Source organism: Kineosporia mesophila, assembly GCF_021129235.1.
Classification (GTDB): domain Bacteria; phylum Actinomycetota; class Actinomycetes; order Actinomycetales; family Kineosporiaceae; genus Kineosporia; species Kineosporia mesophila.
The window spans coordinates 56,414-166,787 of sequence record NZ_JAJOMA010000017.1; the positions used below are offsets into that span (position 1 = coordinate 56,414).

Here is a 110,374-nt window from a genome sequence, read left to right on the forward strand (position 1 = left end):
CCAGACTTCGAGTTCTTCGGCCGCGTCGGACACGGTCTTTCCGCGGACGGCCAGGCCCTCCCCCACCTCAGCGCCCGGCAGTGCCTTGCGGTGGTCGGCGTCGACCCCGCTCATCCCGCTCACCGCGTAGGTGACGAACGGCAGGACGGTCTTGCCGGCGTTCTCGATGAAGGTCCGCATGATCATGGGCGCCTGGGTCTCCACACCGGACTGCCGATCAGCACTGTGTCGTACCCGCTGAGGTCCGGGAGCGGTTCGGCGATCCCCGGCCGGGCGTCGTCCTCCTGCTCTTGTGAATTGCGCTGCACCGTGGGTTCGTACGCTTCGGGGTAGGGTCGGCCGCCTCGATCCGGTAGACGTCGCACTCGATGCGTTCGGTGATCATGTCGGCACGAACCTCGGTGTTCCCCACCTCCAGAACCCTTCTGCCTTCGTTGAAGTAGTTCTCACCGGTCCGGGAGAAGTACACGAGCAGGACGCCGGAGAGGCCGCTGCTCACCGCGGCGCCGCCGATTCGTCGCTGATTCGTCGCTGCCACCAGGGAACGCCCCTTCGCCGGCCCGTACCAGTGACGCCTTTCCCCGGTAATGCCAGACCCTCCCTGGCTCCTCACCCAGCACCTGACGTCGGTGACATGGACAAGCAGGTCGAGGTCCGCACCTTCCTCACCACCCGCCGCGAGCGGTTGACCCCGGACCAGGCCGGGGTACAGATGCACAGCGGCGGGCGGCGCGTCCAAGGACTGCGCCGTGCGGGACCTGGTGGCGGCCCGGAGAACGGCTGGTTCCGGCGGGCCGAGCAGGCCGGCCGGGGCCGGATCCAGGTGGCCGGCCGGGAACGCGACGTGCTGTTCCAGACCCCGCCCGACCAGGTGCACGAAGGGCTCGATGCCACCCTGCACGCCAAGTACGACCACTACGGGCCCGGCCCGGTCGGCGCGATCACCGGCCCGCAGGCCCGACCCGGCACCCTGCGCGTGGTCCCGCTGGACGCCGGCGGCTGATGCGGCGAGCACCGACCACGAGACCACGACCCGGACCGAGGTCGGGCAGGCCTACCGGACGATGTACCGCAGCAGGCTCGACCGGGACAGCGACCTGCTCCACGGCCTGCCCGATCCCGGTCACACGCTCACCCACATGACCTGCTACCGGTCATCGCGCACCGAGTGGCTGCAACAGATCGGTTCCGGCGAGACGAGGTACCTCTCGGCGCGACCGGTGAGCGTTGCGGTGGAGGTCGCCGACGGTGAGGCGACCGTCGTCGATCAGGCCGTCGTCGACACCACCCGTCCGGGGCTGCCGGGGCACCTGGAATCTGCTGACGGTCGTCGATCGGATGGGCCTGGGTGACCCGGCCGAGCCCCGGAACAAGCGGATGGAAGCACGCAATCAGCAGCTCTGCGTCATGTTTCAGATCAGTCACCGGATCACCGGCAAGCGCTGAGACAGGGCCTCAGGAACTGGAATTGTCGCCCACATGCCACATTTCGTAGTTCCCGCACTCGGCCGTGATCCCGGCCGTCGCCCGGGCCGCGGCGAGGAAATCGCCGGCCACCGACGAGGTGCCCGACGCCGCCACCGCGAGGCAGACCTGGTCGGGCGCCAGATCTGCGACCGGAACGTAACTGATCTCCGGATGGGAGTAGAACACCGTTGCCGAACGGGCCAGGAACGAGATGCCCCGGCCGGCCGCGACGTGCTCGAGCGTCTCGTCCACCCCACGCACGCGGTACCCGGCGTCGGGGTGCGGGAGCCGGGTCGGCTGCGTGCCGGCGTCCGCCGGCCACAGCAGCGGCTCGCCCGCCAGGTCGGCCTCGGTGATCTGCTCCTTGCCGGCCAGTCGGTGGCCGGCGGGCAGCACCGCCACCCGCGGCTCGACGTACAGCGGGGTGACGCGCAGGCCGGCCTCGTCGATGGGCAGGCGCACGTAGGCGATGTCGATGCGACCGTCGAGCAGCATCGCGGCCTGGTCGTCCGCTTCGATCCGCTGCATGTCCACGGTCACGCCCGGGTGCCCGGCGGCGAACTGGCGGACCGCCGGGGTGATGGTGATGCCCGCGCGGAAGCCGACCATGAGCCGCCGGCCGCTGCGCGCGGCCGCGGTCACCCGGCGGCGGATCGCCTGGGTGGAGGCCAGCAGCGGGCCGGCATCGGTCAGCAACTGGCGGCCGGCGTCGGTCAGCGCCACGCCGTGACTGTCGCGGGTCAGCAGCGGGGTGCCGAGATCTTGTTCCAGTGCGCGGATCTGCCGGCTGAGCACCGGTTGCGCGATGTGCAGCTCCTCGGCGGCGCGGCCGAAGTGCAGGGTCTGCGCGACGGCGACGAAGTAACGCAGCTTGCGCAGGTCCAGATCCATGGAGCCTCCCGGTCCGGCAATGTCCTGAGGGTATCGCAACCGCTGAAAGAGGTCTTGGACACCTCCGGGGGCCGGTGGCACCGTGAATGGCGCACCCGAAACCTCAGGAGAACACATGCGCTACGCAATTATCGGCTTCGGCAGTATCGGCCAGGCCCTCGCCAAGGCGTTCGCCCGCAGCGGCATCGAGGTGTCCGTGGCGACCACCCGCGACCCGGAGAGCATGGCCGGCACCGCGGCCGCGATCGGGCCCGAGATCGTCCCCGTCGATCTGGCTCAGGCCCTGACGGCGGACATCATCTTCCTGGCCGTGCGTTTCGAGGCACACCCGGGGGTCGCCCAGGCGCTGCCGTCCTGGACGGGAAAGACCATCGTGGATGTGACCAATGCCTACGGTGTCTCTCCCGAGCTGCTGGGAGGGAAGTCGTCGGCCCAGGTCGTTGCGCAGGCCTTCACCGGGGGAAAGGTGGTGAAGGGCTTCAACCATCTGGTCGCCGGAGTCCTGGAGCAGGATCCGGCCGTGCACGGTGGACGCCGGGTCGTGTTCCTGGCGAGCGACGACGAGGGCGCGGCAGCGCAGGTCGGTGCGCTGGCGGAAGACCTCGGATTCGCGCCAATCGAGCTCGGCGGGCTCGCGGAGGGTGGGCTGCTGGTGCAGGCGAGCGGAACCACCTGGGGTCAGCTGATCTTCAAGGATCTGGTCACGTTCGGCTGAGCGGTCCCGGGTCCACGCATCTCCCGGCGACTCTGCCGGGGCACGTCCGTGACGCGCGGGAATGGCTTGTCCCACGGGCCGTTCCCGCACTCGGGGCAGGGCGGCACGACCTGGGCCGAACTCGCCTGCCCGTAGTAGCCGCAGAAGCAGGTGTCGGACGAGGTCTCGGACGCGGGGAGCGGATCAGCCATGGAGCCATCTTCCCCGAGGTATCACCTCACGCCACTCGGTGGTACCCCGTACCGCCCTCAGAACCCGCGCCGAAGAGCCCTGACCACCGCCGTCGACAGCTCGGCCACTTTCCCGAAATCGACTTCCCCCGCGACGTCCCCGGGAAGGTGGTAGCGATGGTTCCGGAACGACGCCGTGCAGGTGAGCATCAGCGACGGGACGCCCTTGTCCCAGAACGGCGCGTGGTCGGAGCGGTCGAGGTTGCGCAGGGGCCGGGCGACCTGTGTCACCAGGCGCCCGGCCAGACCGCCCGGCCGGGGTTCCTGACCGACCAGAACACGCAATCCGTCAGCACTTTCGCGAATCGTTTCGGCAGCCCGGCGCGACGACCGCTTGCAGATCGCCAGCACGAAGTCGCCCCGGCCGCCCTGGCTCGCGATCTCGGCCGCCGCCTGCGGGAAGACCCACTTGAGCACACCCACCTGCTGGGAGCCCGGCTCGCTGGTGAAGGTCCCGACCGACTCCAGGCAGATCACGTGACGAAGCCCCCGCCGGAAGCGGCGGTCCCCGGCGAGCGCGCGCGAACCCATCTTGCCCAGCTCCTCCATGTCCACGAGGGCCAGCCGCACCACGGGCGCGTCGGGCAGCGCGGCCAGCAGCCGAGCGCACTCCAGCACCGCGGCCACCCCCGAGGCGTTGTCGTCGGCGCCCGGACTGTTCTCGACGCTGTCGACGTGCGCGATCAGGAGCACGGCCGGGGCCTCCGGGGAGTGCTGCGGGAGGTGAGCCAGCAGATTCGTGCCCTCCAGCCGGCGGTACAGCCGGACCCGGCGCCACAGGGGTGCGGTGCCGCCCTTCTCCGTGACCCCGATGGCCCAGCGCATCACGAAGGGAACGTGCCGGGTCGTCCATCCGTAACCGTCGAGCTCGGTGGCGAGGTAGTCCATGGCCTGTTGCAGGGCCTGCGGGTGGTGCCGACGCCCGCGGGGGCTGCCCGCCAGGGTCCGCACGTGCTTCTCCACCCGCTGCTCGTCGGCCGTCTCCGGTGCGCTGCTCATCTGGCGTGTCTCCTCCTGAGGTTTGCGGAGCATCCTCGCAGTCAGCAGTCAGACAGGAACCGGTGCAGGACAGCGGCCCCGAACCCCTGGGCCCGGGTGGGGACGCGTTCGTCCACCCCGTGGAACGGCGCGGTGAGGTCGAGGTCGGGCGGCAGCTGGAGAGGAGCGAAGCCGAAGTGAGGGATTTCCAGGCGCTGGACCGACCACGTCCCGTACCTGCTGCGGATCAGCGCGGCGGCCCGCGCCACCACCTCGTCGACAGCGATGATCTCAGCCACCGGCCGACAGCTGTTTCCCGCGGCAAAGGGCCTGTTCGCGCCACTGCGGGGGCACGTGCGGCGGGATGCGCTCACCGGTGACCGCGCGAGGCACCGCGGTGACCACGTCACTCATCCGGCACACGGTAGGAACCGACACCGGGCAGGTCAATCGTCGCGGCGGCGGAGCGAAACGAAAATGACTGTCAAGAAGGGAATTCTGCCTATAGACAGACGGAGGACCCGCCGTCGCCCGAGGCCGCTGGTCCGGTCACGGCCCGCGGCGCACGTGGCCCAGACGCTGGAAGAGCTCACGCGTCGGTGAGCCGGGTTCCGCGCAGTAGGTGATGAGGCGCTGCCCGGTCTCGGGGATGTGCAGCACCTGGCAGTCGAACTCCAGGGGGCCCAGGGTTTCCGAGTCGATCTTCTTGGTCACGCGGCGGCGGGCGTCGACCTCGTGAGCGGCCCACATCCGCTCGAATATGGTTGAGGTGCTGATCATCTCGGTGATCAGGGCATCCAGTCCCGGGTCGCCGGCGTAGCGGGCGTAGGAGGCCCGCAGGTCGGCCACGGTGGCCCGCGCGAAGGCGGTGGCTGATTCGCCGTCCCAGCGGGAGTCGTCCCGCGCGGCGTGGAACATCCAGCGCACCATGTTCCGGTTCCCGGTCGGGTCGTCGACCGCGTGGTGAATGAAGTGCAGGGCCAGGTCGTTCCAGGCCAGCAGATCATACTTGGCGTCGACGACGTAAGCCGGGACGTGTGTCATGCTCTCCAGCAGCAGGCGCACCGTGGTGCCGACCGCGTCGCTGATCCCCGGGGCCTGTGGTGGTGCCCCACCGGCCGCCCGGTACAGGTACTCCCGCTCGTCGCGGTTCAGCATGAACGCCCGGGCCAGCGCCGCGAGGATCTGCCGGGACGGGTTCGGCCCGCGTCCCTGCTACATCCGCACGTAGTAGTCCACGGAGATCCCCGCCAGCTGGGCCACCTCCTGGCGGCGCAGCCCCGGCGTGCGGCGACGCTCACCGTCGGGCAGACCCACATCGCGCGGTTGCAGTCGCGCCCGCCGCGCCCGCAGGAAGAGGGCGAGCCGTTCGGGGGACGTCATTGCCTCAGGATCGCGTACCGGATCCTGCGGTGGCGACGTCCCAGGGTGGTATCTCCCGTCCTAGTCTGCAGCGGTCCCTCCACAGCCGCAGGTCACGCTGCCAGGGTGAGGACATGACGACAACAGCTCTCATCACCGGAGCGAACAAGGGCATAGGTTTCGAGACCGCCCGCCTCCTGGGCGAGCGCGGTTTCACCGTGCTGGTCGGCGCGCGCTCCGAGGCCGGCGAGGGCGCGGCCCGCACCTTGCGGGAGCGTGGTCTGGACGCTCGTTCCCTGCGCATCGACGTCACCGACGATGCCTCCATCGAGCGGGCCCGGGCCGAGGTGGGGGCTGAGTTCGGACGGCTGGACGTGCTGGTGAACAACGCCGGGATAGCCTCGTCCACCGCGGTGGGCACCCGGGGCGGGCCCAGTACCGCCACCCGGGCCGCCATGCGGGAGATCTACGAGACCAATGTTTTCGGGCTCGTGGCGGTGACCAACGCGTTCCTGCCGCTGCTGCGCCGGGCCGACGCGGCGCGCATCGTGAATGTGTCCAGCCAGGTCGGGTCGTTCCGCTCGGTCGGCACTCCCGGCGAGTCACTGTGGTACGTCACGACGATTCCGTACCCGACGTCGAAGACGGCCGTGAACATGATCACGCTGATGTATGCCAAGGAACTCGCGGACACCCCGATCAAGGTCAACTCCGCCGATCCCGGCTACTGCTCCACCGATCTGACCGGCCGGACCGGCGAACGCACACCCGAACAGGGCGCCCTGGTCAGCGTCGCACTGGCCACGTTGCCGGCCGACGGGCCCAGCGGCCGGTTCTTCACCGACGGCGATCCGACGCTGAACGAGCCGCTGCCCTGGTAGTGCCCGAGCCTCGTCGCGACCCCGGCCAGGGGCTCCCTGCCATGGCACCTTTCGGCAGTGACTTCCCCGATGGAGGACTCGCGTGAGGGGTGTAATGGCAGGGCCTCCCAGCTGCGGGGTTGCGGTTCTACGGTGATCCGGTGAACCACCGCGACGAGGTCAGGACCTTCCTCACCACCCGGCGGGGACGTATCCCGCCCGAACCGGCCGCACTTCCTGTGTACGGGCGTACCTCCCGCCGGGTGCCGGGTCTGCGCCGCGGTGAGCCCGCCCAGCTCGCGGGCGTCAGCGTCGAGTACTACTCACGCCTGGAACGGGGTGACATCTCGGGCGTGTCCGACGGCGTGCTCGAGGCGCTGGCCCGGGCTCTACGACTGGACGAGTCCGAACGTGCCATCTGGCCGATCCGGCCCGGACGGCTCCATCCCCGGCCTGCAGATCGGTCTGGCCGCCGCCGCGACCCTCCTGGACATCTCCACCCTCATCGGGCTCAGAGTCGGCCCCCGTTAAAGGAATCGCCGTGACGGAACAGCGAAATCTCGGAACCAGCGGACTGTCGGTCTCGGCCATCGGCCTGGGCTGCATGACCATGACCGGCGGCTACGGCGGCCGGCCCGATCGCCAGGAGATGATCTCCCTCCTGCACCAGGCCGTCGACCTCGGCGTCACGTTCTTCGACACCGCCGAGATCTACGGCCCGCACGTCAACGAGGAACTCCTCGGCGAGGCGCTGGCCCCCTTCCACGACCGCGTGGTGATCGCCACCAAGTTCGCCCAGGACATCGATCCCGGCACCCGTACGTCCCGCGACCGGATGCTGACCCCCGACGACCTCCCCCGCGTCGTCGAGGGATCCCTGAAGCGCCTGGGCCTCGACGTCATCGATCTGTACTACCAGCACCGGGTCAACCCCGACGTGCCGATCGAGGAGTTCGCCGGCGCGGTGAAGAACCTCATCACCGCCGGAAAGGTCAAGCGCTACGGCCTGTCCGAGGCCGCCGCGGGCACGATCCGCCGGGCCCACGCCGTCGAGCCGGTCACCGCGGTCCAGAGCGAGTACAACCTGTGGTGGCGCCGCCCCGAGGACGACGTCCTCGCGGTCTGCGCCGAACTCGGCATCGGGTTCGTCCCCTTCAGCCCGCTGGGCAAGGGCTTCCTCACCGGGACCATCACCGCGTCCACCACTTTCGAGAAGGGAAACGACCTGCGGGCCAGCATCCCGCGCTTCGGCCCGGACGCCCTGCGGCACAACCTCGCCGTCGTCGACGAGGTCACCGCCATCGCCCGGACCCACGACGCCACCCCCGGCCAGATCGCCCTGGCCTGGCTCCTGGCCCGCGAACCTTGGATCGTGCCGATTCCCGGCACCACCAAGCTGCACCGGCTGGAGGAGAACCTCGCTGCCGCCCGGATCACTCTGACCGAGACCGAGATCCGTCAGCTCACCGACCTCTCCGCACGCATCCAGGTCGAGGGCGGGCGCTACCCGGAATTCCTGGAGAACCAGACCAACCTCTGAGCCGAGCAGGACGCCCTGGCGGAGCACACCCTGACCAGCGCCCGGCCGGCCTTCGAGGCCGCCGGCGACCGGCTCTGGAGGGCTCTGACGCTGTACCGGCTCGTCGAGGTCGACCTCGACGCCGCCCGGCGGGCCACCGACGGGCCGCGGCGTCCGGGTACCCGGGGTTTCGTCACCCGAGCGGGTTCTGCGACCCGGCCAGGAGACGCACCATCCACGCCAGACGGGCCGCCCGGGCATCCTGGCTGATGCGCGCCTGGGGAGCGATCCAGTCGAAGACGTGACAGCCGCCCTCCCAGACATGCAGTTCGGCCCGGCCGCCGGAAGCCCAGATCCGACCCGCGTACGCCACCACCTCGTCCCTGAGCGATTCGGCCGACCCCACGTCGAGGAAGGCCGGGGGCAGACCGGACACGTCTTTGGCGCGGGCGGGCGCAGCGTACGGTGAAACGTCCGGGCCACCGCGGTCGCCGCCGAGCAGCGAGCTCCAGCCGAGCCCGTTCCAGCTGCTGTCCCAGATGTCCAGGCCGTCCATCTGACGCACCGAGAAACTGTCGTTGTGGTCGTCCAGCATCGGCGACATGAGCAGCTGGCCGAGCAGGCGCGGACCCCCGGCGTCGCGCAGGGTCAGGGCGAGCGCGGCCGTAAGGCCGCCGCCCGCACTGGTTCCCGCGGCGATGATCCGGTCCGGGTCGAGCCCCAGCTCGGCCGCGTGCTCGACGGTCCACAGCAGGCCGGCGTGGACGTCGTCGACGGGCGCCGGGTGGGGATGCTCGGGAGCGAGCCGGTAGGCCACCGACACGAGTGTCGCCCCCAGAGCCTCGGCCTCGTCCAGCAGCGGATCGAGGACGATGCGGTGGTCTCCGCTGAACAAGCCGCCACCGTGCGTGTGGTAGATCACCGGACGCGGGCCGGGCAGGCCGGCCGGGGCGCAGATCAGCAGGCTGACCCCCGCCGGTCCGTCGACGGTCCGCTCGCTGACCACGAACCGGCCACCCCGCGAAAGTGTCTCTGCCGACGGTACTTCGGTCGCGTCCTCGGCCCGCAGAGCGGCCAGCCGGTCGGCGGTCACAGGTGCCGGAGTCAGCACGATGTGGGGCTGAAGTTCACGGTCGAACGGGACGGGTCTGGTCACCTGGTCATCATTCCCTACAGCGACCTACCTCCGGGGCCGGCCCTGACCGGCCCTGACCGGCTCTCCGGGGTCATGCCGTCAGGGCATGCCGTCATGCCTCGATCGGTCTGGCCATCTGCGCTGCGCACGTACCAGCCTGATCGTTATGAGTGACGAGAGCACGCTGATGACCATCACCGAACGTGGCATTCCCCTGTTCATGAACAACACCCTGACGATTCGGGCCGACCGGCTCGAGGAATACCGCAGCGCCCTGCTGGACGTACTGCCGCAGGCCCGGGCCGAGGCCGGGTGCCTCTACCTGAACGTGGGTTTCCTGCTCAGCGACCCGAGCGTGATCGTGCTGTCGGAGGGCTGGCGGGACCTGGTCGAGTACCGCGACGAGGTGCTGGCCCGGGACTACTTCCAGAAGTACCTCGCCCTCAGTGAGGAGACCTACGCCGAGCCGCGGGTGGTCCAGGTACTCGGCTCGCTGGAGCCGCCGGCCTGAGCACCGAGCACGTGCTGTACGAACCGCTGGGCGGTGACCGATGCGGCGTGCGCCACCACCGCGATCTCCGGGCGGCTGGGAGAGAGGTCCTCCACCCGGCGGATCCGGATGCCCTTCATTCCCGGGCTCGCCATCTCCGTAACGGTGGAGGAGGGGACGAAGGCGATGGCCTTGCCCAGCCGGACGGCGGCCACCACGTCGCTCGCGCTTCGCACCGCCGGACCGCGACGCCAGTGGTGCCCGTCGACATCGGCCCCCGCCCAGTGACCCGCCTCGGGCACTGACATCCCCGCCCAGAACGTGATCGGATCGTCCCAGAGATCGGACACGGCCAGAGTCGGCTGGTCGGCGCGGGGGTGGTCGGCCCGCAGCACCACCACCCGCGCCTCCGGCCCGAGCGGAACGACCTGCAGATCCCGCTGGTCGTAACAGTCGCGCAGGAAGGCGACGTCCACTTCGCCGCTCCGCAGTGCCTCCGGCTGCGACTCCCAGTCCCGGGCCGCCACGTCGATGCTCACGCCCGGATTGGCCGCCTCGAACGACTCGCACACGGCCGCGCATCGCGTGACGTCGCAGGCGCGGGCCGTCACCCGCAGCGACGCGGGCCCGGGCTGGATCGCACGAACCCGCTCCAGCGCGGCGCGACTGCGTTCCAGGACATCGTAGGCATCTGCCAGCAGCACTGAACCGGCCTGGGTCAGCCGCGTGGCCCGGGGGCCTCTGTCGAAGAGCCGCCGGCCGACCGTACGTTCCAGCGATCGCAGCGCCCGCGACAGTGCGGGCTGAGTGATCTGTAGCCGTTGCGCCGCCCTGGTGATGCTTCCGGTCTCGGACACGGCGATGAGATAGGTCAGGTGTCGTAGCTCCAGGTCCGGCATTCAGCGATTCTAGATCTCTGCCCTCAGCCGTTCTTGCCATTGCCCTTCCGCGCAATCCCCCTGCGACCGACGGCCGGACCGTGTTCCCGCTCGACCCGGACGCCCCGTTCCCTGGCCCCGTCATCGTGACCGCGTCTGTGCGAAACCTGTGCTCGGGATGGGCAACCCCGTGCCCTTTTGCTCGTCTCCACCTCGCCGGGCCGGGCAACGATCCGACCGGCACGATCACGACTTCCCAGGGCCCGCCAAGCTGACCGCACCGACCTGAGGAAGGCCCGGAGATCTTCTCTCGGCAGGTCAGAGGCCCTCTGGGCAAATCTTTTACGACATCGACCGACCTCGGCCGAGAGTTCTCGGCGGCAAATCCCACGGTTCCGGTGCGGCTCTTTACGCAGTAATGTCCCACTTCATGTCGGACACCGGATCGGAGGACGGGTTGGCCCAAGCTCATCTCCATGGTTTGGCTCATGCCCTGGGACATCGAAAAAGTCATCTCGCCGAGTCCGAAACCGCCGGACTCCTGGAGTCTTCCGCTGTCGATCTGCTGAGCTCAGGCTTCGCCTGGCACTATCGCTGCGAGGACGACCAAAGTGCCTACGACCTGGCCCTGGCCGCGGTGCGGGCGCTCCCCGAAGGCAGCCTGGCCGACGGCGCCGACGCGATCATCTACTCGACGTGCCTGCCCGGGAACGGGAACATCGGCACTGCTGAGACCTGGCGTTCCTCCCGGGACGTACGGCATTTGATGGAGTTCCCGGCCAGTCACCTGCAGGCTGAACTCGAACTCGACCGGGCTGTGGTGATCGGCCTCACCCAGCAGGGCTGCACCGGCTTCCTGGGCTCACTGCGGCTGGCGAGTTCACTGCTGGCGAGCGAACCGGAATGGGAGCGGGTGCTGTGCGTGACCGCCGACCGTTTCCCGCCCGGCTCGGTCTACGAACAGTCCTTCAACCTGATCTCGGACGGCGCCGCTGCCTGCGTAGTTGCCCGTTCGCCAGGTACTTTCCGGATTCTTGGGACGCATCACATCACCAACGGCGGGATGGCCGCAGCGACCGGTGAGGAGTCGATCGGCAGCTACTTCTCCTACACTCAGCTGCTCGTTCGCGAAACCCTCCGGCGCACCGGCCTGACCATGGCCGACATCGACTGGATCGTGCCGCAGAACACCAACGCCGCGGCCTGGAAGATCCTCTCCCGGATGCTCGGGATCGACGAGAACCAGGTGCACATGCCCTCGCTGCCCGAATCGGCGCACGCCATCTCCTCCGACCACGCGATCAACCTTTCCGACCTCACCGCTTCCGGGCGACTCCGAAAGGGCCAGCGGGTCATGCTGCTGGTCGCCGGGCACGGCCTGAACTGGCAGAGCACCGTGCTGGAGGTGACCGCATGAGCACCGCCACCATCCGCGACGCCATCGCCTCGATCTCCGGCACCGTCGAACGCCTCAGCCAGCTCTCCCAGGACAAGTACAGCAACCCCTACACCAGTCTGACCTGGCCCGGGACCATCGACCCGGAGAACGTCTGGTTCTTCAGTCCCGAGCACGTCAGCCTGCACGGCACTCGATACTGGGACCAGCTGGACGACACCGCCCAGCACCGGCTGGCTTTCGAGGAGGCTGCCAACTTCTTCAGCCTCAACATCCATGGCGAGAAACTGGCGATCGAGGGTCTGGCCACCCGTCTGTACCGCCCGGACCTCGCGGAGATCTCCGGCTATCTGCACCATTTCCTCGATGAGGAGAACAAGCACAGCATCTACTTCGGCGGGTTCTGCCAGCGCTACGCCAAGGTCTACCGCAGCCTGAACGTGCCGTTCGGCGGGAAGCTCGGCCGGGAGATCGACGACCTGCTGTTCTTCGCCCAGGTGATGCTGTTCGAGGAGCACTCCGACTGGTACAACGTGCACCAGGCCAAGGACTCCCGGCTGGACCCGCTGGCGGTCTTCATCAACGCCGCCCACCACGCCGACGAGTCCCGGCACCTGGTCTTCAACCGGGCCATCGTGCAGGCCTTCTGGGACACCTACCGGGCCGGCTGGGACGAGGCGACGGTGGCCGGGATCCGGGCCCAGCTCGCCCAGTTCCTCAACGCCACCTGGCGGGAGTACTACAACCCCGACGTCTACGCCACCGTCGGTTTCGCCGACCCGTGGCAGGTGGCCGAGGACGCCTGGGCGTCACCGGTGCAGCGCGCGCGGCGTCGCCGTGTCTCAGCCAAGTGCCTGCGCTTTCTCAGCAAGATCGACCTGTTGCCGGAGGAACCCACCGATGTCTTCTGAAAGCCCCGACGCCTTGGTCGCCTGGGTCAACCACCGGGGCCGCGACCTGCCCGAGGACGGGGTCACCGAGGACCTCCCGCTGCTGGCCGGGCGTCATCTCACCTCCCTGCACATCCCCGAGCTCATCCTGCTGCTGGAACGCATCAGCGGGCGGGAGGTCGAGGTGGACCGACTGCAGGCCGGCGACTTCCAGGACCTGCGCACCATTCGCGCGAAATTCCTGGCCCCCGCGCGGTGACCGCCACTCTGACGAGCGCCGGGCTGACCTGGCTGCCCTCCGGGCAGGCCATGCTCGCCGGGCCGCTCCAGCAGCTCTTCCTCGAATGCGACACCGCCCTCGCCGCCCTGGCCGGCGACACCGGCGCCGAACCCGCCGAGCACCCGGTCTTTCTCGCCGTCGATGACCTGGAACGGATCAACTACCTGGCCTCGTTCCCGCACCTGGCCACCTTCCCGGTCACGCTCGAGGAGTCCGGTCTGCCGGCTTTCGCCGCCGACCCGGTGGACGAGTCCGGTGCCGTGCGACTGAGGGGGATCTCGCCGGTCCGCAACGTGATCACCCCGGCTGCCTGCTATCACGTGTATGTGCAGCTGCGTGACCAGCGCATCGAGGGCCCGCGCTACCTGACCTTCCGCAACACCTGCGTCCGGCGGGAGACGGAATATCAGCCGCTACGCCGGCAGTGGAGCTTCCGGATGCGCGAGATCGTCTGCCTCGGAAGCCGGGCCCAGGTCAAGGCCTTTCTGGATCGCTATCGGGATCTGGTGTCCGGTCTGCTGATCGAGCTGGGACTGGAGGTCTCCTGGCAGATCGCCACCGACCCGTTCTTCCAGCCGTCCCGGAACCCGGCCTACCTGGCCCAGCGCCTGAACCCGACCAAGCACGAGGCGGTTTTCGGCGGCGACCTGGCGATCGCCTCGGTCAACCTGCACGAGGACCATTTCGGTGAAGCGTTCTCGATCAGCACGGACGAAGGGCCCGTCTCCAGCGGGTGCGTCGCGTTCGGGCTGGAGCGCTGGCTGTACGCGATCACCACCCGGTACGGCGCCGACCCGGCGAACTGGCCCGATCCGGTCGCAGCGGCCGGGCGGGTTCTGGAGAGGCACCGATGAGCAGCACGATCGTTCTGACCGGCGGCACCGGGTATCTCGGAAGCCGTCTGGCCGAGCGATTGCTCGAGATCACAGATCACCGCCTGGTACTGCTCGCGCGTGACCCGCAACGGGCCCGGCAGTTCATCGACGCGTGGGGAGCCGACGGGCAGAAACGGGTGGACGTCGTCCCCACCGATCTGCGCGACGGCACCATCGAGGGGGTGGCCCGGGATTCGGTGACCCACGTGGTGCACTCCGCGGCGCTGATCTTCTTCAACGTGGAGAAGCTGGATGCCCAGGCGGTCAACGTGGACGGAACCCGGGCTGTCACCGAGTTCGCCCGCCGCTGCCCGAATCTGCAGCGGTATCTGGCCTTCTCCAGCCTGTACAGCGCGGGCACCCGCACCGGCCGGATCCTCGAGCAGCCGCACCCGCCGGAGTCGGCCTTCGCCAACCATTACGAGTGGTCCAAGGCGCGTTCTGAGCAGGAGGTGCTGGACGGGGCCTCCGGGCTTCCGCTGACCATCGTGCGGCCGGGCACAGTGATCGCCGACGGCCCGGACGGGCGGGTCACGCAGTACAACGCCTTCCACAACACCCTGAAACTGTTCTTCTACGGCTTGCTCTCGCTGATGCCGGGGGATGCCGCCACCCCGATGTACCTGACCACAGCCGACTTCACCGCGACAGCAGCGGCGCATCTGCTGCTCAGCCCACGGGGCGAGGGCATCTACCACCTCGGCCCCGACCCGGACGAGACGCAGACGCTCGGCGAACTGATCGACCAGGCGTTCGACGTGTTCGAGAGCGATCCAGCCTTTCGCCGGCGGCGTCTGCTGCGCCCGGAGTTCTGTGACGTGGAGACCTTCCGTCACCTGGTCGACGCCTCCCGAAGCCTGGGCACCAGTCCGATGTCTCAGGCCCTGCAGTCGGTGGCGCCGTTCGCCGAGCAGATGTTCAAGCGCAAGCATTTCGATACCACTCGCCTGCACGCGGCCTGGCCCGAGCACCCGGGAACGGACTCCCCGTCGCTCACCCACGCCGTCATCGACCGTCTCGTCGCCTCTCGCTGGGGACGGAATCAGGAGGGCACGTCATGGACCTGAGTGAGAACGACCGCTGGCTACTGAGTTACTACCGCAGTTCAGAGATCAACGCCGCGCTGTTCTTCGGCCGCGTGGCCCGGATCGTCAAGGGGGGCCCGCTCCAGGTGGAGGTCACCCATCACTTCTCCGACGAGGCCAACCACGCCCGCTACTGGACCGACTGCATCGACGACCTGGGTGCCACCGCGATCAAACTCCGCGAGTCCTACCAGGACCAGTACCTGGAGGCGATCGGCACACCGGTGAACCTGATGGAGGTGATGGCGGTCACCCAGGTGCTGGAGAAGCGGGTGATCAGCCAATATCACCGGCACCTGAGGGTTCCGGACATCCATCCGCGGGTCCGGCAGACCATCCAGCAAATCATGGTGGACGAGCGCTGGCACATCCAGTACGTCCGGGACGCCTTGCACGACATGGGGAACCGGTACGGTCACGACCGCATCGCCGACACCGTGGCCCGCTACACCGCGGCGGACGAGGAGGTCTACCGGAAAACGGTGGCCGAGCACGGCGATCGGGTCTCTTACCTGAACCCCTACAGCGACATCGAGATGGACCTGCTCACCAGTGGCCAGGTCGACCTGTCGCAGACCCCGATGACCGCCGCCCAGCTGGAGTCCGCCAACCTCGCCGCCACCGTCCTGGCGACCACCGAGCAGCCGTCCGAACCGGCGTCCGCCGCTGATCAGTGACCCTCGTTCTGATCGCGGTGGCGGACCGTCCGCTGACGGAGATTTCCCTGACCCCGGGGGAAGCTGAACGCCTCGCCGGATTGCCCGGCGAGGGCCGGCGCCGATCCTGGCTCACCGCCCGGCATGCGCTCCGCCGCCTCTTGACAGCCTGCGAGCGCCCGTCGGACACCTCGGCCTACCGGCTCCCCTCCGAACAGCTCTCGCTCTCGCACGCGGCCGGGATCGCCGTCGCGGCGGTGCCCCTGCTGCCCGGCACGGTGAACGGGATCGGGGTGGACCTCGAACTGGACCGCGATCCGGTCCCGGCAACCGCCCGCTTCTACCTCACCCGTACCGAGCGTCAGCTGGCCGGATCGGATCCCCGGTCCCTGCTGCGCCTGTGGACGGTCAAGGAAGCCCTGTACAAGGCGGATCCGGCCAACGCGGGCACGGCCCTGTTCGAGTACGAACTGGATGATCCGGCCGCCCCGCACGGAACGGCCCGGCACCGGAGCGGAAGGCGTTTTCACTACCGGAGTGTGCCTGTGCACCGCGGCGTCCTGACCATCGCGATCCATCCGAAGAGCTCCCGAAGGAAACCGCTCATGCAGACCATTGACTACGACGCCGTTGCCCGTCAGATCAGCGTCCTCACCGGCGTCCCGATCACCCGGTTGTCCCCGGGCACTGTCCTCACCGACCTCGCGCCGGACAGCTTCACCTTCGTCGAGATGGCCGTCGACCTCCAGGAGGAGTTCGAGACCATGCTCAGCCAGGAAGACCTGAAGTCCGTCGTCACGGTCTCCGACCTGGTGACCCGCCTGCGGCAGGGCCGCGGGGATGAGTGACCCGGCGCTGCTGCTGGTGCTGCTCGGCTTCGTCGCGCTGCTGGGGATCACCCAGAAGTTCTTCCGTCGCACCGACGCCACCCGGGGGGCGGCGTGGTGGCAGACCGCCGCTCCGTTCCTGCTCGCCCCGGTGGTGCTGATCGTGGCCCGGATCCTCGGCCTGAGCCCGATCACCCCGGACAGCTGGGTGAAGGCGACCGGGCTGGTGGCGGTGGTGCCGGCGGCGGTCTCACTGGCCCTGATGTTCTGGACACTGGGTACCCACCGGATCCGGATCGCGCTGTTCCACCAGCAGGACGACGCTCCCCAGACCCTGGTCACCGAGGGGGTCTACAGCCAGATCAGGCACCCCTTCTACACCTCCTACATCCTCCTCTTCCTCGCCGTCGTCGCGGTGTTCCCGCACTGGCTGACCCTGGCCCTGCTGATCTACCTGACGGTGAACCTGACCCTGACGGCGGGTCGCGAGGAGCGCCGGCTCAGCGCCTCGCAGTTCGGCGAGCAGTACCAGCAGTACATGGCCCGGACCGGCCGATTCTTCCCGCGGAGCCTGAGGAGTCACACATGACCCGGCTACTCACCTCGGTCCTGCGCGAGCGGGCCGGCCAGAACCCCGGCCAGACGGCGCTGACCGCACTGGACGAGAACGGTGCTGCGGTCGAGACCCTGACCTGGTCCGAACTCGACACGGCCTCCCGGTCCCTGGCGACCTGTCTGCTCTCCCGCGCCGAGCCGGGCGACCGGGTCGTGCTGCCTCCGCTGCCGGGTCTGCGTTTCCACGTGGCGTTCCTCGCCTGCCTGTACGCAGGCCTGATCGCCGTCCCGGTCCCTCCGGTCGCGCTGCGGGAAGACCCGCAGCGCCCCGGCCGGCTGAACCGCCTGCTGGCGGTCTGTCTCGATGCTCAGCCGCGATGCGTCATCGTGCCCGAAGGCGATGCCGAGGCGATCAGCAAGGAATGGGCGGCCCATCCAATGCTCCGGTCGGTCACCGTGGTCGCGGCCGACTCCCGGGCCACGCCGGGGAAGCTGCCCGAGGTATCCGCCGGGTCCACCGCCTTCCTGCAGTACACCTCCGGTTCGACCTCCCGGCCGCGCGGCGTGATGATCAGCCATCGGGCGCTGGTGACCAACCAGGGCGACACCTACTCCCGGGCCGCACTGCACTGCACCCCGCGGACCCGGATCGTCAGCTGGCTGCCGCTGTACCACGACATGGGCCTCTGCCTGGGGCTGGCCCAGCCGATCTATTCCGGTATCCCGGCCTTCCAGATGGAGCCGGGCCACTTCATCGCCCGACCGGAGTCCTGGCTGCGGGCGATCGCCGCCGCCGGGCCGGACGTCCGCTCGGCCGGCCCGGACTTCGCCTACGCCTGGACTGCCCGGCGGGTGAGGAAGAAGGCCCTGGAGGGGCTGGATCTGTCCGGCTGGCGGGTCGGCGTGATCAGTGCCGAGCCCGTCCGCACCAGCACGCTGCGCGCGTTCCACGCCGCCCTCGCCGGCTGCGGGCTGTCCGAGACCATGCCGGTACCGGGCTACGGCCTCGCCGAGGCAACCTTGTTCGTGACCGGCGTGGCTGCCGATTCCGGGCCGATGATCAGGACTTTCGCCCCGTCGGCGCTACGCGAGGGGCGGGTGATCCCCGACCCCCAGGGCCAGGAACTGGTCGGGTGCGGGGCGCCCGGGCGCGAGATCACGCTCGCCTTCGTCGATCCGGAGACACGGCAGCGCCGCGAACCTGGCCACGTCGGGGAGATCTGGGTACGGACGACGGCGGCCGGCTCCGGGTACTGGAACCGGCCGGACGACACCACGGCCACCTTCGGCGCCCGGATCGAGGGCGAGCCACAGGACGATTGGCTGCGCACGGGCGATCTCGGGTTCATGTACGACGGCCAGTTGTTCGTCGCCGGCCGTCAGAAAGACCTGATCATCCTCAACGGTGTCAACTACTACCCGCACGACGTCGAGTCACTGGCCCAACAGGCCCATCCGCTGGTCGAAGGCTCGGTCGCCGCGGCAGTTTCGTACACCGAGCCGAACCGCGTCGTGGTGGTGATCGAGGCAGCGACCGAGGCGGGCCCGGAAGAAGCCGAGCTGGCCGCCGCCGCAGTACTACGGCACATCACCTCGACGCTGCCGATACCGGCCGACGTCGTCATCACCGAGCGGGGCCGGTTGCCCCGCACCACCAGCGGCAAGATCCGCCGGGGGGAGACCGCGACCCGGCTCGCCTCCGGCCGTGTGCCGGTGCTCGCCCGTTGGCCCCGCCCGGCCGTCACCGAGGAGAATTCATGAACAACGCCGCGGTCCTGATCACCGGCTGTTCCACCGGCGTGGGAGCAGCCGCGGCCCGGCAGTTCCTGGCCCTCGGGCATCCGGTCTACGCCACCGCCCGGCAACCGGAATCCCTGGAGGACCTGGCTGCGGCCGGCGCCGTGACGATGGCACTGGACGTCCTGTCCGACGACTCCATCACCGCCGCGGTCAAGCGGGTCGAGGCCGACCATGGTGCTGTCGGTGTCCTGGTGAACAACGCCGCCTACGGAATCCAGGGCGCGATGGAGACCGCGGACCTGGACGCGATCCGGACGATGTTCGACACCAACCTGTTCGGCCTGGCCCGGACCGCCCAGCTGGCGCTGCCGGCCATGCGGGCCCGGCGGACCGGCCGCATCATCAACATCTCATCGATGGGCGGGCACTTCTCCTTGCCCGGAGCCGGTTTCCTGCACGCCACCAAGCATGCGGTAGAGGCGGTCTCCGACGCACAACGACTGGAACTGAAGCCGTTCGGCATCCATGTCGCGATCGTCGAGCCGGGCCCGATCCGCTCGGCCTTCCACGGCAAGATCAACGCCACCCTGCCATCGGCACCGGACTCCGGCCCGTACGCCGACTTCCACGAAGCCGTGCGGACCCGGATCGAGAGGGCCTACGAGCCCAGACCCTGGAACCTGGTGCTCGAGCCGGACGACGTGGCCAAGGCGATTCTCCGGGCGGCGACCGCACGTCGTCCCCGGGCCCGCTACCCCGTCGGGCTGATGGCTCACGGAACGAAGGTGCTGACCCGGATCCTGCCGGACTCCGGCATCGACGGCCTGACCCGGCTGCTCTTCCCGGTTCCACGGCAACAGGATTGAGAACACCGCGGCACCGGGACATGACGGATCGTTCATGTCCGCCGTCGTTCCCGGCGAAGTCCACTCCAGCGCATCGCGCATCGGACGGTGAAAGCGAACCCCAGCACGGCCACGACCAAGGCCGCCCCTCTCAGCCAGCCATGGAGATTCGGCGTTCCGGAAAGGATGATCACTGTGCTGAGGGCGTACTGAAGAGCGTCTCTTCGGTACGCCGCTGTCCGCGCTTCCAAGGAAGCCACCGAGCTCCTTCCTCTCGTCGGTCGGCAGTTCTCTCCGCCGGGCCCGCCGGAAGGTGCCCTGCTGCACAGGACAGGGCCAGCTATGCTAACCGGTTCAGCCCGGACCAGGACTTGCTACTCGTCTGGGGCAACCCCTAGGGGAACGCGGTGAGCGTGCACGGGATTTCCTCCCTCGAACCGGCTTATCGGCAGCAGAGCGCGGGGGTTTCGGTCCTCGCGGAAACACCGGCGATGACGTTGCCGCCCCCACTGTGGGAGCAGCTGGTGCGGAACGGATCGATCGGGGACGAGGACCTTCCGTCCCCGATGTCTCCCGAGAAGAACTGGTACACGAGGCGACTTCGCCCGGCCCGGCCGCTGGTCCAGGTGCTGGCCGAGCCGGACCTGCGGGCGGTGGTGCTGATCCGGGGGCCGGGACCATCGGTCCGGGTCGCGGACCTGGCCGCCAGCGACCGCGTCATCACGGTGCCGCTGGATGCCGAGAACTGGCGCGAGCCGGTACTGGACCCCATTGAGCAGCACCCTGCCGGTGCGGAGCTGGCCGAACGCCTCAACGGCGGTGGTCAGGTGGTCGTGGTGTTCGACGGCCTGGACCAGGTGCCCGGGCCCGACCACCGGCTGGACCTGGCGCACCGGATCGCCGCCTTCACCGAGCAGTACCGGCAGGCCCGGGTGATCGTGACCACGCGGCCCGTCGGTTACGAGCACAGCCGAGCCCGGGCAGCACTGAAGACGGCCGGGTTCGCCCACTTCACGCTGCTGGGGCCGGCGGAGCTGCCGCGCGAACGGTGGGCCGAGGCCGTGCTGACGCTGGCCGGGCAGTGGCCCGTCGGGGAGCTGACCCGTCAGGACAAGGTCGAGCTGCTGGGCGGGCTGGCCCGTCATCTGCGGGAAGAACTGGGCGGCAACCACATCGACGACACGGCCTTGGACGAATACGTCGGCGCCTTCCTCCGGGAGCGGCTCGGGCTGACGGCGGACGTCGCCACCGGCATGCTCCAGCACCTGGGTGACGGGGACGTCATTCTGACCGGGTTCGGCGCCGGGGTCTACGGTTTCACGCACCCGGAACTCCTCGACCATCTGGCCGCCGAAGAGTTCCGCAAACAGCTGTCCGACGACGATCTCGTGGCGCTGTGCGATTGGCATGGGGACGACCCGGACTGGGCCATGACCCTGCAACTGCTGATCGGCCGGGTCCCGGGCCCGCTCGCGGCCCGCTGCATCTCCACCCTGCTGACCGACGACCAGCCATGGCGCGACAACCTCAACCTTCTGCCGTATCGCCTCGTCCTCGCCCTGCGGGCCGTCGGCGAACTGCGCGACCCGTCCGTGGTCGAGGACCAGGCGGAGGCCCTTGCCCAGACGCTGATGGCCTTGCTCACCACCGCATCCGCACGCGAGAGGCGTCTCGCGCACCCTTTGTCCTTCGTGATGACGACGCCACGGCTCACCCTCGGGCCGGCCTGGCCCGGGGGCGACCTCTTCGAGAGCTGGTACGTCGACGAGCGCCCGGATCTGGGCTACTACGCCGGTCTGGTCGCTGCTCATATCCACGTGGCGCTGCTGCCGGGCGATGTCGAGACCCTCCGGGCGGCGGCGCAGGCCGAGGACTGGTTCGTGGGCCGGGCCGCCGTCGAGGCCCTGGCCACGCAGTGGCCGCAGCACCCGCAGACCCTTGCGTTCCTGCACGAGGTGACCGGCAGCGGGCCGGACGGCCTGGTGGGCGAGGTCGCGGTCCGGTTCGTGGCCGCGAACTGGCCCGAACATCCGGACACCCTTGAGTTCCTCCGGGGTGCGGCGATCGGCAGCGCGCACGAGAGAGTGCGTCAGGCCGCCCTCGAAACCCTGGCCACCGGCTGGGCCGGGCAGCCGGGCACGCTGACGCTCCTCCAGGACCGGGCCACCGATGACGAGAACTCTCTCGTCCGCCAATCAGCGGTGAGAGCCATCGCCACGGGCTGGCCCGACCGTCTGGACACCCTGCCTCTGCTCCGTGATCGGGCCCGGCACGACAAGAACAACTACGTGCGGTACGCAGCGGTCGGGAACATCATCGAGGGCTGGGGAGAACACCCCGACACCCCGTCTTTCCTGAAGAAATGCATCGTGGCCGACCGGGGGGACGAGGTGGTCCTGGTATCGCTCCGGGCCCTCGTCGAGGATCCCGCCAACCTGCCCTGGCTGCACGATCAAGCCAGGAACGGGCGCAGTTTCAATCGCGACTTCGTGGTTGATGCCATCAGCGCTCGATGGCCCGAGGATCCCGGCACCATTGCGCTGTTGTGGGAGCGTGCGACTGGCAAGTCCGACGCTGAAGCCCGTCTGGTCGCGATCGCCGAACTGGCCGCAGGTCACGCCCATCACCCGCAGACCGTGACGCTCCTGCGGAACCTGGCCGGGGCCGATGCCGACCCGAGCGTACGAAAGTCCTTGGAAGAGGCTCTGTCCGGGCCCCAGCAGCAGAGCTGAGCAATCACGGCCCGGACAGGCACTAAATGGCGGGCAGTTCGCCGCCGTCGATGTTCAGGGTCACCCCGGTGATCCACTGGGCCCGGCCGGAGGCGAGGAAGGCGACGGCCTCGGCGACGTCACGCGGGTCGCCGGGGCGCCCCAGTGGGTTGTTGGTGTCCAGGTCCGAGAGCGGAACACCCATCGCGTCGGCGAAGTTCTGGCGGATGGCATCACCGCCCGGGGTGGAGACGTTGCCGGGCAGGATCGTGGCCACACGGATCCCAGCCGGCGCGACCTCGGCCGCGAGCGCTTTGCCGTAGACGTTGAGCGCGGCCTTGGCGGCTCCGTAGTGGGCCAGCGGCGGCGAGGGCAGAAGGGCTGCGGCGGAGGAGATATTGATGATGGTGCTGCCCGCCCCGGCTTCCCGCAGCGCCGGCAGCAGCGCGTTGTTCAGCCTCACGGCGGACAGGTAGTTGAGGTTGAGCGCATCGATCCATTCCTCGTCGGGAATGGACGAGATCCCGTCGAGGTAGGCGCGGGCCGCCCCGGCGTTGTTGACGACGATGTCGACGCCACCGAGTTCACCCAGTGCCGATGCGGCGAACGCCTGCACACCCGCCGGCGTGCTGATGTCGCCCCTGATGAAGGTGGAGGCCTTCGGCGTCTCGTCGGTGGCGGTTCGGGCCGTGGTGACGACGGTCGCTCCCCCGTCGAGCAGTCGCTGGGCAACGGCCGCGCCGATGCCGCGGGAGCCACCCGTGATGACGACGCGCTTGCCGGAGAACTCGGTGGGGTCGGCCGAGACGATAGTTGTGAACATGCGGTCCAGAATACATGGTTCTGAACGTTCAGTCCAAAACTTTTGGACTAGGCGTTCAGAACGTCGTATGGTAGAGAGATGGCGCGACCACGGAAGTTCGACGAGCAAGAGGCGGTAGAAGCCGCACGTCGGCAGTTCAGCGAAACCGGCTACCACGGAACCTCTGTCGACGATCTCTCCCGAGCCACAGGCCTCAGCAAGGGCAGCCTCTACGGCGCGTTCGGCGACAAGGAAGCCCTGTTCCAGCACGTGTTCGAGGAGTACTGCACCAGCGCCGACGCAGGCGCCGCAGCCCGCCTCGAAGGCCCGGAAGACGAAGCCCTCGATCGCCTGCGCCAGTGGCTCCGGGTCCCCGAGGGCTTCGACGGCCGCCTCGGCTGCCTGCTGGCCAAGACCACCGCCGAACTGGCCTGGCAGAACGACACCATCGCGAACCGTTCCCTGGCCACGTTCGACACGCTCTTCGACAGCTGCCGCCAGCTCGTCGAGCAGGCCCAGCGCGCCGGGCACATCGACCCGGCCGCCGACCCCGAGGCGCTCGGCGGGCTCGTCGTCACCACGCATCGAGGCCTCGAGGCACTCGCCAAGGCCGGGGTCGGGGCACAGACCCTGAACCGGATCGCCGACGCCGCGATCGACAGCATCGCGCAGCCAATTCCCTGATCCCGGAGACGAGCTGCCGCCGGCGGAGTCAACGATCCGGCGAGAGGGCACTGCGAGACGGTGCGCCAGTACCGGCGCCTCGCAGCGCTACCGGTGCCGCGGACGTCTTCCGGCACGACCACATCGGCGTTCCTGCGTTCCACGTCCGGTCCCGCACGGTACCGGCAGTCGGCAAGAAGCTAGAGATCGATCCAGTACCGGCGGACAGGACCGAATGCGGTGTCCCGTACCTCTTCGAAGACACCTCCGAGACGTTCGATCGTCCTGGCCGAGGCGAGATTGTTCGTCGCGCAGACGAGGAGCACCCGGTTCAGGCCGATCCCGCGGGCTTCCCGCAGCATCTCGCCCAGGGCCCAGCCGGCCAGCCCGCGCCGTCGAGCGCTGGGACGGATGCCGAAGCCGATATGACCGGCCCACTGCACGTAGTCGTCGAACTCGTGCCGTAGCGCGATTCCTCCCCGCACCTGGCCGTCCTCGACGATCCACCGGCACGTGGCCCGCTCCGGTGGGCCGGACAGGCGTGCGGTCCAGGCCGCGAATCCGGCGGTCGAGTAGACGTCGTCGGTCGGCAACAATCCGAATCCGTCTTCATGGAGACCTGGCCCCCACTCGGCATGAGCGTCGAGCCAGGCACGGTGCAGACGCGGGGTGGGCACAATCAGTTCAGGCACGCCAAATTCTATCAAAGGTTCTATGCCGCAACTATTCCGAGCTGATCAATCATACCCGCGAACAGGTCGGGCAGGCTGATGCCCGCGGCCCGGGCCATCGTCGGAATGACGCTCTGCCGGGCGAACGAGCAGTACAGGCCCGCTTCGAGGAACCAGGGCCGGCCGGCCGGGTCGACCCGGAAGTCGAACAGGCTGTAGTGCCGGCAGTTCAGGGCCCGGTGACTGCGGCGGGCAGCGTCCCAGACCGGTGCGGTGACCGGGTCCGTGACATCGACCGTCCAGGCCCGGGTGCTGTTCTTCGCCTCCAGGCGAAGCCCGCCGTCCTCGTCCCGACCGATCTTGTCGGACTGCCCACGGATGGGCCGGGTGAGTGGGTCCAGGGCGTACTCCTCCAGCGGCAGGCAGACCAGTTCACCGTCTCTTTCCACCACACCGCAGCGTACTTCGCGTCCTACATCGACGAAGGACTCGACCAGAACACGGCGACTGTGAGCGAAGGCAGCTGCCAGCGCGCCCGGGTAGGCATCCGGAGAGCGGACCAGGGTCACCCCCACCGAGTTGTCGGCGTCCACCGGCTTGACCACGACAGGAGGAGGCAGGGTCGGGGTCTGGCCCGGGCCGAGCAACTCGGCGGAGGGCACGGGCACGCCGGCCGCGGCGACCACCGCCCGGGTGTGCGCCTTGTCCGCCGCGAGACCCATGACCGCGGCCGTGTTCCCGAGGTACGGCAGGCCCAGGAGATCGAGCAGCGAGCGGTAGGTGGTCATGCCGGGCAGGCAGAACATCTGCGGCAGGACGACCTGGGGCTGCAGGGCCGTGAGGTGCTGCACGGCGGCGGTCAGCGGGAGGGGTTCGGCCGCCGCGAGCGCCTCCTCGCCGGGGTCGGCGGGGAATGTCCAGAGCCCACCCGGTACGACGTGGGCGAGCCGCATGTCGTACCGGTCGGCGTCGGTCGTGGCGGCCCAGCAGTCCCGGGCGTAGACCAGGGACAGGTCGGCCAGGAACTCGTCGGTGGCGGAACCGGTCAGGTGCAGCACGGTCAGCGGCATCGTCAGTCACCGGCCGGTTCGACGAGCTTGCCGATGTTGAAGTCGATGCGGATCCAGGGCTTGTTGCGCACCAGGTTCCGCAGCAGCAGGAAGGGGATCTGAAGGTGATGAACCAGGAGGAACGGCAGCGGGTCGTGCGGGTCGAAGATCGCGTCCTGGCCGTTGACGATCGTGGCCAGCCGGGTTCGTACGGTGTGGGGACGGCGCAGCAGGCGCCAGATCTCGTGGTACATCCAGTAGGTGGGGCGACTGCCGGGCCGGGGCCGGTCCACGACCGGGGCGTCCTCGTCGAGGTAGGCGGCGGCCAGGCCGGGGTGGTCGTGGAACATGGTGATGGCCGAGTGGGTGCGTGGATTGCACTCGATCGGGTACACCGCTGCGTCCCGGCCGATCATGAAGTCGAAGCTCACCTGGCCCGTCAGCTTCAGCTTGCCGACGAATTCCTCCACCCAGAGCCGGATCTCAGGAATGTCGGCCATGGCGTAGTTGACCTGGAAGGCCGAGGACTCGCAGCAGCAGAACACCGTGACCTCGCCGTCGCGCACGGTGCTGTGGGTGCAGTACTCCTGTCCGTCCACGAAAGCCTGCATGATCCACGGGTTGCCGTCCGAGATCGGCCGGGAGCGGGCGAAGCCGGCCGTCTCCTCGGGCGTGGGGCGCGGTAACGGGGTCAGGTCCAGCCGGTGCACGGGGTCGTAGGCAATGCTTTTGAGGACGTAGGGGCCCGGTCGGGCGGGGAAGTCGAAGTCGGTCACCTGGTCGGGGTGGGTGATGCGGTGCGAGTCCGGCGTGGACAGGCCCAGGGACGCCGCCAGGTCCATGAACGCGTGTTTGTCGTCCAGGAGCCGGATCAGGTCGGCGTCGCTGTGCAGAACCTCGCAGTGCGGGATCAGCAATGGCTTGGCCAGCGCGTCGTACAGGCTCGCGGCCGGGCTGCAGACCGGAACGTACACGTCCACCGCTTCCTGGAGCACGATGTCCAGCAGCGCCTGGGCATAGTGCGGATCGGCCGGTTCCGGAACGACGCGGAACTCATCGACGGCGCCCGAGAACCGGTGGCCGGTGAAGCGATACCTGGCCTGTTCGAGCAGGATCACCCGGTGACCGGCTGCGTGGAAGGACCGGGCCAGGTGCAGGGCCTTGGTCATCTTGCCGCCGCTGATCATGACGGTCCGCGGGCGCGCCGCTGTGACGGGCGCCGGCGCGGGGTGGAGCCGCGAGCGCAGCAGGGCCGCCCCGGTGACGGCCAGGTTCACCGGCAGGGCCGCGCTCAGCAGGGCGAGCGCGCCGACGGTCTTGAGTGCTCGCCGGGTTTCAGGCTGCGACCAGGCCACGATGCATCACCCGGTCTCCGCTGACGTCGTGGTGGTCGGCCCGGTGCAGGACCACGCCGTTGTCCCAGATCACCACGTCGCCGGGTGACCAGGTATGACGAAGGACGTTGCCGGCCAGGGTGGAGTGGGCGTAGAGCGCCGCGATCGTCTCCTGGGCCTCGGCCTCGTCCAGGCCGCTGATCGCCACGCATCGTTGCGGGGTCGAGAGGTACAGGGAGGTGCGGCCCGAGATCGGGTGCCTGCGGAAGACCGGATGCTCCGCCTCGGTCTGGGTGCCGGCCTGCCCGGCCGGTACTCCACTGACGACGTGACGAACTGTTCTGCCCCGCAGCCGGTTGCGGACCTCACCGGTCAGGGTCTCGTAGGCACGGTACTGGTTGGTGAACAGGGTCTGCCCACCTCGCCGGGGAATCGCGACGGCCCGCAGCGCCGTATAGGCCGGGGGTTTGCTCACATAGCTGGTGTCGACGTGGAAGACGCTGCGCGGTGGGGTGGTCCGGCCCACGTTGCTGATCACGTTCAGGTCGGGGAAGCGCTCGACCGGGGTCTCCCCCGGGGTGAACATCAGGGGGCCGAAGCGCTGCAGAAACGCCCGGAAGGCCTGGTCGTCGGCGTTCTGGCCGGGCAGGATCACCACGCCGTGCTCGGCCAGAAGGCGGCGCAGATGGGGAACCGAGGAATGGGTGACGTCGGACAGCGGCAGATCGGTGAGCGTGACACCGATGGGACGAAGGACGGCGGTGTGCACTGATCTCCTTCAGGACGATGGGGTCGGGTCGACCCGGCGGATCAGGGTCAGGCCGTCGCGTAGTGGCAGGATCACCTGCTCGACGCGGTCGTCGTCGGCGACGGCCCGGTTGAAGCCGGCGATCGCGGCACCGTTGGCCGACAGGTCCGTGCCGGTCCACGGTTCACCCTGCATCAGGGTGTTGTCGACGCAGATCAGGGCGTGCGGGGCCAGCAGGTTCCCCGCCAGCAGGAGGTCGAGGTAGGAGCGGTACCCGGCCTTGTCGGCGTCCAGGAAGACCAGGTCGAACACCTCGCCGGTGCGTTCCAGGTCCCGCAGGGTCTGCTCGGCCGGGCCCACCCGGACCTCGATCTTCGACCCGTCGTCGGACCGGGCGAAGCTCTCGGCGGCGAAGGCCGCGACCGCTGCGTTCAGTTCACAGGCCACCACCCGCCCGGCCGGGGGCAGCGCCTCGGCCATGGCCAGGGCCGAGTAGCCGGTGAACATCCCGATCTCCAGGACGTGCCGGGCCCGGGTCGCGTGCACCAGCAGTTTCAGCAGCTGGCCCTCGACCTGCCCGGAGAGCATCTCCTGTTCCAGGCCCCCGTCGCCGGTGCCGGGGGCCGACCAGTCGTGGGCCCGGGTGCGTTCCTCCAGGGAACGCAGGGCCGGGGAGGCCGGGCTGCTCCATCGGTTCAGATAGGGGTCCAGGCCCGCGGCCAGCCGGCAGGCCTCGTCCAGGCCCCGCCGCAGCGCCGGATCGACCTCGGGAAGGCTGTCGGCCTGCCGGGCGAGCGCCTGCAGCTGGTGCGCCAGGATTCCGGCCGGCGTGACCGGACGAGGCTGCCGGAGGCCGCTCATGCGGTGAACATGTCCTCGCCCTGGCCACCGCGGGGGTAGCGGCTGACCGTCCGGCGGTGTTCGGCCAGGCCTGCCTCCAGCTCGTCACCGGTGAGATCGTTGGCGAAGAAGCAGGTCCCGATCGGGCGGGGCATGGCCGCGCGCAGCTTCCCGTTGCGGGTCTGCAGGATGGCCTCGGTGGCGCGGCGCAGCAGCTGCGGCGTCAGTTCGGGGCTGTCCAGGGCCAGGCCCAGCCGGCTCATCAGCCAGAAGAGCCGGTCCCGTTCACTTTCCGAGATGTAGCCCCGCAGCACGGCCAGGGTGGCGGACAGCGCCATGTCGATATTGATGGCATGCCCGTGGAAGAACGGCCGGTCGGGGGCCAGCTCGAGCAGCGGGCTCCAGGTGTGCCCGTAGGCGATCACCCGGTCCAGATCCAGCTCGTGCAGATTGGGTACCTCCAGGCGCAGCATCGTCTCGATCGCGTCGTAGGTGACCCGGTGCGCCACCTCCCGCACCTGGTCGCTGCCCTCCAGATGGCCGAACCGGGTGCGCAGCAAGTCCTCCCCGTGCTTCTCGAGCAGGTCGAAGATGCGGGAGCCGGCCACGGTCGCGATCTTGATCAGTTCGGCCATGCCGTTGCGCACCTGGTCGGCCGGCAGCGTGCGCAGGAAGGAGAAGTCCAGGATCACCTGCTGGGACGCGTGATAGGCCCCCAGCCGGTTCTTGTAGCGGCCGTGGTTGACGCCGACCTTGATCGAGACGCTGGCGTCGATCAGGCCGATCAGGGTGGTGGGCACCCGGATGTAGCTGGTCGAGCGCCGGAACGAGGCGCAGGCGAACCCGGCGACATCGGTGGTGAGACCTCCCCCGACCACCAGCACCGGTTCCTGACGCAACAGACCGAAGCGCCCGAACGCGTCCACCATCCGTTCCAGGGTGCGCAGGCTCTTGTCGGTCTCGCGCACCACGACCGGCAAGGCGGTGAGGTCGATACCGTGGTGGTCGAAGTACGCCCGCATCTGCTCGCCGTAGAGCTCGTGCACCTTCTCGTCGACCACCATCAGGCAGCGACCCAGTCCCCGGTAGGAGTCGGCTATCTCGGGGTTGTGCGGCGCGAACGCCCCGTCCACGTAGAGCAGCGAGTAGTCGATCTTCTCGTAGGCCTCCACCCGGAACTGCCGGTCCGTGGCGGTCAGGGTCGGCGCGGGATAGCTCGTCACGTTCTGCTGGTCTCCTGTCTCCACCCTGCGGGTGGGCGAGAATCACTCTGCTGCGGGTCTTTCTGCCGATCGACCTCTCGCTCAGGCGGCCGGGATCAGGTTGCGGAGTTCTTCCAGGCGCAGCTCCTCACCCACCGGAAGAGCCGGGCCGAAGTCCTGCTGCCGGGTGTTCTCGTTGGGGAAGGCGGCGCACGCGATGCCGGCGGCCGCCGCGGACCTCGCCCCACCGGGGTTGTCCTCGATCGCGACGCATGCGGTGGCGTCCACCCCGAGCTTGTCCAGGGCCAGCCGATAGGCAGCCGGGTCGGGCTTGCCGGTCTCGACGTCGGAGGCGTCCACCACGACGTCGAAGTCCGCAGCGCTCACCCCCGGTGCCAGGGCCGTGAGCAGAGCCTGGACGTTGGCGCCGGAGGTCGTCGTCACGAAGCCGATCCGGTACCCGGATTCCTTGGCCTGGGCAATGGTTTCGACCACCCCCGGACGGGACACGACCGGCGAGGAGGCCAGGCTCCGCCGGAAGAGGTCCGACTTGGTGGCGTGGACCGCGGCGGCGTCCACGTTCTCGCCCCGGGACCGGGCGTACTCCCGGACGCGGTCGGCACCGCCGTTGCTACCCAGCAGGGAGCGGTACTCCTCCTGGGTCCACTGCCAGTCCAGGCCGTGCTCGGCGAATGCCTGGTTGAAGGCCAGTCGCTGGAGCTCGGAGGTGTCGGCGAGGGTACTGATGGAACCGAACAGAAGAGCGGGCATAGTCTGACTCAATTCTGTTGTCGTAAGCCATCGGAAAGTGATCCCGCGGGACGAGCGCCCATCGGACTTAGTGAACGATCCGTTCACTACTGACAGATCTGACCATTAACCCAGAGAGACTGCAACCCCCCATGCACCCCGTCGGCGATCCCCATCCCGGTTCCTCCGAACCACCAGCCCCAGTAGTCGATCCACGTATCAGCCGCACCCGCAACGACGTGCTGCGTGCCGCACTCGGCCTGCTCACCAGCGAAGGCTGGGAAGCCGTCACCCACGCCAACCTGGCCAGCGGCGCCGGTTACTCCAAGGCCACCATCTACAAGCACTGGCCCACCCGTACCGACCTGCTGCGCGAGGCCCTGCTGCAGCTCGACGGCATCCCCCATCACCCGCCCACCGGCGACCTGCGGGCCGACCTCGTGAACGAGATGAAGGCATTCCGCAACGGGATGCGCGACTGGGGGCTCGACCGGGCGATGGCCGTTCTGGCCGAGCAGGCCCGAACCTGGGACGAACTGGTGGCGGTCCGCGACATGCTGGTGTCCGGCGGCGATCGGGTGGTGCGGGAACTACTGTCCCCCCGGTTGTCCGGGACCGAGCTGGTGGTCGGCGTCCGGATGCTGTCCGGAACCATGTTCTACTCCGCGCTGATGTACGGCCAGCTCCCGGACGACGACATCATCACCACGACGGTCGACATGCTGCTGCGCGCCATCGCACGATCGCCGCGGCCCGAGGGGGCGCCCGCCTGAAGCTCGTCCTGCGGGGCGAGGGACCGAACTTCTCGGGAGTCTGGTTCAGCATGGTCCGGCCCTCGTTCGCCTCGGCACCTGGATGGGGTATCGCCATTTCAGGCCAGACGCTCAGGCGCCGACATCCCGGGCATGGGACATCCGGGAAGCACGGCGCCGGCCGCCTGGACCCGGCTGGTTCCCGGGCTGCTGGCCTTCGCCGTCGCGCTCGCCCTGACCGCCTGGGCCCTGCACCGGCCGGCGCTCTGGCTGGACGAGGCCGCCTCCGCCGTGGCCGCACGGCGCTCCTGGCCCGATCTCTGGCAGTTGTGGGGCGGCACCGACGCCCCTCTGATGCCCTACTACCTCGTCCTCAAATTCCTCAGCGCGACAGCCTCGTTCGTCGACCCCCGGCTGACCGCCCACCCCGAGGTGCTGCTGCGCTGGCCCTCCGCCCTGGCCGCCGCCGGGGCGGTCGGGGTCCTGGTCGCCTGGCTGCGAACCGTCCTCCCGGCCGTGCCCGCCCTGGGCTGCGGCGCCGTTCTGATGGCCTTCGGGGATTTCTCCCGGTACGGCCAGGAAGCCCGGCCGTACGCCCTGGTCCTGCTGCTCGCCGTCAGCGCGACAGCCCTCTGGTGGCGGCTCATGCGTACCGAATCCCTGCCCACCACAGTCGCTTACGCTCTCTGTGTCGCCGCGCTGACCAGCTTGCACCTGCTGTCGGCGATGCTGGTCCCGGCTCACCTGGCCGCCGCCCTGCTGGTGCGCGACCGGGCCCGGCGGCAGGGGAGCGACCCGCTGATGCTGATCCTGTTGCTGTCCTCCGCCGTGCTGGCGGCGCTCCTGCTGGCCGGCCCGGCCGTGGTCGCCGCCGTGACGTTCGGCGGGGGTGCCTCCCGCTACCACCCGCTGACCGGTGGCTCCGTCCTCACCATGGTCGCCGCGCTGGTCGGCGGGATCCGGCCGTTCGTCGCCGTCGCCACCCTGGCCGCCCTCGGGATCACCCGCTGGCGACACGAGCGCGACGCCGACCTCACCCGGATCGCCGTGTGCTGGTCCTTCGTCCCCTGGTTGTTCTACCTACCGGCCGTCATCGCCCGCCCCAACCTGCTGATCGGCCGCTACCTGCTCTTCACGACGCCGGGCTGGGCGATCCTGGCCGGGCTGGGGCTCCTGACCCTGGCCGGCACCGCGGTCGCCGCCCGGACGGTGGCGCTCGGTGCGGCCGTGGCGCTGCTGATCCTGCTCCAGTGGCCGGCGCTCGAAGCGGTGCGGGCCCCGGCCGGTCACGGCCGCGACGTGCGGCCGATGGCTACCCTGCTGCGACGTCCGGCCTACCGGGACCTGCCCCTGATCGTGCCCACCAGCACCGACATGCTCCAGCTGACCGCCTATGCGCCCGACGCCGCGGGCCGGGTCGGCAACCAGGTCCTGAGCTCCGTGAACGTCTGGCCCGACCGTCTCGGGCGGACGGCGGCCCTCAGGCGACTGGCCGGTGCCCGATCCGTCGTCCTGATCGTGCGGACCGGCGCCTGCGGCCCGATGCCGTTGCTCCTCGACCATTTCCGGGTGGATTCGGCGACCCCGGCCGGGTCCCTGACCGCGATGGTACTGACCCGCCCGCCGGACCTGGTTCCGCCGCGGGGCTTTCGCCATCCGACCCCGGGCCTGCCCCCGCGCCTGATCCTTCCCTGCCCGGACGAGGTCAGCCCGGCGGACGGGCCCACCGGATCCTGATCGGGCCCCGCGCCGTCGAGGGGTCGACCACCGTGCCGCCCTGGGTGATCACCACCTGTCCCGCCGCGGTGAGCCGGCGGGCGGCGGCGCGGGCGGGCTCCATCAGGTCGCGCCAGTCCGGCCCACCGACCGCCCGGGCCGCCTCCGAAGGGCAGATGGTGGCCCCGGCCCGGCGCTGCCCGAGCAGCTCCACGATGCTCTCCTCCAGGCGCAGGCCGGTGTCGTCGACCTGGTTCCGGCGGCAGCGCTGCGAGCAGTAGCGCACGGAGTCCCAGTCCTTCGCCCACTTCTTGCGCCAGGTGATCGTGCGCCCGCAGGTGGCGCACACCTTGGTATCGGGGTTCTTCACCCTGCCACTGTGCCGCCCCCGGCGCCGGATCGCAGCACCGGGGCGAGAACCTCGTCCACCATCTCGCTCAGGTCCTTCTCGGTCAGGTGCCCGGCGGACATCACCTGCTCGTGCATCAGCTGCGGCACCGGGCGGCACACGGCGTTCCTGGCCGCGCGCGGCCATCGCGTCATCGGTGTGGACAGCTCACCGGAGATGCTCGCCCGGGCCACCGAACGCTTCCCCCGAGCTCGTTTTCGCCAGGGCGACCTGCACCACCTGCCGCTGCCGGACAATACCGTGGACCTGGTGGTGTGCGCCCTGGCCCTGGCCCCTCTGCCGACCCTGACAACGGCCTTCGCGCAGTTCGCGCGGGTCCTGCGGCCCGGTAGGCACCTGGTCGTGACCGACGTCCACCACGAACGCGTGGCCCTCGGTTCGCTCGCCCACGTGCGGTACCCGCAGGGCGAGCCCGGACTCATCCCGTCCTACCGGTACCGGGCGAGTGACTACCTCGGCGCGGCCCTGCCCAGCGGTTTTCGGGTGGAACGGTGTGAAGAGCCGTGCCCATCCACCGCGAACAGCACCGGCACCGAATCGCTGGGGGCCTGGGACGCGTGGCCGTGGTCGCTCCGGTCCAGGGTGCCCGCCGCGGTCCTGACCGCCTCGCCCGCCGTGATGCTCTGCCACTTCCGGAAAGACTGACGCCTCACCCGGCCGGCACGATGCGGTCGGCCCCGGCGCTGTCCGCCGTCGTGAGCACGGACTTCGCGAAGTCGGCGACCGGCAGCGGGTGGGAGAAGAGATAGCCCTGCCCGTAGCGGATCCCGAGCGCCAGCAGCTGTTCCCGTTGTTCCTGGGTCTCGATGCCCTCGGCGAGAATCTCCAGGTCGAGGGTCACGGCCATCGCGTTCACCGCGGCGACCAGTTGCACCTGGCCACCGTCCAGGGAGGTCACCACCGACCGGTCGAGCTTGAGCATCCGGATCGGAAAGCGGTGCAGGTACTCCAGCGACGTGTATCCGGTGCCGTAGTCGTCCAGGTAGATCTGCACCCCGGCGGCGTCGAGCACCTGCAGGGTGCGCTCGGCCGGGGTGTCCGCGGACAGCTGATGGTGCTCGGTGATCTCCAGGTGCAGCAACGACGCCGGCAGCTCCAGGCTCGACAGGGCGGCCAGGACCTGGTCAGCCAGGCGGGGGTCGTCCAGGCTGTCGCGGGTGAGGTTGACGCTGATCGGCAGGACGCGCAGGCCCTGGTCCCGCCAGCGCGCCATCTGGGTGAGCACGTCGCGCAGCACGGCCGAGTCCAGTTCCGCGTCCAGGCGGTTGCTGCTGACCAGGCCCAGGAAGGCGTCGGGGGCGAGCAGTCCCATCTCCGGGTGCAGCCACCGCACCAGGGCCTCGGCCCCGACCACTTCACCCGAGCGCAGGTCGACCAGCGGCTGGTAGCAGATCTCCAGCCGGCCGACGTCCGGGTTCTCGTTGCCCAGCAGCTGCCGGATCTGGCTGGTCAGGGTGAAGCGCCGGGCCACCTCGATCCGCATGTCCGTCTGGAAGGCCAGGGCCTGCATGCCCCCGGCCGCCTTGGCCGCGTACATCGCCACGTCGGCGTGGGTGAGCAGATCGGCGAGCGTCGTGCCGGCCTGGGCGTCGGCGATCCCGACGCTGGCACCGGTGCGCAACACCAGGCCACCGACGACGAACGGGTCTTGCAGCGTGTGCAGGAAACGCTCGGCCACCGCGGCAGCCTGGTCGGTCCGGGTGAGGACGACGAACTCGTCGCCTCCCAGCCGGGCCGCCAGGCCCTCCGGGCCGGTGGCCAGCAGCAGGCGGTCACGCAGGCGCAGCAGCAGGGCGTCACCGATGTCGTGCCCGTGGGTGTCGTTGACCTGCTTGAACTCGTCGACGTCGATGAGCAGCAGGCTGAAACCGGCCGCGGTGGGCGCCTCGTCGAAGGCCCGGGCCAGGCCCCGCCGGTTGGCCAGGTCGGTCAGCGGATCGTGCTCGGCCAGATGCTCGCTGGAGCGCAGCGCGTCGCTGCCGCGCAACAGGCACAGGCCGGCGATGACCGCGCCCGCCGCCGGGACCGACCACGCCGGGAGGCTTCTCGCGCCGCCGACCTCGGCCACCCAGCCGACCGCCGGCGGAACCAGGACCAGGGGAAGCAGTCCCAGCAGCGCGGTGGACGGGCGCCGCCGCCGGGCGAACGTCTCGGCGCCGAACGCCCAGGTCATGGACGGGTGCAGGGCCGCGGTGCCGAACAGCAGCGGCATCAGCGCGCCGAGGGCCTGGCTCGCCTCGCCCGGCAGCGACATCCGACGGCCCTGCAAGGCCGAGGACAGGTCGTAGACGATGGCCACGAACGCCGCCGCGAGCAGCAGCAGCGAGCTGGGCCCCAGTCCCCGGCGGGCCACCGAGAACCGCACGAGCATCCCGAGCAGCACCACGTCCACACTCGCGACCAGCACGGTGGTCGGGTTCGACCCCTCGCCCGTGCCGGCCCGGATGATCTGGGCGGCGACCAGCACCAGCACCACCGCGATGATCGCCAGGTCCAGGCCGGCGGCGAGCGAGCGGACCGTCTGACGGGGCCCGGAGAGCACGGCGTGCAGCACCACCCCGGCCGCGACCGCCTGCCCGGCCCAGACACAGACGGCCACCGTCGTCGTGACCTGTCCCTGCCGGTGCACGACGAGGGCGCCGACCGTCCAGAACGTCAGCGTGACGGCCAGCCACGACCAGGACGGCGCGGTGGGCCGGTACCGCCACACGCCCAGGACAATCATCGCGATCCCGGCGACCCCGGCCACCACGGTCCCGGCCGAGCGCAAATTCTCCTCGACCGTCATGAGCACGGCCACGAGCACGGCGGCGGCCAGCAGAAGCCAGGCCACCCGGGCGCCGGGTACTGCACGGCTGGAGGTCACCCTCCGGCTTCGGATCCCGACGCCGTCCTCTTGAGGTTCCGGGTGTGAGGTCAGGACTCCCCCACCCGCGTGATCGAGGAGATGGAGGAGGTGTGATCCTCCGGCACGCTCTCCAGGACGGGTGACGACCGCACGAGCCGGTTGCGGCCCGCGTGCTTGGCCTCGTACAGCGCCTCGTCCACCCGGTGCAGCAGGGCCTCGGCGTCCTCCTGCCCGTCCCAGCGGGCCGCACCGATCGAGCAGGTCTGCCCGGACGGCACGATCCCCCGCAGCGCGTCGATCGCCAGCAGGCCGTCCGCCTCGTCGTCGCACCGCACCAGGATCGCGAACTCCTCACCGCCCCAGCGGGCGATGTACCCGTCGGTGCCGAGCGCCCGCCTCCACGTCTGGGCGGCCTCGCGCAGCAGGTCGTCCCCGGCCTGGTGACCGTGCTCGTCGTTGTACTTCTTGAAATGGTCCAGGTCGAGCAGCCCGGTCAGGAGCACCGGCCCGGTCCGGGTCGCGGCGGCCAGTCCCCGGGCCAGCTCGAAGTCCCACGATCGCCGGTTGGCGACGCCGGTGAGCGGGTCGGTGCGCGCCACCTCCGACAGGCGCACCGCCTGCCGTTTCAGCACCCGCAGCAGGTCCCAGATCCGGAACGTGACCATCACCAGCAGGAGCAGCGAGCCCGCGCTGAGATAGCCCTCGTAGGAATCGGCCCGGTTCCGGGAGGTCAGCAGCAGGACGAGCGACGGCAGGCCGGCGGTGGCGGTGAGCACCACGAGCCGGGCCACCGTCAGGCCGCCGCCCGCGTCCGCCTCGGCGGCGGACACCGGGCCCGGCGCCGTCACCTTCCTGGCCTCCTGGCCGGCGCAGTCGGCGGCCACCCCGATGCCGACGAACAGCAGGGCCCACAGCACGAACATCCATCCGGGGAAGTCGTGGCCGCCCCGTAGCACGATGACGTTCTGCAGGATGTCGGCGACCAGCGTGGTCACGATGCCCGCCGTCAGCCACCACCGCGCCGGGTCCCGCGTCGCCCGGACCACGAGCATCTGCGCGACCAGGAACAGCAGCAGCACGTCGAGCAGCGGGTACACGCTGCCGAACAACCGGGCCGTCACCGTCATCCCGGTGTTGCGCACCGTCGGGAGCACGATGAAGGCCACCGTGAGCACGCCGGCGCTCACGGTGACGATGGACGCGTCCAGCAGAGGTCCGAAGGCCAGCCGGCCCGAGCGCTGGCGGTTCAGCATCAGCACGCCCACGACGAGCGGCACGTAGGCCACCACGAAGACCGCGTCGCCGGGTGAGGGGAACATCTGCGGATCGTGGATCCGGTAGTAGACGAAGAGCGCCCAGGCCGCCAGCCACGTCAGGCAGCCGAGATGGATGATCCGGAAGGCATCGCGGCGGCCCGGCGGCAGCTGCCTCACCGCCAGGGTGATGAAGACCGTCGACACGGCCATCGACACCGTGCTGGACATTCCGCGCGTCACGTTCGCGGGCATCGGCAGCGCCTGGGCCAGGGCCCCGAGCAGCGCGATCACCCCGGTCACCCGCACGGGCCAGGACGCGTCGCGCAGCGGGACGGCCGACCACGCCGACCGTCCCCACCGCCCCGGTTCTCCCCACGTCACGGGTCGGTTGTCGGACGCTTCGTGCCTGCAGCACACCGGGTGGGCCCCCCAAGGCCCCACTTGGCCCAGCGACACGACGGGCCCGTGCCGACCGACGGCCTCACGCTCCCGGCCACCGCCGCCCGGGCCGCCCGCGAGCCCCACACCTGCGCCCACCGGATCGGGACCGGCGGCCTGGCCGGCCGACTGCACGAAAACCCCTGCGAAAAGCTCTGGCTCAGCGCCGGCCGGGGTGCTCCGGGCCCTCGTCGCCGGGCACTGCCTGCTCGGCGTCGGCCGGGTCGATCAGCACCCCGTCCAGCGGATTGCCCGCTCCCACACCGGAGGTCGGGTCACCGTCCTGCGGGTCGGGCTGTCCCGGGACGGAACCGGCCGCGCGGGCCCCGGAGAAGACAGCGCCCCCGGTGCCGGCGCGCGAACCGGTCTGGCTGGCGTCCGTCTCGGCCTGCTGCGACTCGGCGTTGTTGCGGGGGTCGATCTCGTGTGGTTCCTGGGTCACGGTGTGGCTCCCTCTGGTCGACGGGCAGCCACCTAACCACGGGCGTCCGTGACCCGCGCCTCGAGCGGTTCCGGCCGGCTGAGGTGAAAACCCTGGCCGTAGGCGATGTCGAGGTCACGCAGGCAGCGGAACTCGTCCGGGGTCTCGATGCCCTCGGCGACCAGCGCCGCCCGGGTCTTCGCGCCGAACGCGACCAGGGAGGCGGCCAGCGCCTGCTTGGCCGGATCGCTGTCGATACCGCGCACCAGGCTGACGTCGAGCTTGATGATGTCCGGCATGATCGCCAGGATGTGGCGCATGCTGGCGAAGCCGGCCCCGGCGTCGTCGACCGCGATCCGCAGCCCGCGGGCGCGCAGGGGCCGCAGGCTGGCGTTGACCGTGTCGTAGTCGTCGATGACCTCGTGCTCGGTCAGTTCCATCACGATCCGGTCCAGGGGCAGCGCGCCGATCACCCGGGCGAACTCGGGCGTCAGCACGGTCGCGGGCGAGATGTTCAGCGACAGGTAGCCGTCGAGGTGGGGCAGCCCGGTGACGGCGGAGCGCACGCAGGCCAGCTCCAGTTGTGGCCCGGCGCCGTACTCCGCGGCCTGCGAGAACCACTCCACCGGTGAAGGACTACCTCCGGGGAACCGGCTCAGCGCCTCCTGCCCGACGACGCTGAGGTCGGTGAGGCTGTGGATCGGCTGGTACACCGCGGTGGGGCCGCCCCGCCCGATCACGTCGTCGACCGCCCGCAGGAAGGAGTAGCGTCGCTCGTCGCGGTCGTCCTCCACCTCGACCAGCCGCATGACGACGTCGCTGACGTTCCGCAGCACCTGGGCGTCGCGGTCGCCGAGTCCGGGTGAGGTGTGGGTGGAGAAGGCGCACAGGGTGCCGTACAGCCGGCCGTCGAGGTGGTGCAGCGGCACCCCGACGTGCGAGCCGATGCCCAGTGCCCCGGTCACCGCCAGGTCCTTCACGCTCGCGTGGGCGGTCACGTCGGGAATGACCTGCGGGAGGTCACCGTCGGCGATCATCCGGCAGTAGGTGCCCACCGACGGCTCGATCGTCCCGGCGGCGAAGGGCAGGTCGATCGAGCTGACCACGTTGCGGAACTGACGCTGTTCTCCCTGAAACCGGTTGACGAAGGCCACCTCCATACCCAGCTGGGCCTTGACCAGTTCCAGCACCGCGTCGATGTTCTGCACCGCGTGGGCGGCCGGCAGCACGGCCGGTTTGGGCCGGGCGGACTGTGAGGGCCGGCTCACCCGGCGCGAGCCGTTGCTCTTCTTGTCCTCGTACATGCGCGCGTCGGCCTGGCGCCAGGCCTCCATCAGCCCGTCGACGGCCGTGCGCTGGGCCACCCCGGCCGAGGCGGACACCCCGACCGTGGCCAGCCGGGCCAGGATGCCCTCGACCAGGCCCCGGCCCTGTTCCTGCGTGGTGTGCGGCAGCAGGAGCCCGAACTCGTCGCCGCCCAGCCGGGCCACGACGTCGCTGCCCCGCAGCCGGCCGGTGAGTTCCTCGGCCATCCGGACGATCAGCTCGTCTCCGGCCTCGTGCCCCTGTTCGTCGTTGACCTGTTTGAGACCGTTGAGATCGAGGACGACGATGGTCGCGGGGGTGCCGAAGGCGGCGGCCCGGGCCTCCTCGCGCACCATGGCCACGTCCCAGGCCCGCCGGTTGCCGACACCGGTCAGCACGTCCTGGTGGGCGGCCTGCTCGATGCGCTCGGTCTGGCGCACCTGCTCGGCGAAGCGCAGCTCGTGGGCCAGCATGATGCCCAGGATCTGGGCCTGCCGGTGAATGACGCCCATCGACGCGGCCAGTCCCGGGCGGGGTGTGTCGGACAGGCCGCAGATGGTCGCGAGCACCTCGCCGTCGGGTGCGGTGACCGGGACCACCGCGCAGGCACCGATGCTGAGCCGGTTGCGCTCGGCGATCTCCTGAAGCACCGGTACCAGGGCGACGTCCTCGGCGCACGAGGGTGCGTGGCCCTCCGTGACCAGGGCGCAGAAACTGTCCCGCCAGGGCCGGACGTCACCCGTGCCCACACCCGTCGAGGTCTCCAGCGCGGACAGCACGACCTGGGTGTCCCCGTCCCGCCGGGAGATGGACCAGTGCTCCAGGCCGACCCGGTCGCGCAGGTCCTGGAGGATCAGGGTGGCCGCGGTCCGGAACCCGATGATGTCCGCCGACGGCGGGTGCACGCCCCCTCTGCCAGCCACGCGTCACGCCTTCCCGTCGGTTCCCGCGCGCCTGGCCGGTTCTGGACAGGGCACCACGGCTGTCGAGCGGTCATCGACAGCCCCCGCCCGGGTCTGCACCCACCCCGCCCGCCTGTCACCCTTCCGGGTACATCGGTCGCCTCCGGGCGCCAGCCGGCCCCCGGGCCGGCCGAAACAGATCCCATGAGACGCGTGCATCCGGTCACCGCCGTAGTAGCAGGCCTGTCCGTCGCAGCAGCACTGCTGGCCGGGAACGCCTTCGCCGACACGATCGAGGCCAGGGCCGGCGGCATCGCCCGTCCCAGCCAGCGGCAGGCCCTGGACGCCAACGAGACGGTGCGCAACTACATCCTGGCGCACCCGGACCACCCGCTGCCCACCGTGCAACCCACGGCAACGACCACGCCACCCCGCCGGTACGCCTCCGGAATGCCCTGGAGCGACGGCGGATTCTTCGAGCACTCCGCTTCCGGGGCAGCCACTTTCGCACAGTGGCGGGGCGCCCCGCTGGACAACGTCGAGGCCTACACCGACCGTTCCACCTGGACCGCGCAGCTCAACCCCTGGTGGGCCGGCTCCGTACCGGCCGGCTTCCAGGCCGGCCGCGACGACTTCGTCCTCTCGGTACCGCTGTGGACCGACGACGGTGATGCCGGCAGCGACGAGAACTGGAAGGACCTGGGCCAGAAGGTCGCGGCCGTCGACCCGGACGCCCTCGTGCGCCTGGGCTGGGAGATGAACTGCTGCTTCTCCCGGGCGAGTGACGCGCAGGCCTGGAAGAAGCAGTTCTCCCGCGCGGTCACCCTGCTGCGCACCGCCGCGCCGGGCCTGCAGATCGTGTTCAACCCGAACGAGGGCGCCGCCCAGGGCGGCACCGTCAGCGCGATCGAGAACCTCTACGTGCCGGGCAAGGTCGACATCATCGCGATCGACGCGTACGACTGGTACGAGCCGTTCACCAGCGAGGCGAACATCAGCACCCACTTCACCAAGCCGTACGGGTGGGACTACTGGTACGAGTTCGCCCGGGAGCGCAACCTGCCCTTCGGCCTGGGTGAGTTCAGTGTCTACTCCGGGTCGGCGGCCTCCGGCGGCGACAACCCGATGTTCTTCGAGGCCGCCTACGGCTGGCTGGCCGAGCGCGAGAAGGCCGATCCCGGCTCGATCCGGTTCGTCGCCCTGTTCAACGACAGCGCGACCTACTGCGGCTGCGCCCTGTCCGACTCCAGGAACCCAAAAGCGGCTGCCGCGTACCGGAAAATGATCGACAAGCTCAGGACGAAGTGATCGGCCCGGCGGCCGGCCCGCGCCGGCCGCCGCAAGAACCCTGACGGAGGGGTCCCCGACAAGGACCACAGCGCGCCTCCGTCGAAAGCCCGAGGCCCCCGGCACCCCGCGTGACATAGTCTCGCTGGCGGACAGTGCTCACGAAAGCATCAGCGATACAGAGGTTTTCTCCGGCCAGGCGTCCAGGCAAGCAGGCGCAGACCGGACTTTCCTCTCGATCCTGTCCATTCACCAGCCGATGGGGGCAGTACATGTTCGGTAAGAAACTGGTCGTCGACATGATCGACCGTAGCTCGCAGAACCAGACCGACCGGCGACGGTTCCTGCGGGCAGCCGGTGCGGCGGGCATGGGTGCCGTCGGCGCCGGGGTCGTGGGCACCAGCGTGATGGGCGCCCTGTCAGCCAGCGCCGACAGCGTGGGCACGGCGGCCGCCCCCAGTGACGGCGCCGTGCTCAACTTCGCGCTCAACCTCGAGTACCTGGAGGCGGAGTTCTACTCCTACGCCGTGCACGGCCACGGCCTGGCCGACAAGCTGACGTCGGGCCTGCAGACCCGCGGCGGCGTGGTCGGTGGCAAGAAGGTCCCGTTCAAGACCAAGCGCATCGCGCAGTACGCCGCGGAGATCGCCGGTGACGAGCTGGCGCACGTGAAGTTCCTGCGCTCGGCCCTGGGCAAGTCCGCCGTGTCGCGGCCGAAGATCGACATCAAGAACAGCTTCACCGCCGCTGCCCGGGCCGCCGGCCTGATCAGCTCGTCGCAGACGTTCGACCCGTTCGCCAACGAGGACAACTTCCTGCTGGGCGCCTTCCTGTTCGAGGACGTCGGCGTCACCGCCTACAAGGGCGCCGCGCCACTGATCGACAACAAGGCGTACCTGGAGGCCGCCGCCGGCATCCTGGCCGTGGAGGCTTACCACGCCGCGACGATCCGCACCTCGCTCTACGAGAAGGGTCTCTACCAGGCCGCGGGCAAGATCTCGATGGCCCGCGACGCCCTCGACGGCGGCAAGGACGGCGACCAGGGCATCCGCTGGAAGGGCATGGCGAACATCGTTCCCGCCGCCCCCTCGGGCATCGCCTACAGCCGTTCGCCCGGCAAGGTTCTCAACGTCGTCTACCTCAACACCAAGTCGGTGAAGAAGGGCGGCTTCTTCCCCAACGGCGTGCACGGAGCCGTGAACACCAGCGCCTGACCGCGATCCATCGGGGTGCGTCCTGCTGGTGCGGGACGCACCCCGCCACGAACACAGGAGCTGCCCCGGCGTGCACGAACGTCAGATCACCACCGCTGTAACGGAATTGAGGACGAAGGACTCGCCCCCGCGGTCACGTCGCCCGATCCCGGTGGTCGCCGCGCTGGGCCCGGCCTTCGTGGCCGCGATCGCCTACGTCGATCCCGGCAACTTCGCCACCAACTTCCAGGCCGGTGCCAGCACCGGGTACCAGCTGGTCTGGGTGCTCGTGCTGGCCAACCTCGTGGCCATGCCGATCCAGTTCCTCTCGGCGAAACTCGGTGTGGTGACCGGCAAGAGCCTGCCGCACCTGTGCCGCGAGCGCCTGCCCCGCCCGGTCGCGTTCGCGATGTGGGCCCAGGCCGAGGTGGTGGCCATGGCCACCGACCTGGCCGAGTTCATCGGCGCCGCCGTCGGCCTGAAACTTCTCTTCCGCATGCCGTTCCCGGTGGCCGCCCTGGTGACCGCGATCGTCGCCCTGGCCGTGCTGTCGTTGCAGCGCCGCGGGCATCGTCCCTTCGAGATCGCGGTGACCGCCTCGATCCTGCTGATCGGCGCCGGGTTCGCCTACCTGACCTTCCGGGTGCCGCCCTCGGGCGCCGGTCTGGTGTCGGGGCTGCGGCCGAGCCTGCGCGGCGACGACACGCTGCTGCTGGCCGTCGGCATCATCGGCGCCACCGTCATGCCGCACGCGATCTACCTGCACTCGGGTCTGACCAGCGGCCGCATCGACGTGCGCAGCGTCGGTGAGCGGGTGCGGCTGCTGCGGGTGGGGCGGGCCGACATCGTCGTCGCCATGGGACTGGCCGGCCTGGTCAACCTCAGCATGCTGGCCGTCGCCGCGCAGATCTTCCGGCCCTCCTCCACCACCCTCACGCTCGAGAGCGTCCACTCCGGTCTGGCGCAGGCCGTCGGGGGCGGCGCCGCCCTGGCCTTCGCGGTGGCGCTGCTGGCCTCCGGCATCTCCTCCGCCAGTGTCGGCACGGCCGCCGGGCAGATCATCATGGACGGGTTCCTGGCCCGTACCTCCCGGCTGTGGCTGCGGCGCACGGTCACGATGCTCCCGGCGATCGCAGTTCTGTGCTCGGGCACCGACCCGACCCAGGTGCTGATCCTCAGCCAGGTCGTCCTCAGTTTCGGCATCCCGCCCGCCCTCATCGCCCTGACCGTGCTGACCGGACGCCGGTCGGTGATGGGCGAGCACGCGAACACACGCCGCACGACCGCCCTGATGATCGTGATCACCGGTGTCCTGAGCACGCTGAACGCCGTGGTCGTCATCCTGCAGTTCCTCTGAGAACGGTTGCCCGCACGTACGGCCGGGGCGAGGATGGGTGGGTGCGAACCACCGTCGTGGCGGACGACGCCCACCGCATCGGCTGCGAGATCCACGGGTCCGGCGACGCGCCGGTGACCGTCGTCTTCCTGCCCGCCCTGGGCGTTCCGCTGGGGTACTACGCGCCCCTGTTCGAGGCCTGGGTGCGCCGGGGCCGGCAGGTCGTCGGGGTGGAGAACCGGGGCCAGCCGCTGAGCCCCGCCACCGGCCGGTTCGGGTACAGCGACATGATCCGCCGCGATCTGCCCGCGGTCTTCGGCCTGAGCCCGGTGCAGGAGGCGTCGCGGGTCGTGCTGGCCGGGCACAGCATGGGTGGGGCCCTGGCTCTCCTGGGCACCGCCGCCCAGGTCGTGGAGCCCCGCGCGGTGGTCACGATCGCGACCGGAACCAGCTGGTGCGCGGCCGAGTTCGGGCCCTGGCGAAGGGCGCGACGGCATGCCGGCACCAGCGTGGTGCGGGCCGTCACCCGCGGGCTCGGCTACTGGCCCGGGCACCGGCTGGGCTTCGCCGGGCGACAGCCGGCCACCGTCATGCGCGACTGGGCCCACGAGGCGCACCACGGCACGTTCCGCCTGCACGGCGACCGGTACGACTACGAGGCGGCGCTGGCCCGGATGAGCACGCCCCGGCTGATGCTGGGCATCGACGGCGACCCGCTGATCAACCCGCGGGCGGTGGCGCTGCTGGCCCGGCGGGCCGGTGGCGCCGAGCGACGGCAGATCCGGGTGGACCACCCGGGCGACGACCACTTCCGCTGGGTGCGGCACACCCCCGGCCCGGTGATCGCCGGCATCGACGCCTGGCTCGACCGGATGTGACGCCACCCGGCGCCCGATCGGGGTAAAGTTGCATTTCGGACATGCCCTGTCGCACCAGTGTCGGGAGCCGCCTCGGTGATCAAGCTCGGTGTCAGCCTTCCCCAGTTCGACCGGTACGACTTGACCACCGATATTGCCTCCGCAGCAAGAGGTTTCGAGGATATCGGGTACGACAGCGTCTGGGCCTTCGAGCGCCTGCTGGTGCCCGGCGACCAGAGCGGGCCGCACGGTCTGTACGGCGCCCCCGGCCTGCCCTGGCCGGCGGCGTACCGCAACATCCCCGAGGCCCTCACGGTGCTCACCGTCGCCGGGGCGGTGACCAGCCGCGTCGAGCTGGGCACGAACGTGCTCATCGCGCCGCTGCACCTGCCCACCCGCCTGGCCAAGACCATCGCGAGCCTCGACCACATCAGTGGTGGCCGGGTGATCGCGGGCGTGGGCACCGGCTGGTCGATCGACGAGTACTCCGCCGCCGCGCCGCGGCCGATCGAGGAACGGGGTGACGCGCTGGAGGAGTTCCTGGACGTCGCCCAGGCGATCTGGGGTCCCGATCCGGTCGAGTTCCACAACGAGCGTTACGACATCGCCCCGGCCAATCTCGGCCCCAAACCGGCCCGGAAGATCCCGGTGGTGCTGGCCGGCACCACCGGTAAGGCGCTGGACCGGATCTCCCGGCGCGGCGACGGCTGGATCCCGGTGGCCGGCCCGGCCGCCGAGACCGGCGCCGGCCTGGCCCGCATCCGCGAGAGGGCAGCCGAGTACGGGCGCGACCCGCAGTCGGTGGGCTGTGTCGCCCAGCTGATCGTGAGCAGCTTCGAGCGGGTGACCACGGCGGAGCGGGCGCCCTACACCGGCGATTTCGAGCAGATCGCCGAAGACGTGGCGGCCCTGGCCGAGGTCGGCGTGGAGCACGTGTACGTCACCGCCCCGGGCGCCTCGCGCAACCTGGAGCACCTGCTGGAGAACGCGGCGGGCTTCCACGCGGCGGTACGGGCGGCGGGGGTGTAGATCCCCGCCGGGGGCCGTAATCTCGGCGCATGACCCCTGATGACGGGCCGGCCGGGCCCGGTGGCAGCGTGCTGCCGGGCCTGGTGGACATGCATGTGCACCTCGGCCTGGTCGATCACACCGCCCTGGCCGGCTCGCCGGTGGTCGAGGTGCACGACCTGGGCTGGCGGCCCGGCGCGGCCCGGCAGTGGCGCGCCGATCTGTCCCCCTCGGTGCTGGTCGAGGCGGCCGGCCCGTTCCACACCGCACCGGGTGGGTACCCGAAGGGGCGGTCGTGGGCTCCCGAGGGTGCGGTGCGGGAAATTGAGGACGAGCCGGGCGCCCGCGCGGCGGCGCTCGCCCTGGTGGGTCAGGGGGCCCACACCCTCAAGGTCACCCTGCACACGGGCGCCCCGCGCCTGTCCGACGACCTGCTGCACACCCTGGTCCGGGCCGCGCACGCCGCCGGGCTCACCGTCAGTGCCCACGCCGAGGGCGCCGGTCAGGCCGCCCGGGCCGCGGCCGCCGGGGTGGACGTGCTGGTGCACGTGCCCTGGACCGAGCCCCTCGACGAGGACACGGTGCGGGCGATGGCCGGGAACACCACCTGGATCAGTACGTTCGCCATCCACGAGCCCCCGGTCCGGGCCGTCGCCCTCGACAACGCCCGGCGTTTCCTGGCTCTCGGCGGCCGGCTGCGGTACGGCACCGACATGGGCAACGGCCCCACCCCGCTCGGGGTGAACGAGGCCGAGATCCTCGCTCTCGGTGAGGCGGGGCTGACCGGAGATGCGCTCCTGACCGCGCTCACCGGCGTCCTCCATCCAGCACCCGAACCGCCGGCCACCCGCCTGCTGTACAACGAGCGGCCCCGGCCGCGCACGGCGGCCGAATGTGCCGCCTGGTTCTCGACCGCGCAAAGACTCAGCGTTGCCCCCGTGGAGGTTTCCCCCCGATGACCACGTCCACCACCGGATCCCAGCTGCTCGCCTCGGCCGCCGGGCTCGACGCCGCCGACCCGCTGGCCGTGCTGCGCGAGCGGTTCGTGCCCGGCGACGGCGAGCTGATCGCCTACCTGGACGGCAACTCACTGGGCCGGCCGCTGATCGCCACCCGCGAGCACCTGTTCCGCTTCGTCGACGACGTCTGGGCACCCCGCCTGATCCGCGGCTGGGACGAGGGCTGGATGGACTCACCCCTCACCCTCGGCGACGCCCTGGGCGCCCTGACCCTGGGCGCGGCGGCCGGGCAGACCGTGGTCGCCGACTCCACCACGGTGATGCTCTACAAGCTGTGCCGGGCCGCGGTCTGCGCCCGTCCCGGCCGCCGGCAGATCGTGCTGGACACCGAGAACTTCCCCACCGACCGCTATGTGCTCGAGGGCATCGCGGCCGAGACCGGCACCCAGCTGGTGTGGATCGAGCCCGATCCACTGGAAGGGGTCACGGCGGACGAGGTGGCCGCGGTGGTCGGGCCCGACACCGCGCTGGTGGTGCTCAGTCACGTGGCCTTCAAGTCCGGGTTCCTGGCCGACACCCCCGCCATCACCCGCATCGCCCACGCGGCCGGCGCCCTGGTGCTGTGGGACCTGTGCCACTCGGCCGGGGTGGTGCCCGTCGAGCTGGACGCCTGGGACGTCGACCTGGCGGTCGGCTGCACCTACAAGTACCTCAACGGCGGCCCGGGTGCCCCCGCCTTCGGCTACGTCGCGAGCCGCCTGCAGGGTGAGCTGCGGCAGCCGGTGCAGGGCTGGATGGGGCACGCCGAGCCGTTCACCATGGGCCCGGGCTACGCGCCGGCGACGGGCATGCGCCGCTTCATCAGTGGAACCCCGCCGGTGGTGGGCATGCTCGCGATGCGCGACATGCTCGACCTGATCGGCGAGGCCGGGCTGGACGCGGTGCGGGCCAAGTCGAGCGCTCTGACGGCCTACGTGATCGACCTGGCCGACGAGCTGCTGACCCCCTTCGGCGTCGAGATCGCCACCCCGCGCGAGGCCGCCCGGCGCGGCGGGCACGTGATGCTGACCCACCCGTCCTTCCGCGAGCTGATTCCCGCGCTGTGGGAACGCGGCGTGATCCCGGACTTCCGCCCGCCGCAGGGCATGCGGGTCGGGCTCTCCCCGCTGAGCACGAGTTTCGGTGAGGTGGCCGCCGGTCTGGCCCTGGTGGCCCGGCTTCTGGAGGAGCGGGGGCAGGGAAGGTTAATCTCGGTGCGGTGATCCGCATCCACCTCGACGAGGTGACCCTCGCCCGCACCCGGATCGCGATCAGCCAGCTGCTCGAGATGATCCGGGGGCTGGAGATCCTGCACCGGCATCCGGTCGCGGTGCCGTGGCCCTACACCGACTGGGCCCGCACCGCCGCCGAGGTGCTGCGCACGGTGCCGGAGGCAGCCGAGCTGCGGTTGTACGGCGATCTCTACGGCACCGATCACGGTCGTCCGACACCGGACGTCTTCACGCCCGTGCCCGAAGAGGCGTTCCCCGACCTGGCGGCCGAGCTGGGCCGGCTGCGTCACACGCCGCCGGCCCGGGTGCGCGAGCAGGTGGCCAAGCACTACCCGGAGGGTGCACCCGGCTTCCTGCGGCCGTACGTCCAGGATCCGCAGGCCGCCTTCGACCGGCTGGCCGAAGCTTTCGCGGTGTTCTGGGACCGGACCATGGCCCCGTACTGGCCGGCGATGCGCACCGCCCTGGACGAGGAGGTCCTGCTGCGGGCCCGCCGGCTCGCGGCCGAGGGCGCCGACGCGCTGCTGCTGGACCTGCACGGACCGCAGATCTGGCAGGCCCCGGTGCTGAACTTCCCCAAGCACAACAAGGAATCGTCCCTGATCGCGGTCGACCAGCGGCTGCTGCTGGTCCCGCTGATGTTCGCCGAGAACACCACGATGGTCTCGACCGACCATCCGCGGATCCAGTCGATCTCCTACCAGGCCCGCGGGGCCGCGCGGCTGGCCGGGAGCGGCACGCCCCGGTCGCAGGAGGAGCCCGACCGGCTGGCCGTCCTGGTCGGCCCGGCCCGCGCCACGCTGCTGCGGGCGCTGACCCGGCCCACCACCACGACCGGGCTGGCCGACGAGCTGGGCCTGGCCCCCAGCACGGTGTCCGAGCACCTGGCCGGGCTGCTGACGGCGGGGGTCGTTCACCGGCGGCGCTCGGGCCGCAGCGTGCTGTACGAGCTGGAACCCTCTGGCGTGGCCCTGCTCTCCCTGCTGACGGCGCCCGGCGAAGCCAGGTAGGCGGCGAGGATTCGGTTGCGCCCGAATCCATACCGACCCGGGTCCGGGCTACCTACCGTGTCGATCACCACCGCCCGTGATCGATACGAGGTTTGTGTTTTGATGCGTTCTGAACGTGCTCTGTTACTCGGCGTGGCCCGGCGCCGCGCGCGACCGCTGGCGCTCGGCTGTTCCGCCTCGATGGTCCACCAGGCCTGCGAGGCGCTGGTACCGCTGGCCATCGGGCTGGCCGTCGACCACGCCGTGGACGGCGGCGGCCACGGGGCCCTGATCGTCGCCGTGTCCGCCGTCCTCGCCCTCTTCGTGGTGCTGGCGGCCTGCGGCGGATTCCAGTACTGGATCCTCAGCGTGACCCTCCAGCGGGAGGCCCACGAGCTGCGGGTGCGGGCGGCGAACCGGATCCTCGCCGATCCGGCGGCCGGACGCGGGCGGACGGCCGGGGAGCTGATGGCCGTCCTGACCTCCGACACCGCCGCCGTTGCGGCGATCATCCAGGCCGCCGCGCTGATCGGGTCCGGGTTCACCGGGCTGGCCGTGACCGTGGTCGTGCTGGTGCGCATCGACCTCGGCCTCGGACTGGGCCTGGTGCTGGCGGTTCCCCTGCTGATGGCCGGGATCGACCGGATCGGCCCCTGGCTCGAGCGCAAGGTCGCGGCCCAGCAGCAGACCGGTGGGCTGGCCGCGGCGTTCGCGGCCGAGCTGGTGACGGCGCTGCGGCCGATCCGGGGGTTCGGCGGGATCGGCGAGGCCGCCCGCCGGTACCGGGGCGTGAGCCGGCGCTCGCGCGACGCCGCTCTCGACGCGGCCACGGCGTCCGCCGTCGTGGCGGCCGCCGGTCTGGTGGCCACGGTCCTGGTGGTGATCGCGACCGCGGCGGTCGCCGGGCAGATGGCCCTGTCAGGCCGGATCACGGTGGGCGAGCTGATCACCGTGGTGGCCATGGCGTCGTTCGTCGCCGACCCGGTCCAGCGGGTGGCGAGCGGGGTGCAGAAGGTCGCGGTCTCCCGGGCCGGCGCGGCCCGCGTGGTGCCGCTGCTGTCCGCGTCCGTCATCACCTCCGGGCCGCGCGTCACCGGCTGGGAGGCCGAACTGCACCCCGGCGAGATGCTCGGCGTGGTCACCACCGATCCGGCTGTGGCGCAACGGGTCACGGACGAGCTCGCCCAGCTGACCTCGCCGCAGTTCCTGGTCGAGCCGGCGGCCGCGTACCTGCTGGGCGGCACCCGGGAGGCCGCCCTGGACACCGGGCGCGACACCGCACCGGAATGGACTGAGCGAGCCCTCAGGACGGCCGCGGCCGACACCGTGGAGACGACAGCGCTCCAGGGCGGCGGGACGAACCTCTCCGGAGGGCAACGTCAGCGCCTGGCCCTGGCCCGGGCCCTGGCCGCCGACCCCGCGGTGCTGGTGCTGCGCGACCCGCTGACGGCCGTCGACGCCGTCACCGAGGACACGATCGCCCGGCAGCTACGGCTTCTGCGTGACCAGGACCGGCACACCACCGTGGTGGTCACCACCTCGCCACCGTTGCTGATGACGTGCGACCGGGTCGTCTTCGTCCCCTCCGCGACCCGGGAGACGGTCACCGGCCCGCACCGCGTCCTGATGGAACGTCCCGACTACCGTGAGGCGGTCCTGCGATGAGCGCCCTGCCCGTGGCCACCGGCCGGCAGACCTGGACCGGACTGCGCCGCGCCGCCGCCGGGCACCGGCCCGCGGTGGCGGCCGCCGTGGCCTGGACGCTGCTGGCCAGCGTCGGCATCGTCACCCTGCCGCTGCTGCTGGGCCGGCTCGTCGACGCCGTCCGCCTCGACCGGTCCTCGAGCCTGCCGGTCCTGCTGCCGCTGATCGGGGTCGTCGGTGTGCTCGGCGCCCTGGCCACGGCCCTGGCCCAGCGGGCCACGGCCCGGCTGGGGACACTGATCGCGGCCGACATCCGGGAGCAGGCCCTGACCGGGGCGCTCGGCCTGGAACCGGCCCTGCTGGAATCCGCCGGCAGCGGGGACATCACGTCGAGGGTCACCGACGACGTCGAGAACTTCGTCGAGGCCATCCCGCTGATCGCGCAGGTGTCCACCGCCCTGACCACCGTCCTGGTCGCCGTCACCGCCGTGGCCGGGCTGGACCGGCGGCTGGCGATCGCCTTCGTCGTGGTGGCGCCGTTCTACTGGTTCGGTCTGAGCCGCTACCTGCCCCGGGCCGGCCCGCTGTACGCGCAGGAACGACGCACGGCGGCCGAGCGGGGCCAGGTCCTGCTGGAGTCGCTCCAGGGACGCCCCACGGTCACGGCCTACGGCATGGCCGCCCTACAGGCCCGGCGGGTGGAGCAGGCCTCCGCCCACAGCCTGGACGTGCGGGAGCGCACGATCGGGGTGTCGCTGTGGCTGACCAAGTCGATGAATGCGGCCGAGGCCGCCGGCCTCTGCTCGATCCTGCTGACCGGGTACTGGCTGGTCCGCGGCGATCTGGTCACGGTGGGCGCCGTGACCGCGGCGGCCCTGCTGTTCCACCGCCTGTTCGACCCGCTCGGCACGCTGCTCAGTTCCTTCGACCACGTGCAGCGCGCCGGTGCCGCCCTGGCCCGGATCATCGGGGTCGCGCTGGTGCCCACCCGCACGTACCCGGACCGGCCCGCCCCCCGCGGTGCCGTGTCCGTCCGCCTGCGCGGCGTCCGGCACTCCTACGACGGTGAGCACGACGTCGTCGACGGTGTCGACCTGGACATCCCGGCCGGTGCGTCGCTGGCCGTCGTGGGCACCAGCGGCGCCGGAAAGAGCACGCTGGCCGCCGTTCTGGCCGGCCTGTTCCCCGCCACCGCCGGAACGGTGTCACTGAACGACGGCGTCGCCGACATCCCCGTCGACGGGACGGCCCCGGCCCGGCTGCGTGACTGGGCCGCCGCGGTCTCCCAGGAGACCCACGTGTTCAGCGGAACCCTCCGCGAAGACCTGCTTTTCGCGCACCCGACCGCGAACGAGGCGAAATTGGGGGACGCCCTGGAGCAGGTGGGTGCCCACACCTGGGTCCGCGGGCTCCCGGACGGGCTCGACACCCTCGTCGGAGCGGGCGGCCATCCCCTCACCGCCGTACAGACCCAGCAACTGGCCCTGGCCCGGCTGGTCCTGCTCGACCCGCCGCTGCTGGTCATGGACGAGGCGACCGCCGAGGCCGGCAGCGCCGGCGCCCGCGACCTGGAACGGGCCGCCCTGACGCTGCTGGCGGGCCGGACCGCGGTCGTCGTCGCGCACCGGCTCTCCCAGGCCCGGGTCTGCGACCGCATCGCCGTGATGGAGCACGGCCGGATCGAGGAGCTGGGCACCCACGAGGAGCTTCTGGAGCTGGAGGGCCGGTACGCCCGGCTCTGGACCTCCTGGTCCAACTCCTGATCGTAGTCCTCGCACCGCACCGAACCCGGCGGCCCGGACCTACCGGACTACGCCCCGGCCGGCAACCTCGGTCAGGGCTGGACCAGCGTGAGCATCTCCGCCGCGATGCTGAGCGCCACCGCGGCGGGCTTCTTGTCCCCCACCCCCGCCAGCCCCACCGGACAACGGATACCCGACAGCCCGTCGGGGTGACCCGCGTCCTTCAATTTGCGGTGGAAGCTGGATGCCTTGGCCGACGACCCGATCAGGCCGATCGAGCCGAGATCGGGCGTGCGCAGGGCGTGTTCGCAGATGGCCAGATCCTCGGCGTGGTCGTGTGTCATCACCAGCACGTGCGTGCCGGCCGGGAGGTCCTTGAGCACGTGCTCGGGGGCCAGGGCCACCTGGTGCACGACCACCCGGGCGACGGCATCGTGCAGGGCGTCGAGCCTTTCGGGGGTGAACGGGTCGGTGCGGGTGTCGACGAGATGCAGTTCCAGGTCGTGCCGGGCCAGGATGCGGGCCAGTTCCAGCCCGACGTGGCCGAACCCGAACACCGCCACGGCGGGCACGGCGCGCAGGGGCTCCAGCAACAGGGTCACCTCTCCCCCGCAGCACTGCATCCCGTGCTGGTAGGGCGCTCGGTCGGACAGGTTCAGGGTGATCAGCTCGGGCCCGGCCAGGTCACCGGTACGGGCCCGTTCCACCGCCACCGCCTCGAGATTGCCGCCGCCCACGGTGCCCCACAGATCCCGCGGGCCGACGACCATTTTCGCCCCGGCCTCGCGGGGTGTGTGCCCCCGCGCCGCGACCACGGTGACCAGCACCCCGGCCTGATTGCGGCTGCGCAGGGCCTCGATGCCCTTCAGCCAGTCCATGCCGGGTCCCGTTGCTTCGAGGTGGCTTTCACCGCCCAGTAGACCTGCTCGGGTGTGGCGGGCGAGGCCAGTTCCACGCTCGCGCCGGTCGGCCCGAACGCGGCCACGGCCTGGCGCAGGGCCTCGCGCACGGCGAAGGCCAGCATGAAGGGCGGCTCACCGACAGCCTTCGAGCCGTACACCACGCCGTCCTCGGTGGCCTGCTCGAGGAACCCGACGTTGAACTCGGCCGGCATCTCGGAGAAGCTCGGGATCTTGTAGGTGCTCGCCCCGGCGGTCAGCAGGCGGCCGGTCGTGTCGTCCCAGCGCAGCTCCTCCAGCGTGAGCCAGCCCAGGCCCTGCAGGAAACCGCCCTCGACCTGGCCGATGTCGATCAAGGGGGAGATGCTGTCGCCCACGTCGTGCACGATGTCGACGCGGCGGGTCTCGTAGGCCCCGGTGAAACCGTCGACCTGCGTCTCGGCGACCGCCACCCCGTAGGCGAAGTACTTGAACGGGCTGCCCTTCATCGCCAGGCCGTTCCAGTAGATGCCCTCGGTGCGGTAATAACCCGCCGCCGACAACTGGATCCGCGCCATGTAGGCGTTGGCGACCCGCTCCTCCCAGGTGGTGCCGCGCACGTCGGTGAGCCGCTCGAGGATCTGCTCGCAGGCGTTCTTCACGGCCCCGCCGTTCAGGTCGGTGCCCGAGGACGCCGCGGTGGCCGAGGTGTTGGGCACCTTGTCGGTGCGGGTCGGGGCCAGGCGCACCTGCCCGATCGGCAGCCCCAGGGTCGTGGCCGCCACCTGGAGCATCTTGGTGTGCAGGCCCTGCCCCATCTCGGTGCCGCCGTGGTTGATCAGCACCGAGCCGTCCTTGTACACGTGCACGAGGGCGCCGGCCTGGTTGAAGGCCGTGAAGTTGAACGAGATGCCGAACTTCACCGGGGTGATCGCCAGGCCCCGCTTGCTGTGCTCGTGCGCGGCGTTCCAGGCGGTGATCTCGGCCTGGCGCCGCGCGAACGAGCTGGTCTCGAGCGCCTGCTGCCAGGTGCGCCCCAGCCGCTCGGTGTGCCGCACCGGCTGGCCGTAGGGCGTGTCCTGGCCCGGGCGGTAGAAGTTGCGGCGCCGCAGCTCGTCCGGCTCCAGGCCCAGCTGCGGGGCGCAGCGGCCGAGGATGTCCTCGATCACCAGCATGCCCTGCGGTCCGCCGAATCCCCGGAACGCGGTCTGCGAGGTCTTGTGGGTCTGCGCGACCCGGCCGGTGACGTGGATGTTCGGGATCCAGTAGGCGTTGTCGACGTGGCACAGGGCCCGGGACAGCACCGGCTCGGACAGGTCCAGGCTCCAGCCACCGTCGGCCGTGAGGGTCGCCTCCAGGGCCAGCAGGCGTCCGTCGTCGTCGAACCCGACCCGCCAGGACGCGTGGAAACCGTGACGCTTGCCGGTCATCGCCATGTCTTGCGCGCGGCTGAGCCGGATCCGCACGGGCCGGCCGGTGAGGGTGGCGCCCAGCGCGGCGACGGCGGCCAGACCGTGGGGCTGCATCTCCTTGCCACCGAAGCCACCACCCATGCGCAGGCACTGCACGGTGACGTCGTGGCTGCGCAGCCCCAGCACGTGCGCCACGATCTCCTGGGTCTCGGTGGGGTGCTGGGTGCTGGACTGGACGAAAATCTGCTCCGACTCGTCCACCATCGCCAGTGAGCTGTGCGTCTCCAGGTAGAAGTGCTCCTGCCCGGAGAATTCGAACTCCCCCTCGAACACCCTTTCCGCGGAGTCGAAATCGATGGCGCCCCGGTCCAGCACCAGGGTATTGCCCTGGTAGCTGCCCGCCGCGATGGCATCGCGCACCGCGACGATCGCCGGCAGCGGCTCGTAGTCCACCACGACCTCGAGGCTGCCCAGCCGCGCCGCCTCCAGGGTCTCTCCCAGCACCCAGCAGATCGCCTGGCCGTGGAACATGACCTCACTGGGGAACAACGGCTCGTCGTGCTTGACGCCCGCGTCGTTGACACCGGGCACGTCGTCGACGGTGAGCACCCGCACCACCCCGGGAACCCGCGCGGCGCCACTCACGTCCAGATGCGTGATCCGGGCGTGCGCGTGCGAGGAGCGCACCGGGTAGGCGTGCAGGGTTCCGGCCGTGCGATACACCAGATCATCGGTGTAGAGCGCCTTCCCGGTGACGTGCAGGCGGGCGCTCTCGTGCGGTAGTGGCTTCCCGACGGTCATGACATCTCCATCAGCTGCGCGGAGAACCGGCGCAGCGACTCGCCGAGCATCGCTGCCCGGTAGTCGGCGCTGGCCCGGTGGTCACTCATGGGGGTTCCCTCGGCGCGCAGCACTTCCGCTGCCGCCTCGACGGTTTCGGAGTTCCAGGGCTGCCCGGCGAGCGCGGCCTCGGTGGCCCGGGCGCGGATCGGGGTGGCGGCCACGCCGCCCAGGCCGATCCGGGCCGTTCGCACGACGCCGTCGTGCAGGTCGACGGCGATCGCGACGGCGACGCTGGAGATGTCGTCGTACTTGCGTTTGGCGATCTTGTGGAAGGCGGTGTGGGCGGGCGCGGGTCGCGGGATACGGACGAGGCGGATCAGCTCGCCGGGTCGGCGCACGCTGGTGCGGTAGCCGGTGAAGTACTCGCTGAGGGGCACCTCGCGCTCGCCGTCGGCCGAGCTCAGCACCAGGGTGGCGTCGAGGGCCAGCAGCGCCGGGGCCAGGTCGCCGATGGGGGACGCGGTTCCCAGGCTTCCGCCGACGGTGGCCGAATTGCGGATGAGCCGGGAGGCGAACTGGGGAAGGAGCTGGGACAGCAGCGGAACCGCGCCGTCGAGGCGTCGCTCGATCTCGGACAGGGTGAGGGCGGCACCGATCTCGGCCGACTGCGGCGTGATCCGCCACTGGCGCATCTCGTCCAGGTGGGCGACGGACAGCATCAGGGTGGGCCGGAATCCCTTGAGGTTGATGTCGACGCCCAGGTCGGTGCTGCCCGCGACGACCGTCACGTCGTCGCGCCCGGCGAGCACGTCGAGGGCGCCGGCCAGGGTGGCGGGCCGGACGAACGTGTCGGACTCGACCGCCCGGACCACCGGGGGCGCGTGCGTGCACCGGGCCGCGAGCGCGTCGTGGGCCTGGGGTCGGCCGAGGGCTTCGGCGGCGTCGCGGATCGGGCGGTAACCCGTGCAGCGGCACAGGTTCCCGCTCATGGCGTGCACGTCGAAGTGGTCACCGCGGTCGGGCCGGTAGTACTCGGCCGCCATGCTGCAGATGAAACCGGGCGTGCAGTAGCCGCACTGCGACCCGCCGCGCTCGGCCATCTCCTGCTGTACCGGATGCAGGTTCCCCGGGTCGCCGAGGCCCTCGACCGTGCGCACTTCCTGGTCGGCGAGCGTCGCGGAGGGCAGGAGGCAGGCGTTGACGGCCGTCCACTCGGTCGCGGCCGCGATGCCCGGGCGGGCCAGGAGCACCGCGCAGGCGCCGCACTCCCCTTCGGCGCAGCCTTCCTTGGCCCCGAGCAGGCCGTTGGCGCGCAGAAGATCCAGGGCGGAGACGTGGGGAGCGGCCCCGTTCAGACCGAGGGGACGCCCGTTGACCTGTGCTGTGGGTGGATTGAGCATTCTCCGGCTTCCGGACGCATCGACGGGGGGCAGATGACGTGAAGGACGACGTCAGCTCGATGCCCGTGTGCGATACGCCCCCGCACCCAGGCGGTGCCGTGGGTGTGAAGGCGGAGATCCATGGCGGTCACCGTAGAGCCAATGGTCCCGGACTTTCAAGCTGCGGCATCTTGGGCACGACGGTGTTTCGTGTCGGTAAAATTCCGTAGGCCAATCATTTCCGTCGCCCGGAGGGGCGGCGGGACCTATGCCCCTGGATTGAGCCGAACGGCCGGTGCGATAAAAACAGGCAGCGGACGCGGGAAAGGGCATCTCATGCGAATCATCATCATCGGAGCGGGAATCGGCGGTGCCAGTGCGGGCATCGCCCTGCAGCGACTCGGTCACGAGGTCGAGATCTACGAGCAGGTCACGGAGAACAAGCCGGTCGGGGCGGCGATCTCGGTGTGGTCCAACGGGGTGAAGGCCCTGAATCATCTGGGACTGGGCGCGCAGACCGCGGCCCTGGGCGGGCGGATGGACCACATGTCCTACCGGGACGGGCTGACCGGCGAGACGATGTGCCGCTTCCCCCTGGACCCGATCACCGAGCAGATGGGGCAGCGTCCCTACCCGGTGGCGCGGGCCGATCTTCAGGCGATGCTGATGGATGCCTTCGGCCTGGACCGGATCCGGTTCGGCAGGCGGCTGGAGAGCATCTCCCAGGAGCCGGGGTCGGTCACGGTGACGTTCGCGGACGGTTCCCGGGCCACAGGCGATCTGCTGATCGGCGCCGACGGGGCGAAATCCCGCACGCGAGCCTACGTTCTGGGCACCGAGCGGGAGCGCCGGTATGCCGGGTACGTGAACTTCAACGGCCTGGTCGACATCGATACGCAGGTCGGTCCGGCCGATCAGTGGACCACGTATGTGGCCGACGGGCAGCGGGTCTCGGTGATGCCGATCGCCGGGGGCCGGTTCTACTTCTTCTTCGACGTGCTCGAGCCGCAGGGCCTGGCCTACCGGCGGGCCGACGCCCGCGAGGTGCTGGCGCAGCATTTCGCCGGCTGGGCGCCCGGGGTGCAGAAGCTGATCGCGAACCTGGACCCGATGACCACGAACCGCGTCGAGGTGTTCGACATCGACCCGTTCCACACCTGGGTGAAGGGCCGCGTCGCGCTGCTGGGCGACGCCGCGCACAACACCACCCCGGACATCGGCCAGGGCGGCTGCTCGGCGCTGGAGGACACGATCATGCTGGAGCGGGTGCTGGCCACCACCACGCTGGGCGTCGAGGACAGCCTGCGGCGCTACCAGGACTCGCGCACGCAGCGGGCGGGTGAGCTGGTGCTCACGGCCCGGCGCCGGGCCGACGTGACCCACGCCAAGGACCCCGAGGCCACCCGGGCCTGGTACGAGGAGCTGCGCACCGAGGACGGCACGAACGTGATCCGGGGCATCGTGGCCAACATGGTCGGCAACCCCCTGGGCTGACCCCCCGGACCCGGTCGTGTTCGGGCAAACTCTCCCCGGGGAGAGTTTGCCCGAACACGAAGGGAGTAGGGCCCAGGAGCCGGAAAGGCCTAGGCGGAGGCTCCGGGCTTGGTGTTCTGCTGCAGTACACCTGAGTCGTCGCGGATCACGGCGCCCTTCTGCACCAGGCTGGCCTCGAGGTTGTGGCCGTGGTGGGCGCAGAACTGCAGGGTGCTGCCACTGGGGAACAGGGCCGTGACGTACGCCTGCGCACCACAGGGCACCCGCGGGTTCGCGCTGCCGGAACCCTCGCGGATCGTGGTGGTGGTGGCGTCACAACGGTCGGCCGCCGTCAGGGCCGGGACGGTGTCGAAGGCAGACGCCGGGGCCTGCATCTCGGGAGCGATGGCGGTCACAGGTAGTACCTCACTTCCTTCGGGTGATCGCGACGTCCGGCCTCAGGTTCGGGGCCCGGCGTGACGATCACCGTGTCGACACGTGCTGGTCAGCACAGACTGTCACCTTCATCGGCAGGCGCGCTGACCATTGCAGTCGACCATGCCGCCGTTCGTGGTGCTTGTGCACGTCAATGAGGCGTACTTCACCCGATGGGGCGGAGCGGGCATGTGGTGCACCTCACGGCCCACCCCTCGGTTCCCGATAACGCCGTGGGTCAGCTAACTTCCAGGGAGTCATTCCTCACCGCGGAGGCCCGTACCCGCGAGAGGACAACCCATGCGTAACCTCGCACCCGCTGCCCTGCGGGGCGGCACCGCGCTCACCGTTCCCCTGCTGCTGGGGGTCTGGACCGGCGAGACCACCCTGGCCGTGATCGCGGCCGTCGGCGCGCTGTGGGGCGTGGGGCAGGACGGCGGTGACCCGTACTGGGCGCGTACCCGGCGGCTGGCCTGGCTGGCCGGGTTCGCGGCCCTCGGGCTGCTGGCCGGTGAGGTCGCGCTGCGCACCGGGGTCGAGGCGGTGGTCACGGTCACGCTCGTGGCCGCCGGTTTCGTCTCGGGTCTGGTCAGTCCTTATGGACGGGTGGCCTCGGTGGCGGGGATGCACCTCCTCCTCGGGGCGGTCATCGGCAGCGGCATCCCGGTACCGGGCCCGTGGTGGCACGCACCGCTGGCGCTGCTGTCGGGAACCCTGCTGGTGCTCGTGCTGTCGGCCTTCCCCTGGCTGTGGGCCCGGTACGAGATCGAGCGCTCCGCCGTGCGGGCTGTCTACGCCACCGCCGCCCGGGCGCTGGAGGCCGCGGGCACCCCGGCCGCCGAGGACGCCCGCCGCCGGGTGACCGACGCTCTCGACCACGCCCAGACGGTGATGGCCCCGCACCTGGCCCGGGGCAGCCGGTCGGGACCACAGACCCCCACCGGGCGCCTCGTCCGTGCTTTCCACCTCGCCGTACCGCTGGGCGAGGCGGTGACCACCCTGCTGTGGGAGGGCCGGCCGCTGCCGGAGCTCGTCACCAGCGCGCCACTGCGCATGGAGCAGCGGCTCTTCGGGCCCGGCGACCGCGCCGGGGCCCCGACCCCGCGGTTCTCCCCCCGTTCACCCGGTGAGCAGGCCCTGGCCGGCGTGTGCGTGGCCAGCGGCGCCGGCCCGGTCCAGGACGTGCCGCTGCAGCCCCCGGCCCGGCGCTGGTCGACGCGGGCCGCGCACCTGCGCTACGCGGCCCTCCTGGCCCTGTGCGTGCTGATCACGCAGCTGGCGGCCGTGGCCCTGGACGGGCCGCGCGGCTACTGGCTGCCGATGACCGTGGCGTTCGTCTACAAGCCCGACTTCGGCCCGGTGTTCCGCCGGTCCCTGCACCGCTGCCTGGGCACGGTCGCCGGGGTGGCCGCGATCGGCGCGATCACCCTGGTCACCGGCGACCGCTACGCCCTGATCGCGGCGGTGGCCGGGTTCGGCGCCGTGATGGCCGTCGGGGTGCGGCAGCACTACGCGATCGCCACCACGGGACTGACCGGCGTGGTCTTCGTACTGCTCGACATGCTCGGCGACCACCGCGAGCTCTACTGGCCGCGCATCCTCGACACGGCGCTGGCCGCGCTCGTGGTGCTGGCCGTGCACTTCCTGCTGTGGCCGCGCTCGGCCGCCGACCGGGCCCAGGCCCGCACCGCCGACGCGGTCGCCGCCGCGCAGCGCTACCGCGACCTGGCGCCCGGCGCCGTCCCGGCGCAGCGTCACGCGCTGCGGCGCGCCGCCTATCAGCACCTCGGCGAGGCCCGCCGGGCCACCGAGGAGGCGCGCCAGGAACCCACCCGGGGCGGACGTCCGCTCCCCGCCTGGGAGCAGACCATCACCGAGGCCGAGCACCTGTGTGACGAGGTCACTGCACAGACAGTGAAACAGCAGGCCTAGCCTCGTAAGCGGCCATCCACTCGTCGAACCGGCCGGCCGGCAACGGCCGCGAGATGCCGAACCCCTGGGCGATGTCGCAGCCGACACCGGCCAGCACGCAGCGGGTCGCGTCGTCCTCGACCCCCTCGGCGACGATGCTGAGCCCCAGGTTGTGGCCGAGCTCGACGATGCTGCGCACGATCATGGCATCGGTGGCGTCCGTGGCCAGGGCGGTGACGAACGAGCGGTCGATCTTCAGCTCGTGCACCGGCAGATGCCGCAGCTGGCCGATGCTGGTGTAACCGGTGCCGAAATCGTCGATGGACAGCCCGATCCCCATCCCGGCCAGTTCGTTCAGCACACGCCGGGCCCGCTGCGGATCAGTCATGATCGCCGACTCGGTGACCTCCAGCTCCAGCAGCGCAGCGCTCACGCCGTTGGCGGTCAGCAGCTCCGCGATCTGGCCCGGCAGTTCGTCGTTGAGCAGGTTGCGGGCCGAGAGGTTGACCGCGACGCGCACCGGGGTACCGGCCTGCTGCCAGGTGCGCGCCTGGACCAGGGCGGCGTCCAGCACGTAGTGGGTCAGGGGGTGGATCAGGCCGGTCTGCTCGGCGATCGGGATGAACCGGTCCGGGGGGACGAAGCCGAGTTCCGGGTGGTTCCAGCGCACCAGCGCCTCGGCCCCGACCAGTGCCCCGGACCCGATGTCGATCTTGGGCTGGTAGTGCAGAACCAGCTCCCGGCGGCTGATCCCACGGCGCAGGTCGCTCAGCAGCACGAGCTTGTGCGAGGACTTCTCGTCGGCCGCCTGCTCGTGCACGAGCACCGGATGCCCCTGGGCCTTGGCCGTCTCCATCGCGACGTAGGCGTTGCGCAGCAGGGTGTCCGGGTCGCCACCGGGCTGCCCGGAGACCGCGAGCGCCATCGTGGCCTCCACGTCGATCTCGACGTCGCCGACGGCGAAACTCTCGTCCAGGACGGCATGTAGCCGGGCGGCGACCTCCAGGCCCTCGTCGTCGGCGGTGACGTCGGTGAGCAGCACCACGAACTCGTCGCCGCCGAGGTGGGCGACCACGTCCTCCTCGCGCACGGCCGCCCGCAGGCGCGCGCCGACCTGGGCCAGGATCTGGTCGCCCTCCAGGTGCCCGAGGGTGGTGTTGACGTCCTTGAAGTGGTTCAGGTCGATGAGCAGCACCGAGACCAGGCGGTTCTCGTCGTCCAGGGCGTCGGCCATCCGGGCGGTGAGCACGGTGCGGTTGGGCAGCCCGCTGATGTGGTCGTGCTGGGACCGGTACACCGCTCCGGCCCGCTCGGCGTCCAGCTGCCGGCGATGGCCACGGGAGATCCAGCTCAGCACGGCCGACAGGGTGAAGCCGAGCAGGAGCACGACCGGGGTCAGGTTGCGCTCGCGCTGCTCGAGCGTGCGCAGGTGGGCCAGGGCCTGGTCGGCGCGCAGGTGCTGGGCCTGGGCGGCGCTCGTCACGGCGGAGTTGAGGCGGTCGAACCACAGGTCGGCGTCCCGGTCGCGGGCGGCGGTCGCGTCCGGTGACCGTTGCGCCGCGTCGAACAGGCGCAGTACCGCGCTCTGGTAGGCCTGGTTCTCGTGGCGGACCCGGTCGATGGTCTGCTGCAGAGGTCCCCCGCCGATCCGGTCCAGGGCGTCCAGAGCGGTCTGGAAGGTCTGTGCGGCCTGGTTGTAGGCCGCCCAGGAGCCCGGGGAGGGGTGCAGCTGGAAGTCCCGGACCAGCGACTGCTCAACGGCCAGGGCCGTCACCGTGGCGTCGTAGGCCGCGGACAGATTGACGGCCGAGGTGGCCTTCTCGGTCGCCCGGTTGGTGGTCTGCGACGACCACAGCACGAACACCGCGACGGCTGCCGCGACCGCCACCAGGGCGGCCACCGCCCCGCGCCCGCGCCGGACCTGACGGCGGTCGGCCAGCCTCCGGGCGGGATCCACCTCGACGGCAGGGGCAGGTTCCTGCGGCACTGCTGCAGCATCGACCCCGGCGCCCGCTACCTTGAGCCGGCTTCAGGCGGGGCTGATCCCCCGCACGGTCAGGTCCCACATCCGGGCCGCGTGCGCCGGTGGGTCGCCGTACCGCTCGGCCACCAGGGCGATTCCGGTGATCAGGTCGATCAGGCCCTCGATGGTGACGCCGGGCGCCAGCCAGGGTCCGGCGCGCTGCACCAGGGGCGCCCCGGCGGCCGTGAGCCGGCCGGTGGAGCAGTACGTGTCCGGGCTCCCGGTCTGCTGGACCAGCGCTTCGGCCAGGCCTTTGAACGTCGCCGCGTAGGTGGTCAGCGCCCCCAGCCAGTCCAGCAGCGCAGCCCGGGGGTCGGGGGCGTCGGCCAGGTCCGCCGCCCGCGCCGCCAGACCCTCGACCTGGTCGTGGAACACCGCGTCCAGCAAGGCATGCCGGGTGGGGAAGTGCCGCCGCACGGTGCCCGACCCTACGCCGGCGGTGCGCCCGATCTGTTCCCGCGAGGCACTCGCACCGTGCTCGGCGACCGCCTCGACGGCCACGGCCAGCAGGCGCTCGTAGTTGCGGCGGGCATCGGCTCTTTGCTGCGGGGGCACCGGATCACCTCGGACGTGGACAAGTGGCGGGGTCCGCCGTATGTTAGCCGAATCCAAACGGCGGCCCCCGCCGTTTATCTTCGGGAGGACACCCATGCCGACAGCCCCCGTTCTCGTCACCGGCGCCACCGGCCGGCAGGGCGGTGCCACGGCCCGCGCCCTCCTGGACCGGGGCGCTCCGGTGCGGGTCCTCGTCCGCAATCCCGCGACCGCCAGGCATCTGAAAGATGCCGGAGCCGAGGTGGTGACCGGCGACCTGCTCGATCGTGACTCGATCGTCCGGGCCGCCCGCGGCGCCCGGGCCGTGTTCTCGGTGCAGATGCCCGCGGTGCGCGAGGGGCAGTTCGACTTCGCCGACGAGCGCGCCCAGGCCGTGAATCTCGTCGAGGCGGCCCGCGCGGCCGGGGTGCCCCGGTTCGTCCAGACCACCGTCACCGGTACGCCCGGCCGCCGGGAGCTGCAGGAGCTGCGCGAGGGCCCGTGGGCGCCGCTGGCGCCCTACTACGAGAGCAAGAGCCTGATTGAGGACGCGGTCCGCGAGGCCGGTTTCGAGCGGTGGACGATCCTGCGACCAGGAACGTTCATGGAGAACTTCCTGCCCTCGGCCGCCTATCTGTTCCCGCGAGGGGTCGAGGGCGGCATCGTCACCGTGCTGAAGCCGGCCACGATGATCTCGCTGGTCGCGGTGCCCGACGTCGGCACGGCGGCGGCCGCGGCGCTGACCGGCGACGAGCGGTTCGACCGTCTCGAACTGGAACTGGCCAGCGACTACCTGTCCATGACCGACATCGCCGAAGTGCTGAGCCGCGTTCTGGATCGTCCGCTGCCCGCCCCCGATCTCACGCCGGAGCAGGCCCTGGCGGCCGGAATGCCCGCCTACGCCACCGTCCCGCACGAGCACATGAACGTGGTCGGCCAGCCGGCCCGCCCCGCCTACGCCCGCGAACTGGGCCTGCCCCTGACCTCTTTCGAGACCTGGGCCCAGGCCACCCTTCGTCCGTGATCATGCAGAAGGGGTTGTTTCGCCAGGGGCGTGGGGGCGGTTCGGGCGCTGGGACAGGACTCCTGCCGTCAGCACCACGATCAGGCCGACCACCGGCACCACCAGCAGGCCGGCGCGCAGGCTGGTGGCGTCGGCGACCGCACCGACCACCGGGGGCGACAGCAGGAAGCCCAGGCGCATGAGCCAGGAGACGATGGTGAGGCCGGTGCCCGGGCGCAGGCCCGGGAGTTCGTCGGCCTCGTGCATGGCCGCGGGCACCAGGGTCGCGACGCCGAAACCGGCGGCGGCGAAGCCCAGGACGGTGCCCCCGACGCTCGGGAAGGCCAGGGCCAGGCCCATCCCGGCGGCGGCGAAAGCGCCGCCGGAGCGGGCGATCACGCGCTGGCCGAAGCGGTCGACCAGGCGGTCGCCGAACAGCCGGCCGACGAACTGGGCCCCGACCAGCGCGATGTAGCCGAGGGTGGCGATCGCGGCCGGGGCGCCGAGGGAGTCGCCGATGTAGAGGGTGGCCCAGGAGTTGCCCGAGTCCTCCACGACCGCGCCCGCCACGGCGATCAGCACCAGCGCGCCGACGGTCAGGGCCGTGGCCGGGCCGACCGGCAGGCGGCCGGCGGCCGCGGCCGGGGTCCCTTCCTCCACTGGTTCCACCTCGGGCCCGGGCAGGCAGAAACGCCAGGCCAGCAGGGCGATCACGGCCAGCAGCACGGACGAGAGGACGAGGTGCACGCCCCGGGAGAGTCCCAGGGCGATCGCCCCGGCCGCCATCAGTCCACCGGTCACGGCGCCGACCGACCAGATGGCGTGGAAGGAGTTGATGATCGAACGGCCGTAACGCCGCTGCACGCGCAGGCCGTGCGCGTTCTGGGCGACGTCGGCGATCGCGTCCAGGCTGCCGGCCACGAACAGGGACAGGGCGAACACGACGGTCACCGGGGCCAGGCCTGCCGCGATCACGCCGACGCCGGTCAGCACCATGCCCACCGCCGCCACCGACGCCGAGCCGAACCGCCGCACCAGCAGGCCCGCCGCCGTCCCCGCGATCAGCGCGCCGGTGGGGAAGGCCGCCACCGACAGGCCGTAGGCCGTGTTGCTCATGGCGAGTTCGGTCTTGATCTGGGGGTAGCGGGGAATCACGTTGGCGAACATCGCCCCGTTGGTGAAGAAGAGCACGCCCACCGCCGCCCGCGCACGGCGGACATCCTGATCCGGCCGAGTCGCCGTTGACTGCGTCATGCGTACGACCGTACACACCAAGCACCTGGGCTGTACAGTCGTACACATGAACGTCCGGCGCCATGACCCCGAACGCCGTAGCCGCATCATCGACGCGTGCCTGGACGTCGTCGCCGAGGTCGGGGTGGCGGGGGTGTCACACCGCAAGATCGCCGCTGCCGCCGACGTCCCGCTCGGCTCGATGACCTATCACTTCGACGGTATCGACCAGGTCCTGTACGACGCCTTCACCCGTTTCGCGCAGGCGGCCAGCAGCCAGTTCGAGGCCCGGATGAGCGCGGCCGGCACCGCGCAGGAGGCCCGGCGGGCCGTCGCCGACCTGATCGTCACCGACACCCTCAGCACCCAGCGCGAACTGGTGCTGATGCAGGAGCTGTACACGCTCGCGGCCCGCATCCCGCGTTTCCGGGGTATCACCAGCGCCTGGATGGCCGCCAGCCGCGCCGCCCTGGAGAGACACTTCGACCCGGCCACGGCCCGGCTGCTCGACGCGACGATCGAGGGCCTGAGCCTGCACCGGGCGCTCGACACCGAACCCCACGACCCCCAGGTGGCACTGGACGCCATCGACCGCATCCTGGCCACTGCCGACCGGAAGGCGCACCGACCGTGACCGACTACTTCGCCGGCGACCCCCGCACCCACCGCGAGCGCATGCTGGCCGGCGACCTGTACGTCGCCGCCGACTCCGACAACGACGAGAGCGTGCGCATTCACGAGCGGGCGGTGCGACTGCTGGAGGCCTACCGCCTCCAGTTCACCGCCGGCGATCACGCCTCGGCGCGCGCGACCCTGGCCGCGGTGCTGGGATCGGTGGGGGCCGGGGTGGCGATCCGCCCGCCGCTGTTCGTGGACTACGGCGAGAACCTGCACGTGGGTGCGCGCACCTTCATCAATTACCAGCTCACCGCGCTCGACGTGGCGGCGATCAGGATCGGCGAGGACTGCCAGATCGGGCCCGGGGTGCAGCTTCTGACGCCGACCCATCCGATCGACCCCGGCCCGCGCCGCGACAAGCTGGAGGCGGCCCGGCCCATCACGATCGGCGACAACGTCTGGCTGGGCGGCGGCGTCATCGTCTGCCCGGGCGTGAGCATCGGCGACAACTCGGTGATCGGCGCCGGTTCCGTGGTGACGAAAGACGTTCCGGCGAATGTGGTCTGCGTCGGCAACCCGGCCCGGGTCATCCGCGAGATCGGCTGACCCGGGGGGTTGCGCTCTACTCGGCCCGCAGCGCCGGGTAGTCGGGCAGGTGCGGCAGAGGGCTGGGCCGCGACACCAGCTTCTGCTCGGCCAGGTGCCGCACCCGCGGCGAGGCGGCCACCCGGTGCACGGCCTTGAGCACCTTCAGCCCGGCCCGCGATTTCGGGAACATCAGACGGGGGATGCCGGGCGGGAAGTTCTGCACCTTGTCGGCCCAGGGCCGCATCACCCGCTCGTAGCCGGCGAACGCGGCGGCCGGACCGGAACCGGCGTAGCTCTCCCCCAGTTCCCCGGCGAGCACGTAGGCGCCGGCCAGGGCCAGGCTGGTACCCATCCCGGTCGGCCCCGACCCCCAGGCCGCGTCGCCCAGCGCCACGACCCGCCCACGCGACCAGGACGGCATGGTCACCCGGGCGAAGCGCTCGAGGTAGAACTCCTGCGGGTAGGCCTCGAAACCGTCCAGGATGCGCGCCGTCTTCCATCCGGCATCGGCGAAATGGGCTCGTAGTACGTGCATCTGGGCCTCGAAACCGATCGATTCCAGCCCCAGGTCGGGGGCGAAGAAGGCCAGGTTGGCCCGGCTGGTGCCCTTGTTGTCGGGACGCAGGGCGATCATCCGGCTGTTGGTGGAGGTCATCCAGTGCCACCAGTCGTCATCGTCGTCCGTGCGGTCGATGGTGCCGTAGGCGACGTACTCCCCCAGGTCGCGCCAGACCACGTCGTCACCGAAGACCAGCGTGCGGGTGCGCGAGCGCCGGCCCTCGGCGATGACCATCAGGTCGTAGCGCTCGGTGCCGCCACTGGCCAGGGTGACCTCCACCCCCTCCGGTGACTGCTCGACGGCGGTGACGTGATCGCCGTAGCGGTGCGGGATCTCGTTCTCGGTCAGGTCCAGGAGCAGCCGGGACAGGTCGCCGCGCAGGATCTCCATCTCGGCGGTCGACCCGTCCCGCCCGGCCTCGACCGGGAATTCGGCGTAGGAGCGGCCGGTGTGGTCGAGGAAGCGGGTGCCGCGCTCACCGGTGTTCTGTTTCAGCACGGCCTCGGTCAGGCCCATCTGCTCGATGACGGCGCGCCCGGTGGTGCGGATGTCGAGGTTCTGACCGGCGACGCGCATGCTCGGCGCGCGCTCCAGGAGGGTGGGCGCGAACCCGGCGCGGCGCAGCGCCCAGGCCAGGGCGGGCCCGGCGATACTTCCCCCGGAGATCAGGACGGTGGGGCTCTGGCTGTTCATGGCATCCGTTCCCGTCGACTAATGACTTCACGATGAAGTTACATGCTTGGTGAAGTCTTGCACGTCGTAAAGTAGTCTGCGGACATGAACGAGGAGGTCCCACCCTTTCCGGCGGTGCTCGAACCCGGGCCCCGGCAGCAGGCACTCGACCTGCTGCGCACCTACGCCGGGGAGTACACCGAGCTGAACCGCCGCTCGGCCCAGGTGCTCGACCTGCACGTCACCGACGTCAACGCCCTGGTCGAGGTGCTGTGGGCCGAGCGCCTGGGCGAACCGCTCTCGCCCGTGCGCCTGGCCGAACGCGTCGGGCTCACCTCCGGCGCCACGAATGCCCTGGTCAACCGGCTGGAGAACGCCGGGTACGTGGCCCGCAGCCGGGAGCACGCCGACCGGCGCCAGGTCACCCTGCGCGCCACCGCCCTGGCCCGCAGCCGTACCGCGGACTTCTACACGCGGCCGGCCGCCTTACTGGAGAAGGCCTTCGACGCACTGGAACCGCAGTCCCTCACCGCCCTCATCGGTGCCCTGGACGTTCTCACCACCGCCCTGCACGACATCAATCAGGAACTGCACCCCTGAGCACCGTCGCTCGCCCGAGTGGCGTAAATGCCCCGCGTCGGAGAGAAAGGGAGTCTGCCCCGTCGCGGAACCACCCGATCCGGCGCGAGAAGTACACGACAGAGAGGGCCTTGATGACGCTCACCGACCCACGGGCCGGCGTGCCGGCCGCTGCGCACGACCTGGTGGTTCTGCTCGACGACGACGGATCACCCATCGGCGAGGCAGACCGGCTGACGGTGCACGACACCGCCACACCCCTGCACCTGGCCTTCTCGCTGCACCTGCTCGACATCCGCGGCCGCACCCTGGTCACCCGCCGGGCCCTGGCCAAGAAGACCTGGCCGGGGGTCTGGACCAACTCCTGCTGCGGCCACCCGCGCCCGGGTGAGGACATCGCCGCGGCCGTCGTGCGCCGCGCCGGCGAGGAACTGGGCCTCACGGTGACCGGGGTGCGGGTGGCGCTGCCCTCGTTCCGGTACCGCGCCGTCGACGCCGGCGGCGTGGTGGAGAACGAGCTGTGCCCGGTGCACGTCGCCCTGATCGACGAGTCCGCCGTCCCCGACCCCGATCCCGCCGAGGTCGCCGAATTCGCCTGGGTGCCCTGGCCCGACCTGTACGAGGCCGTGCGGCGCACCCCGTTCGCGTTCAGCCCGTGGCTGGTGCTCCAGGCCCAGGCCGTCGGACCCGACATCATGCGCCACCTGACCACCGCCGCCGAGGAGACGTGTTGACGCTGGTTCCCGCCCCGTCCCACTCCGTCCACCAGGCCCACGACAGTCACGCCGCACACCTGCACGCGGTGGAGGCCCTGCTCACCGACCGGCTCGCCGATCTGGGCACCCAGTGGCGGCGGGGCACGGCGGTGGCCGACACGGTGCTCGGCGACGACGACGTGCCGGAGCTGCTCACCACCCTGGTGATGTCCGGCGGCAAACGGCTGCGCCCGCAGATGTGCTGGTGGGGCTGGGTCGCCGCGGGCGGCTGCGACGACAGTCCCGATCTCGTGCGCCTGTCGACCGCCCTGGAACTGCTGCACGCCTTCGGGCTGGCCCAGGACGACGTGATGGACGAGTCCGCGCTGCGGCGCGGGGTGCCCACCGTGCACGTCCGGGCCGGTCGGCGGCACCGGGGCGCGGGCGCCACCGGTGACGACCGGCGTTACGGCGAGAGCATCGCGGTGCTGGCCGGCGACCTGGCCCACGTCGAGGCGGGAGCCCTGGTGTCGGGTCTGCCCGCGCCGGTGCGAACGCTGTGGTGGCAGATGAGCGTCGAGCTGGTGCGCGGACAGGCCCGCGACCTCAGCGCCGCCGCCCTGACCAGTCCCGACGACGCGATCGGCCAGGCGCTGGAGGTGGCCCACGCCAAGTCCGGCGCTTACACGATCCAGCGTCCCCTTGAGCTGGGCGCGACCCTGGGCGGTGCGGGGCAGGACGTCGTCACGGCCCTGGGCCGCTACGGCCGCCTGCTCGGCGAGGCGTTCGCCCTGCGCGACGACCTGCTCGGCGTGTGGGGCGACCCCGACGTCACCGGCAAGCCCAGCTCCGACGACCTCACGGCCGGCAAGGCGACCGTGCTGCTGGCTCTGGCCGAGCAGCGCTGCACCGGCCCCGCCCGCGCCGCCGTGGACCGCATGCGCGGCAACTCGCACGACGGGGACGACGTCGAGGTCGTGCGGAAAGCCATGGAGAGCGAGGGCGTTCGCGACCTGGTCGAGCAGCGCATCACCCGGGCCGTCACCGACGCCCACGCCGTCCTGCGCAGCGCACCCCTGCCGCCCGCCGCCGTCGAAGGACTCGAGGCGGTGTCCGAGCGCATCGCCTGGCGACGCGTCTAGCGGCCGGGCCGAAGGCATGTCCTATGATCCGCGCGTGGTCGGCGCCGAGGCACTCATGTCCAGGAATCCGGGGGCCGGGGACCCGCGCCGGCTGATCGCGCTGGTATCAGGCCTGCTGCTCGCCGTCGCGGGATGCTCCTCGCCCGCGCCGGCACCCCCGGAGGAGGTCGTCGACCTGCTCCAGCAGGACTGGCAGCACGTGCCGGGGGTGACGGCCGACGGGGACGGGTTGCGGGTCACCGCAACCGCGTTCACCATCCTTGACCATGACGGCGGGGACAGCGGGGGACGTCAGCCCAACCCGCCGCTCAATCTGGCCGGTACGCACCTGATGACCGAGGGCAACTTCTCCCTCAGCGCGCTCCTCACCGACATCACGGCCGATGCGTCCTGGGCCGTCTACGACAGCCCGCCGGTGATCGCCGATGAGTTCCGGATCGAACCAGCCGGTCTGCGGCTCACCCTCAACGGTGATGACCTCGAGGTCATCGTCTTCGACGGCTCGCACCAGCAGGATGTGACCGACCCCCGGCCGGTGTACGACGAGCACGTGACGGTCCCCGATCCGGGGGCTGCTGTCTCGGTGCGTCGATCCGGGGACACGCTCGAGATCGCGAGCGACGGGAACACCGTGGCCTCCGTGCCTTTCGGCGGGGTGTTCGAGTCGGGAGAGCTCTGGCTGGGGCTGTCGAGCGACGACGGCTCCTTCCGGGTCAGCTCGCTCACCGCCGCCGCGGCCGGGGGTGCCTCGCTGACCACCGCAGGCCCCGCCGTCGCGCAGACCGAGCCGGCGGCGGAGGGGCTGCAGGCGCTCGCCGACCGCGTCCGTCCGGGCTTCACGATCGGCGCGGCGGTCGCGCTCGGTCCGCTCGCCTCGGACGCGGACTACGCGCGGGAGTTCTTCGGCGACTTCGGGGGCATCACCCCCGAGAACGCGATGAAGCCGCAGTTCCTCTCCCCGCAGCGGGACGTCTACACCTTCGAGGAGGCCGACGCGATCCTGGACAGGGCCGAGAGCAGGGGTATGGCGGTGCACGGGCACACCATCGCCTTCACCGAAGCCATGCCTCAGTGGATGCAGGAGCTCCCCACCGGGTCCGGGGAAGAGCGCCGGGCCAGCGCCGACGCTCTGCTCGACTACGTCACCACCGTGGTGACGCACTTCAAGGGACGGCTCGCCTCGCTCGACGTCGTCAACGAGCCGTTCGACGTCGACCAGGGCACCAGCCTCCAGGAGAACATCTGGTACCGGACCTTCGGGCCCGGCTACCCGGCGATCGTCTCTCGCGCCGTCCACGACGCGGACCCCGACGTCCGGCAGTTCATCAACGAGAACGGGGCTGACGTGCCGGGCGACCGTCAGGACGCTCTGCTCGAACTGGCCCGCGACACCAACGCGCGGGGCGGTCACATCTACGGCGTCGGCCTCCAGTCCCACGTCTACGACCTGCGGACCGACGCCATCTCCACCGAGGACCTCACCGATACGCTCCACCTCTTCGAGCAGGCCGGGCTGCACGTGCGCATCTCCGAGAACGACGTCACGGACGACCGGGGAACAGACGCCCAGGCGCAGCAGTACGCCGCCGTGCTGGCCACCTGTCTGCGCTCACGCACCTGTGTCTCCTACACCACCTGGGGCGTGGACGACCGCTACGACTGGTGGATCGATGATGACGGTGGCCTGCAGCAGGGCCACGACTTCCTGTTCGACGAGGGGCACCCGACGCCGGCTCACGCGGCGATGGCGCGAGCGCTGAGGTCTTCCCGGTAGACGGGATCGACCACCACAACACCTGGCCGGCCGCTCACAGCGCGTCCACCCGTGACCGCCCGCACTTTCCTGCGCTAGGTTCTTATTGCCAAGACTTCGCAACAGGAAGACGACGTGGCTGACTACTCCCTGCCCGATCTGCCGTACGACTACTCCGCACTCGAGCCCTACATCTCCGGCACGATCATGGAGCTGCACCACTCCAGGCACCACAGCGCCTATGTGACCGGCGCGAACACGGCGATCGACCAGCTCGCCGAAGCCCGCGAGCAGAAGTCGTTCGGGGCGCTGGGCACGTACGAGAAGAACCTGTCCTTCCACCTGGCCGGCCACGTCAACCACTCGGTGTTCTGGCCGAACATGTCGCCGGACGGCGGTGACAGGCCCACCGGCGACCTGGCCGCGGCGATCGACGAGTTCTTCGGCACCTACGACGCCTTCCAGGCCCACTTCACCGCGAACGCCCTGGGCCTGCAGGGTTCCGGCTGGTCGATCCTGGCCTACGACACCCTCGCGAAACGCCTCCACATCGTTCAGCTGTACGACCACCAGGGCAACGTGGCCACCTGCCTGGTGCCCCTGCTGATGCTCGACATGTGGGAGCACGCCTTCTACCTGCAGTACACCAGTGACAAGGCCAGTTACGTGAAGCAGTGGTGGAACATCGTGAACTGGGCCGACGTTCAGTCCCGGTTCGAGCGCGCCCGCTCCCAGACCGCCGGGCTGATCGTTCCGTGACCGGCCGCCGCGCGGAGCTCCTCGAGCTGGTCGACGCCGCCCAGCGCGTCGCGGGCGTCATCGCCGCCCGCGATCGAGGCGACAAGGACGGCGCGGCCCAGCTTCTCGCCTCGCTGACCGACGACGGCCTGCTCGCTCAGGGCGCCCTGCTGCTGACCGACATGCTCCTTCAGGTGCACCGGGTCAGCACCGGCGACGACGTCCAGACCACCTTGCAACAGCTCAGCCTTCAGCTCGAAGCCTCCGTACGCGAGGCGTCCTGACCGAGTTTCCACCGAGCCGGGGACGACGCCGGATCATGGGACCACCTCACGTCCGAGCGGGAGGCGGGACCGGCGTAGTCCCCTTCCCCCTTCGGCCCCACCGGCGCACCACCACGTCCACCGCGACAAAGCCCACCAAGGTGACACCCAGCACCGGCAGGAACCATCCGACGGCCGCGGTCAGGGCAACGGCGACAATTACGGACGCGCGTGGGAACGTTGGCCAGGCAACGGCCTTCGGGGCGGGTCCGGTGGAGAAGCGGGTTCCGGCGGGGCGGCGCTGCCACCACATCCGGTAGCCCCAGACGATCACGCACATCAGCCCGATCGCCAGCGCGGCCAGCAGCACCTGGTTGAGCAGACCGAAGCTGGTGCCCATGTGCGCGGCGACCCCGAAACCGGTGAGCCGGGCCAGGAAAGGCCAGTCCGCGTACCGGGTGACGCCCAGCACCGCACCGGTGGCCGGGTCGATTGCGGCGCTGTCGCGGTGCACGGCCCAGGTGGCGTCGTTCTCGGTCACCACCCAGCCGTGGGACGCGTCGGCCGGCGGGGTGAGTTCCAGATCCACCTCGACACCGGCGCTCGCGGCCGCCGCCCTCACGGCGTCGGCCCGGTCGATCACCTCCGTCTCCTGGACGGTTTCGGCCGGACCACCCCCGGAACCGGGCGCCGCCTGATCGCCGTGATGCTCGTCCTTCATCGTGCTCTCGACCGTGGGCCGGCGGGCGTCGAGCGCGTCGAGGACCTCGCCGAAGTTGCCACCGGCCCACCGGGACCAGGTCAGGCCGGTGGCGGACAGGCCGAGCAACCCCACCGCGAGCCACACCCCGGTGGCCGCGTGCCAGCCCCGGGTGCGGCGGACTCCCTTGCGAGCCGTCAGGTTCGGGGTGAGCGCTCGTTCCCAGGATCCCCGCGGGTCGCGGGTGGGGCGCCGCAGTCGCTGCCACCACAGCACCAGGCCGCCGAGCACGACCACCCACAGCCAGCTGGCGGCCACCTCGCTGTAGACCCGGCCGACGTCGCCCAGGTGCAGGTTGCGATGGAAGTCGTCCAGCCAGGTGCGCAGGGGCGTGTAGTCGAACCAGGTGGTCAGGGCTCCGCGTACCTCGGCGGTGTACGGGTCGACGAAGACCGTTCTCTGCCGGTCGGTTCCCAGGCCTTCGACGTCGAGCACGACGCGGGTGGTATCGGCCTCGGTGGGGGCCGGGATGATCTTCGCGATCGTCCCCTCCGGATGCACGGCCCGGGCCGCGGCGATCTGCCGGGCCAGGGGCAGTTCCGGGTGGCCGGCGGCGCCGGCGTGCAGTTCGTGGCCGTAGACCAGGTGGTCGGCCTGCGGGCTGAACACGTAGGCCAGGCCGGTCAGCGCGGCCACGGCCAGGAACGGCGCGACCAGGATGCCGGCGTAGAAATGCAGGCGCAGCAACAGGGATCGCCACGGTTGCCTGGGCGGGCGCCGCACCGGGGGCAGCACCCGGCCCTCGTCCCGGATCTCGAGGTCGGGCCCGTTCGCCGGGCCGGCATCCGGGCCGGCATCGGCATCGGCATCGGCGGGCAGCGTCATGGCGGGCTCCAGTGACGTGAGGCGACGTGAGGTCGCGTGCGGTCGGGAACGCCGCGACACGCTTCTACGCGGCGTAGAGAACCCTAGCCAGCTTTTACGTCACGTAGAAAGTAGACGCACCAGTACGCCTGCCCGAAGAGCGAGAACACCCACACCACGCACGCCGCCCACGAGCCACGGTCGGGGCGGTGCACCGGCGGATTCAGGTGTTCGCGCGGAGTCGTGCCCTCGTACGCGGTGCGGCAGGTGCCGCGCGCCACGCGGCGGGAAGGGCACCGTCACCGTCGAGATCGACGGCCAGGAACCGGCCGGTCATCGGTACTTCGCCCCGGCCGATGGCGCAATCCGCTGCCCGGAGGGCCATTTCGACGGGACCTCGGCGGTGACGGCCCGCATGATGTCGCCGCGGCCGTACAGGAGAATGTCCTCCTCGGCCCCGGCCATCAGCCCCGGAGCCCGGGCACCATCCGGCGTGGAACCAGGGCGGCGTACGGCAGCAGCCCGCCAGGTTGCCGCGTCGCGCGACAGGGACCGCTCCGGCACTCCCGTCGCGGTGGCGGCCTCACGTTCCCGCGCCGCCCCGGACCACCCCCTCAACCATGACCTGCCCACGCCAACCACCCTCTCCCGGTGCACGACTGCGTCCATACTCTACTTATTTACTAGAGATTACTAGAGATGGACGGAAGTCGCCCCACTTCAGTGGGTTACGAACGCTCCGGCGCCAATGTGGTCACGATCCCGCCCCGTTACCTTTCGATCAGCCCCGAACGGGGTTGTCGGCCCTCGGGCCCGGCCTGACTTTCTGCCGAGGCCGAGGGTGGTCAGAGGTGGTCGATCATGGGTCGTGGCCAGCAGCTACACGTACCTCAGACGCAGCCTGCTGGTGCGCCGGCACAATCAGCACCTTGGCCAGGGCACACGGCGCCGGTCCGGGATCCGCCCACCCCGGTGGGCGACACCTGAGCGTTCCCGCCACGGACCATAACCGTTGTGCCGCTGAGATCACCGCTCGGATCCACCGCTCAGGCGCGCGCCCAGGCCACGAGCGCCTCGAAGACCGGGCGCGGATCCTGGCCGGTCTCGATTCGGCGCACACGCTCGGCCAGGGCGATGTCGAGGTCGGCGCGGTTCCTCGGGCTCATGGTCCGGTACGCGGGCGAGGCGACGAGGAACGGGGAGAACTCGAGAAGGAATTCCCCGGCCGGAGGCATCGGGTAGCTGGCCTCGATCGGATCGACGCGCACGTCCGTGAACCCGGCCTTGCTGAGCAGAGCCGCGAAGTCGTCCGCCCCCATGTGCGGAAGGTCGACGGAGAGTTCCTTACTCGTACTCCAGATGATTTCCGTGTAAGGGGACATGTGCGGCTTCGCCCAGTGCACGATCGCCACGGTGCCGCCGGGCTTGACGACCCGGCGCATTTCGGCCACCGCGTCTGGTCCGGCGTACATGACGGCCAGGACGGAGAAGGCGGCGTCGAACGAATCCGTGGGGTAGGGCAGGGCGTTGGCGTCGGCCAGATCCGCGGATGCGTTCGGGTAAGGCTCCACGCGTCCCTTCAGGTAGGTCGTGGTCAGTGGGGCGTTGTCGATACCCACCACCTGGTAGCCGCGCTCGGCGGCCTTGATCACCAGCGGCCCGGTGCCGGCCCCGACATCGAGGATCCGCGCGCCTTCCGGGAGCTCGGCCGCATCGAGCAGTTGGTCGGCGAGCTGTTCGGTGGTGGGCTCGATCCAGGCGATGGCCTGCGGCAGCATGATGTCTGTGTGGTTGACCTGGTCCTGCACGGTGTGAAGCTCCAGACGTCGATGATGTGACGTCCTCGATACAACCGGCCGCGGCTCCCCCCGCCCATGCTCCGGCGTGTGCAGAACATACGATCAGCCGCTGTGGACGTGGTGAGCGAGGCGATCGACAGCGTGCGCATCGGCCGGGCCGATGCGTGCTGGGTCACCGGCACCGGCAGTTGGGGGCTGAGCTACCCCGGTCATCCGGTCAGCGGCTTTCATGTCCTGATCCGCGGAACGGCGTTCCTGATCTCCCCCGACGAGGCTCCCCGGCAGCTCAGGTCCGGCGACGTCGTCTTCACGGCCGCAGGCGCACCTCACGGGCTGAGCCACGCACCGGTGTCGATGCAGGCTCTGCCCCCGGCCGTCCTGGGTGCGCCGCCTTCGGTCGAGGACGCGGACGCGGTGTTCCTGTGCGGGGCGTACTGGCTCGCGCACGGCACTGCTCATCCTTACCTGCGCTCGCTTCCTCCGGTCATGGCGGTGACGCCCGACGACGGGCAGCTGAAAGCGCTGACTGACCTGCTGAAGGCGGAAGTCTCCAACGCCCGGCCCGGCGGGCAGGTGTCCCGGGCGGCCTTGCTGGATCTGATGCTGACCCACGTGCTGCGCCAGTGGCTGGCCCACAACCCCGCCGATGCTCCGGACAATGACCCGGCGATCGACCCTGTCCTGCGCCAGATCCGCGAGGACCCTGCGCGGCCGTGGACGGCCCAGGAACTCAGCGATCGGGCCGGCCTGCCGCGCCGGGAGTTCTCCCGGCGCTTCACCGGTGTCACCGGACAGCCGCTGCGCTCCTACCTGAGCGAGTCCCGTCTCTCCCACGGCGCCCGCCTGCTGAAAGAGTCGGACGCCCCGCTGGCCTCGATCGCCCGCCGCGCCGGTTACTCCACGGAGTTCGCCTTCAGCGCTGCGTTCCGCCGTGAGTACGGCATTTCACCAGGCCGTTTCCGCCGGGCCGACCCAGACCCTTGACCCGCAGGCCTCGACTGTTCGTGGGTGCCGAGTTCGCACCGGAGGCGGAGACGACCGGATCCGGCTCGCCTGCACGGCGCAGCCGTCGTTGGCTGCCACGAGGACATGGGTACCGCCCTGGCCGATCGCGATGGTGGGCCTACCGGGCTCCGGCCAGGCCTTCCGGGCCCGGCCGCTTGAGCGGGAACAGCCGGCGGGATGAAAGCTGCGGTCTCGTCGTCGGTGGTGCGGGTCTGTGGGCAAGTGGTGCGAGCAGCCGGGCATGCGGTTGGACAAGTGGTGTGTGGCCGCGGCCCGGCCGTCGCCGCTCAGGCGGGCTCGACCCAGGTGTGCTGACCTTCGTGATCATGCGAACCTTCCGCGACCACCTCAGGCCGGGTCGGTCAGGTACGCCGTGGCCGCGGTGGCCAGGTGGCCCGGGTCGTCGGCGCCGCACAGCTCGCGGGCGGAGTGCATGGACAGGATCGGCACGCCGACGTCGACGGTGCGGATGCCCAGGCGGGTCGAGAGGATCGGGCCGACCGTCGAGCCGCAGGGAATGTTGTTGCGGGACACGAAGACCTGCGAGGGCACCGCGGCGTCGCGGCAGGCCCGCCGCCAGGCCGCCGCACCCGGGGCGTCGGTGGCGTAGCGCTGGTTGGCGTTGACCTTCAGCAGCGGGCCGCCGTTGGGCACGCACAGGTGTGAGGGGTCGTGGCGCTCCAGGTAGTTGGGGTGCGCGGCGTGGGAGACGTCGCACGACAGGGCACGCGCGGCGGCGAAGACCGGGTCGCGGCCCTCGGCTCCCCCGGCCAGGTGCGTCAGGAGCCGCTCCAGCAGCGGGCCGCCCGCTCCGGTGGCGCTGTCGCTACCGATCTCCTCATGGTCGAAGCCGACGAGAACCGGTGTGGTGGGCACGTTCTCACGGGATGCGGCGATCAGGGCGGTGACCCCGGCGTGCAGGGAGAGCTGGTTGTCCAGCCGCGGGGCGGCGAAGAGCTCCTCGTCGCGGCCGATCCGGGCCGGCGGGGTGAGGTCGTGCACGACCAGGTCGTGGGCGGCGATCTGCGAGGCGTCGACCCCGGTCTCGGAGGCCAGGAACTCCAGCAGGTCGCCCTCGCGGGCGGCACCCAGACCCCAGATCGGGAGCAGATGACGCTGCGGGTCGAGTTTGAGGCCCTGGTTCACCTCCCGGTCCAGGTGGATGGCCAGCTGGGGCACGCGCAGCAGCGGACGGGCGACGTTCACCGGTACCACGCTGCCGTCGTAGAGCGCCAGCCGGCCCGCCAGGCCGAGGTCGCGGTCCAGCCACGAGTTCCACAGGGCCCCGCCGTAGACCTCGACGCCGACCTGCCGCCACCCGGCAACCCCGGTGTCGGGGCGCGGCTTGACCTTCAGGGTCGGGGAGTCGGTGTGGGCGGCGAAGATCCGCAGCGGGGCCCGGCGCACGCCGTGCCCACCGGTGAACCAGGCCAGCACCGTGCCGTCGCGCACCAGGTAGCGACCGCCCGGGGTGTCGTCCCAGTCCTGCGTCTCGACCTGTTCGGTGAAGCCCGCCGCGCTCAGGCGCCGCACCGATTCGGCCACGGCGTGGTACGGGGTCGGTGATGCGGAGACGAAGGCGGCCAGATCGAGCACGGGTTCCATGGGACCAGGATATTTGGCCGGAGGCCGTTACTCGCGGCGGGCCTCGCCGTGCGCCGTGATCAGGAAGGCCGGCGCCGACCAGTAGTCGTACAACGGCGAATGGTGGACGTCGTGGTAGCCCGCCTGCGAGAGCTGCGCCTTCCAGCGTCCACTGCCCTGTTCGAAGGTGACCCGCTCGGCCCCCGGCCGCAACTGACCGACCAGCACGGGCATCAGGAAGCCCGGCGCGACCAGGTCGCGGTCGGTGCCTCCCCAGAACTCTTGTTCGGCCGCCCGGCCGATCACGGAGCGGATCAGCATTAAGTTAGGCTTGCCTATACTGTGAAAAATTCCGAACAACGGTCCGCCGAACAGGCCGGCCGAGCTCTGCTGCGCCGCTCCCTCCTCGACCAGAAGCGCCGCATGGCGCTGGCCTCCGCGCTCTCGACCGGGCACCAGGCCGGTGAGGCGGCGGTGCCGTTACTGGTCGGCCTGATCATCGACCGGGCGGTGACGACCGGCGACACCGGCCGGCTCGTCCTCTGGCTGGCGGTTCTGCTCGCGACCTTCGCGACGCTGTCGGTGTGCGGCCGGCTGGGGTTCCAGGTCGGGTTCGGCGCCAGCGTCGAGGCCGCCCGGTCGCTGCGCGTCGACGTGGCCCGGCGCACCCTCGACAGCCGGGGCAGCGCGGACAGCACGATGCTGCCCGGCGCGACGGTGAACATCGCGACCTCCGACGTGCGCCGCACCACGGCCGTGCACTACCAGGTGACGCAGGGACTGGCCGCGGCCGTCGGAGTGGTGTTCGCCAGCGTGGTGCTACTGACGGTGTCGCTGCCGCTGGGCGCGCTGGTGATGATCGGCGCCCCGTTGCTGCTGCTGGCCGTGCGGGCGATCAGTTCCCCGCTGGAGCAGCGCAGTTCGGTGCAGCAGGAGCAGGCCGCCCGGGCCGCCGGGGTGGCCACCGACCTGGTGCGCGGCGTACGGGTGATCAAAGGCCTGCGCGCGGAACGGGCCGGCAGCGAGCGCTACCGCGTCACCAGCCGCCAGGCCCTGGCCGCGAGCGTGCACAACGCCCGCACCGAGGCCGGTTTCAAGGCCGCCGTGATCGCGCTGAACGGTGGGTTCCTGGCGCTGGTGGCCCTGGTCGGCGGACGCCTGGCCGCCGACGGGTCGATCACCGTGGGCCAGCTGGTCTCGGCGGTGGGCCTGGCCCAGTTCCTGCTCGAGCCACTGTCGGGCTTCGGCGGTGTGATCGCGACCGTCGCGGCCGGGCGGGCCTCGGCGGTGCGGATCGCGGCGCTGCTCCAGGCCCCGCCGGCCGTCGTGGGCGGTGAGCTCGCACCCGGCCCGGCCGGTCGCATCGCGCTGACCGGGGTGCACGGTCCGGGGCTGGCGGGTGTCGACCTGGAGATCGAGCCCGGCCGGATCACCGGGGTACTCACCACCTCCCCCGAGGCCGCGTCGTCGCTGCGCCGCTACCTGGGGCGTGAGCTCGACCCCGACCAGGGCGAGATCGCCCTCGACGGCATCACCCTGCGCGATCTGGACCCGGAGCGGCTGCGGGAGACGGTGCTCGTCTGCCCGCACGAACCCGACCTGTTCACCGGCACTCTCGCCGCGAACGTGCTGGCCGGGCAGCCCGGCGCGGAGGCCGAGGCGGTCAAGCACGCCCTGGCCGCGGCCGGTGCCGACCAGGTGGCCGAGACGCTGCCGGGCGGGCTGGAGGCGGCGGTCTCCGAGCGCGGCCGTTCGCTGTCCGGCGGCCAGCGCCAGCGCGTCGCCCTGGCCCGCGCCCTCCTGCGTGACCCGGGCGTCCTGGTGCTGCACGACCCCACCACCGCCGTCGACACGGTCACCGAGTCGGCGCTCGCGCAGGGCCTGCGCGAGATCCGGGCCGGGCGCACCACGGTGCTGATCACATCCAGCCCCGCGCTGCTGGCCGGCGCCGACCGGGTGCTGATGCTGCACGAGGGCGTGATCGTGGCCGACGGCCCGCACGCCGACCTGATGAGCGGCCACCCCGCGTACCAGGAGGCGGTGCTGGCATGACCACCACTCTTCCCGTCAGTTCTCCCCGCCGCAGCCGGCAGGCCGTGCTGCGGCACCTGCGTGTGCACCGGGCCCCGGCGCTGCTGGGGGTCGGTTCACTGGTCGCCTCGGCCGCCGTCAGCCTGGTCACGGCCCCGCTGCTGGGTGACATCGTCGACCTCGCGGCCCGCGGCGACACCGGCCCGATCACCCGGCGCGCACTCGCCCTGGCCGGTGCCGCGCTGGTGCAGGCGCTGCTGGCCTGGATCGGACTGGCCGCGGTCGCGCGGGTCGGTGAGCAGGTGCTGGCCGGTCTGCGCGAGGCGTTCGTCGAGCACGCGCTGGGCCTGCCGCTGGAACGCATCGAGCGCGGCGGCTCCGGCGACCTGATCTCCCGGGTCACCGAGGACGTGGCGATGGTCAGCGAGGCCGTGCGCACCGCGGTGCCGCAGTTCGTGCAGGCGGCCCTGGTGATCGCCCTGACCGCGGTGGGCCTGGCCGTCCTGGACTGGCGTTTCCTGCTGGCGGCGCTGGTCGCCGTGCCGGTGCAGGTCTGGACCAGCCGCTGGTACATGCGCCGTTCCGGGCCGATGTACGCACGCACCCGGACCGCCGGCGCCGCCGAGCAGCAGCAGTGGCTGGAGAGTCTGGGCGGGGCACCCACCGTGCGGGCCTTCGGTCTGGCCGACGAGCACGTCGAGCTGGTGCGTCACCGGGTCGACGACAGCCTGAACCGGACGGTCGGTGTGGTGCGGCTGCACATGAGCTTCTTCAGCCGGCTGAATCTGGCCGAGGCGATGGGACTTTCGACCGTGCTGGTGACCGGCTTCGTGCTGGTGCGCGAAGATCTGGCGAGCGTGGGTACCGCCAGCGCCGCCGCCCTGTACTTCGTGAACCTGTTCGGCCCGATCAACCGCATGCTGTTCCTGCTCGACACCCTGCAGTCGGCCACCGCGAGCCTGGCGCGCATCGTCGGCGTCACCGAGGTGCCCACCGACGGCACCACCTCCGCGGTGCACGCCTCGGACGTACGCCCGCGCGACGGTGAGGTGGTCGCGAACGGGCTGCGTCACGCCTACGTCGAGGGCCACGACGTGCTGCACGGTCTCGACGTCACCGTCCCGGCCGGTAGCACCGTCGCCCTCGTCGGTGGCAGCGGTGGCGGGAAGAGCACCCTGGCCGCGCTGCTGGCCGGGGTCCGGCGGCCCGACCACGGCCGCATCAGTATCGGTGGGGCGGACCTGTCCGGCCTCGACCCGGCGACGATGCGCGCGTCCGTGGTTCTGGTGACCCAGGAGGTGCACGTCTTCGCGGGCACACTGGCGGCCGATCTACGTCTGGCGGCCCCCGACGCCGACGAGCAGAGGCTGATGGACGCGCTCACCGACGTCGGCGCGGACACCTGGGTCGGTGCCCTCCCGGACGGTCTGGAGACCGTGGTCGGTGAGGGTGGGCACGAACTCGGCCCACAGCAGGCCCAGCAACTCGCCCTGGCCCGGGTGCTGCTGACCGATCCGCTGGTGGCCATCCTCGACGAGGCCACCGCCGAGGCCGGCAGCGCCGGTTCCCGGGCCCTGGAGACCGCGGCCGAGCGGGTGCTGGCCGGGCGCACCGGAGTGCTCGTGGCGCACCGGTTCTCCCAGGCGGTCCTGGCCGACCTGGTCCTGGTGATGGACGGGGGCCGGGTGGTCGAGCAGGGCCGCCACGACGAGCTGGTCGCCGCCGGCGGTCGTTACGCCGGGCTGTGGGCGGCCTGGTCGGCGGGGCGCACCCCGGCTTAGGCGCGGCTCAGCGCCGGCGCGCCACCGTCAGCGACACCAGGTACTGACCGCCGCCGGCGTCCACGCTGCCCGTGACCGGCAGGCCGGGGGCCAGGCGGGAGAAACGGTCCTGCAGCCATGCGGCGGTTCTGGAGGCCTCGGCCTCGTCGGGGCAGCGGGCCACGATCTCGCGGCCACCCTTGCGGTGCAGGCGCTCGGCGACCGCGATCAGCGGGGCCGGCTCGATGATCAGCGGGCCCTCGGGCCAGGGGATCACCGGCGTGTTCGCACCCTTCTTGCTGTTGCAGGCGCGGTGGGCGAGGCGCTCGGCCCCGGCGAAGTCCCGGCCGACCTTGGCCCGCGGCTTGGCCGTGCGGGCGTCGACACTGGGCCCCCGGTCGTCGTTCACCGAGGCATTCGGATCCACCGGCTCGTCACACACCCAGCAGCGCCAGCCGTCCTGGTCGCCGACGTCCTCGAGTTGACTCATGAACCGGACCCTAGCGGTCGGGCGGCCTTCACCGTTCCGGCGGATACCGCGACGCCACCCGGGGTGTTAGCTCGTACCGGCACCCGGCTGAAGTTCCGGCGGGCCCGGAAATTCTTCCCTGTTACCCCGAAACCCTTTGTACGCTGTGGATTCCCGACCCCACCGGCGCTCGCGAGATCCCCTGTCTCCTGGCGAAACCCCCCAACCGGACCGATCCAGGAGCATTTCGTGACAGCTGACGCCTACGAGAGCGACCTCCCGCGCCCGGGCGGTCTGCCCCAGCGCGCCCGGCGGGCCGCGGCCACCGTGCTGGGACGGCGCCGGCCGATGGTCGACGCCGGGATCGAGGAGTACGCGCAGACGCACTCCAGCCCCCAGTCCCCCGCGCTGGCCGCGGTCGCCGCCGACACCCGGCGTCTCAGTGACCGCCCGTTCATGATGTCCGACGCCCCGCAGGCTCACCTGCTGGCCACCCTGGTCCATCTCGGGCGGGCCCGGAACGTGCTGGAGATCGGCACCTTCACCGGCTACTCGGCCCTGGCGATGGCCTCGGCCCTGCCGGAGGGCGGCCGGATCACCACCTGCGAGATCGACACCGGCAACGCCGCGATCGCCGCGGGCCACTTCGCCGCCTCACCGCACGCCGACCGCATCGACCTGCGCGTCGGCCCGGCCCTGCCGACCGTGCGAAACCTGCCCGGCCCGTTCGACCTGGTCTTCATCGACGCCGACAAAACCGGCTACGTCCGCTACTTCGAGGCGGTCCTGCCGAAACTCAGCCCGCACGGCGTGATCGCCGTGGACAACACGCTGCACAGCGGCCTGGTCCCGCAGGATCCGGAGGAACGCGTGATGGTGCGCGCCCTGCACGAGTTCAACACCCTGCTGCGGCACGACCGCCGGGTCGAGCAGGTGATGCTGACCGTCCGCGACGGCATCACCCTGATCCGGCTGACGTCGTAGGGCCCGGGCCGGCCTGATCGGGGAACGGGAGCACCGGCTCTACACCGAACGGCACCTTGACGCCCTCGCGGCGTGTGTGGGAATGGCGCATTAGCCTGCCGGAGTGGTTACCCGGTCCTGAGCATCTGAGCCCCTCCCGGTCGTGAAATGCCCCCGGCCCCGGCCGAGAGACGTCGTGCAAGCACAGCGGCTCTCGGGGATAGGGACGGATGACGACCACCACGGTGCGTTATGCACTGATCAGCGTGATGGTGACCATGGGCCTGCTGGTCGGCACGGCCGCGACCGGATCGGCCGCCGCCCGCGCGGCGGTGACCTTCGGGGTGGGCAGAACCTCGGCGTCCGCGCCGACGGCACCGTCGTGCCTCAGTGGCGCCGACACCTGTGCCAGCAGCGACCCCGACGTCGCGCTGGCCTGGTCCAGCGCCGTCAGCACGGCCGGCTGCCGTTTCCGCCTGACCATCGCCTGGGGTGACGGGAAGGCACCGCAGACCGTGAACCTGTCCGGGGCCGCGGCCGGAAAGGTCTGGCCGGTCACGCACACCTACCCGGGCCGGGTGTCGGCCCGGCGCCCGTACCGGATCAGCGCCCTGGCCACGGTGGTCAGCGACGCCCAGGCCCGTGGCTGCAGCATCGAGTCGGCCGCCACCACGTTCACCCTGCTGTGCACGGACCAGCAGCTCAGCGGCGCTTCCTGGAACCCGCGCTTCCCCGGCGGCAACCGTGACGTCACCGCCCTCAACGACACGTTCCGGCCCGGCGTCGAGGCGTTCATCGACGCCATGACCGACGCCGGCATCACCGTCTCGCCGCAGTCGACGATGCGCTCGCCGCAGCGCTCGTACCTGATGCACTTCAGCTACCTGGTCAGCAAGCAGCAGATCGCACCCCAGGACGTACCGGCCTACGTACCGGTGGCGGGCGAGAAGGCGGCCCGGGTCTGCTGGCTGCACCGCACCGCGAGCGGACAGCCCGACACCGCCACCTCGGTCCGGGCCGCCGCCGGCCTGCTCAGCGCCCTCGGCGTCGACTCCACGCTGCGCACGGCCCCGGCCCTGCACAGCCGCCACAACACCGGAGACGCCATCGACATGCGAACCCAGTGGCCGGCGTCCACCCTCAAGATCAAGAGGGCCGACGGCACCACGGTGAAGATCACGACCCGGCCTCAGGACGGCACGAACGCCCAGCTGATCGCCGTGGGAGCCACCTACGGCGTGCGCCACTTCAGCCCGGCCACCGTCGACCGCAACCACTGGTCGAGCGACGGGCACTGAGGCTCAGGGCCGGACGGGGATTCAGGCGAGGCGCCGCGTCGGCCACCGCGCGAGGTCGGCCTCCAGAAGGGCCGGGTCGCGGGGCGGCGCGACCTCGCCGAGGATCTCCAGGCGGGTGATCCGCTCGATGCGGAAGCCGCGGATCGCCTCCCGCAGGCGGCACCAGCCGGCGAGCAGCCAGGCGTCACCCGCGCGCAGAAGCCCCATCGTCTCGACGTCGCGGACGGTGGGGGTGCTGTCCTCGTCCTCACCGAGGTAGGTGATCCGCACGACGCGCCGGGCGGCGATCGCGTCGGAGAGCATCCCCAGCGGCACAGCGCCGTCCGCCGGGGTGACGGCGTCGACGACCTGCATCATCCCGAGCATCTCCTGCACGGGTGCGCGGTGTTCCTCGTCCATGACGGCGGCGATCTTGGCGCAGGCGCGGCGGGCCGCCCCTTGGAACGGCGACGACTCCAGCAGCGCGAGCCCGGCGAGCACCGCCAGCGACTCGGCGGCGGACAGGTTCAGCGGAGGCAGCGAGTACTCCCGCAGGATCGAGTAACCGCCCGCCGCCCCATGATCCGCGTAGAGGGGCACCCCGGCCGCCTGGAGCGACCCGATGTCACGTTCGATGGTGCGCGAGGACACGCCGAACTCGGCGGCGAGCCGGGCGGCGGACCACGGCCGACCTGCTCCGCGGAGCAGGTCGACGAGGGCGTACTGCCGCTCGGCTCGCTTCATACCTCAAGTCTGGCAGAGACAAACACGTGCGGTGTCGGCCGTCAGCTCCGCATGCTCCGCTGCCCGCCGACCGACCAGACCCGCCGGATCCGGCCGTCCTCGGCGAAGTCGAACACGTCGACACCACCCGCGCGGTGACCGCCCGCCTCGACGTCCCACAGCAGCCGGCCGTGGTCCCCGTCGATCGCATCGGCGACACCCGTGAAGACCACGCCCGGGTTCTGCGCGTGCCACCAGCCGAGATACCGCGCGAAGTCGTCGGCGGTGCGGATGTCGTCGGCGGGGGTCGACCCGTCGGGCTCGGTCACGGCGAAGTGGATGCGGAAGTCGTCGGCGCAGATCTGCCGGGCGATGTCGCCGTCGGTGTTCCACATCGTCAGCCACTCATCGAGCGAGTGCCGGGCGGTGGAGCTGGTCAGGGTGTTCACGTTCTCGGTCATGCCCCCACTCTGAGACGCCGACGCGACAACAGTATGTCGGTGTTCCTGAACGAGCCCGCGGTCACTACCTAGGACAGGCCCAGGGCCGGCTGCGGGAGGCGGGCCTGCTCGGCGTCCACCACCCGCTGCCGGGCCGCGCCAGGGTGTGCCGGTGACCGGCGCGTCACCGCGCACCGCCCGGGCGATGGAACTCTCGAGCTTGAGCAGAAGATCGGCCAGGAGAGCGATCTCGTCCTCGTCCCAGTCCGCGCTGAACAACGTCCACCGCTGGTGGCCGCGCTCGTTCAGCGCGGCCACCTTCTTCTCCCCCTCCGGCGACACCTGGAGGAAGCGCGAGCGCCGATCGCCGGGATCGGTCTGGGCCTCCAGATCCCCGGCCGCCGTCAGGGCCTGGACCTGCTGGGTGATCGCGGCCCGGGAGAGACCGAGATACTCGGCCAGGTCTTTCGGCCGCACCTTCCCGACCCGCCGGACCGCCTCCAGAAGCACGAGATCACGGGCACCGGGCCGTTTCCGGCTCGCCCTCCCGACGTTGCCGGTTACCCGGACGAGCACCTCGGTCATCCGGGCCACCTCCTGCCGGCGTCGCTCGGCTTCCTCGGGCATGCCCTCCATCCAGACCCGTTGATTAAGTAAATCAATTAGTTGGCGAGGAGATGATGAGGACGGCGACCATGACAGCCGGCCACCGTCGCTGTCGTGATCCTGCGATCCCCCAGCCTATGGCCGGGATGTGCCCTATACCGGACAACGTCATGATGACGTGCTCGTTGCAGTCGTCCTGATCCGGCGTCTCACGGCGCAGATCTGAGACCCGCCGAACGTCAGGATCCGCCGTTCTCCAGGAGCGCACGCATCCGGCGGGCAACATCGGCGACGTTGTGCCCGTCCCACTCGGGCGCGGTCCCGGCCTCGGGCACGCCGGCGAACAATGACCAGTTCGCGGTTCGGTAGTGGTTGCTGACCTGCCCGGTGGGCAGCTGCGCCACGACGATGAACCAGCCGCCCCCGAAGCAGGGTTCACCGTCGTAGTGCTTCCAGGAGCGGACGACGGGATACCCGGCCGCCAGCCAGGCCCGGACGGCGTGGGCGTGGTAGAGCAACCTGAACTCGTACAGCTCGTCGAAGGTGTGGAACCCGTCGGAGATGCTGCCGGTGCCGGTCATCGTCTGCTCCCGTCGTGTGAGACCCGCTTGAGCTGGAGTCTGGCCGGAGATAAGCTGGCAAGCTTGTCATCTCACCGGACCCGGCGTGGCGGCGGCAAGGGCCGACCACGTCGCACAGCGGGGAGAACGTACCGATGACGAACAGCAGCAAGCCGCACCGGCCGGACGTCACGACGGTCGAGATCATCGGAGGCCCTGAGGCGCTCAAACTCGAGCTGCACAGCTACGAGGCCCGGTGGGCGCAGGGCTACCAGGAGCACCGGCGGCGGATCCTCGATGCGCTGACGACGGTGGACGTCGACGTCGAGCACATCGGGTCCACGTCGGTCCCCGGCCTGGCCGCCAAGCCAATCATCGACATCGTCGTGGCGGTGCCCGACATCACCGCCGAGGAGGACTACCTCCCGTCCCTCCTGACCGCCGGTTACGAACTACGGGTGCGTGAGCCGGGGCATCGGCTGGTGCGCAGCCTGACTCGTGACGTTCACGTGCACGTGTACGAACGAGGCGACGCCGCGGTGCACGAGTACCTGCTGCTGCGTGACCATCTGCGCACCGATGCAGCCGACCGCGCCGTGTACGAGAGTGTCAAGAGGGACCTGCTCAGCCGGCGGTGGGACGACTCGAACGACTACGCCGACGCGAAGACCGAGGTGATCCTCGCGATCAAAGCGCGCGCCCGGGCCGCCCGCCCATAAACCCGCCATCCATCCGTGGGGAAGATCCGTGCGGACAGGCCGCACGGATCTTCCCCGGTCCGGCTGGTTTCAGCTGCCCAGGGCGAAGCTGGGGTGGGGCGGCTGGTTGTAGGCGGTGTTCTGCCAGGCCACGGCCTCGCGGTACATCCGGTCCAGCATCAGGGACACGTGGGAGATGCTGGTCGTGTCGGTGGTGGAGAAGATCCGCAGAGCCGTGCCGGCCGTGGTCGGCCAGATCACTTCCTCACGCCAGTCGCCGAGGATGTCGGCCTGCAGGGCCGGTACGGCCTTGGTGCCGTTGATCGAGGTGACGCCGTCGGCGGTCAGCAGGCGGGTGTCGGCGCTGGTGCCGTACTTGTCGATGTGATTGCTGTCCAGCAGTTCCCGCTGGGCGTCGCCGTCCCACCAGATGACGAAGTTGGTGCTGGAGGGCTTGCGGCCGATGTTCGTGCCGCTGGTGTTGTACAGGCCGCTGACGCCGGACGACCAGGACTCGGCGCCCGCGCTGCCCGCGTAGATGTCGTCGGAGACCCCACGGCCGTTGTCACACCCGCACGAGGCGTTCGACCAGAGGATCGCCCCGGTGCGGGCATCGGCCATCCAGGCCGCGAGTTTCGAGGTGTCCTCGTCCACCTTGAACACCTCCAGCCCGGCGCGCGAGGGGATCAGGTCGCCCACGTGGTAGGCGTCGCCGTGGCCCTGGCCGTTGACCCACAGGCCCGACCCGTTGTCGTCGACGGCCATGGCCCCGTAGAGGATCTCGTCCTTGCCGTCCGCATCCACGTCGGCGATCGAGAGCTGGTGGTTGCCCTGCCCGGTCCAGGCCGGGCCGTTGGTGGAGGAACTGCTGTCGAAGGTCCACTTCCGGGTCAGTACCCCGCCCCGGAAGTCCCAGGCCGCGATGACGCTGCGGGTGTAGTAGCCGCGGGCCATCACGATGCTGGGGTAGGAACCGTTGAGGTAGGCCGTGCCGGCCAGGAACCGGTCGACGCGGTTGCCGTACGAGTCGCCCCACGACGACACGGTCCCCCGGGCCGGCACGTAGTCGGCCGTGGCCAGGGCTTTTCCGGTCTGGCCGCTGAACACGGTGAGGAACTCGGGGCCGCTCAGGATGTAGCCGGAGCTGTTGCGGTAGTCGGCGCCGGAGCTGCCGATCACCACCCCGGTGCCGTCCTTGGTGGCGTCGGCGGTCTTCATCGCCACCTCGGCCTTGCCGTCACCGTCGTAGTCGAACACCTGGAACTGCGTGTAATGCGCTCCGGCACGGATGTTCCGGCCCATGTCGATGCGCCACAGCCGGGTGCCGTTCAGTTCGTAGGCGTCGATGAGGACGTTGCCGGTGTAACCGCTCTGGGAGTTGTCCTTGGCGTTGGACGGGTCCCACTTCAGCACGATCTCGTAGGCACCGTCACCGTCCAGGTCACCGACGGACGCGTCCCCGGGGGCGTAGGTGTACGCCACCCCGTCGGGTGTGGTCCCGCCGGCGGGTTTGCTGAGCGGCACGTCCATGGACGAGGCGGCCAGCGCGGTCGCCGAGGCCCCGGGTGCGGTCGCGAGCGTTGGGACGCCGTCACTCACGGCCCGCACGGTGTAGGAAGCCCCGGCGGGCGCATCGGCGTCGGTGAAGTTGGTGCCGGCGGTGACGGGCTGGTCGTTGACCTTGACCGAACCCCGGTAGACGTCGAAGGCCGCACCGGCCGGGTCGGACGGGAGCAGGCGCCAGGACAGGAAGTTGTTCTCCCCGGAGCGAAGCACCACCAAACCCCGGTCGAGTTTATCCCCGGATGCCTCAGCTGCGGCGGAAGGATCTGCCGCGGTGCGGTTCTGAACGGTCTCGGCGTGGGCCGAGCGGGTGCCCAGCCCGATGATCAGGACAGTCAGGACGAGGATCAGCAGGCGTTGCTGACGCAGCGATGTGGACGGACTCATGACAGGCTCCCACGTGGTCAGGGGAACGGGCCCGGAATCCGCGGCCGGTGCCGGACGGCGCGGAACGACCCGCTCGCTGTGAGATCGGAACGATCTCACTGTCACGAGCGCCCCGTCGTTCCGTCAACGACGGGGCGCCCGGCGTGAGACTGCCGGAATCGGCCAGCGGACGCGGGTCGTGCGGGGGGCGGCTCCGGTCACCGATTCCGGGCCCGAGAACCACTGTCGGGAAAATAGTTTCCCGGTTCCTCGACCTGCCGAAGTATCACGTCGCGGGAAGGGCCCGATACGGGTCTCGTTCACGGATGACACTCGTGGACGCAGCTTTCGAGGCTACCCCTGACAGGCGGCGGTGACAATGACGGATCGCCCCGTCCATCTCCGCACTTCGGCCTGGAAAGTATTTTCCCGGCCATCATTCAGTCGTCGTCGCCGAAGGCGGTGACGGCTGCGTAGTAGACCACGGCGATCGACCGGCAGGTGGCCCGCAGCGGGTTGAGGGATCCGTAGGCGTAGTTGCAGTTGGTGTACAGGTCCTGCTTGAAGGCCGCGTCGCAGGCGGCCTTGTGATCACCGGGTACCTCGTAGCACATGTCGTGCGTGGCGCACGGCCCGCGGAAGTCGGCGCTGGCCCAGGAGTCCGGCGAGCTGGTGCAGTAGTCGTGGAGGCTGCCCAGTTCCGGGTTGTACACGTAGCCGGCCGGCACCGACACGAAGGCGGCGGCCCGGAGAAGGCTCGGGGGCGCGACGTCGGTGGTGGCCCCGACCGGTGCGTAGTCCGAGAAGATGACGGTCGCGGGTACCGCGTCCCCCTCGTCCACCGTGACCGTCTGGATCAGGTCAGTGCCGTCGATGCGGTAGGTCGTCGGCAGGAACGAACCGTCCTGCGCCACCGTGTAGGGCTCGTCGTAGGCGCCCACCACGGTCCCGTCGGCGTCCTCCACCACCACCCCGTCGGAGAACTCGCCGCCCTCGGCGACATTCGCGTCCAGCGGACGCAGGCGTCCACCATCGGGAACCTCGGCGGCGAACTGGAACGAATACGTCCCGGGCTCGGTGATCTGCTCGGGCGTGAGCGCCGTGGTGGCGACGGACGACACCACGGTGATCGATTCCGTCGCCGCATTCGCGGAGGCCGGGGACCAGGCCGTCACCGCCACCCCGATGATCCCGCCGAGTAAGCCCAACCTGATACGCGCCGCTGCCTTCATGGCCTGGTCACACTCCTGATTATTAGTGAATGCGTTGCGGTGAAAGACTTTCCGAAAACCAGAACCACGTTCTTCGGTAACCGGAGTGAATTTAACCGGTGACATCAATAGGCGTCAACAAATAGTCGGCCGGCTCGTGACCGGTTCTGCGAAAGGATCGGAAATTACCCGCAGGTCTCGGCCACGACGTCGCCGGGAGAGGCATACGTTGCAGTGCATGATGAGTTCCCGCTTGCGATTCCCTGTCGCCGCAACGGCGACTGTCTGTCTCGGTTTCCTGGCCACCGTGGGTGCCTCCGGTGCCGGCGCGGCCACCGTCGGCCGGCAACCCGCGTTCGACCCCCGTCCCGGGAGCGCCGGCATCGGCGACCGGCTGTACCCGACGCTCGGCAACGGGGGTTACGACGCGCGTCACTACGACCTGAGCGTGAGATACGCGAGCAGTGATCCGGCGTCCGGCATCGACGGCACAGTCACCCTGAAGGCCAAGGCCACGCAGGATCTTTCGAGCTTCGACCTGGATTTCAGTGGGGACGCGGTCGGTGGCGTCACGGTCGACGGCAAGCCCGCGACGTTCAGCCGGGTGGGCGAGGAACTGGTGATCACCCCGGCCCGGGCGCTGTACCGCGGGGAGACCTTCCGGGTGACCGTCAGCCACTTCACCGCCAGGCCGACGGTGGCGAACCCGGACCAGCTGCTGTCCACGGTCTTCTTCATCACCCCGGACGGCTCGGCGACGTCGGGGCAGCCGAACGCGATGCACGCGGTGTACCCGTCCAACGACCATCCCCGCGACAAGGCCTCGTTCACCATCGAGATGAACGTGCCGACCGGTGAGACGGCCGTGGCCAACGGGGTTCTGAAGAGCACGAAGTCCACCGGCGACGGGCGCACCACCTGGACCTACGAGCAGCGCCAGCCGATGGCCACCGAGCTGACGCAGCTGGCGGCCGGGAAGTTCACCGTCATCGACCAGGGAGACGTGAACGGGGTCCCGGTGCGCGACGTGGTCCCGACCCGCTTGGTGGACGAGTACCGGTCCAGGCTCGCTGTCTCCAGGAGCCAGATCACCTGGATGCAGAAGCAGGTCCGGAAGTATCCGTTCGACCTGTACGGATCGCTGGTGGTGGACACCGAACTGGGCTTCGCGCTGGAGACTCAGACCCTGTCTCTCTACGACACCCCGTGGTGGACATACCCGCAGTCGGTGTGGGAGCCGGTGATGACACACGAACTGGCGCACCAGTGGTTCGGGGACGACGTGGCTCCCTGGGAGTGGAGCGACGTCTGGCTGAACGAGGGCCACGCCACCTGGTATGAGCTGCTGTACGCCGCGGACCGGGGCATGCTGCCCGGTTCTTTCGACGACACGATGAAGGGTCTCTACCGCGACGCGAACTCCGAGCGGGCCGAGAACGGGCCGGTGGCCCAGCCCCTCAGCGGTGACGTCTACGACGTGTTCAACAGCAATGTCTACGGCGGTGGCGCCCTGGTGCTGTACGCGCTGCGGCAGAAGATCGGCACGCCCGACTTCGTGAAGCTGGAGCGGGCCTGGACGAAGAAGTACTCCGGCGAGAGCGCGTCCACGGCCGACTTCATCGCCCTGGCCTCGAAGGTGTCGGGCCAGGATCTGAGCGTGTTCCTGCAGGACTGGCTGTACGGCACCACGGTGCCGCCGATGCCTGGTCACCCGGACTGGGTCGCTGCGGACCCCGGGACCAGCATCACGCAGAAGTCGCTGCCGGACGGCATCACTCAGCTGGGCCGGGCGGCCCGTCGCTGACCTGCTGACCTGCTGACCTGCTGACGCGCCGACGGACGCCGGGTTCCGGGCCCGGCGTCCGTCGCACGGTTCAGCGGGAGGCGAGCACCGCCGTCGTGAACTCCTCGCGGGTCAGCGGCAGCGGGTTGGCCTTCGTCGACGACGCGGCCAGCGCCCCCTCGACGAGTTCGTCCACATCGGCGTCCCGCAGGCCCAGTTCGGTCAGGCCGGGAACACCCAGATCACGGACGAGGGCACCCAGCGCGGCGACGGCCTGCTCGGCGCCGGCCTGCGGGTCGCCCGTGACCAGGGGGCCGAGAGCATCGAGACGGCCCTGCGCCACCGGGTCGGGAGCGCGACGCAACGCCGCCAGGTCGGCCTCGAGCACCGCCGGCAGGAACGCCGCGCACAGGGCTCCGTGCGGGGCGCCGAGCATGCCACCGGCCACCCCGGCCAGACCGTGCACCGCGCCCAGACCGGCGTTGGCCAGGCACACTCCACCCAGGAGGGAGGCCAGCGCCAGGTCCGCGCGCACCTCCGGGTCGTCGGTGCCCTCGGCGGCGGCACGTGGCAAGGCCCGCAGTGACGCGGCCAGGCCCTGCCGGGCCAGGGCATCGGTGACCGGGTTGGCCCGGCGCGAGATCAGCGGCTCGATCAGCTGCACCAGCGCGTCCAGCCCGCCGTGCACCAGAGGATCACGCGGCAGGCCCTGCAACAGGTCCGGATCGACGACCGCGGCCAGCGCCAGCAGGGCCGGCGACCGCAGGCTCACCTTCACCCGCCCGGCCGTGAGCACCGCGTTGCGGGTGACCTCCGAGCCGGTACCGGCCGTGGTCGGTACCGCCACCCACGGCAGCACCGGCCCGGACAGCGCCTGACCACGGCCGACCACCTCCAGGTGGTCGAGCGGGTCGCCGTTGCCGACCAGGGCCGCCACCGCCTTGGCGGTGTCCAGGACCGAACCGCCACCCACACCCAGCACCGCGGAGACACCCGCGCGACGGGCCGTGCCCACCGCGTCCCCCACCGCGTCCACTGTCGGCTCACCCACGACCCGGACCGTCGTGACCGTGACCCCCGCCTTCTCCAGGCGCTCGCGCAGCGGCGCCGCGTGCCGGTCGCCCGACCCGGTGACCAGCAGCACACCGCCCTCACCGGCGGCCCGGGCCACCACGTCGGCGGCCTCGGCGGCCCGTCCCGCGCCGAAGCGCACGTCTCCGGGCAGCGTGAGCGCGAAGGGCTTCACCGCTGCGCCCCGACGACGAAAGCTACGGAGCAGGGCACGAAAAGGTTCTCGGACATGCCAGCACGCTACCGGTGGGACCTTCGTCCCCCGCGACCGTGCCCCCAACCTCGTTCGTCCCCTCATCCTTGTTCGTGATCATGCAAAGTTTCCCCGGGGAGACTTTGCATGATCACGAACAAGGATGAGGGAGGTTCACCGGGCCAGCTGTGAGAGCAGACGCTCGGTGCCCTCGTGCAGCGACCGGACCGCGACCTCGGGCTGCTCGGTGTACCCGGCGACCATCGCGCCGTCGCGCATCATCACGAACTGGCGACCCGCGATCTCGGCCTCACCGGGCGAGATCTGCCCGATGATCGCCATCACGGTGTCCAGGAACCACGCCCGGTGCTCGGAAACGACCTGACGTACGGGATGTTCCGGGTCGGGGTACTCGGCGGCGGCGTTGATGAACGGGCAGCCCCGGAACCCGGGCCGGCAGATGCCGTCACCGATGCCGTGGGCGATGGCCCGCAGGGAGTCGGCCGGAGACAGGGCCCGATCCGTCAGACCGGCCAGGCCGGTCCGGAGCTTCTGGTCCTCGGCCCGCAGGTAGGCGACCACCAGGTCGTCCTTGCTCGGGAAGTGGCGGTAGAACGTGGCCCGCGTGACCTGACCCTCGCTGACCAGGCGGTCGATGCCGACCCGCCCGATGCCCTCGGAGTAGAAGAGGCCGGCGGCGGTGCGCAGGAGGCGCTCACGGGGTTCGGACACGACTGGCATGTCGCCCACTTTACTAGACAGAACGATCGTTCTTGACAGTTGCCACCTGCATGGTCCAAGCTCGAACCATCAAAGAGAACGACCGATCTCTCTACCCAGGAGTCCTCATCATGGCCAGCACCCGACGCATCACCTTCGCCGTCACCGCAGCCCTGGCCGCCGGCGCAGCGATCGCCGTCCCCGCCGTCTCGTACGCCGCGACCTCCGACCACCGCACCACCCCGGTCGTGGCGAGCGCGCCGGTCACGAAGAGCGTGCCCTCCGGGCAGAAGCCCACCGTCGTCCTGGTGCACGGCGCCTGGGCCGACTCCGGCAGCTGGTCGTCCGTGATCCAGCGTCTGCGCAAGGACGGCTACCCCGTCCGCGCCGCCGGCAACCCGCTGCGCGGCATCGCGGAGGATGCCGCCTCGGTGCGCAGTCTCGTGGACAGCATCGACGGCCCGGTCGTGCTGGTCGGGCACTCCTACGGCGGCGCCGTGATCAGCGCGGCGGCGGCCGGTGACGACAAGGTGAAGTCACTCGTCTACCTGACCGCGTTCGCCCCCGAGAAGGGCGAGAGCGTGGGCGATCTGGCCGGCCGCAAGGTGGCCAACCCGATTCCCGTGGCGCCCACGGTCCCGGTGCCGACCAGTGACGGGGGCACCGACCTCTACCTCGACCCGGCCGGTTTCCGCAGCGTGTTCGCCGCCGACGTGCCGAAGCGCGCCGCCGCCGTCCTGGCCGCCACCCAGCGACCGATCGCGGCCGCGGCGTTCGGTGAGAAGGCCACGGCCGCAGCCTGGAGCACCATTCCTTCCTGGTACCTGGTGGCCACGAAGGACCAGGCCATCGCCCCCGAGACCCAGCGGTTCATGGCCCGGCGCGCCGGTTCCACGATCAGCCAGGTCAGCTCCTCGCACGCGGTGATGGTCAGCCACCCGGCCAAGGTCACCCAGGTGATCGAGGCCGCAGCCCGCTGACCCGACCGGCCGGGTGGGGGACGACATCCCCACCCGGCCGTCTCGTCCTTCCATCCTCCCCCGGCGGAGTTGGCGCCATCATGAGCCGGGTGAAAAGTGAATCGAGTGCGTGGCACTTCGGCGACCGGTACTACAGCGTGGTGATGGCGAGCGATGTCGGAGATCGGGACGGCATCGGCCTGGAGCTGGAAGATGTGGCCCCTGCCCCTGGCCGAGGGCTGGTGATGGAGGTCTTCCGCGACGACGACTCCGGCATGTCGACCCTGAGGTGTTTCACGAGCGATCCCTTGCCTCTGGAGCTGGTCGAACGCTTCCTCGCACAGGCGCAGGAGTCACTCACGCACATCGCTCCGTCGAACTGATACCCGGTGATCTCACAGTGCGGACACAACGCCCTCAACTGCTGAGATCGTCTCGCGAGGACCTTCCGGGTGAGTGCTGTCAGGGCCCCGGCCATGACCGCCCGGGTGTTTTCGTCCGTGATCAGGCCGTCCTCGCCGATCATCCCGGCGGAGACCGGGCCGGGAGAGAGGTGGGATTCACGGTGGGCCTGCGAGATATGACGGCAATGCGACGACGCCGAGTTGTTCGATCGGCGGCGGAGGCTGCCCGAGAGCAGCCGGATGTCGGGCATCAGTTCTTGTCGTTCTGATCCGCTGCTTCCAGCACGAAGCGCTCGAAGTCTCCGTCCGGACCGGCGTGCTTGAACCCGGTGCGGGTCAGCACGCCCTGGGAGGATTGGTTGGAGCCCAGAGCGCGGGCCACGATCTGGTCGACGCCCGCCTGGGTGAAGGCCCAGCGGACGAGTGCGGCGAGCGCCTCCGAGGCGTAACCCGCACCGCGGGCGGCTTCTGCGAGGCCGAAGCCGACCTCGACCGTGCCGTCGGCGGGCGGCCGGTGGAAGCCCATCTCACCGATCACCAGTCCGTCTGCCGTGCGCACGAGGTGGTACATGCCGAACCCGAACCGCAGGTCGCCGGGGCCGCGGCGCCCGAACCCGGTGGCGGCGTTCTTGCTGCCGGGCAACGGGTATCCGGGGATCCAGTCGGGTGCGGCGGCGTGCGGGTCGAGCAGCTCGGCCACCTGGGCCGGGGTCAGCTCGCGCAGGCTCAGGCGGGCCGTGGTGAGCTGGTGGGTTGTCGGCAAGTCGGTGGTCCTCAGCGCGTCAGAGTATGAAAGGCGCCCGACCCTACTCCTGGAACGGGTTGTGCCGGCTGGCTTCACGGCCGCCGGTCGAGCCCGTTCAGCGTGACTACCTCAGGCCGGCGTCGGAGAGGCCATGAGCATGACGATCTCGACGGGCTCGTCGGTGCTGCGGTAGAGGTGGGCCTGGTCACCGGCGAAGCTGAGCAGGTCGCCGGGGCCGAGCATCGCCGGATCGGCGGCGGGGCCGGCGGTGACGGTGCCGCTGCCCACCATGAGGATCTCCGTGGTGCCGGGTGCGTGGGCGACGCCGTCGACCTGGGTGTGCGGGGGTAGGCGCAGGCGCCACATCTCGACGCTGTTGCCTCCCCCGACGCGCCGAAGCAGTTCCCGGGCCGGGCCCTCGTCGGGCATGGGAGTGCCCCGCAGCAGGAGGGGCCCGGGGTCGGTGCCGCGGGTCAGCAGGTCGGTCAGCGGGATTCTCAGCGCGACGGCCAGGGCGTCGAGGGTGTCGACCGTGGGATTGGCCTGGCCGGCCTCCAGCGCGGAGACCGTCGCCTTGCTGAGACCGGCCTGCCGGGCGAGTTCGGCCGCGCTGAGCCCCCGTTGCGTGCGGCGCAGCCGGATCTGGGCCGCGATCGCCGCCGCCAGCGACCCACTCTCGTTTGATATACTAGCCATAAGTTCAATATATCGAACGCTAGGGCCGGTGTCCGGCCAGGACGTGAGGACGGGCCATGGAAGCGATCGACCAGGCAGACGTGATCCCGGGGCGGGCGGAACTGGCTGCGGCGATGGAGCGCCTGGCCGGGAAGGTCCGGCGCACCCCCACGCTGGATCTGCCCGCCGGTGACCTCTCCCCCGTACCCGTGACGCTCAAGCTCGAGATGCTGCAGCACACGGGTTCTTTCAAGGCGCGCGGGGCGCTGAACGCCGTCCTCACCGCCCCGGCCGGAACCCGCTCCATCTGCGCGGCCTCCGGCGGCAACCACGGCGCCGCCGTCGCCTGGGCCGCGGCCCGGGCCGGACTGCCGGCGCACGTGTTCGTTCCCGCGACCGTCCCGGCCGCCAAGGCCGCCCTCATCGAGGGGTACGGCGCAACGCTGCACCGCATCGACGGTTTCTACGCCGACGCGCTGGCTGCCAGCCATGCCCATGCCCAGGAGCACGGCGCCCATCACGTGGACGCCTACGATGCCCCCGCTGTCGTGGCCGGGCAGAGCACACTGGGCCAGGAGCTGACCGAGCAGATCGAGCCGGGCCGCCCGGTGCTGGTCGGCTGCGGCGGGGGTGGGCTCTTCTCAGGCGTCAGTCTGGCCCTCGAGGGCCGAAACCCCGTCGTGGCGGTCGAACCCGCCGCCGCGCCCACGCTGACCCGGACGCTGGAGGCCGGGCAGGTCGTCGACGTGGATGTCAGCGGCGTCGCGGTGGACAGCCTCGGCGCGCGCCGCGCCGGGGATATTGCCGCCGCCGTCGCCCAGCGACTCGGCTCCACCACGCTCCTCGTTCCCGACGAGGCGATTATACAGACGCAGCTTTATCTTTGGAGCAACCTGCGCCTCGCTGTGGAGCCCGGCGGGGCAACCGCACTGGCCGCCGTCCTCAGCGGGGAGTCGCTGGGCAGGCATCCGGTCGTCGTGCTCTCCGGGGCGAACGGACCGGCCCTGCGCTGAACCGGCCGTCACGTCAGTGTGCGCCCTCGTCGGCGTGCACCAGCATCTGGTTGCTCACCCAGGCGTGCAGCTCAAGGGCCGGCAGGGGCGGGCTGTACACGTAGCCCTGCACCTCGTCACAGCCCAGTTCGCGCAGAAGTCTCAGCGTGCCGGACTGTTCCGCACCCTCGGCGACGATCCGCAGGCCGAGCTGGTGGGCCAGCTGCACCGTGCCCGAGACGATGGCGCGCACCCGCACGTCGTGCTGGATGCGGGAGACGAAGGCCCGGTCGATCTTCAGCTCGGTGGCGGGCAGGTCGCTGAGGTAGGCCAGGGAGGAGTAGCCCGTGCCGTAGTCGTCGATGCTGAGCCCGAAACCGGCGTCCACGATGACCGCGCACATCCGCAGCGAGTGTTCCGGATCTTTCATCAGGGTGGTCTCGGTGACCTCGAACGTGACGGCGGACGGGTCGATACCGGCGCTCACGATTTCCTGCAGCACCTTCGGGAACACCGGGTCGGCCAGGCAACTGGTGGACAGGTTGACCGAGACCCGCATCGGGCCCAGGCCGGTGCGCTCCCAGAGGGCGGCGTCGCGCAGGGCGCTCCAGACCACGAACTGGGTCAGCTCCCGCATCCGGCCGTGGCGTTCGACCAGGTCCAGGAACGAGACCGGGGCCAGGAGGCCGCGCACGGGATGCTGCCAGCGCACCAGCGCCTCGACCCCGGCGACCCGGCCGGTGCTCATCGAGACCTGGGGCTGGTAGAAGACCTCGAACGGCAGGTCGTCCACCCGGCCACTGCCGTCGAACGCCGCGAGCAGGTCCTGGGTCAGCTGGTTCTGGTCGCGGCGCTGGGCGTCGAGTTCCCGGTCGTAGACGCTGACCTGGACACCGGTGGTCTTGGCCACGTACATGGCGGCGTCGGCCCGGCGGAACAGCTCATTGTCGTCGAGGTTTCCGTGCTCGGCGCCGAATGCCTGGTCGTGGCGGGCCACCCCGATGCTCAGGCCGACTGCGGCCGGCGTGCCGGAGTCGTTACGGGTGGTCCGGGCCGCCTGCACCGACTCGACCAGCCTCCAGGCCACCCCGACCGCGTCCGCACCGGTGGTGTGCGGCAGCAGCACGGCGAACTCGTCGCCTCCCAGCCGCGCCACCAGACCACCCGGAGGGGTCGCCTGTCGCAGGTGCCCGGCCGTCGCGGTCAGTACCTCGTCACCGACGGCGTGGCCGAAACTGTCGTTGATGTCCTTGAAGTCGTCCAGGTCGATGATGAGCAGCGACGTGACCCCGCCCCGGCGCACCCCGTCGGCCAGCTCCCGGGTGAACGCACGCCGGTTGGCCAGGCCGGTCAGGTCGTCGGTCAGGGCTTCCTGGCGGCGCACCGCGAGACTGGCCAGATCGCGGATCAGGTGCAGCCCCCGGGTGCTGGCCCCGAGGATCGACAGCCCGGCCAGCACCACGGCCGTCGTCGTCAGGCCGGGGTCCAGGCGCGTGCTGAGCAGGAGCACGGCCACCCCGCTCATCAGTACCACCAGCGCGCCCAGCGTGGCCTCGTGGGTGGTGGCCGGCTGCGGTTCCACCGGACGCTGCGGGGCCAGCGAACAGAGCGCCAGCACACCGAGCATCACCACCCAGCCGATGGTGAACGAGTACTGCTGACCGGTCAGGAGCGAACGGGTCAGCCCGTCGGCCAGCAGACCGGTCGAGGGGGCCAGCACGGTGCCGGCCAGGGCCAGGGTGCCCGAGGCCAGGCCCGCCCAGGCCCGCGGATCGCCGAAGGCCGACCCCAGCTGGGCCACCGAGGCGGTGGTTCCGAGCAGGACGAAGGCGGCGCCCAGACAGAGCAGGTGCAGTTGCACGGCTGCCCACGGACCGGGCTGGTCCTGCCCGTACAACCAGATCAGCGCGAGGTTTCCCAGGGCCGCCACGGCGAGGGTGGCGCTCAGTCCGTTGAGTACGTCACCCGGGTCGGCGGTGATGGTCCGGGTGCGGTTCCACAGGATCAGGCCCTGGTAGATCAGGAAGCAGGACGCCAGCACCCCGGCCGGGAACACGTACGGCCCGCTCCGGTCGGTGCCCGTCATCACGCGCGCCACCAGGTCGGCGACCGCGGCCACGGTCATGACCATGCCCGCCGCGCTGAACCACGACCAGATCCGGTGCCCGCCCAGATGCCGCCGGGAGGTCCGCACCACCATCACGGCGGTGAAGGCGGCCAGCACCGCGGCCCGGGCACTGGCGCCGGCCTGCGACCACGACTCCGGCGCCAGGACCACCGCAGCGACCACCCCGGCCACCGCCACCGCCGACCACAACGGCACCGACAGCAGTCCACGCGTCCACACGCCGCGTAGCCGTGCCCGGGACCGGGCGTCGTTCGCTACCTGCACCATGGACGGCCACTTCTTCCCACGAATGTCACCGAGGGGTGACCGACTCAGACCTGCATCGCCGAGACCCAGGCTTCTGCGGGCTCTGAGGCACGTCGGCCGTCACGCGGTGAATCTGACGAAGCCGTGAACAGATGCTCCGTGCGGGTGAGAGCGCCACCCGTTCGCCAAGTTCCGACCGCGCAGACCCGGGTGTCGCGAACAGGCGTCACGAACAGGCGTCACGAACAGGCGCTCAGCCGGCCGGAGCCGGCGCGACCGCGCCGTCGTTGTGTACACCTGGTACAGGCGGTACCGGGTGTACCAGGTGTACACAACGAGGGGGAGCTGCTGGACGCAGGCCGCGGACGATCAGCAGACCTCGGAGACGTCCTGCGCGCTGGAAGGATCGGTCGGCTCCGGAGTCGCTTCCTCGTCCTTGCTCTTCTTCTTCGTCGTCGTCACCGCGGCACTGGAACTGACGGTGGGGGCCGGGCTGGTGGTCAGCGTGACACCGGGTGTGGCACCAGGTATGGCACCGTCGGCCGGACTGCTCGTGGCGCTGGCACTGGGTGTAGCTGTCGCGCTCACGGCCGCCTTCTCGGACTTCTCGATGGCCTTGGTGACCTGCCGGTGGATCAGGTCGTAGTCCGGGTCGGTGCGGTCGGCGACCACGTCGTCCGTAAAGGGAAGGCTGGTGACCTCGGCGCCCTGCACCCGCGTGGCCAGGTCCACCCAGGCCTGGATGTCCGACTGCGGGATGCCCGTGGACATGTTGTCCTTCAGCGCCTTGGCGATCTTCGGGAAGTTCTTGGCCACGGTCACCGGGTCGGCCTGATCGGTCACGGCCGCGATCACGCACCGCTGGCGGCGCATCCGGTCGTAGTCGCTGGTGCTCCACCGCGAGCGCGCGAACCACAGCGCGCGCCAGCCGTTCATGTGCTGGTTGTCGCCGGGCTCGATGTAGCCGATGGTCTCGTCCGGGCGCTCGGAGTTACCGCCGATGGGCAGTCGCTCGTCGACGTTCAGGGTGACGCCGCCGATGGCGTCGATGAGGTCCTGGAAACCCTTGAGGTTGAGCATGGCGTAGGTGTCGATCGTGAGACCGGTGACCCCGGTGACGGCGTCCTCGGTGGCCTTCAGGCCCGGGTTCTCGTACTTGGCGTAGCCGGGGGCGTCCAGGGCCCAGGTCCAGACGGCGTTGAGCAGGCACGACTCGTCCGCGCACCGGTAGCCGTCGGGCCACGCCTCGGCTCCGGGGCTGTCCTTGCGGAACGGCACCCGTTCCAGGTTGCGGGGCAGGCTGAACAGCACGGTGTTGCCGCTGGCGGGCTGAATACTGGCCACGATCAGGGTGTCCGGGCGGATGCCCTCCCGGTCGGCGCCGGCGTCGGACCCGATCAGCAGCACGTTGATGCGCTCGGTGCCGGCCCAGGGATCCTCTTCGACGGCGGCGGGTTTGACGACGTCCGCGTCGGCGTCCACGTCACCGGCGCTGTCGAAAACGCTCAGGACGAGGTCGCGCTGGACCAGGGCGTAATCGGTGACGCCGTAGGTGGGCACGCCGATGCCGGCCACCAGGACGACCACGACGAGCCAGCCGACGATCTTCTGGTTGCGGGCCAGTGGGACGCGGCGGTGCAGCTGGGTGCCGGTCAGCACGACGATCAGGGCCCAGAGGACGCCGGTCCCGACGGCAACGATCGCGAGGACGAGGAGCCGGTGCGGGTCGACGGCGAACGAGACCCCGCGCCGCAGGATGTCGCCGCGCAGGGCCCAGACCGCGAGCCAGGCCAGGGCCACGACGGCGACCCCGAGAACGAGCGCCCCGATCCGGCGACGGCCGGCCGCCAGCAGGCCCAGGCCCGGGATCAGTGACCCGACCACAGTCCAGGCCAGGACCCAGGTCAGGCCGCGATCGGTGGGGGTGGCGTCGCCGGTGGGGGCAGGCTCGTCAGCGGGTACGGCGTCATCAGAGGATGCGATCTCGTCGGGGGACGCCGTGTCATCAGTGGGCACCGTGTCATCGGTGGGCACCGGGTCATCGGTGGGCACCGGGTCGCTGTTAGGCACCGGGTCATCAGTGGGCACCGGGTCGCTGTTGGGCACCGGGTCATCGGTGGGCACTGTGTCTCTGTTCGGCACCGGGTCGCTGTTGAGCACCGTGTCATCGGTGGACACTGTGTCGCTGTTGGGCGCCGGGTCGCTGGTGGGCGCCGGATCGCTATTGGGCGCCGGGTTGTCGGTGGACACCGGGTTGTCGGTGGACGCTTCTCGGGCGGGCGAGGTCGTGTCCTCGGTGGACGCGGCGTCGCCTGTGGAAACGGTGTCGCTCACGGACGCGGTATCAGCGGGGGACGCGGTACCGGCCGACCCCGGCTGCTCGCCGTCCGCTGTGGTGTCCGGTGTGGGCTCCGCCGGTTTCAGCGGAGTCTCGTCCTCACCGGTGGGGTGAGCGTCAGCGGGACTCACCCGCGCCTCCTGTCGTCCTCAGCAGTTCACGATGAAAGACGACCGGCAGCAAGGGGCTGCCGGCCGTCCCTCGCTCCCCGCGGTGAACCGGTCGGCGGTCACTCAGCGGATTGACAAGGTCGCGCAAAGTGGTTGCCCGGCGCGTGCTTTAACTGTAGAGCCAGATTCGGATCCGCGACATCCGTGAGGACCCCGGGCGTTGAACACATCTGAACTTCACAGCCGGTCGGGCTCAGCGGCGCCGGCCGGCCATCCACTGCCAGACGTGGGTGCCGTCGATGCTCGGGTCGTTGCGGGCCAGATAGATCCAGGACCAGTGGCCGGGGAACCGGTAGCCGTCGCGTTCGACGTGCTCGTAGAGGGTGGCCCGGGAATGAGGGACGAGGTCGTGGGCGTGCATCGTGTTGGCCACCGGGTCCACGGTGGTGTCGTCCAGGGAGGCGATCAGCCAGGTCGGTGTGGTGATCGCCCGCAGGTCCGCGTCGGGGACCAGCGGTGGGGTGCCCGCGACGACTCCGCAGACGGGCACCGAGGCGGCGAACAGGCGGGGATAGACCGTGGTCATCTTCAAACTCATGTAGCCGCCGTTGCTGCACCCGGCCACGTAGATCCGGTCGGGGTCGATGTCGCGCCGGGCGCAGACCTCCCGCACGACCTGGCGGATGAGCGGCGCGAAGCGGGGTCCGTCCTCCATCCAGTAGGAGGTGCTCTGCGGGGCGACGACGTGGGCGCCGCCGAAGATCTGCTGCGCCGGCCCGGTGGCGAAGCCGAGCGCACCCCGGTTGGCGCGCAGCGTGGTCTCGTTGTCGTAGTAGCCGTCGGGCAGCGAGGCTCCTTCTCCCCCGCCGTGCAGCCAGACCACGAGCGGGCGCCGGCCCCGGCGCGGCGGTGAGTAGAGCCGGTACTTCAGGCCCGCCGCGCTCTCGTGGTACCCGAAGGCGTCCACCTCTGGATTGACCAGCCCGCCCTGCACGAAACGGGATATCAGCAGCGGCTTTCCGTGACGCCGGGTAAGAGGGGCGCGTTGCGTGAGGGTGTAGACCAGGTCGAGCCGAACGTTGCGCCCCCGGCTGGCAATGTAGCCCAGCGTGCCGGCGCCGGCCTGCCCCTCGCCGTGCTCCAGCTCGAGCACGATGTTGCCGCGCCGGTCGAGCCGCGCCGCGGTCACCGGGCGGTCGAGGTCGTACAGGGCACCCGCCTCGGGGGTGATGGGGCTGGTCGCCCGAGCGTGCACGGTGAAGGTCTCGCGGGAGAGGCTGTCCGGGGCGATCGGCCCCAGCCGCGCGGTGTCGAGCGTGATCGTGGTGACCTGTTCACCGCCGTCGAGCGTCTCGGCGCCGAGAAGGAACCCGGTGCCGGCCGAACGGCCGGACGAACGGGTGGCGGACGCGTGGGCGGGGAGGCCGGGAACGACCACTCCGGCAGTGATTCCCAGGCCGGCGGTGAGAACGCCCCGACGGCTGATCGGAAGAGACATACGAGCTCCTTGTCCTTGTCTTCCTTGACGTTTGGACATGGGAATGCTTGATGCTCGAGCGCCCACAATGTAACCCGGCCGAAAACCGGGCACAATAGCCCCGACCGGCGCAACCCGCGGGCGGTCCGGCTCAGTTCTCGGCCGACTCCGCCGTGCGCTGCCCGGCCGAGACCGCGTCCTGCCAGGCGCTTTCCGGGCTCTTGCCGCCCTCCACGTTGGCCAGTTCGGTGACGTACGAAGAGGCGATGGCGGCGTTGCCGGGCGCGTCGTAGACGGTGGGCAGCTGCTGCGCGGCCGGGCCGAAGACCTCGATGGTGGACTGCCCGCCGTAGAAGGGCTGCCCGGCGGTGAGGGCGGGCAGCGCATAGGCCGCGGGAACGGCGGGGAAGACGGCCGCCTCGGTGAACGCCTTGCCCTCGTTCTGCGGGGTGAGCAGCTCCCGGATGTAGGCGAACGCCAGCTCGGGGTCCCGGCAGGTGGCGGGCAGGGTGAGGTAGGAACCGCCGATGTTGCCCGGGCCGCCGGGACAGGCGGCCACCCGCCAGTCCCCGAAGGTTCCCGGCGCCACCGAGGCGATGTCCAGACCGTTCCAGGCCGGGCCCAGGTGCCCGGTAATCACCCCGGCCTCCAGGGCCGAGCCGAACGCGGCGTCGGCGTAGAGACCGGCCTGCAGTCCCTCGGTGATCGAGCGGACGGCCAGGTCCCAGGCGGTGCGGACGGTGTCGCCGTCACCGATGAAACCGCCGTCGCGGGCGATGAAGGTCTGAGCCTGCTGCGCGAGGGCCACGGCGAACACGTCGGTGGAGTTGCGGACGGAGAACGTGCCCGGCAGGCGGCGTTTCAGCTGGCGGGCGCAGGCGAACCAGCCCTCCCACGACGACATCCGGCCGGCCAGGGTCTCCACGTCGGTGGGCAGGCCGGCCCGCTTCCACAGGTCGGCCCGCAGGAACAGGGCGGTGGGGCCGAGGTCGATCGGCAGGCCGATCTGCTTGCCGTCGCCGGTGGCCGCCTGAGCGTACTTGGCCGGGGCGAAGGAGTCCGCGATCTCCCGGGCCCCCAGGGTGTTCAGGTCCAGGAAGAACCGGGAGAGGGTCAGGAAGGTGGGCATGTCCTCACCCTTGACGCCGGTGATGTCGGGCACCGTGGTGCCGGCCGACAGCGTGGTGGTCAGCCGCTGCCCGAAGTCACCCGGCACGATCTTCGTGGTGATGTCGGCCCGCCCGACGAAACTCGCGGTCACGTTCTTGACCACGGCGTCGGACAGGGCACCGTCCCAGCACCAGAACGTCAATGGCCTGCCGGGGGCACGCGGCGTGCCGCTCCCCTCCTCACCGCAGGCCGCGAGTGCTCCCGCCAGGCCCATCGCACCGGTGGCGGACAGGAACGTTCGGCGGGTCAGCGTCATGTCAGGCTCCGGGAGGGGTGGCCCGGCTGCGCCGGGATCCCGGTCGCCCGGGGTGGGATGAGTTGCCGGGGAAGAATTTCCGCTGCTTCCGGGGTGAGCGGGCGGGAGAACAGGTAGCCCTGGGCCTCTTCGCAGCCGTCGGCCCGCACCCGGGCCAGCTGGTCCTGTGTCTCGATGCCCTCGGCGATGACGCGCAGTTGGAAGGTCTGTGCGGCCCGCGTGATCAGGGTGGCGAGCTGGTGGTGGCCGATGTCGTCGGAATCGATGAAGCTGCGGTCGATCTTGAGGATGTCGGCCGGGGTGCCGGACAGCGCGCTGATCGAGGTGAAGCCGGTGCCGAAGTCGTCGATGGCCACCTGCACCCCCCGTTCGCGCAACAGCCGCAGGTGCTCGCGGGCACGCGGGTCGTCGGTGAGTACGGTCTCGGTGATCTCGACGACCAGGAGCGTGGGCGGCAGGCCGCTGGCGGCCAGGGCGTCCGCGACGTCGTCGAGGATCCGGTTGTCGGCCAGGTGCCGTCCGGAGATGTTCACCGCGATCGTGGGCTCGTTCTCCCCCGGCACGAATCCGGCCTGCCCCGCCGCCCGCCAGCGGGCGGTGCGGTCGGTCGCCTCGTGCAGCACCCAGCGGCCCAGGTCGCAGACGAACGACGAGGCCTCCGCGGCGGCGATGAAGATGTCCGGGCGCACCGGGCCCACACCCGGGCGGTTCCAGCGGGCCAGGGCCTCGAACCCGACCAGGACGCCGGTGGTCAGGTTCACCACCGGCTGGTAGTTCAGGTGCAGTTCCCCGGCCTCCAGGCCGGCGCGCAGCGCGATCTCCATCTCGGCCCGTTCCGACAGCTCGGCCCGCAGGCCGTCGTCGAAGATCTCGGCCCGGCCGCGGCCCAGCCGCTTGGCCCGGTAGGCCGCCACGTCGGCCTCGGCGATCAGGCTGTCGGCCGTGCTGGTCGCCGACGAGACCGCCACCCCGACGCTGGCACCGATCCGAACCTGCTTGACGGTGGTGCCGCCCACATTCATCGGGCCCGACCAGCTGACCGCGCTGATCACCCGGCGTCCCAGATCGAGCAGCACGTCGGGGTCGCGGATGCCCTCGATCGTCACGACGAACTCGTCGCCGCCCAGCCGCCCGGCCGCGTCCCCGGGCCGCAGGGTGGCGGTCAGGCGGTCAGCCACCTCGCACAGCACCTGGTCACCGACCGCGTGCCCGTGGGTGTCGTTGACCAGCTTGAACCCGTCCAGGTCGATGAACAGCACCCCGGTGCCGGGCGCGCCCTCGCGCCGGCGGTCCTCGCCGGCCAGCAGCCCGGCCAGGTGCCCGAGGATCTGGGCCCGGTTGGCCAGGCCGGTCAGGGCGTCGTGCGTGGCCTGGTGGGTGAGTTCGTCCTGCAGCGCCTCCCGGGCCCGGAAGCCCTCCACGATCTGCTCGACCGAGGCGTGCACGACGTCTCCCAGCGGCCCCGGCAGCGGTTCCTGCCGCAGCAGCGTCTCGGCGTTCCCGTTCACCACCGCCCGGGCCTGTTCCTGCACGCGCCGCAGCCCCGCGACGGCCGACGACAGGGCCAGCGCGGCCGTGCGCAGCTCGCGAGGGCCTCGTGGCACGACATCCACCAGATGACCCTGGCTGATCTCCTGGGCACCGGCGGCCAGCGAGCGCATCGACGAGGTCAGCCAGCGCGCCACCAGCCCGGCGTTCGCCAGGGACAGCAGGACCAAGGCCAGGCAGAGGGTGAGAGTGGTGCGACGCTGGGTCAGGGCCGCGGTGTGATCGTCGCCGGCCCCGGCGGTCACCTCGGCCACGGCATCCTGCAGCACCACGGCCAGGGCGTCGTCGCGACGCCGGCTGCGCTCGCCGAGACCGGGCAGGGCGCCGGTCGGCAGCACCTGCCGGGTGGGGTCCAGGGCCTGCCGGGTCAGGAGCTGCGAGAACGCGGTGACGGTGGCGTTGTTCTGGTAGATCGCCCAGTTGTGCCGCACCGGGCCGGTGGTGAAGTCGTCAGCGTAGTCGGCCAGCTTGGTGTAAGTGCCCCAGGAGGCGATCCAGCCGCTCTGGGCGATGCCGGCGAGCGCGGCCGGCAGCACCCGGGAGGCGAAGAGCTCACCCAGTTGCCGGCTGGCGGCCTCGCTCAGCGACAGGAGCTGGTTGAGGTCCTGCAGGGCCGCGACGCTGCGGGAGCTGAGCCCGGCGGAGACCGCCTCGGTGCTGGCCCAGCGCTGCCCCGAGGCCAGTTTCGAGGAGCTGAGCCCGAAGTTGCGCACCACGTTCACCAGCGGCTGACCGCTCTGGTCGGCCGCCGACCGGGCGAAGGCGATGGAGTTGCGGGCATCGGTCACGACCGCGAGCAGCTTCCGGTCCGAGGAACCGGCCAGAGCGGCGGAGATCGTCCGGTCGGTCAGGGCGCGGGCCTGCTCGACGACCGCGGGCTCGGTGACCCGCAGGGTCGCGCTGCGGTCAGGCGGGAACCCGGCCCGGGTGGCCGTCGCCTCGTCCGCGACCACGTGCACGAGCATCGTGGGCAGCAGCTCGGCGTCGGCGGCCCGGCGGGCGGCGTCGAGCAGCTCCACGGCGGAGACCAGACGCTGGGCCCGCAGGGCCCGGTCGGCCGCCCGGTCGGCCGCGACCACCGACACCCCGCCGATGAACGCGGTGGCCACCAGGGGCAGCAGGGTGAGCACGGCCAGGGGCTGCCAGACCGGCCGGCCCCGCTGCCCGAGCAGAGCCCGCCGCCGGGCGCGGCCGCTCACCGGCATGCGCCCCGGCCGGGACCCTGGTTGATCGGCACCGACAGTATGTCGGCACCCGTCCGCCGGGGGTTGAGCGTCCCCGCCCCCGGCCGTGATCATGCGAACCGGCCAGGAAACCAGACCCCCTGTTCGTGATCATGCACAAGAAGGTGGCCAACCTTCGTGCTCACCGCGCTAGACGGCCGGGCGCAGGGGCGTGGCGGGGTGTGCCGGCTCACCGACCAGGTGGGCCCGCACCCGCCACCCGCCCAGGGGCGAGCGGCCCACCTCGAGTGGCCCGCCGCCGGCCGCCG

The 110,374-nt window shown here is 70.8% G+C and carries 104 protein-coding genes and 2 pseudogenes (1 of these 106 only partly in view); 53 read left to right on the forward strand and 53 right to left on the reverse strand.

Going from position 1 to position 110,374, the window contains the following annotated elements:
- Both LR393_RS23025 and LR393_RS23030 read right to left on the reverse strand, forming a co-directional pair.
- On the reverse strand, positions 1–186 hold the 5' portion of the coding sequence (locus LR393_RS23025; RefSeq protein WP_231486228.1) for an NADPH-dependent FMN reductase family protein. It extends 24 nt beyond the left edge of the window; the window shows 186 of its 210 coding nt (coding positions 1–186); it begins with the start codon at positions 184–186; its stop codon lies beyond the left edge, outside the window.
- Positions 187–217: 31 nt separating this feature from the next.
- Entirely contained in the window at positions 218–538 is a 321-nt protein-coding gene (locus LR393_RS23030) for a hypothetical protein (protein WP_231486229.1), read from the reverse strand.
- 96 nt (positions 539–634) lie between these two features.
- Between LR393_RS23030 and LR393_RS23035 the strand changes: the two genes are divergently transcribed.
- A complete protein-coding gene (locus LR393_RS23035) occupies positions 635–1,003 on the forward strand; it encodes a DUF2255 family protein (RefSeq protein ID WP_231486230.1) in 369 nt (122 codons plus the stop codon).
- 61 nt (positions 1,004–1,064) lie between these two features.
- Positions 1,065–1,352, forward strand: coding sequence for a nuclear transport factor 2 family protein (locus LR393_RS23040; protein ID WP_231486231.1), 288 nt, complete (start codon positions 1,065–1,067; stop codon positions 1,350–1,352).
- 103 nt (positions 1,353–1,455) lie between these two features.
- Here LR393_RS23040 and LR393_RS23045 read toward each other — a convergent pair whose 3' ends face one another.
- Positions 1,456–2,358: a LysR family transcriptional regulator gene (locus LR393_RS23045; protein ID WP_231486232.1), complete on the reverse strand. Its 903-nt coding sequence runs from the start codon at positions 2,356–2,358 to the stop codon at positions 1,456–1,458.
- Positions 2,359–2,473: 115 nt separating this feature from the next.
- Here LR393_RS23045 and LR393_RS23050 point away from each other — a divergent pair, with 115 nt between their 5' ends.
- Complete coding sequence (locus tag LR393_RS23050) at positions 2,474–3,073, forward strand: NADPH-dependent F420 reductase (protein ID WP_231486233.1); 600 nt, start codon at positions 2,474–2,476, stop codon at positions 3,071–3,073.
- Between the two features lie 248 nt (positions 3,074–3,321).
- On the opposite strand, the gene LR393_RS23055 is transcribed toward LR393_RS23050, so the two are convergent.
- The 5 genes from LR393_RS23055 to LR393_RS23070 form a co-directional block, all read right to left on the reverse strand.
- Positions 3,322–4,302 carry a M28 family peptidase gene (locus LR393_RS23055; RefSeq protein WP_231486234.1) on the reverse strand — a complete coding sequence of 327 codons (981 nt, stop codon included), beginning with the start codon at positions 4,300–4,302 and terminating at the stop codon, positions 3,322–3,324.
- Positions 4,303–4,343: 41 nt separating this feature from the next.
- Complete coding sequence (locus LR393_RS23060; RefSeq protein ID WP_231486235.1) at positions 4,344–4,580, reverse strand: hypothetical protein; 237 nt, start codon at positions 4,578–4,580, stop codon at positions 4,344–4,346.
- Positions 4,573–4,695 carry a hypothetical protein gene (locus LR393_RS35620; protein ID WP_269327734.1) on the reverse strand — a complete coding sequence of 41 codons (123 nt, stop codon included), beginning with the start codon at positions 4,693–4,695 and terminating at the stop codon, positions 4,573–4,575. Before LR393_RS35620 ends, LR393_RS23060 begins: the two co-directional genes overlap by 8 nt.
- 135 nt (positions 4,696–4,830) lie before the next feature.
- A complete protein-coding gene (locus tag LR393_RS23065; RefSeq protein ID WP_231486236.1) occupies positions 4,831–5,439 on the reverse strand; it encodes an MmyB family transcriptional regulator in 609 nt (202 codons plus the stop codon).
- Positions 5,440–5,496: 57 nt separating this feature from the next.
- Positions 5,497–5,664 carry a helix-turn-helix domain-containing protein gene (locus LR393_RS23070; RefSeq protein ID WP_231486237.1) on the reverse strand — a complete coding sequence of 56 codons (168 nt, stop codon included), beginning with the start codon at positions 5,662–5,664 and terminating at the stop codon, positions 5,497–5,499.
- A 113-nt stretch (positions 5,665–5,777) separates the two neighbouring features.
- Here LR393_RS23070 and LR393_RS23075 point away from each other — a divergent pair, with 113 nt between their 5' ends.
- The 3 genes and pseudogenes from LR393_RS23075 (at position 5,778) to LR393_RS23085 (ending at position 8,043) form a co-directional block, all read left to right on the forward strand.
- On the forward strand, positions 5,778–6,524 hold the full coding sequence (locus tag LR393_RS23075; RefSeq protein WP_231486238.1) for an SDR family oxidoreductase: 747 nt from the start codon (positions 5,778–5,780) through the stop codon (positions 6,522–6,524).
- Between the two features lie 242 nt (positions 6,525–6,766).
- Positions 6,767–6,859 (forward strand): annotated as a pseudogene (locus LR393_RS36590) (transcriptional regulator); the annotation flags it as partial.
- Between the two features lie 185 nt (positions 6,860–7,044).
- Positions 7,045–8,043: an aldo/keto reductase gene (locus tag LR393_RS23085; RefSeq protein ID WP_231486239.1), complete on the forward strand. Its 999-nt coding sequence runs from the start codon at positions 7,045–7,047 to the stop codon at positions 8,041–8,043.
- Positions 8,044–8,215: 172 nt separating this feature from the next.
- Here the strand turns inward: LR393_RS23085 and LR393_RS23090 are convergent, their stop codons facing one another.
- A complete protein-coding gene (locus tag LR393_RS23090) occupies positions 8,216–9,178 on the reverse strand; it encodes an alpha/beta hydrolase (RefSeq protein ID WP_231486240.1) in 963 nt (320 codons plus the stop codon).
- A 145-nt stretch (positions 9,179–9,323) separates the two neighbouring features.
- On the opposite strand from LR393_RS23090, the gene LR393_RS23095 reads away from it, so the two are divergent.
- Entirely contained in the window at positions 9,324–9,668 is a 345-nt protein-coding gene (locus tag LR393_RS23095) for a putative quinol monooxygenase (RefSeq protein ID WP_231486241.1), read from the forward strand.
- On the opposite strand, the gene LR393_RS23100 is transcribed toward LR393_RS23095, so the two are convergent.
- Entirely contained in the window at positions 9,614–10,546 is a 933-nt protein-coding gene (locus LR393_RS23100) for a LysR family transcriptional regulator (protein WP_231486242.1), read from the reverse strand. The genes LR393_RS23095 and LR393_RS23100 overlap by 55 nt on opposite strands.
- Before the next feature lie 460 nt (positions 10,547–11,006).
- On the opposite strand from LR393_RS23100, the gene LR393_RS23105 reads away from it, so the two are divergent.
- The 11 genes from LR393_RS23105 to LR393_RS23155 all read left to right on the forward strand — a co-directional run bounded on the left by LR393_RS23105 (position 11,007) and on the right by LR393_RS23155 (position 22,406).
- On the forward strand, positions 11,007–11,942 hold the full coding sequence (locus tag LR393_RS23105; RefSeq protein WP_231486243.1) for a 3-oxoacyl-ACP synthase III family protein: 936 nt from the start codon (positions 11,007–11,009) through the stop codon (positions 11,940–11,942).
- Positions 11,939–12,832, forward strand: coding sequence for a diiron oxygenase (locus tag LR393_RS23110; RefSeq protein ID WP_231486244.1), 894 nt, complete (start codon positions 11,939–11,941; stop codon positions 12,830–12,832). The genes LR393_RS23105 and LR393_RS23110 overlap by 4 nt, the downstream gene beginning before the upstream one ends.
- A complete protein-coding gene (locus tag LR393_RS23115; RefSeq protein WP_231486245.1) occupies positions 12,822–13,070 on the forward strand; it encodes a hypothetical protein in 249 nt (82 codons plus the stop codon). Before LR393_RS23110 ends, LR393_RS23115 begins: the two co-directional genes overlap by 11 nt.
- On the forward strand, positions 13,067–13,945 hold the full coding sequence (locus LR393_RS23120; protein WP_231486246.1) for a class-II aminoacyl-tRNA synthetase family protein: 879 nt from the start codon (positions 13,067–13,069) through the stop codon (positions 13,943–13,945). The genes LR393_RS23115 and LR393_RS23120 overlap by 4 nt, the downstream gene beginning before the upstream one ends.
- Positions 13,942–15,033, forward strand: a complete 1,092-nt coding sequence (locus LR393_RS23125; protein WP_231486247.1) for an SDR family oxidoreductase — start codon at positions 13,942–13,944, stop codon at positions 15,031–15,033. The genes LR393_RS23120 and LR393_RS23125 overlap by 4 nt, the downstream gene beginning before the upstream one ends.
- Positions 15,024–15,728, forward strand: coding sequence for a ferritin-like domain-containing protein (locus LR393_RS23130; RefSeq protein ID WP_231486248.1), 705 nt, complete (start codon positions 15,024–15,026; stop codon positions 15,726–15,728). The genes LR393_RS23125 and LR393_RS23130 overlap by 10 nt, the downstream gene beginning before the upstream one ends.
- The gene (locus LR393_RS23135; RefSeq protein ID WP_231486249.1) at positions 15,725–16,555 is read left to right on the forward strand and encodes a 4'-phosphopantetheinyl transferase superfamily protein; all 831 of its coding nucleotides are present in this window, start codon (positions 15,725–15,727) and stop codon (positions 16,553–16,555) included. Before LR393_RS23130 ends, LR393_RS23135 begins: the two co-directional genes overlap by 4 nt.
- Entirely contained in the window at positions 16,548–17,123 is a 576-nt protein-coding gene (locus tag LR393_RS23140) for a methyltransferase family protein (protein WP_231486250.1), read from the forward strand. Before LR393_RS23135 ends, LR393_RS23140 begins: the two co-directional genes overlap by 8 nt.
- Entirely contained in the window at positions 17,120–18,850 is a 1,731-nt protein-coding gene (locus tag LR393_RS23145; protein ID WP_231486251.1) for a fatty acyl-AMP ligase, read from the forward strand. The genes LR393_RS23140 and LR393_RS23145 overlap by 4 nt, the downstream gene beginning before the upstream one ends.
- A complete protein-coding gene (locus tag LR393_RS23150) occupies positions 18,847–19,695 on the forward strand; it encodes an SDR family NAD(P)-dependent oxidoreductase (RefSeq protein WP_231486252.1) in 849 nt (282 codons plus the stop codon). Before LR393_RS23145 ends, LR393_RS23150 begins: the two co-directional genes overlap by 4 nt.
- 470 nt (positions 19,696–20,165) lie before the next feature.
- A complete protein-coding gene (locus LR393_RS23155) occupies positions 20,166–22,406 on the forward strand; it encodes an NACHT domain-containing protein (RefSeq protein WP_231486253.1) in 2,241 nt (746 codons plus the stop codon).
- A gap of 22 nt (positions 22,407–22,428) precedes the next feature.
- On the opposite strand, the gene LR393_RS23160 is transcribed toward LR393_RS23155, so the two are convergent.
- Positions 22,429–23,208, reverse strand: a complete 780-nt coding sequence (locus tag LR393_RS23160; protein ID WP_231486254.1) for an oxidoreductase — start codon at positions 23,206–23,208, stop codon at positions 22,429–22,431.
- Positions 23,209–23,286: 78 nt separating this feature from the next.
- Between LR393_RS23160 and LR393_RS23165 the strand changes: the two genes are divergently transcribed.
- The gene (locus tag LR393_RS23165; RefSeq protein WP_231486255.1) at positions 23,287–23,871 is read left to right on the forward strand and encodes a TetR/AcrR family transcriptional regulator; all 585 of its coding nucleotides are present in this window, start codon (positions 23,287–23,289) and stop codon (positions 23,869–23,871) included.
- A gap of 179 nt (positions 23,872–24,050) precedes the next feature.
- On the opposite strand, the gene LR393_RS23170 is transcribed toward LR393_RS23165, so the two are convergent.
- From LR393_RS23170 to LR393_RS23200, 7 genes are all read right to left on the reverse strand, one after another.
- Entirely contained in the window at positions 24,051–24,542 is a 492-nt protein-coding gene (locus tag LR393_RS23170) for a GNAT family N-acetyltransferase (RefSeq protein WP_231486256.1), read from the reverse strand.
- Positions 24,543–24,562: 20 nt separating this feature from the next.
- The gene (locus LR393_RS23175; RefSeq protein ID WP_231486257.1) at positions 24,563–25,591 is read right to left on the reverse strand and encodes a D-alanine--D-alanine ligase family protein; all 1,029 of its coding nucleotides are present in this window, start codon (positions 25,589–25,591) and stop codon (positions 24,563–24,565) included.
- Positions 25,592–25,593: 2 nt separating this feature from the next.
- Complete coding sequence (locus LR393_RS23180) at positions 25,594–26,925, reverse strand: ATP-grasp domain-containing protein (protein ID WP_231486258.1); 1,332 nt, start codon at positions 26,923–26,925, stop codon at positions 25,594–25,596.
- Positions 26,906–27,673 carry a TauD/TfdA dioxygenase family protein gene (locus tag LR393_RS23185; RefSeq protein WP_231486259.1) on the reverse strand — a complete coding sequence of 256 codons (768 nt, stop codon included), beginning with the start codon at positions 27,671–27,673 and terminating at the stop codon, positions 26,906–26,908. Before LR393_RS23185 ends, LR393_RS23180 begins: the two co-directional genes overlap by 20 nt.
- Positions 27,674–27,682: 9 nt before the next feature.
- Positions 27,683–28,513 (reverse strand): O-methyltransferase, encoded by an 831-nt coding sequence (locus tag LR393_RS23190; protein WP_231486260.1) that lies wholly within the window; start codon positions 28,511–28,513, stop codon positions 27,683–27,685.
- Entirely contained in the window at positions 28,510–29,715 is a 1,206-nt protein-coding gene (locus LR393_RS23195; protein WP_231486261.1) for a sedoheptulose 7-phosphate cyclase, read from the reverse strand. The genes LR393_RS23190 and LR393_RS23195 overlap by 4 nt, the downstream gene beginning before the upstream one ends.
- An 81-nt stretch (positions 29,716–29,796) precedes the next feature.
- Complete coding sequence (locus tag LR393_RS23200; RefSeq protein ID WP_231486262.1) at positions 29,797–30,465, reverse strand: HAD family hydrolase; 669 nt, start codon at positions 30,463–30,465, stop codon at positions 29,797–29,799.
- A 218-nt stretch (positions 30,466–30,683) separates the two neighbouring features.
- On the opposite strand from LR393_RS23200, the gene LR393_RS23205 reads away from it, so the two are divergent.
- Positions 30,684–31,217 (forward strand): TetR/AcrR family transcriptional regulator, encoded by a 534-nt coding sequence (locus LR393_RS23205; protein WP_231486263.1) that lies wholly within the window; start codon positions 30,684–30,686, stop codon positions 31,215–31,217.
- Positions 31,218–31,349: 132 nt separating this feature from the next.
- On the forward strand, positions 31,350–32,933 hold the full coding sequence (locus LR393_RS23210; protein ID WP_231486264.1) for a hypothetical protein: 1,584 nt from the start codon (positions 31,350–31,352) through the stop codon (positions 32,931–32,933).
- On the opposite strand, the gene LR393_RS36595 is transcribed toward LR393_RS23210, so the two are convergent.
- Both LR393_RS36595 and LR393_RS23220 read right to left on the reverse strand, forming a co-directional pair.
- Positions 32,902–33,282, reverse strand: coding sequence for a DUF2256 and DUF3253 domain-containing protein (locus LR393_RS36595; RefSeq protein ID WP_231486265.1), 381 nt, complete (start codon positions 33,280–33,282; stop codon positions 32,902–32,904). The genes LR393_RS23210 and LR393_RS36595 overlap by 32 nt on opposite strands.
- Positions 33,279–33,455: a hypothetical protein gene (locus tag LR393_RS23220; protein WP_231486332.1), complete on the reverse strand. Its 177-nt coding sequence runs from the start codon at positions 33,453–33,455 to the stop codon at positions 33,279–33,281. The genes LR393_RS36595 and LR393_RS23220 overlap by 4 nt, the downstream gene beginning before the upstream one ends.
- Here LR393_RS23220 and LR393_RS23225 point away from each other — a divergent pair.
- Positions 33,454–33,966, forward strand: a complete 513-nt coding sequence (locus LR393_RS23225) for a class I SAM-dependent methyltransferase (RefSeq protein ID WP_231486331.1) — start codon at positions 33,454–33,456, stop codon at positions 33,964–33,966. The genes LR393_RS23220 and LR393_RS23225 overlap by 2 nt on opposite strands.
- Positions 33,967–33,970: 4 nt before the next feature.
- On the opposite strand, the gene LR393_RS23230 is transcribed toward LR393_RS23225, so the two are convergent.
- From LR393_RS23230 to LR393_RS23245, 4 genes are all read right to left on the reverse strand, one after another.
- Entirely contained in the window at positions 33,971–36,187 is a 2,217-nt protein-coding gene (locus LR393_RS23230; protein WP_231486266.1) for a putative bifunctional diguanylate cyclase/phosphodiesterase, read from the reverse strand.
- Positions 36,188–36,237: 50 nt separating this feature from the next.
- Positions 36,238–37,806, reverse strand: a complete 1,569-nt coding sequence (locus LR393_RS36600) for a GGDEF domain-containing protein (protein ID WP_231486267.1) — start codon at positions 37,804–37,806, stop codon at positions 36,238–36,240.
- A gap of 217 nt (positions 37,807–38,023) precedes the next feature.
- The gene (locus tag LR393_RS23240; protein WP_231486268.1) at positions 38,024–38,305 is read right to left on the reverse strand and encodes a hypothetical protein; all 282 of its coding nucleotides are present in this window, start codon (positions 38,303–38,305) and stop codon (positions 38,024–38,026) included.
- A 32-nt stretch (positions 38,306–38,337) separates the two neighbouring features.
- Complete coding sequence (locus LR393_RS23245) at positions 38,338–40,512, reverse strand: EAL domain-containing protein (RefSeq protein WP_231486269.1); 2,175 nt, start codon at positions 40,510–40,512, stop codon at positions 38,338–38,340.
- A gap of 192 nt (positions 40,513–40,704) precedes the next feature.
- On the opposite strand from LR393_RS23245, the gene LR393_RS23250 reads away from it, so the two are divergent.
- From LR393_RS23250 to LR393_RS23295, 10 genes are all read left to right on the forward strand, one after another.
- Positions 40,705–41,799, forward strand: coding sequence for a glycoside hydrolase family 26 protein (locus tag LR393_RS23250; protein ID WP_231486270.1), 1,095 nt, complete (start codon positions 40,705–40,707; stop codon positions 41,797–41,799).
- A gap of 251 nt (positions 41,800–42,050) precedes the next feature.
- Positions 42,051–42,992 (forward strand): ferritin-like domain-containing protein, encoded by a 942-nt coding sequence (locus LR393_RS23255; protein WP_231486271.1) that lies wholly within the window; start codon positions 42,051–42,053, stop codon positions 42,990–42,992.
- A 70-nt stretch (positions 42,993–43,062) separates the two neighbouring features.
- Entirely contained in the window at positions 43,063–44,328 is a 1,266-nt protein-coding gene (locus tag LR393_RS23260) for an Nramp family divalent metal transporter (RefSeq protein WP_231486272.1), read from the forward strand.
- A gap of 41 nt (positions 44,329–44,369) precedes the next feature.
- Positions 44,370–45,185, forward strand: a complete 816-nt coding sequence (locus LR393_RS23265) for an alpha/beta fold hydrolase (protein WP_231486273.1) — start codon at positions 44,370–44,372, stop codon at positions 45,183–45,185.
- A 75-nt stretch (positions 45,186–45,260) separates the two neighbouring features.
- Complete coding sequence (locus tag LR393_RS23270; protein WP_231486274.1) at positions 45,261–46,193, forward strand: TIGR03619 family F420-dependent LLM class oxidoreductase; 933 nt, start codon at positions 45,261–45,263, stop codon at positions 46,191–46,193.
- A gap of 29 nt (positions 46,194–46,222) precedes the next feature.
- Positions 46,223–47,131: an amidohydrolase family protein gene (locus LR393_RS23275; RefSeq protein ID WP_231486275.1), complete on the forward strand. Its 909-nt coding sequence runs from the start codon at positions 46,223–46,225 to the stop codon at positions 47,129–47,131.
- On the forward strand, positions 47,128–48,393 hold the full coding sequence (kynU, locus tag LR393_RS23280) for a kynureninase (RefSeq protein WP_231486276.1): 1,266 nt from the start codon (positions 47,128–47,130) through the stop codon (positions 48,391–48,393). The genes LR393_RS23275 and kynU overlap by 4 nt, the downstream gene beginning before the upstream one ends.
- Positions 48,390–49,412 carry an ArsR/SmtB family transcription factor gene (locus tag LR393_RS36605; protein ID WP_231486277.1) on the forward strand — a complete coding sequence of 341 codons (1,023 nt, stop codon included), beginning with the start codon at positions 48,390–48,392 and terminating at the stop codon, positions 49,410–49,412. Before kynU ends, LR393_RS36605 begins: the two co-directional genes overlap by 4 nt.
- A gap of 102 nt (positions 49,413–49,514) precedes the next feature.
- A complete protein-coding gene (locus LR393_RS23290) occupies positions 49,515–51,056 on the forward strand; it encodes an ABC transporter transmembrane domain-containing protein (protein ID WP_231486278.1) in 1,542 nt (513 codons plus the stop codon).
- Positions 51,053–52,798 carry an ABC transporter ATP-binding protein gene (locus tag LR393_RS23295; protein WP_231486279.1) on the forward strand — a complete coding sequence of 582 codons (1,746 nt, stop codon included), beginning with the start codon at positions 51,053–51,055 and terminating at the stop codon, positions 52,796–52,798. Before LR393_RS23290 ends, LR393_RS23295 begins: the two co-directional genes overlap by 4 nt.
- A gap of 71 nt (positions 52,799–52,869) precedes the next feature.
- On the opposite strand, the gene xdhC is transcribed toward LR393_RS23295, so the two are convergent.
- From xdhC to LR393_RS23310, 3 genes are read right to left on the reverse strand one after another with little or no spacing between them, the layout of a single operon-like run.
- Entirely contained in the window at positions 52,870–53,655 is a 786-nt protein-coding gene (gene xdhC, locus LR393_RS23300; protein ID WP_231486280.1) for a xanthine dehydrogenase accessory protein XdhC, read from the reverse strand.
- On the reverse strand, positions 53,643–55,868 hold the full coding sequence (locus LR393_RS23305) for a xanthine dehydrogenase molybdopterin binding subunit (protein ID WP_231486281.1): 2,226 nt from the start codon (positions 55,866–55,868) through the stop codon (positions 53,643–53,645). Before LR393_RS23305 ends, xdhC begins: the two co-directional genes overlap by 13 nt.
- Positions 55,865–57,250: a xanthine dehydrogenase small subunit gene (locus LR393_RS23310; RefSeq protein ID WP_231486282.1), complete on the reverse strand. Its 1,386-nt coding sequence runs from the start codon at positions 57,248–57,250 to the stop codon at positions 55,865–55,867. Before LR393_RS23310 ends, LR393_RS23305 begins: the two co-directional genes overlap by 4 nt.
- Before the next feature lie 315 nt (positions 57,251–57,565).
- Here LR393_RS23310 and hpxO point away from each other — a divergent pair, with 315 nt between their 5' ends.
- Positions 57,566–58,723 (forward strand): FAD-dependent urate hydroxylase HpxO, encoded by a 1,158-nt coding sequence (gene hpxO, locus LR393_RS23315; RefSeq protein WP_231486283.1) that lies wholly within the window; start codon positions 57,566–57,568, stop codon positions 58,721–58,723.
- An 89-nt stretch (positions 58,724–58,812) separates the two neighbouring features.
- On the opposite strand, the gene LR393_RS23320 is transcribed toward hpxO, so the two are convergent.
- Positions 58,813–59,118, reverse strand: a complete 306-nt coding sequence (locus tag LR393_RS23320; protein WP_231486284.1) for a DUF7455 domain-containing protein — start codon at positions 59,116–59,118, stop codon at positions 58,813–58,815.
- A 319-nt stretch (positions 59,119–59,437) separates the two neighbouring features.
- On the opposite strand from LR393_RS23320, the gene LR393_RS23325 reads away from it, so the two are divergent.
- Positions 59,438–61,069, forward strand: a complete 1,632-nt coding sequence (locus tag LR393_RS23325; protein WP_231486285.1) for an FUSC family protein — start codon at positions 59,438–59,440, stop codon at positions 61,067–61,069.
- On the opposite strand, the gene LR393_RS23330 is transcribed toward LR393_RS23325, so the two are convergent.
- Together LR393_RS23330 and LR393_RS23335 are read right to left on the reverse strand one after the other, a co-directional pair.
- A complete protein-coding gene (locus LR393_RS23330; protein ID WP_231486286.1) occupies positions 61,038–63,035 on the reverse strand; it encodes a putative bifunctional diguanylate cyclase/phosphodiesterase in 1,998 nt (665 codons plus the stop codon). The genes LR393_RS23325 and LR393_RS23330 overlap by 32 nt on opposite strands.
- A gap of 42 nt (positions 63,036–63,077) precedes the next feature.
- Positions 63,078–63,626, reverse strand: coding sequence for a TetR/AcrR family transcriptional regulator (locus tag LR393_RS23335; protein WP_231486287.1), 549 nt, complete (start codon positions 63,624–63,626; stop codon positions 63,078–63,080).
- A 94-nt stretch (positions 63,627–63,720) separates the two neighbouring features.
- On the opposite strand from LR393_RS23335, the gene LR393_RS23340 reads away from it, so the two are divergent.
- On the forward strand, positions 63,721–64,629 hold the full coding sequence (locus tag LR393_RS23340) for an NmrA family NAD(P)-binding protein (RefSeq protein WP_231486288.1): 909 nt from the start codon (positions 63,721–63,723) through the stop codon (positions 64,627–64,629).
- Here the strand turns inward: LR393_RS23340 and LR393_RS23345 are convergent, their stop codons facing one another.
- On the reverse strand, positions 64,630–65,862 hold the full coding sequence (locus LR393_RS23345) for an MFS transporter (protein ID WP_231486289.1): 1,233 nt from the start codon (positions 65,860–65,862) through the stop codon (positions 64,630–64,632).
- A 46-nt stretch (positions 65,863–65,908) separates the two neighbouring features.
- Between LR393_RS23345 and LR393_RS23350 the strand changes: the two genes are divergently transcribed.
- The gene (locus LR393_RS23350) at positions 65,909–66,475 is read left to right on the forward strand and encodes a TetR/AcrR family transcriptional regulator (protein ID WP_231486290.1); all 567 of its coding nucleotides are present in this window, start codon (positions 65,909–65,911) and stop codon (positions 66,473–66,475) included.
- A gap of 41 nt (positions 66,476–66,516) precedes the next feature.
- On the forward strand, positions 66,517–67,065 hold the full coding sequence (locus LR393_RS23355) for a sugar O-acetyltransferase (protein ID WP_269327770.1): 549 nt from the start codon (positions 66,517–66,519) through the stop codon (positions 67,063–67,065).
- A gap of 16 nt (positions 67,066–67,081) precedes the next feature.
- Here the strand turns inward: LR393_RS23355 and LR393_RS23360 are convergent, their stop codons facing one another.
- Positions 67,082–68,299: an FAD-dependent monooxygenase gene (locus LR393_RS23360; RefSeq protein ID WP_231486292.1), complete on the reverse strand. Its 1,218-nt coding sequence runs from the start codon at positions 68,297–68,299 to the stop codon at positions 67,082–67,084.
- A gap of 84 nt (positions 68,300–68,383) precedes the next feature.
- Here LR393_RS23360 and LR393_RS23365 point away from each other — a divergent pair, with 84 nt between their 5' ends.
- The 6 genes from LR393_RS23365 (at position 68,384) to LR393_RS23390 (ending at position 73,469) form a co-directional block, all read left to right on the forward strand.
- Complete coding sequence (locus LR393_RS23365) at positions 68,384–68,878, forward strand: MarR family winged helix-turn-helix transcriptional regulator (protein WP_231486293.1); 495 nt, start codon at positions 68,384–68,386, stop codon at positions 68,876–68,878.
- Positions 68,879–68,991: 113 nt separating this feature from the next.
- Positions 68,992–69,591 (forward strand): isopentenyl-diphosphate Delta-isomerase, encoded by a 600-nt coding sequence (gene idi / locus LR393_RS23370; RefSeq protein ID WP_231486294.1) that lies wholly within the window; start codon positions 68,992–68,994, stop codon positions 69,589–69,591.
- The gene (locus LR393_RS23375; protein ID WP_231486295.1) at positions 69,588–70,694 is read left to right on the forward strand and encodes a polyprenyl synthetase family protein; all 1,107 of its coding nucleotides are present in this window, start codon (positions 69,588–69,590) and stop codon (positions 70,692–70,694) included. The genes idi and LR393_RS23375 overlap by 4 nt, the downstream gene beginning before the upstream one ends.
- A gap of 34 nt (positions 70,695–70,728) precedes the next feature.
- Complete coding sequence (locus tag LR393_RS23380) at positions 70,729–72,468, forward strand: endo-1,4-beta-xylanase (RefSeq protein WP_231486296.1); 1,740 nt, start codon at positions 70,729–70,731, stop codon at positions 72,466–72,468.
- 114 nt (positions 72,469–72,582) lie between these two features.
- Positions 72,583–73,206, forward strand: coding sequence for a superoxide dismutase (locus LR393_RS23385; RefSeq protein WP_231486297.1), 624 nt, complete (start codon positions 72,583–72,585; stop codon positions 73,204–73,206).
- Complete coding sequence (locus LR393_RS23390; RefSeq protein ID WP_231486298.1) at positions 73,203–73,469, forward strand: hypothetical protein; 267 nt, start codon at positions 73,203–73,205, stop codon at positions 73,467–73,469. Before LR393_RS23385 ends, LR393_RS23390 begins: the two co-directional genes overlap by 4 nt.
- Positions 73,470–73,515: 46 nt before the next feature.
- Here LR393_RS23390 and LR393_RS23395 read toward each other — a convergent pair whose 3' ends face one another.
- From LR393_RS23395 to LR393_RS23405, 3 genes are all read right to left on the reverse strand, one after another.
- Positions 73,516–75,033 carry a PepSY-associated TM helix domain-containing protein gene (locus LR393_RS23395; protein ID WP_231486299.1) on the reverse strand — a complete coding sequence of 506 codons (1,518 nt, stop codon included), beginning with the start codon at positions 75,031–75,033 and terminating at the stop codon, positions 73,516–73,518.
- A 312-nt stretch (positions 75,034–75,345) separates the two neighbouring features.
- Positions 75,346–75,645, reverse strand: a complete 300-nt coding sequence (locus LR393_RS23400; protein ID WP_231486300.1) for a hypothetical protein — start codon at positions 75,643–75,645, stop codon at positions 75,346–75,348.
- Positions 75,646–76,058: 413 nt separating this feature from the next.
- Positions 76,059–76,820: a class I SAM-dependent methyltransferase gene (locus LR393_RS23405; RefSeq protein ID WP_231486301.1), complete on the reverse strand. Its 762-nt coding sequence runs from the start codon at positions 76,818–76,820 to the stop codon at positions 76,059–76,061.
- A gap of 102 nt (positions 76,821–76,922) precedes the next feature.
- On the opposite strand from LR393_RS23405, the gene LR393_RS23410 reads away from it, so the two are divergent.
- Positions 76,923–77,795 (forward strand): AraC family transcriptional regulator, encoded by an 873-nt coding sequence (locus tag LR393_RS23410; RefSeq protein ID WP_231486302.1) that lies wholly within the window; start codon positions 76,923–76,925, stop codon positions 77,793–77,795.
- 369 nt (positions 77,796–78,164) lie between these two features.
- Here LR393_RS23410 and LR393_RS23415 read toward each other — a convergent pair whose 3' ends face one another.
- The gene (locus LR393_RS23415) at positions 78,165–79,421 is read right to left on the reverse strand and encodes a M18 family aminopeptidase (protein WP_231486303.1); all 1,257 of its coding nucleotides are present in this window, start codon (positions 79,419–79,421) and stop codon (positions 78,165–78,167) included.
- A gap of 27 nt (positions 79,422–79,448) precedes the next feature.
- A complete protein-coding gene (locus LR393_RS23420) occupies positions 79,449–79,721 on the reverse strand; it encodes a hypothetical protein (protein WP_231486304.1) in 273 nt (90 codons plus the stop codon).
- Between the two features lie 21 nt (positions 79,722–79,742).
- Between LR393_RS23420 and LR393_RS23425 the strand changes: the two genes are divergently transcribed.
- Together LR393_RS23425 and LR393_RS23430 are read left to right on the forward strand one after the other, a co-directional pair.
- Positions 79,743–81,452 carry an ABC transporter ATP-binding protein gene (locus LR393_RS23425; protein ID WP_231486305.1) on the forward strand — a complete coding sequence of 570 codons (1,710 nt, stop codon included), beginning with the start codon at positions 79,743–79,745 and terminating at the stop codon, positions 81,450–81,452.
- Positions 81,449–83,212 carry an ABC transporter ATP-binding protein gene (locus LR393_RS23430; protein WP_231486306.1) on the forward strand — a complete coding sequence of 588 codons (1,764 nt, stop codon included), beginning with the start codon at positions 81,449–81,451 and terminating at the stop codon, positions 83,210–83,212. The genes LR393_RS23425 and LR393_RS23430 overlap by 4 nt, the downstream gene beginning before the upstream one ends.
- A 7-nt stretch (positions 83,213–83,219) precedes the next feature.
- Here the strand turns inward: LR393_RS23430 and LR393_RS23435 are convergent, their stop codons facing one another.
- Entirely contained in the window at positions 83,220–83,681 is a 462-nt protein-coding gene (locus LR393_RS23435; protein WP_231486307.1) for a hypothetical protein, read from the reverse strand.
- 228 nt (positions 83,682–83,909) lie between these two features.
- On the opposite strand from LR393_RS23435, the gene LR393_RS23440 reads away from it, so the two are divergent.
- Positions 83,910–84,644, forward strand: a complete 735-nt coding sequence (locus LR393_RS23440) for an O-methyltransferase (RefSeq protein WP_231486308.1) — start codon at positions 83,910–83,912, stop codon at positions 84,642–84,644.
- A 209-nt stretch (positions 84,645–84,853) separates the two neighbouring features.
- Positions 84,854–85,921 carry a hypothetical protein gene (locus tag LR393_RS23445; RefSeq protein WP_231486309.1) on the forward strand — a complete coding sequence of 356 codons (1,068 nt, stop codon included), beginning with the start codon at positions 84,854–84,856 and terminating at the stop codon, positions 85,919–85,921.
- A 21-nt stretch (positions 85,922–85,942) separates the two neighbouring features.
- On the opposite strand, the gene LR393_RS23450 is transcribed toward LR393_RS23445, so the two are convergent.
- The 4 genes and pseudogenes from LR393_RS23450 to LR393_RS23460 all read right to left on the reverse strand — a co-directional run bounded on the left by LR393_RS23450 (position 85,943) and on the right by LR393_RS23460 (position 88,250).
- The gene (locus LR393_RS23450) at positions 85,943–86,644 is read right to left on the reverse strand and encodes a helix-turn-helix transcriptional regulator (RefSeq protein WP_231486310.1); all 702 of its coding nucleotides are present in this window, start codon (positions 86,642–86,644) and stop codon (positions 85,943–85,945) included.
- Between the two features lie 41 nt (positions 86,645–86,685).
- Positions 86,686–87,084 carry a nuclear transport factor 2 family protein gene (locus tag LR393_RS37135; protein ID WP_345718648.1) on the reverse strand — a complete coding sequence of 133 codons (399 nt, stop codon included), beginning with the start codon at positions 87,082–87,084 and terminating at the stop codon, positions 86,686–86,688.
- A 345-nt stretch (positions 87,085–87,429) separates the two neighbouring features.
- Positions 87,430–87,699 (reverse strand): annotated as a pseudogene (locus LR393_RS37140) (MarR family transcriptional regulator); the annotation flags it as partial.
- A gap of 209 nt (positions 87,700–87,908) precedes the next feature.
- The gene (locus LR393_RS23460; protein ID WP_231486312.1) at positions 87,909–88,250 is read right to left on the reverse strand and encodes a WDGH domain-containing protein; all 342 of its coding nucleotides are present in this window, start codon (positions 88,248–88,250) and stop codon (positions 87,909–87,911) included.
- Positions 88,251–88,384: 134 nt separating this feature from the next.
- Here LR393_RS23460 and LR393_RS23465 point away from each other — a divergent pair, with 134 nt between their 5' ends.
- On the forward strand, positions 88,385–88,948 hold the full coding sequence (locus tag LR393_RS23465) for a GrpB family protein (RefSeq protein WP_231486313.1): 564 nt from the start codon (positions 88,385–88,387) through the stop codon (positions 88,946–88,948).
- Positions 88,949–89,017: 69 nt separating this feature from the next.
- Here LR393_RS23465 and LR393_RS23470 read toward each other — a convergent pair whose 3' ends face one another.
- Together LR393_RS23470 and LR393_RS23475 are read right to left on the reverse strand one after the other, a co-directional pair.
- A complete protein-coding gene (locus tag LR393_RS23470) occupies positions 89,018–90,877 on the reverse strand; it encodes a rhamnogalacturonan lyase (RefSeq protein WP_231486314.1) in 1,860 nt (619 codons plus the stop codon).
- 419 nt (positions 90,878–91,296) lie between these two features.
- A complete protein-coding gene (locus LR393_RS23475; protein WP_231486315.1) occupies positions 91,297–92,031 on the reverse strand; it encodes a phospholipase A2 in 735 nt (244 codons plus the stop codon).
- 343 nt (positions 92,032–92,374) lie between these two features.
- Between LR393_RS23475 and LR393_RS23480 the strand changes: the two genes are divergently transcribed.
- Positions 92,375–93,871: a M1 family metallopeptidase gene (locus LR393_RS23480; RefSeq protein WP_231486316.1), complete on the forward strand. Its 1,497-nt coding sequence runs from the start codon at positions 92,375–92,377 to the stop codon at positions 93,869–93,871.
- A 70-nt stretch (positions 93,872–93,941) separates the two neighbouring features.
- On the opposite strand, the gene LR393_RS23485 is transcribed toward LR393_RS23480, so the two are convergent.
- Positions 93,942–95,096 (reverse strand): iron-containing alcohol dehydrogenase, encoded by a 1,155-nt coding sequence (locus LR393_RS23485; protein WP_231486317.1) that lies wholly within the window; start codon positions 95,094–95,096, stop codon positions 93,942–93,944.
- A gap of 192 nt (positions 95,097–95,288) precedes the next feature.
- Positions 95,289–95,855, reverse strand: coding sequence for a TetR/AcrR family transcriptional regulator (locus LR393_RS23490; protein ID WP_231486318.1), 567 nt, complete (start codon positions 95,853–95,855; stop codon positions 95,289–95,291).
- 110 nt (positions 95,856–95,965) lie between these two features.
- Between LR393_RS23490 and LR393_RS23495 the strand changes: the two genes are divergently transcribed.
- A complete protein-coding gene (locus tag LR393_RS23495) occupies positions 95,966–96,814 on the forward strand; it encodes an alpha/beta fold hydrolase (protein ID WP_231486319.1) in 849 nt (282 codons plus the stop codon).
- 80 nt (positions 96,815–96,894) lie between these two features.
- Positions 96,895–97,176 (forward strand): hypothetical protein, encoded by a 282-nt coding sequence (locus LR393_RS23500; protein ID WP_231486320.1) that lies wholly within the window; start codon positions 96,895–96,897, stop codon positions 97,174–97,176.
- Between the two features lie 271 nt (positions 97,177–97,447).
- On the opposite strand, the gene LR393_RS23505 is transcribed toward LR393_RS23500, so the two are convergent.
- Both LR393_RS23505 and LR393_RS23510 read right to left on the reverse strand, forming a co-directional pair.
- The gene (locus LR393_RS23505) at positions 97,448–97,960 is read right to left on the reverse strand and encodes a GNAT family N-acetyltransferase (protein WP_231486321.1); all 513 of its coding nucleotides are present in this window, start codon (positions 97,958–97,960) and stop codon (positions 97,448–97,450) included.
- Positions 97,961–98,071: 111 nt separating this feature from the next.
- Positions 98,072–98,638, reverse strand: coding sequence for a helix-turn-helix domain-containing protein (locus LR393_RS23510; RefSeq protein ID WP_231486322.1), 567 nt, complete (start codon positions 98,636–98,638; stop codon positions 98,072–98,074).
- A 56-nt stretch (positions 98,639–98,694) separates the two neighbouring features.
- Between LR393_RS23510 and LR393_RS23515 the strand changes: the two genes are divergently transcribed.
- Positions 98,695–99,630, forward strand: coding sequence for a serine/threonine dehydratase (locus LR393_RS23515; RefSeq protein ID WP_231486323.1), 936 nt, complete (start codon positions 98,695–98,697; stop codon positions 99,628–99,630).
- 13 nt (positions 99,631–99,643) lie between these two features.
- On the opposite strand, the gene LR393_RS23520 is transcribed toward LR393_RS23515, so the two are convergent.
- The 5 genes from LR393_RS23520 to LR393_RS36615 form a co-directional block, all read right to left on the reverse strand.
- A complete protein-coding gene (locus tag LR393_RS23520) occupies positions 99,644–102,004 on the reverse strand; it encodes a putative bifunctional diguanylate cyclase/phosphodiesterase (protein WP_231486324.1) in 2,361 nt (786 codons plus the stop codon).
- A 348-nt stretch (positions 102,005–102,352) separates the two neighbouring features.
- Positions 102,353–104,452, reverse strand: a complete 2,100-nt coding sequence (locus LR393_RS36610; RefSeq protein WP_231486325.1) for an LCP family protein — start codon at positions 104,450–104,452, stop codon at positions 102,353–102,355.
- Between the two features lie 232 nt (positions 104,453–104,684).
- Complete coding sequence (locus LR393_RS23530; RefSeq protein WP_231486326.1) at positions 104,685–105,929, reverse strand: prolyl oligopeptidase family serine peptidase; 1,245 nt, start codon at positions 105,927–105,929, stop codon at positions 104,685–104,687.
- Between the two features lie 130 nt (positions 105,930–106,059).
- Complete coding sequence (locus LR393_RS23535) at positions 106,060–107,334, reverse strand: ABC transporter substrate-binding protein (RefSeq protein WP_231486327.1); 1,275 nt, start codon at positions 107,332–107,334, stop codon at positions 106,060–106,062.
- Positions 107,331–110,081 carry a putative bifunctional diguanylate cyclase/phosphodiesterase gene (locus LR393_RS36615; RefSeq protein ID WP_231486328.1) on the reverse strand — a complete coding sequence of 917 codons (2,751 nt, stop codon included), beginning with the start codon at positions 110,079–110,081 and terminating at the stop codon, positions 107,331–107,333. The genes LR393_RS23535 and LR393_RS36615 overlap by 4 nt, the downstream gene beginning before the upstream one ends.
- Between the last annotated feature and the right edge of the window lie 293 nt (positions 110,082–110,374).

Excerpts from the sequence above, each read along its gene's own strand:
- LR393_RS23035 (WP_231486230.1), top strand. The coding sequence starts at position 635 with ATGGACAAGCAGGTCGAGGTCCGCACCTTCCTCACCACCCGCCGCGAG.
- LR393_RS23040 (WP_231486231.1), top strand. The coding sequence starts at position 1,065 with ATGTACCGCAGCAGGCTCGACCGGGACAGCGACCTGCTCCACGGCCTG.
- LR393_RS23045 (WP_231486232.1), bottom strand. The coding sequence starts at position 2,358 with ATGGATCTGGACCTGCGCAAGCTGCGTTACTTCGTCGCCGTCGCGCAG.
- LR393_RS23050 (WP_231486233.1), top strand. The coding sequence starts at position 2,474 with ATGCGCTACGCAATTATCGGCTTCGGCAGTATCGGCCAGGCCCTCGCC.
- LR393_RS23055 (WP_231486234.1), bottom strand. The coding sequence starts at position 4,302 with ATGAGCAGCGCACCGGAGACGGCCGACGAGCAGCGGGTGGAGAAGCAC.
- LR393_RS35620 (WP_269327734.1), bottom strand. The coding sequence starts at position 4,695 with ATGAGTGACGTGGTCACCGCGGTGCCTCGCGCGGTCACCGGTGAGCGC.
- LR393_RS23065 (WP_231486236.1), bottom strand. The coding sequence starts at position 5,439 with ATGCTGAACCGCGACGAGCGGGAGTACCTGTACCGGGCGGCCGGTGGG.
- LR393_RS23070 (WP_231486237.1), bottom strand. The coding sequence starts at position 5,664 with ATGACGTCCCCCGAACGGCTCGCCCTCTTCCTGCGGGCGCGGCGGGCG.
- LR393_RS23075 (WP_231486238.1), top strand. The coding sequence starts at position 5,778 with ATGACGACAACAGCTCTCATCACCGGAGCGAACAAGGGCATAGGTTTC.
- LR393_RS23095 (WP_231486241.1), top strand. The coding sequence starts at position 9,324 with ATGAGTGACGAGAGCACGCTGATGACCATCACCGAACGTGGCATTCCC.
- LR393_RS23100 (WP_231486242.1), bottom strand. The coding sequence starts at position 10,546 with ATGCCGGACCTGGAGCTACGACACCTGACCTATCTCATCGCCGTGTCC.
- LR393_RS23110 (WP_231486244.1), top strand. The coding sequence starts at position 11,939 with ATGAGCACCGCCACCATCCGCGACGCCATCGCCTCGATCTCCGGCACC.
- LR393_RS23115 (WP_231486245.1), top strand. The coding sequence starts at position 12,822 with ATGTCTTCTGAAAGCCCCGACGCCTTGGTCGCCTGGGTCAACCACCGG.
- LR393_RS23125 (WP_231486247.1), top strand. The coding sequence starts at position 13,942 with ATGAGCAGCACGATCGTTCTGACCGGCGGCACCGGGTATCTCGGAAGC.
- LR393_RS23130 (WP_231486248.1), top strand. The coding sequence starts at position 15,024 with ATGGACCTGAGTGAGAACGACCGCTGGCTACTGAGTTACTACCGCAGT.
- LR393_RS23140 (WP_231486250.1), top strand. The coding sequence starts at position 16,548 with ATGAGTGACCCGGCGCTGCTGCTGGTGCTGCTCGGCTTCGTCGCGCTG.
- LR393_RS23145 (WP_231486251.1), top strand. The coding sequence starts at position 17,120 with ATGACCCGGCTACTCACCTCGGTCCTGCGCGAGCGGGCCGGCCAGAAC.
- LR393_RS23150 (WP_231486252.1), top strand. The coding sequence starts at position 18,847 with ATGAACAACGCCGCGGTCCTGATCACCGGCTGTTCCACCGGCGTGGGA.
- LR393_RS23155 (WP_231486253.1), top strand. The coding sequence starts at position 20,166 with ATGACGTTGCCGCCCCCACTGTGGGAGCAGCTGGTGCGGAACGGATCG.
- LR393_RS23160 (WP_231486254.1), bottom strand. The coding sequence starts at position 23,208 with ATGTTCACAACTATCGTCTCGGCCGACCCCACCGAGTTCTCCGGCAAG.
- LR393_RS23165 (WP_231486255.1), top strand. The coding sequence starts at position 23,287 with ATGGCGCGACCACGGAAGTTCGACGAGCAAGAGGCGGTAGAAGCCGCA.
- LR393_RS23175 (WP_231486257.1), bottom strand. The coding sequence starts at position 25,591 with ATGCCGCTGACCGTGCTGCACCTGACCGGTTCCGCCACCGACGAGTTC.
- LR393_RS23190 (WP_231486260.1), bottom strand. The coding sequence starts at position 28,513 with ATGAGCGGCCTCCGGCAGCCTCGTCCGGTCACGCCGGCCGGAATCCTG.
- LR393_RS23200 (WP_231486262.1), bottom strand. The coding sequence starts at position 30,465 with ATGCCCGCTCTTCTGTTCGGTTCCATCAGTACCCTCGCCGACACCTCC.
- LR393_RS23210 (WP_231486264.1), top strand. The coding sequence starts at position 31,350 with ATGGGACATCCGGGAAGCACGGCGCCGGCCGCCTGGACCCGGCTGGTT.
- LR393_RS23220 (WP_231486332.1), bottom strand. The coding sequence starts at position 33,455 with ATGACGCGATGGCCGCGCGCGGCCAGGAACGCCGTGTGCCGCCCGGTG.
- LR393_RS23255 (WP_231486271.1), top strand. The coding sequence starts at position 42,051 with ATGTTCGGTAAGAAACTGGTCGTCGACATGATCGACCGTAGCTCGCAG.
- LR393_RS23275 (WP_231486275.1), top strand. The coding sequence starts at position 46,223 with ATGACCCCTGATGACGGGCCGGCCGGGCCCGGTGGCAGCGTGCTGCCG.
- kynU (WP_231486276.1), top strand. The coding sequence starts at position 47,128 with ATGACCACGTCCACCACCGGATCCCAGCTGCTCGCCTCGGCCGCCGGG.
- LR393_RS23290 (WP_231486278.1), top strand. The coding sequence starts at position 49,515 with ATGCGTTCTGAACGTGCTCTGTTACTCGGCGTGGCCCGGCGCCGCGCG.
- LR393_RS23295 (WP_231486279.1), top strand. The coding sequence starts at position 51,053 with ATGAGCGCCCTGCCCGTGGCCACCGGCCGGCAGACCTGGACCGGACTG.
- xdhC (WP_231486280.1), bottom strand. The coding sequence starts at position 53,655 with ATGGACTGGCTGAAGGGCATCGAGGCCCTGCGCAGCCGCAATCAGGCC.
- LR393_RS23305 (WP_231486281.1), bottom strand. The coding sequence starts at position 55,868 with ATGACCGTCGGGAAGCCACTACCGCACGAGAGCGCCCGCCTGCACGTC.
- LR393_RS23310 (WP_231486282.1), bottom strand. The coding sequence starts at position 57,250 with ATGCTCAATCCACCCACAGCACAGGTCAACGGGCGTCCCCTCGGTCTG.
- hpxO (WP_231486283.1), top strand. The coding sequence starts at position 57,566 with ATGCGAATCATCATCATCGGAGCGGGAATCGGCGGTGCCAGTGCGGGC.
- LR393_RS23325 (WP_231486285.1), top strand. The coding sequence starts at position 59,438 with ATGCGTAACCTCGCACCCGCTGCCCTGCGGGGCGGCACCGCGCTCACC.
- LR393_RS23340 (WP_231486288.1), top strand. The coding sequence starts at position 63,721 with ATGCCGACAGCCCCCGTTCTCGTCACCGGCGCCACCGGCCGGCAGGGC.
- LR393_RS23345 (WP_231486289.1), bottom strand. The coding sequence starts at position 65,862 with ATGACGCAGTCAACGGCGACTCGGCCGGATCAGGATGTCCGCCGTGCG.
- LR393_RS23350 (WP_231486290.1), top strand. The coding sequence starts at position 65,909 with ATGAACGTCCGGCGCCATGACCCCGAACGCCGTAGCCGCATCATCGAC.
- LR393_RS23355 (WP_269327770.1), top strand. The coding sequence starts at position 66,517 with ATGCTGGCCGGCGACCTGTACGTCGCCGCCGACTCCGACAACGACGAG.
- LR393_RS23360 (WP_231486292.1), bottom strand. The coding sequence starts at position 68,299 with ATGAACAGCCAGAGCCCCACCGTCCTGATCTCCGGGGGAAGTATCGCC.
- LR393_RS23365 (WP_231486293.1), top strand. The coding sequence starts at position 68,384 with ATGAACGAGGAGGTCCCACCCTTTCCGGCGGTGCTCGAACCCGGGCCC.
- idi (WP_231486294.1), top strand. The coding sequence starts at position 68,992 with ATGACGCTCACCGACCCACGGGCCGGCGTGCCGGCCGCTGCGCACGAC.
- LR393_RS23395 (WP_231486299.1), bottom strand. The coding sequence starts at position 75,033 with ATGACGCTGCCCGCCGATGCCGATGCCGATGCCGGCCCGGATGCCGGC.
- LR393_RS23415 (WP_231486303.1), bottom strand. The coding sequence starts at position 79,421 with ATGGAACCCGTGCTCGATCTGGCCGCCTTCGTCTCCGCATCACCGACC.
- LR393_RS23420 (WP_231486304.1), bottom strand. The coding sequence starts at position 79,721 with ATGCTGATCCGCTCCGTGATCGGCCGGGCGGCCGAACAAGAGTTCTGG.
- LR393_RS23430 (WP_231486306.1), top strand. The coding sequence starts at position 81,449 with ATGACCACCACTCTTCCCGTCAGTTCTCCCCGCCGCAGCCGGCAGGCC.
- LR393_RS23435 (WP_231486307.1), bottom strand. The coding sequence starts at position 83,681 with ATGAGTCAACTCGAGGACGTCGGCGACCAGGACGGCTGGCGCTGCTGG.
- LR393_RS23445 (WP_231486309.1), top strand. The coding sequence starts at position 84,854 with ATGACGACCACCACGGTGCGTTATGCACTGATCAGCGTGATGGTGACC.
- LR393_RS23450 (WP_231486310.1), bottom strand. The coding sequence starts at position 86,644 with ATGAAGCGAGCCGAGCGGCAGTACGCCCTCGTCGACCTGCTCCGCGGA.
- LR393_RS37135 (WP_345718648.1), bottom strand. The coding sequence starts at position 87,084 with ATGACCGAGAACGTGAACACCCTGACCAGCTCCACCGCCCGGCACTCG.
- LR393_RS23460 (WP_231486312.1), bottom strand. The coding sequence starts at position 88,250 with ATGACCGGCACCGGCAGCATCTCCGACGGGTTCCACACCTTCGACGAG.
- LR393_RS23465 (WP_231486313.1), top strand. The coding sequence starts at position 88,385 with ATGACGAACAGCAGCAAGCCGCACCGGCCGGACGTCACGACGGTCGAG.
- LR393_RS23470 (WP_231486314.1), bottom strand. The coding sequence starts at position 90,877 with ATGAGTCCGTCCACATCGCTGCGTCAGCAACGCCTGCTGATCCTCGTC.
- LR393_RS23490 (WP_231486318.1), bottom strand. The coding sequence starts at position 95,855 with ATGCCAGTCGTGTCCGAACCCCGTGAGCGCCTCCTGCGCACCGCCGCC.
- LR393_RS23495 (WP_231486319.1), top strand. The coding sequence starts at position 95,966 with ATGGCCAGCACCCGACGCATCACCTTCGCCGTCACCGCAGCCCTGGCC.
- LR393_RS23500 (WP_231486320.1), top strand. The coding sequence starts at position 96,895 with ATGAGCCGGGTGAAAAGTGAATCGAGTGCGTGGCACTTCGGCGACCGG.
- LR393_RS23510 (WP_231486322.1), bottom strand. The coding sequence starts at position 98,638 with ATGGCTAGTATATCAAACGAGAGTGGGTCGCTGGCGGCGGCGATCGCG.
- LR393_RS23515 (WP_231486323.1), top strand. The coding sequence starts at position 98,695 with ATGGAAGCGATCGACCAGGCAGACGTGATCCCGGGGCGGGCGGAACTG.
- LR393_RS23520 (WP_231486324.1), bottom strand. The coding sequence starts at position 102,004 with ATGGTGCAGGTAGCGAACGACGCCCGGTCCCGGGCACGGCTACGCGGC.
- LR393_RS23530 (WP_231486326.1), bottom strand. The coding sequence starts at position 105,929 with ATGTCTCTTCCGATCAGCCGTCGGGGCGTTCTCACCGCCGGCCTGGGA.
- LR393_RS23535 (WP_231486327.1), bottom strand. The coding sequence starts at position 107,334 with ATGACGCTGACCCGCCGAACGTTCCTGTCCGCCACCGGTGCGATGGGC.